At 43.5% G+C, this 115343-nt stretch carries 124 protein-coding genes and 1 riboswitch (1 of these 125 running past the window's edge); of the genes, 34 read left to right on the top strand and 90 right to left on the bottom strand.

What is annotated here, in order from left to right:
* The 6 genes from H509_RS27000 to H509_RS0123660 form a co-directional block, all read right to left on the bottom strand.
* Positions 1-366 carry the beginning of an N-acetylmuramoyl-L-alanine amidase gene (locus tag H509_RS27000; protein ID WP_051287554.1) on the bottom strand. 480 nt of this gene lie to the left of the window's left edge, so the window shows 366 of its 846 coding nt (coding positions 1-366); the start codon lies at positions 364-366; its stop codon lies beyond the left edge, outside the window.
* Between the two features lie 12 nt (positions 367-378).
* Entirely contained in the window at positions 379-825 is a 447-nt protein-coding gene (locus H509_RS27920; protein WP_211234377.1) for a hypothetical protein, read from the bottom strand.
* A gap of 61 nt (positions 826-886) precedes the next feature.
* Positions 887-1057 (bottom strand): hypothetical protein, encoded by a 171-nt coding sequence (locus H509_RS27915; RefSeq protein ID WP_157277935.1) that lies wholly within the window; start codon positions 1055-1057, stop codon positions 887-889.
* Between the two features lie 26 nt (positions 1058-1083).
* On the bottom strand, positions 1084-5325 hold the full coding sequence (locus H509_RS0123670; RefSeq protein ID WP_028547241.1) for a hypothetical protein: 4242 nt from the start codon (positions 5323-5325) through the stop codon (positions 1084-1086).
* A gap of 5 nt (positions 5326-5330) precedes the next feature.
* Positions 5331-5708 (bottom strand): glucosaminidase domain-containing protein, encoded by a 378-nt coding sequence (locus H509_RS26505; RefSeq protein WP_051287553.1) that lies wholly within the window; start codon positions 5706-5708, stop codon positions 5331-5333.
* 56 nt (positions 5709-5764) lie between these two features.
* A complete protein-coding gene (locus H509_RS0123660; protein WP_028547240.1) occupies positions 5765-7330 on the bottom strand; it encodes a hypothetical protein in 1566 nt (521 codons plus the stop codon).
* 218 nt (positions 7331-7548) lie between these two features.
* Here H509_RS0123660 and H509_RS28820 point away from each other — a divergent pair, with 218 nt between their 5' ends.
* Complete coding sequence (locus tag H509_RS28820; RefSeq protein WP_425414260.1) at positions 7549-7632, top strand: putative holin-like toxin; 84 nt, start codon at positions 7549-7551, stop codon at positions 7630-7632.
* 192 nt (positions 7633-7824) lie between these two features.
* Here the strand turns inward: H509_RS28820 and H509_RS0123650 are convergent, their stop codons facing one another.
* The 44 genes from H509_RS0123650 to H509_RS0123420 all read right to left on the bottom strand — a co-directional run bounded on the left by H509_RS0123650 (position 7825) and on the right by H509_RS0123420 (position 33139).
* The gene (locus H509_RS0123650) at positions 7825-8448 is read right to left on the bottom strand and encodes a coiled-coil domain-containing protein (protein WP_028547239.1); all 624 of its coding nucleotides are present in this window, start codon (positions 8446-8448) and stop codon (positions 7825-7827) included.
* Between the two features lie 44 nt (positions 8449-8492).
* Positions 8493-9245, bottom strand: coding sequence for a hypothetical protein (locus tag H509_RS0123645; protein WP_028547238.1), 753 nt, complete (start codon positions 9243-9245; stop codon positions 8493-8495).
* 1 nt (position 9246) lies between these two features.
* Positions 9247-10638: a hypothetical protein gene (locus H509_RS0123640; protein ID WP_028547237.1), complete on the bottom strand. Its 1392-nt coding sequence runs from the start codon at positions 10636-10638 to the stop codon at positions 9247-9249.
* Positions 10639-10642: 4 nt separating this feature from the next.
* The gene (locus H509_RS0123635; RefSeq protein ID WP_028547236.1) at positions 10643-12172 is read right to left on the bottom strand and encodes an SGNH/GDSL hydrolase family protein; all 1530 of its coding nucleotides are present in this window, start codon (positions 12170-12172) and stop codon (positions 10643-10645) included.
* Complete coding sequence (locus H509_RS0123630; RefSeq protein WP_028547235.1) at positions 12173-12754, bottom strand: phage adaptor protein; 582 nt, start codon at positions 12752-12754, stop codon at positions 12173-12175.
* A gap of 51 nt (positions 12755-12805) precedes the next feature.
* On the bottom strand, positions 12806-13102 hold the full coding sequence (locus H509_RS0123625) for a hypothetical protein (protein WP_028547234.1): 297 nt from the start codon (positions 13100-13102) through the stop codon (positions 12806-12808).
* A 52-nt stretch (positions 13103-13154) separates the two neighbouring features.
* Complete coding sequence (locus H509_RS0123620; protein ID WP_028547233.1) at positions 13155-14120, bottom strand: N4-gp56 family major capsid protein; 966 nt, start codon at positions 14118-14120, stop codon at positions 13155-13157.
* A gap of 19 nt (positions 14121-14139) precedes the next feature.
* Positions 14140-14919, bottom strand: coding sequence for a hypothetical protein (locus H509_RS0123615; RefSeq protein ID WP_028547232.1), 780 nt, complete (start codon positions 14917-14919; stop codon positions 14140-14142).
* A 77-nt stretch (positions 14920-14996) separates the two neighbouring features.
* The gene (locus H509_RS0123610; RefSeq protein WP_028547231.1) at positions 14997-16757 is read right to left on the bottom strand and encodes a hypothetical protein; all 1761 of its coding nucleotides are present in this window, start codon (positions 16755-16757) and stop codon (positions 14997-14999) included.
* Positions 16758-16949: a hypothetical protein gene (locus tag H509_RS0123605; RefSeq protein ID WP_028547230.1), complete on the bottom strand. Its 192-nt coding sequence runs from the start codon at positions 16947-16949 to the stop codon at positions 16758-16760.
* Complete coding sequence (locus H509_RS0123600; RefSeq protein WP_028547229.1) at positions 16942-17229, bottom strand: hypothetical protein; 288 nt, start codon at positions 17227-17229, stop codon at positions 16942-16944. The genes H509_RS0123605 and H509_RS0123600 overlap by 8 nt, the downstream gene beginning before the upstream one ends.
* On the bottom strand, positions 17223-18722 hold the full coding sequence (terL, locus tag H509_RS26500) for a phage terminase large subunit (protein ID WP_051287552.1): 1500 nt from the start codon (positions 18720-18722) through the stop codon (positions 17223-17225). The genes H509_RS0123600 and terL overlap by 7 nt, the downstream gene beginning before the upstream one ends.
* Complete coding sequence (locus tag H509_RS26495; protein WP_051287564.1) at positions 18676-19212, bottom strand: hypothetical protein; 537 nt, start codon at positions 19210-19212, stop codon at positions 18676-18678. Before H509_RS26495 ends, terL begins: the two co-directional genes overlap by 47 nt.
* 191 nt (positions 19213-19403) lie before the next feature.
* Positions 19404-19622 (bottom strand): hypothetical protein, encoded by a 219-nt coding sequence (locus tag H509_RS0123585; protein ID WP_028547228.1) that lies wholly within the window; start codon positions 19620-19622, stop codon positions 19404-19406.
* Between the two features lie 288 nt (positions 19623-19910).
* A complete protein-coding gene (locus H509_RS0123580) occupies positions 19911-20351 on the bottom strand; it encodes an RNA polymerase sigma factor sigma-70 region 4 domain-containing protein (protein WP_028547227.1) in 441 nt (146 codons plus the stop codon).
* A 34-nt stretch (positions 20352-20385) separates the two neighbouring features.
* Positions 20386-21453: a hypothetical protein gene (locus H509_RS0123575; protein WP_028547226.1), complete on the bottom strand. Its 1068-nt coding sequence runs from the start codon at positions 21451-21453 to the stop codon at positions 20386-20388.
* 284 nt (positions 21454-21737) lie between these two features.
* Positions 21738-22139 carry a RusA family crossover junction endodeoxyribonuclease gene (locus H509_RS0123570; RefSeq protein ID WP_028547225.1) on the bottom strand — a complete coding sequence of 134 codons (402 nt, stop codon included), beginning with the start codon at positions 22137-22139 and terminating at the stop codon, positions 21738-21740.
* A complete protein-coding gene (locus H509_RS0123565) occupies positions 22136-22321 on the bottom strand; it encodes a hypothetical protein (RefSeq protein ID WP_028547224.1) in 186 nt (61 codons plus the stop codon). The genes H509_RS0123570 and H509_RS0123565 overlap by 4 nt, the downstream gene beginning before the upstream one ends.
* 244 nt (positions 22322-22565) lie before the next feature.
* A complete protein-coding gene (locus H509_RS0123555; protein ID WP_157277933.1) occupies positions 22566-23048 on the bottom strand; it encodes a hypothetical protein in 483 nt (160 codons plus the stop codon).
* Complete coding sequence (locus H509_RS0123550; RefSeq protein ID WP_028547222.1) at positions 23032-23520, bottom strand: YopX family protein; 489 nt, start codon at positions 23518-23520, stop codon at positions 23032-23034. The genes H509_RS0123555 and H509_RS0123550 overlap by 17 nt, the downstream gene beginning before the upstream one ends.
* The gene (locus tag H509_RS0123545; RefSeq protein WP_028547221.1) at positions 23517-23741 is read right to left on the bottom strand and encodes a hypothetical protein; all 225 of its coding nucleotides are present in this window, start codon (positions 23739-23741) and stop codon (positions 23517-23519) included. Before H509_RS0123545 ends, H509_RS0123550 begins: the two co-directional genes overlap by 4 nt.
* Positions 23742-23744: 3 nt before the next feature.
* On the bottom strand, positions 23745-24104 hold the full coding sequence (locus H509_RS0123540) for a hypothetical protein (protein WP_028547220.1): 360 nt from the start codon (positions 24102-24104) through the stop codon (positions 23745-23747).
* A gap of 74 nt (positions 24105-24178) precedes the next feature.
* Positions 24179-24550, bottom strand: coding sequence for a BC1872 family protein (locus H509_RS0123535; RefSeq protein ID WP_028547219.1), 372 nt, complete (start codon positions 24548-24550; stop codon positions 24179-24181).
* On the bottom strand, positions 24547-24795 hold the full coding sequence (locus tag H509_RS0123530) for a hypothetical protein (protein WP_028547218.1): 249 nt from the start codon (positions 24793-24795) through the stop codon (positions 24547-24549). The genes H509_RS0123535 and H509_RS0123530 overlap by 4 nt, the downstream gene beginning before the upstream one ends.
* Entirely contained in the window at positions 24792-25055 is a 264-nt protein-coding gene (locus H509_RS0123525) for a hypothetical protein (protein ID WP_028547217.1), read from the bottom strand. Before H509_RS0123525 ends, H509_RS0123530 begins: the two co-directional genes overlap by 4 nt.
* A 15-nt stretch (positions 25056-25070) precedes the next feature.
* A complete protein-coding gene (locus tag H509_RS0123520) occupies positions 25071-25295 on the bottom strand; it encodes a hypothetical protein (protein WP_028547216.1) in 225 nt (74 codons plus the stop codon).
* Positions 25296-25619: 324 nt separating this feature from the next.
* Entirely contained in the window at positions 25620-25832 is a 213-nt protein-coding gene (locus tag H509_RS0123510; protein WP_028547215.1) for a hypothetical protein, read from the bottom strand.
* 20 nt (positions 25833-25852) lie between these two features.
* A complete protein-coding gene (locus H509_RS26490) occupies positions 25853-26176 on the bottom strand; it encodes a hypothetical protein (protein WP_036698747.1) in 324 nt (107 codons plus the stop codon).
* Positions 26151-26381, bottom strand: coding sequence for a hypothetical protein (locus H509_RS0123500; protein ID WP_028547214.1), 231 nt, complete (start codon positions 26379-26381; stop codon positions 26151-26153). Before H509_RS0123500 ends, H509_RS26490 begins: the two co-directional genes overlap by 26 nt.
* A 13-nt stretch (positions 26382-26394) precedes the next feature.
* Positions 26395-26646 (bottom strand): hypothetical protein, encoded by a 252-nt coding sequence (locus H509_RS0123495; RefSeq protein ID WP_028547213.1) that lies wholly within the window; start codon positions 26644-26646, stop codon positions 26395-26397.
* 83 nt (positions 26647-26729) lie between these two features.
* Positions 26730-27056 (bottom strand): hypothetical protein, encoded by a 327-nt coding sequence (locus H509_RS28275; RefSeq protein ID WP_028547212.1) that lies wholly within the window; start codon positions 27054-27056, stop codon positions 26730-26732.
* 30 nt (positions 27057-27086) lie between these two features.
* The gene (locus tag H509_RS0123485) at positions 27087-27539 is read right to left on the bottom strand and encodes a hypothetical protein (protein WP_028547211.1); all 453 of its coding nucleotides are present in this window, start codon (positions 27537-27539) and stop codon (positions 27087-27089) included.
* Positions 27540-27578: 39 nt separating this feature from the next.
* The gene (locus H509_RS26995) at positions 27579-28112 is read right to left on the bottom strand and encodes an AP2 domain-containing protein (RefSeq protein WP_051287551.1); all 534 of its coding nucleotides are present in this window, start codon (positions 28110-28112) and stop codon (positions 27579-27581) included.
* 78 nt (positions 28113-28190) lie between these two features.
* Positions 28191-29231: a DnaD domain-containing protein gene (locus tag H509_RS0123475; protein WP_028547210.1), complete on the bottom strand. Its 1041-nt coding sequence runs from the start codon at positions 29229-29231 to the stop codon at positions 28191-28193.
* A 22-nt stretch (positions 29232-29253) separates the two neighbouring features.
* Positions 29254-29562: a hypothetical protein gene (locus H509_RS0123470; protein ID WP_028547209.1), complete on the bottom strand. Its 309-nt coding sequence runs from the start codon at positions 29560-29562 to the stop codon at positions 29254-29256.
* Between the two features lie 9 nt (positions 29563-29571).
* Complete coding sequence (ssb, locus tag H509_RS0123465) at positions 29572-29985, bottom strand: single-stranded DNA-binding protein (protein WP_028547208.1); 414 nt, start codon at positions 29983-29985, stop codon at positions 29572-29574.
* Between the two features lie 2 nt (positions 29986-29987).
* Positions 29988-30905 (bottom strand): AAA family ATPase, encoded by a 918-nt coding sequence (locus H509_RS26480; RefSeq protein ID WP_028547207.1) that lies wholly within the window; start codon positions 30903-30905, stop codon positions 29988-29990.
* Positions 30877-31116: a hypothetical protein gene (locus tag H509_RS0123455; protein WP_028547206.1), complete on the bottom strand. Its 240-nt coding sequence runs from the start codon at positions 31114-31116 to the stop codon at positions 30877-30879. Before H509_RS0123455 ends, H509_RS26480 begins: the two co-directional genes overlap by 29 nt.
* Before the next feature lie 186 nt (positions 31117-31302).
* Positions 31303-31527, bottom strand: a complete 225-nt coding sequence (locus H509_RS0123445) for a hypothetical protein (RefSeq protein WP_028547205.1) — start codon at positions 31525-31527, stop codon at positions 31303-31305.
* 7 nt (positions 31528-31534) lie between these two features.
* Positions 31535-31690 (bottom strand): hypothetical protein, encoded by a 156-nt coding sequence (locus tag H509_RS0123440; protein ID WP_157277931.1) that lies wholly within the window; start codon positions 31688-31690, stop codon positions 31535-31537.
* Positions 31691-31708: 18 nt separating this feature from the next.
* Positions 31709-31870 carry a hypothetical protein gene (locus H509_RS27910; protein WP_157277929.1) on the bottom strand — a complete coding sequence of 54 codons (162 nt, stop codon included), beginning with the start codon at positions 31868-31870 and terminating at the stop codon, positions 31709-31711.
* A 23-nt stretch (positions 31871-31893) separates the two neighbouring features.
* A complete protein-coding gene (locus H509_RS27905; protein WP_157277927.1) occupies positions 31894-32061 on the bottom strand; it encodes a hypothetical protein in 168 nt (55 codons plus the stop codon).
* Between the two features lie 97 nt (positions 32062-32158).
* Positions 32159-32899 (bottom strand): phage antirepressor KilAC domain-containing protein, encoded by a 741-nt coding sequence (locus H509_RS0123425; RefSeq protein WP_028547203.1) that lies wholly within the window; start codon positions 32897-32899, stop codon positions 32159-32161.
* Positions 32900-32911: 12 nt separating this feature from the next.
* The gene (locus H509_RS0123420) at positions 32912-33139 is read right to left on the bottom strand and encodes a helix-turn-helix domain-containing protein (protein ID WP_028547202.1); all 228 of its coding nucleotides are present in this window, start codon (positions 33137-33139) and stop codon (positions 32912-32914) included.
* A 150-nt stretch (positions 33140-33289) separates the two neighbouring features.
* Between H509_RS0123420 and H509_RS0123415 the strand changes: the two genes are divergently transcribed.
* Entirely contained in the window at positions 33290-33601 is a 312-nt protein-coding gene (locus H509_RS0123415; RefSeq protein ID WP_028547201.1) for a helix-turn-helix domain-containing protein, read from the top strand.
* A 34-nt stretch (positions 33602-33635) separates the two neighbouring features.
* Here the strand turns inward: H509_RS0123415 and H509_RS27900 are convergent, their stop codons facing one another.
* Positions 33636-33782 carry a hypothetical protein gene (locus tag H509_RS27900; RefSeq protein ID WP_157277925.1) on the bottom strand — a complete coding sequence of 49 codons (147 nt, stop codon included), beginning with the start codon at positions 33780-33782 and terminating at the stop codon, positions 33636-33638.
* A 97-nt stretch (positions 33783-33879) separates the two neighbouring features.
* Between H509_RS27900 and H509_RS0123405 the strand changes: the two genes are divergently transcribed.
* The 3 genes from H509_RS0123405 (at position 33880) to H509_RS0123395 (ending at position 36911) form a co-directional block, all read left to right on the top strand.
* Complete coding sequence (locus H509_RS0123405) at positions 33880-34104, top strand: helix-turn-helix transcriptional regulator (RefSeq protein WP_028547200.1); 225 nt, start codon at positions 33880-33882, stop codon at positions 34102-34104.
* Between the two features lie 255 nt (positions 34105-34359).
* On the top strand, positions 34360-35250 hold the full coding sequence (locus H509_RS0123400) for a DUF2569 family protein (protein ID WP_028547199.1): 891 nt from the start codon (positions 34360-34362) through the stop codon (positions 35248-35250).
* 83 nt (positions 35251-35333) lie between these two features.
* Entirely contained in the window at positions 35334-36911 is a 1578-nt protein-coding gene (locus H509_RS0123395) for a recombinase family protein (RefSeq protein ID WP_028547198.1), read from the top strand.
* A 250-nt stretch (positions 36912-37161) separates the two neighbouring features.
* Here H509_RS0123395 and H509_RS0123390 read toward each other — a convergent pair whose 3' ends face one another.
* The 3 genes from H509_RS0123390 to H509_RS0123380 all read right to left on the bottom strand — a co-directional run bounded on the left by H509_RS0123390 (position 37162) and on the right by H509_RS0123380 (position 39988).
* Positions 37162-38130, bottom strand: a complete 969-nt coding sequence (locus H509_RS0123390) for a D-alanyl-D-alanine carboxypeptidase family protein (protein WP_028547197.1) — start codon at positions 38128-38130, stop codon at positions 37162-37164.
* Between the two features lie 80 nt (positions 38131-38210).
* On the bottom strand, positions 38211-39287 hold the full coding sequence (locus tag H509_RS0123385; protein ID WP_028547196.1) for a sensor histidine kinase: 1077 nt from the start codon (positions 39285-39287) through the stop codon (positions 38211-38213).
* Positions 39284-39988: a response regulator transcription factor gene (locus H509_RS0123380; protein WP_028547195.1), complete on the bottom strand. Its 705-nt coding sequence runs from the start codon at positions 39986-39988 to the stop codon at positions 39284-39286. Before H509_RS0123380 ends, H509_RS0123385 begins: the two co-directional genes overlap by 4 nt.
* A 313-nt stretch (positions 39989-40301) precedes the next feature.
* On the opposite strand from H509_RS0123380, the gene H509_RS0123375 reads away from it, so the two are divergent.
* From H509_RS0123375 to H509_RS0123345, 7 genes are all read left to right on the top strand, one after another.
* The gene (locus tag H509_RS0123375) at positions 40302-41363 is read left to right on the top strand and encodes a LacI family DNA-binding transcriptional regulator (RefSeq protein WP_036698745.1); all 1062 of its coding nucleotides are present in this window, start codon (positions 40302-40304) and stop codon (positions 41361-41363) included.
* A 344-nt stretch (positions 41364-41707) separates the two neighbouring features.
* Entirely contained in the window at positions 41708-42697 is a 990-nt protein-coding gene (locus H509_RS0123370) for a glycoside hydrolase family 130 protein (RefSeq protein ID WP_028547193.1), read from the top strand.
* 398 nt (positions 42698-43095) lie between these two features.
* Positions 43096-43242 carry a hypothetical protein gene (locus H509_RS28095; RefSeq protein ID WP_169451003.1) on the top strand — a complete coding sequence of 49 codons (147 nt, stop codon included), beginning with the start codon at positions 43096-43098 and terminating at the stop codon, positions 43240-43242.
* 23 nt (positions 43243-43265) lie between these two features.
* Positions 43266-43526 (top strand): hypothetical protein, encoded by a 261-nt coding sequence (locus tag H509_RS26990; protein ID WP_157277923.1) that lies wholly within the window; start codon positions 43266-43268, stop codon positions 43524-43526.
* Positions 43527-43715: 189 nt separating this feature from the next.
* Positions 43716-44570: an FtsX-like permease family protein gene (locus H509_RS0123355; protein ID WP_157277921.1), complete on the top strand. Its 855-nt coding sequence runs from the start codon at positions 43716-43718 to the stop codon at positions 44568-44570.
* Complete coding sequence (locus tag H509_RS0123350) at positions 44567-45847, top strand: ABC transporter permease family protein (protein ID WP_028547191.1); 1281 nt, start codon at positions 44567-44569, stop codon at positions 45845-45847. Before H509_RS0123355 ends, H509_RS0123350 begins: the two co-directional genes overlap by 4 nt.
* 7 nt (positions 45848-45854) lie before the next feature.
* Positions 45855-46520 (top strand): ABC transporter ATP-binding protein, encoded by a 666-nt coding sequence (locus H509_RS0123345; protein WP_245596240.1) that lies wholly within the window; start codon positions 45855-45857, stop codon positions 46518-46520.
* A 94-nt stretch (positions 46521-46614) separates the two neighbouring features.
* Here the strand turns inward: H509_RS0123345 and H509_RS0123340 are convergent, their stop codons facing one another.
* From H509_RS0123340 to H509_RS0123330, 3 genes are all read right to left on the bottom strand, one after another.
* Positions 46615-47229 carry an acetate uptake transporter gene (locus H509_RS0123340; RefSeq protein ID WP_028547189.1) on the bottom strand — a complete coding sequence of 205 codons (615 nt, stop codon included), beginning with the start codon at positions 47227-47229 and terminating at the stop codon, positions 46615-46617.
* 414 nt (positions 47230-47643) lie between these two features.
* Positions 47644-49281, bottom strand: coding sequence for a formate--tetrahydrofolate ligase (locus H509_RS0123335; protein WP_028547188.1), 1638 nt, complete (start codon positions 49279-49281; stop codon positions 47644-47646).
* A 127-nt stretch (positions 49282-49408) separates the two neighbouring features.
* On the bottom strand, positions 49409-49714 hold the full coding sequence (locus tag H509_RS0123330) for an MTH1187 family thiamine-binding protein (RefSeq protein ID WP_028547187.1): 306 nt from the start codon (positions 49712-49714) through the stop codon (positions 49409-49411).
* 235 nt (positions 49715-49949) lie between these two features.
* Between H509_RS0123330 and H509_RS0123325 the strand changes: the two genes are divergently transcribed.
* A complete protein-coding gene (locus H509_RS0123325) occupies positions 49950-50540 on the top strand; it encodes a TetR/AcrR family transcriptional regulator (protein ID WP_028547186.1) in 591 nt (196 codons plus the stop codon).
* A gap of 212 nt (positions 50541-50752) precedes the next feature.
* Here the strand turns inward: H509_RS0123325 and H509_RS0123320 are convergent, their stop codons facing one another.
* Entirely contained in the window at positions 50753-51328 is a 576-nt protein-coding gene (locus H509_RS0123320; RefSeq protein WP_028547185.1) for a double zinc ribbon domain-containing protein, read from the bottom strand.
* 584 nt (positions 51329-51912) lie between these two features.
* Between H509_RS0123320 and H509_RS0123315 the strand changes: the two genes are divergently transcribed.
* Positions 51913-52635 carry a GntR family transcriptional regulator gene (locus H509_RS0123315; RefSeq protein WP_028547184.1) on the top strand — a complete coding sequence of 241 codons (723 nt, stop codon included), beginning with the start codon at positions 51913-51915 and terminating at the stop codon, positions 52633-52635.
* Positions 52636-52725: 90 nt separating this feature from the next.
* Here the strand turns inward: H509_RS0123315 and H509_RS0123310 are convergent, their stop codons facing one another.
* The 5 genes from H509_RS0123310 to H509_RS0123290 form a co-directional block, all read right to left on the bottom strand.
* Complete coding sequence (locus H509_RS0123310) at positions 52726-53508, bottom strand: ABC transporter ATP-binding protein (RefSeq protein WP_028547183.1); 783 nt, start codon at positions 53506-53508, stop codon at positions 52726-52728.
* Positions 53509-53743: 235 nt separating this feature from the next.
* Positions 53744-54436: an ABC transporter permease gene (locus H509_RS0123305; RefSeq protein WP_028547182.1), complete on the bottom strand. Its 693-nt coding sequence runs from the start codon at positions 54434-54436 to the stop codon at positions 53744-53746.
* Positions 54429-55352: an ABC transporter ATP-binding protein gene (locus tag H509_RS0123300; protein ID WP_028547181.1), complete on the bottom strand. Its 924-nt coding sequence runs from the start codon at positions 55350-55352 to the stop codon at positions 54429-54431. Before H509_RS0123300 ends, H509_RS0123305 begins: the two co-directional genes overlap by 8 nt.
* Positions 55353-55512: 160 nt before the next feature.
* Complete coding sequence (locus tag H509_RS0123295; protein WP_028547180.1) at positions 55513-56448, bottom strand: sensor histidine kinase; 936 nt, start codon at positions 56446-56448, stop codon at positions 55513-55515.
* A 4-nt stretch (positions 56449-56452) separates the two neighbouring features.
* On the bottom strand, positions 56453-57166 hold the full coding sequence (locus H509_RS0123290) for a response regulator transcription factor (RefSeq protein ID WP_028547179.1): 714 nt from the start codon (positions 57164-57166) through the stop codon (positions 56453-56455).
* Positions 57167-57460: 294 nt separating this feature from the next.
* On the opposite strand from H509_RS0123290, the gene H509_RS26470 reads away from it, so the two are divergent.
* From H509_RS26470 to H509_RS0123260, 6 genes are all read left to right on the top strand, one after another.
* Complete coding sequence (locus H509_RS26470; RefSeq protein ID WP_245596239.1) at positions 57461-58318, top strand: C39 family peptidase; 858 nt, start codon at positions 57461-57463, stop codon at positions 58316-58318.
* A gap of 18 nt (positions 58319-58336) precedes the next feature.
* Complete coding sequence (locus H509_RS0123280) at positions 58337-58927, top strand: hypothetical protein (protein WP_036698742.1); 591 nt, start codon at positions 58337-58339, stop codon at positions 58925-58927.
* Between the two features lie 140 nt (positions 58928-59067).
* The gene (locus tag H509_RS0123275) at positions 59068-62196 is read left to right on the top strand and encodes a GNAT family N-acetyltransferase (RefSeq protein WP_036698741.1); all 3129 of its coding nucleotides are present in this window, start codon (positions 59068-59070) and stop codon (positions 62194-62196) included.
* Complete coding sequence (locus H509_RS0123270) at positions 62196-63053, top strand: amidohydrolase family protein (RefSeq protein WP_028547176.1); 858 nt, start codon at positions 62196-62198, stop codon at positions 63051-63053. The genes H509_RS0123275 and H509_RS0123270 overlap by 1 nt, the downstream gene beginning before the upstream one ends.
* 145 nt (positions 63054-63198) lie before the next feature.
* Complete coding sequence (locus H509_RS0123265) at positions 63199-64086, top strand: hypothetical protein (protein WP_028547175.1); 888 nt, start codon at positions 63199-63201, stop codon at positions 64084-64086.
* Positions 64087-64222: 136 nt separating this feature from the next.
* Entirely contained in the window at positions 64223-64597 is a 375-nt protein-coding gene (locus H509_RS0123260) for a DUF6376 family protein (RefSeq protein WP_245596238.1), read from the top strand.
* Between the two features lie 119 nt (positions 64598-64716).
* Here H509_RS0123260 and H509_RS26985 read toward each other — a convergent pair whose 3' ends face one another.
* Positions 64717-65475 (bottom strand): GNAT family N-acetyltransferase, encoded by a 759-nt coding sequence (locus tag H509_RS26985; protein WP_051287548.1) that lies wholly within the window; start codon positions 65473-65475, stop codon positions 64717-64719.
* 329 nt (positions 65476-65804) lie between these two features.
* On the opposite strand from H509_RS26985, the gene H509_RS0123250 reads away from it, so the two are divergent.
* The 3 genes from H509_RS0123250 (at position 65805) to H509_RS0123240 (ending at position 71558) form a co-directional block, all read left to right on the top strand.
* Entirely contained in the window at positions 65805-69062 is a 3258-nt protein-coding gene (locus tag H509_RS0123250) for a DEAD/DEAH box helicase (RefSeq protein WP_028547173.1), read from the top strand.
* Between the two features lie 277 nt (positions 69063-69339).
* Positions 69340-70392: a radical SAM protein gene (locus tag H509_RS27425; protein WP_084159364.1), complete on the top strand. Its 1053-nt coding sequence runs from the start codon at positions 69340-69342 to the stop codon at positions 70390-70392.
* Between the two features lie 116 nt (positions 70393-70508).
* Positions 70509-71558 (top strand): S8/S53 family peptidase, encoded by a 1050-nt coding sequence (locus tag H509_RS0123240; RefSeq protein ID WP_028547172.1) that lies wholly within the window; start codon positions 70509-70511, stop codon positions 71556-71558.
* 113 nt (positions 71559-71671) lie between these two features.
* Here the strand turns inward: H509_RS0123240 and H509_RS0123235 are convergent, their stop codons facing one another.
* The gene (locus H509_RS0123235) at positions 71672-72538 is read right to left on the bottom strand and encodes a metallophosphoesterase (RefSeq protein WP_084159363.1); all 867 of its coding nucleotides are present in this window, start codon (positions 72536-72538) and stop codon (positions 71672-71674) included.
* On the bottom strand, positions 72535-72708 hold the full coding sequence (locus H509_RS27895; protein ID WP_157277919.1) for a hypothetical protein: 174 nt from the start codon (positions 72706-72708) through the stop codon (positions 72535-72537). Before H509_RS27895 ends, H509_RS0123235 begins: the two co-directional genes overlap by 4 nt.
* 410 nt (positions 72709-73118) lie before the next feature.
* On the opposite strand from H509_RS27895, the gene H509_RS0123225 reads away from it, so the two are divergent.
* Complete coding sequence (locus H509_RS0123225; protein WP_028547170.1) at positions 73119-73934, top strand: hypothetical protein; 816 nt, start codon at positions 73119-73121, stop codon at positions 73932-73934.
* 200 nt (positions 73935-74134) lie between these two features.
* On the top strand, positions 74135-74887 hold the full coding sequence (locus H509_RS0123220) for an alpha/beta fold hydrolase (RefSeq protein WP_245596237.1): 753 nt from the start codon (positions 74135-74137) through the stop codon (positions 74885-74887).
* A gap of 179 nt (positions 74888-75066) precedes the next feature.
* On the opposite strand, the gene H509_RS0123215 is transcribed toward H509_RS0123220, so the two are convergent.
* Complete coding sequence (locus tag H509_RS0123215) at positions 75067-75837, bottom strand: DODA-type extradiol aromatic ring-opening family dioxygenase (protein ID WP_028547168.1); 771 nt, start codon at positions 75835-75837, stop codon at positions 75067-75069.
* A 91-nt stretch (positions 75838-75928) separates the two neighbouring features.
* Entirely contained in the window at positions 75929-76333 is a 405-nt protein-coding gene (locus H509_RS0123210) for a DoxX family protein (RefSeq protein WP_028547167.1), read from the bottom strand.
* Positions 76334-76574: 241 nt separating this feature from the next.
* On the opposite strand from H509_RS0123210, the gene H509_RS0123205 reads away from it, so the two are divergent.
* A complete protein-coding gene (locus H509_RS0123205) occupies positions 76575-77120 on the top strand; it encodes a cupin domain-containing protein (RefSeq protein WP_028547166.1) in 546 nt (181 codons plus the stop codon).
* 182 nt (positions 77121-77302) lie between these two features.
* On the opposite strand, the gene H509_RS0123200 is transcribed toward H509_RS0123205, so the two are convergent.
* Positions 77303-78547, bottom strand: coding sequence for a DUF445 domain-containing protein (locus H509_RS0123200; protein WP_028547165.1), 1245 nt, complete (start codon positions 78545-78547; stop codon positions 77303-77305).
* A 276-nt stretch (positions 78548-78823) separates the two neighbouring features.
* Between H509_RS0123200 and H509_RS0123195 the strand changes: the two genes are divergently transcribed.
* Together H509_RS0123195 and dhaS are read left to right on the top strand one after the other, a co-directional pair.
* Positions 78824-79087 (top strand): hypothetical protein, encoded by a 264-nt coding sequence (locus tag H509_RS0123195; protein ID WP_028547164.1) that lies wholly within the window; start codon positions 78824-78826, stop codon positions 79085-79087.
* Between the two features lie 163 nt (positions 79088-79250).
* Positions 79251-79826, top strand: coding sequence for a dihydroxyacetone kinase transcriptional activator DhaS (dhaS, locus tag H509_RS0123190; protein WP_028547163.1), 576 nt, complete (start codon positions 79251-79253; stop codon positions 79824-79826).
* Positions 79827-80115: 289 nt separating this feature from the next.
* Here dhaS and H509_RS0123185 read toward each other — a convergent pair whose 3' ends face one another.
* Positions 80116-80328, bottom strand: coding sequence for a cold-shock protein (locus tag H509_RS0123185; protein ID WP_028547162.1), 213 nt, complete (start codon positions 80326-80328; stop codon positions 80116-80118).
* Between the two features lie 279 nt (positions 80329-80607).
* Here H509_RS0123185 and H509_RS26980 point away from each other — a divergent pair, with 279 nt between their 5' ends.
* The gene (locus tag H509_RS26980; RefSeq protein ID WP_051287547.1) at positions 80608-81567 is read left to right on the top strand and encodes a carbohydrate deacetylase; all 960 of its coding nucleotides are present in this window, start codon (positions 80608-80610) and stop codon (positions 81565-81567) included.
* Positions 81568-81737: 170 nt separating this feature from the next.
* On the opposite strand, the gene H509_RS0123175 is transcribed toward H509_RS26980, so the two are convergent.
* From H509_RS0123175 to H509_RS0123155, 5 genes are all read right to left on the bottom strand, one after another.
* Positions 81738-85223: a copper amine oxidase N-terminal domain-containing protein gene (locus H509_RS0123175; protein WP_028547161.1), complete on the bottom strand. Its 3486-nt coding sequence runs from the start codon at positions 85221-85223 to the stop codon at positions 81738-81740.
* Positions 85224-85620: 397 nt separating this feature from the next.
* The gene (gene rpoD, locus H509_RS0123170; protein ID WP_425414259.1) at positions 85621-86619 is read right to left on the bottom strand and encodes an RNA polymerase sigma factor RpoD; all 999 of its coding nucleotides are present in this window, start codon (positions 86617-86619) and stop codon (positions 85621-85623) included.
* Positions 86620-86849: 230 nt separating this feature from the next.
* Positions 86850-87494, bottom strand: coding sequence for a ribonuclease H (rnhA, locus tag H509_RS0123165; RefSeq protein WP_028547159.1), 645 nt, complete (start codon positions 87492-87494; stop codon positions 86850-86852).
* 55 nt (positions 87495-87549) lie between these two features.
* On the bottom strand, positions 87550-87786 hold the full coding sequence (locus H509_RS0123160) for a DUF6953 family protein (protein WP_028547158.1): 237 nt from the start codon (positions 87784-87786) through the stop codon (positions 87550-87552).
* 167 nt (positions 87787-87953) lie between these two features.
* A complete protein-coding gene (locus tag H509_RS0123155; RefSeq protein ID WP_028547157.1) occupies positions 87954-88712 on the bottom strand; it encodes an MBL fold metallo-hydrolase in 759 nt (252 codons plus the stop codon).
* Positions 88713-88833: 121 nt separating this feature from the next.
* Here H509_RS0123155 and H509_RS0123150 point away from each other — a divergent pair, with 121 nt between their 5' ends.
* Positions 88834-89250, top strand: coding sequence for an Lrp/AsnC family transcriptional regulator (locus H509_RS0123150; protein ID WP_028547156.1), 417 nt, complete (start codon positions 88834-88836; stop codon positions 89248-89250).
* 12 nt (positions 89251-89262) lie between these two features.
* Here the strand turns inward: H509_RS0123150 and H509_RS0123145 are convergent, their stop codons facing one another.
* The 4 genes from H509_RS0123145 to H509_RS0123130 form a co-directional block, all read right to left on the bottom strand.
* Positions 89263-89682: a DUF3995 domain-containing protein gene (locus tag H509_RS0123145; RefSeq protein WP_028547155.1), complete on the bottom strand. Its 420-nt coding sequence runs from the start codon at positions 89680-89682 to the stop codon at positions 89263-89265.
* Positions 89679-90323, bottom strand: coding sequence for a TetR/AcrR family transcriptional regulator (locus H509_RS0123140; protein ID WP_245596236.1), 645 nt, complete (start codon positions 90321-90323; stop codon positions 89679-89681). Before H509_RS0123140 ends, H509_RS0123145 begins: the two co-directional genes overlap by 4 nt.
* A 155-nt stretch (positions 90324-90478) precedes the next feature.
* A complete protein-coding gene (locus tag H509_RS0123135; RefSeq protein ID WP_028547153.1) occupies positions 90479-91501 on the bottom strand; it encodes a M23 family metallopeptidase in 1023 nt (340 codons plus the stop codon).
* 101 nt (positions 91502-91602) lie between these two features.
* The gene (locus H509_RS0123130) at positions 91603-92082 is read right to left on the bottom strand and encodes a hypothetical protein (protein ID WP_028547152.1); all 480 of its coding nucleotides are present in this window, start codon (positions 92080-92082) and stop codon (positions 91603-91605) included.
* A gap of 1107 nt (positions 92083-93189) precedes the next feature.
* Here H509_RS0123130 and H509_RS26450 point away from each other — a divergent pair.
* Positions 93190-94254, top strand: coding sequence for a hypothetical protein (locus tag H509_RS26450; protein ID WP_245596235.1), 1065 nt, complete (start codon positions 93190-93192; stop codon positions 94252-94254).
* 177 nt (positions 94255-94431) lie between these two features.
* On the opposite strand, the gene H509_RS0123115 is transcribed toward H509_RS26450, so the two are convergent.
* From H509_RS0123115 to H509_RS0123095, 5 genes are all read right to left on the bottom strand, one after another.
* On the bottom strand, positions 94432-95289 hold the full coding sequence (locus H509_RS0123115; RefSeq protein WP_028547151.1) for an alpha/beta hydrolase: 858 nt from the start codon (positions 95287-95289) through the stop codon (positions 94432-94434).
* A gap of 353 nt (positions 95290-95642) precedes the next feature.
* The gene (locus H509_RS0123110) at positions 95643-96068 is read right to left on the bottom strand and encodes a MarR family winged helix-turn-helix transcriptional regulator (RefSeq protein ID WP_028547150.1); all 426 of its coding nucleotides are present in this window, start codon (positions 96066-96068) and stop codon (positions 95643-95645) included.
* Positions 96069-96183: 115 nt separating this feature from the next.
* Positions 96184-97425, bottom strand: coding sequence for a macrolide family glycosyltransferase (locus H509_RS26445; RefSeq protein WP_051287546.1), 1242 nt, complete (start codon positions 97423-97425; stop codon positions 96184-96186).
* Positions 97426-97457: 32 nt separating this feature from the next.
* Positions 97458-98822 carry an MFS transporter gene (locus tag H509_RS26440; protein ID WP_084159362.1) on the bottom strand — a complete coding sequence of 455 codons (1365 nt, stop codon included), beginning with the start codon at positions 98820-98822 and terminating at the stop codon, positions 97458-97460.
* Between the two features lie 383 nt (positions 98823-99205).
* Positions 99206-100417, bottom strand: a complete 1212-nt coding sequence (locus H509_RS0123095) for an MFS transporter (RefSeq protein WP_028547149.1) — start codon at positions 100415-100417, stop codon at positions 99206-99208.
* 353 nt (positions 100418-100770) lie between these two features.
* Between H509_RS0123095 and H509_RS0123090 the strand changes: the two genes are divergently transcribed.
* Positions 100771-101364, top strand: a complete 594-nt coding sequence (locus H509_RS0123090; RefSeq protein WP_028547148.1) for a TetR/AcrR family transcriptional regulator — start codon at positions 100771-100773, stop codon at positions 101362-101364.
* A 238-nt stretch (positions 101365-101602) separates the two neighbouring features.
* Positions 101603-102229 carry a uridine kinase gene (gene udk / locus H509_RS0123085; RefSeq protein ID WP_028547147.1) on the top strand — a complete coding sequence of 209 codons (627 nt, stop codon included), beginning with the start codon at positions 101603-101605 and terminating at the stop codon, positions 102227-102229.
* 72 nt (positions 102230-102301) lie between these two features.
* Here udk and H509_RS0123080 read toward each other — a convergent pair whose 3' ends face one another.
* The 5 genes from H509_RS0123080 to H509_RS26435 form a co-directional block, all read right to left on the bottom strand.
* On the bottom strand, positions 102302-103120 hold the full coding sequence (locus H509_RS0123080; RefSeq protein WP_028547146.1) for a protein-glutamine gamma-glutamyltransferase: 819 nt from the start codon (positions 103118-103120) through the stop codon (positions 102302-102304).
* A 283-nt stretch (positions 103121-103403) separates the two neighbouring features.
* Positions 103404-104123 carry a YebC/PmpR family DNA-binding transcriptional regulator gene (locus H509_RS0123075; protein WP_028547145.1) on the bottom strand — a complete coding sequence of 240 codons (720 nt, stop codon included), beginning with the start codon at positions 104121-104123 and terminating at the stop codon, positions 103404-103406.
* Between the two features lie 422 nt (positions 104124-104545).
* A complete protein-coding gene (locus tag H509_RS0123070) occupies positions 104546-105892 on the bottom strand; it encodes an FAD-dependent oxidoreductase (RefSeq protein WP_028547144.1) in 1347 nt (448 codons plus the stop codon).
* Positions 105893-106130: 238 nt separating this feature from the next.
* A complete protein-coding gene (locus tag H509_RS0123065; RefSeq protein ID WP_028547143.1) occupies positions 106131-106577 on the bottom strand; it encodes a hypothetical protein in 447 nt (148 codons plus the stop codon).
* Between the two features lie 213 nt (positions 106578-106790).
* On the bottom strand, positions 106791-107777 hold the full coding sequence (locus H509_RS26435; RefSeq protein WP_084159361.1) for a CAP domain-containing protein: 987 nt from the start codon (positions 107775-107777) through the stop codon (positions 106791-106793).
* A 125-nt stretch (positions 107778-107902) separates the two neighbouring features.
* A riboswitch (cyclic di-GMP riboswitch) is annotated at positions 107903-107992 on the bottom strand.
* 193 nt (positions 107993-108185) lie between these two features.
* On the opposite strand from H509_RS26435, the gene H509_RS26430 reads away from it, so the two are divergent.
* On the top strand, positions 108186-112874 hold the full coding sequence (locus tag H509_RS26430) for a SpaA isopeptide-forming pilin-related protein (protein ID WP_051287544.1): 4689 nt from the start codon (positions 108186-108188) through the stop codon (positions 112872-112874).
* Between the two features lie 129 nt (positions 112875-113003).
* On the opposite strand, the gene H509_RS0123050 is transcribed toward H509_RS26430, so the two are convergent.
* Positions 113004-115343, bottom strand: a 2340-nt coding sequence (locus H509_RS0123050) for an S-layer homology domain-containing protein (RefSeq protein WP_028547142.1), incomplete at its 5' end; no start/stop codon positions are given.

Raw genomic sequence — 115343 nt, 5'->3', positions numbered from 1 at the left:
GATATACTTGTGCAGCCAGCAGGATGCCCAGAACTGCGTCTCGGTTAGATCACCATTGCGACCGTCATAGCCTTCGTGTTCGATGCTGCATGCATAACGGTTAGGGTTGCCTAGCAGTTGCTTTATGATTGACGCTGAGGGATTTAATATGCGTCCCTGTGTCCAAGCGTTGTCAGTCAGTTCCACGTACTGATGTATGTCACCGGCTTGGCTCACGCCGAAGTGTGAGGATGCGCTATTATTGGGATTGCTGAATGTATTGTACATGCTTCCCATGCTGCCAAGTGATATGTGATTGACGATTATCTTAGGTATCTGTCCATTGCGGCTGTCCTTACTGGGGACAATCTTTTTTACTATATTCATGCCGGTATCCTCCTAATGATAGTACTGGCTTTGATCATCAACACTTTGCTTGGTACTAGCTTTCTTGGGGCTAACCATGATGCCGACCACTGCAGCAATAGCAGCCGCACCATTGGCGATAGCATTTATCTGCTCGTCTGTAATCACATCAATGTTAAACGACTGCAGTATCAACTTAACGGCTCCTAGTACGGCCACTACGATCGGTGCTATGTTGTAATTTCTCATTAACGACAACCTCCTTTGATTGAATGCCACCTGTGATAATATTGATGATTTCTTTGAGTTCGTCTGATCCATGTTGCTCAATGTTTCTGTATCTCCACATGGTTCTACCCCCATATGGCGCATAATGCGCTCTTGGTTGTTCATAATGCGGCGCTGGTTGCCCATGTACGCCGTAACTTCATGGTCATCACTAAACATCCAGGGGAAGACTCGACGCAACCTGCGCTTCATCTTCCGCTGTTTGAGTATCAAAAAAACGACCGCCCCTAGTGATGATAAGGACAAGCCGTTTTTAAATAACACGCTTATTGTTTCTACTATAAAGTCGTACACTCGCCCTCACCTGCTCGGGAGTGATTAATAGTTTGTTGCGTATCTCTGGGCCCATCAACAATTCAATCAGCAGCAACGTATCGTCGTCAAAGTCGCTGTAACTGTGCTCTGATTTGTCGTATTCAATCATGTTCACCCCTCCACGAAAAAGGGACCTCATCGGGTCCCCAGTTCCTTCGATATTTCTTTCTTGGCCTTCTTACCAGCGTCTGTTAATGCCTTACCAGTGCGCTTAACTTTAGACTTCGTGGATAGGTCTGGTTTGATCTTACTAATGCGTTTAGCAGTCTCTTCGCCTTGGCGCTTGGAATATCGGCTAAATTGATCGCCAGTAAGCGCCTGTCCATCTATTTTTTTGCTAGGCACTCGTGGTGCTAGTGATTCGTCTCCCGTCTCTGTTATTAGGTCCACGATAAATTTTGCCTCTGGTGAGAGAGTGTAACGACTTGGGAATCCCGGATTGAGCATGATGTTAAATAAGTTATTGTCTTGGTAATGCTGCTTTGGCTTGCCTAACGTGTCGTATTGCCCAGGTAACGTTTGAGCGAGTCCAGGCACCTTAGCTTTGGCCTTGTTGAGCGACTGCTCGAATTTATCAGGAGAGTATGTTTCCCGTCGTTGGTTGTCGCCTATCTGTTTGATCTGGTTCATAAAAGTCGGCACAAAGGAGGACGGGATATCAGACAGAATATCCAGCAACTTATCTGTAACCGTTTGACCTGGATAGCCCTCTACTGCTCGTACAACACCTTGTAGCAAAGACTGCTCAGTCAATGTGTTAATGGCTCCACCAACGCTCTGATATGTTGCGCTACCAAGTCCAGTAACTAATGGCTGTCCATCCTTAGTATCATTCATATTTTTGTTAACATTGGCTCCAAGCGATACAGCAATTGATAATGGCTGCATCCAGTCGTAGTTGTACAGCAAGTCGCCCTCTTGTATCTTTGTACTGCTTGGATTAAATCCACTATCCACAAAGCGTTTAAGTGCAGTCATGTTTACTTGATACTGGCCTTTACCTGCTGATTTTTCCAACTCGCGGATGTCTCGGTCTTTGCTTGCTGAACCTGTTATTACATCATTGTCCATCAAGTAGTAACCTAGGCCGCTCAGTCCAAACGTACCAATAATTGCTCGAGATAGTGCCATAGTTGCTTCTTGTGGGTTTGGTTCAACATTCCTTAGCCATGGCTCGGCTAGTATCTTAGCACTACGCAGGAATCCAGCAGGACTATACTCAAGCGCCCTCATTAATATGGCACCTGGCGTCTTTGGGTACTTGAGTATTAAGCTCCCTAAGCCGAAATCTTTTCCAAGGTTAAGACCACGCTTGAATTTATGCATGCCCTTCGATATTAGGTTATTATCCTGCATTGTCACATACTTACCGTATTCGTCAGCCATCTGCATAATATTATCGTCTGCTTTAGAGATAAACTCCTGCACATACTCTTTGGTAGGTTTTAAGCCTCGGTTGATCGCATCTAACGTTGCCATCTCGCCCATGGTGTCATTATAGGCGCGCATATACGCTGCTGTATCAAACGACTTTAACGCTGCGCCTAGCGCCTTTTCCATGTACGTCAACGGGTTATACTTGCTTGTAAATGCTGGCGATGCAAGGTCATACTGAGTCTGTAGCCCATTAACGTTTACACCCTTCCATCCTGCCTTGGCACCTCTCATAAAGTTTCGCCAGTATTCGCCCTGGTTGTTGGTCCTAAATGTGACATAACGGGGACCACCTGTAAGCTTGCTACGTGCAATGTCAATAGGTGTCGATAGGATCTTGGACAGGCGCTCAGTCCGATACATTAATTCGTTACCAAGGACGTTACGGACCTGCGTCTTAGGGTTTAACAGCTGCCCGATCGTTTGAGCTGTGTCGATCTTTTTGAGCAGCCCAGGTCGATCAAGCGTCTGCAATATGGCCTGTAGATCCTGTGATGCGGTCGTTTTAGCCTCGCCAGACAATTGCGATACCTTAAATGCTATCTGTCGCATCTGTTCAGCCTCATCGCCTGATAGCTGATGTTTATTGATTACCTTATCTGTTAGACGTTCAGCCTGACTAATTGTGCTTCTTGTAATCTTTTTATTGGACAAGTCAAACGCTTCACGGCTGCGATCATATAACGATCGTAACGATGGTGCAATATCCTGTCCTAAGTCTTTGATCATCTCAGCAGACCAGTCCGCAAAGTTGATTGTACCTTTAGCCATCTTAGTAGCACCGATGATTGCATAGTCTGCCCAGATATCAAGCGGATTGGAGCTAATACGGATGCCTTTCGCCCGTAGTCTCTCCTTTGCTGCCTGTTCCTGTGCATCAAGGTAGGTTATAAGTGCTTCTTTAACTCGCTTGTCGCTAGGCTCATTTGGTGGTCGTGGATTCTTCGGCTTGCGGCCAGCGTCCTTAACAAACTGCTGAGCTTCTTCTATAAATGTCTTAACTGTTAAACTATCCTCTGGACTCAGCTTTTCGCCAGCTTTAGCACGGTTCATAATATCTATGACATTGTTTGATAAATCCTTAACTCCTGTCATCTTTTGCGCTGCTGCAGCAAGGTTGGTTAGGTCATGAGCCATGTTTTCAGATACAGTAACCTTGTCTACACCTTTTGGTATTCTCTCGTTCACACGCTGAGCAGTGCGCTGTGCATGTATCAATATACCTTCAGGGCTAAGACGGTTGTACATAGACAATGCTTGTATTGCCTGTCCTGCCTTTGTAGCCTCTGCTGCTGCCTTTTCTGCCACGCTCACTGCCATCTTATAGTTACCTTGCTGATTATAGTGATCAATCAACCGCTGAGCTGTAGCAGCCTTCTCTGCATCAAATTTAGTGTCACCAAGTACGTATGATGTAGCATCTTCCACGTTGCTATTTAATCGCCCATTAGCCTGACGCAACGTATCCGCATTCGTGATAGGCTGGTAGGTAGTGTCACCTAAGTTGTCTTTAAAACCTTGCGGTGTCTTATCACTACTTGATACAGTTCCTAAAAAGCCACGCTGTCTAGGTTGCGGCGGCGCTGGAGGCTCTTGTATCGGCTGCACTGTTGGCTCAGTACTCCTGCCGCGGCGCAGAAACTCAGGTATATCACTAACTTGTAGTTTTGAGCTGGCTTGATTGCCAGCATTATTTACACGTTCTCTAGCTGTAGCATAAAGGTCACGTTTGCTGGCATTAGGATTCTGCTGCTTGAGTGCTTTATACTCATCAATAACTCTTTGTTCAATACGCATTGTAGTCTCGTCCATAACCGGTGCTGCTCTATTTGTTCCCACATTTGCTTCTGGTCTACCTTCTGGCAGCCCACGGCGCGGTCCAGGTAACGCTAATATCTCATCGATCTCAGCAGCCGGCACCTTATTGCGCTGCATCAACTTTTTAATGCCTGATCCCAACGCACCAAACGCAAGATCACCAGCAGCACCAAACGCAGCTCCAAGTGCTGCAGCTCCTGCAAGCTGATCAACGTCTGATTCGCCACGCATAGCCGACTGAGCAACATTCTGGCCTGCACCAGCAAGTCCGCCCCGTACGGCCGTCTCAGCTACCTTTTGCCCTACACGCTGACCTGCTACTTTGCCTACTTGGTTAGCTATGCCTTGTGTAACCTTCTGCCCCATGTTGGTACGCATCATTGCATCAGCCTGCTTGTATGGTCCAGACAATAAGCTTGTACCTGGCATATTACCGGTTGCAGGGTTAGCAGCAAAGCCAGCAATAGATCCTGCCACGTCAGCCACTGTATCAACGGCTTTGTTACCTGTTGTCGGCTTAATCGCTGCCGTAGGTCCCACCATCTCAGCAGCTGCATGTCCACCTCGTGTTATAAACTGGCCTACTGGGTTCTCGTATAGCGCCCAGTCCACAGCTTGCAATAATGGTTCAGCAAACGTAGTCCCCTGTTTCTCGCGTGCTAGTCGGTTAACATCAGCCTGTGTGACTACCGTATTCTTGGCGCGGTCCTGTACACGTTGCTGTGCTGCACGATCACCCTGTGTTGATTTAATGAGATCAGAATTGGCGAGTGGGTTAAGACTCTGCACAGGCTGCTGTTGACTCATCATTTGCGGCAACGGCTTTGGCTGCTTTACTGGCGCTGGCGGTCCTAATCTTTCTGGTTTGGGCCTTGTGTCAGGAATTAATCCTAGATCCATCTTACGATTACGTACATGCTTCACAAATGGATCGTTTGGATCTGACTCAGGTTGTTGAACTTGTGGCATAGATGTAGGAAGGGATGGCACTCTGCCACCCCCTGATCGTAATAGTTCATCACGTTTTGCACTTACTGTCTTACTAAACGTATCAGATGTATCATTCTGACCACTTAATAGTTGTTGCCGTCTCTTCTTCACATATTCACTAAATGCATCAGCCAATAGTTTCACTCCCTGCCTGATAATGCACTGTAGAATTTATTTACTCCTGTTGTCCAGTACTTGTTTAATCCGCGCGGATCATTTGCAGCTCCTTGCGGTGCATATTTTCTCGCTATTGCATCAATAGAATTAAGTCCCTGATCGAAGTAATTCTTTTTTAGATTTCGTGCCATTGCATCAATTCCATCTTCAATGCTGTCAAACGTCATTAAAGATTGCCAATTAGATTTCGGGTCCATCATACCGCCAAGATTATTTTTATTACGTGCAGCATTAGATGTACCATTGCCTGTCTCGTGCATGGATATTGCAGCAAGTAAGGCAGGATCGATTCCATATTTTTTACCATACTTAGCAAATAAGTCGCCTGTATTGCTTAACACACCACCAAGAGCCCTATTGAAAGTAGCCCCACTAGCGTTTCCACCAGTGAGGCTACTCAGTTTTTTGGGATTGGTAATCCTGCATATGTGTAAAGCTTCTTCATTTCATTCTCAGGCAAACCAGACATGATAATAAAATCGTCGATCGATTGATGATTTAGCAAGTTTCCATCTTCATCTCGCTGGATCATACCTTTTATCACATTGTAGTAGTTGTCAGCAGTAGCCATCTTTCCTTGTCCCTTGTTATTCATCTGATACTGATCCATCATTTGACCATAAGAATCGTTGTCAAGCTGACGTTGGAACTGCGCTTGATCAAGAGCTATATTTTCCATCGCTTGTCTTGCTTGGATTGTAGGCGTTCCTTCAGGTATGCCAGTCAACTGAGACAATTCACTTGTTACATATCCTAATGACTGTGATGAAGTCCAAGCATTGTCTATAGCCCTTTGTCCGACGTCACTCTGTTGTTGCTGACCTTGCAATGTTAATGGGTTATTACCACGCTCAATCTGACGCTGATATCCAGAGTAATCCTTTTGCGGCGTTAATATTTGTCCGGACAACTGGCTCCAGCCCATCGCAGCATCATTATTTGCTTGCTGTCTTTGCACATCTAATTGCTGCCCTTGCAATGTCCGTAGTCCCGGATTGTTTTGACTTGCTGTGTTGTAGTTTACTACTGCTGCATACTGGCTAGGATCAACGCCTAATGCAAGCAACTTAGCACGGTATCCATTAGCTTGATTGCTTAATAGTTCGCGTTCCTGTGCTGTTATGCCTTTGGTCTCAGCTTGCTGTTTCAGCCTTAGTATGTTGTTGATCGCATCACTGGCCTCTGGTGAGACCCAGTTTCCTGTTAATCCTGCTTCTGTCACACGGTTATCAAAGCCTCGTTGATCCTCATTAGTGTACATGCCAGCTAATGACCCCATGTTTGCAAACTGTTGTTGGTCCTGATTTTGCTGATCAAGGTAACGCTGATATGCCTGTTGCATGAGCTGAGGTACAACCTCTGTCTCCACCCTGCCCATCTCTCCACTAGCTATCTCGCCCATACGATCGCTTGTAATCGTGCTGTTGAGTATGCCGCGGCGATTCATCTCTGCCTGAGCCTGTGAGTTGCCTACATCAATGTTAGCTTTTGCACGCTGTAAGGCAGCTTGATACGCAGGATCGGTTTCAATGGCATAAGAAAACTCTTTGTTGGGTTGATTAACTCGGTTCTTCATCCCCTCAAAGAGTTGTTTGGCTTCATCACTATACGATTTTGGTTGTGCTGCAGTTGTCGGTTGGACCATTGTTGTGTTCTGGCTCGGTGACTGTACTTGTGGTGCTTTGTATCCTAGATTCTGCGTTAAATACTTCTGTTGTGCAGATGTGTCCATACCCTGAAACTGCCGATTCTTGATCACATCTAGCGCCCTCGCCGTCTCGCTTTGTACATAGTTAGGGTTACTCGCTATCTTCATCTGACTTTGTGCTAGCCGACGTTTCATCTCGGTGTCTGAGTTGTTGTAATCTGCGCCACCATTTCCATATGGGCTAGGTGCTGGCGGCTTTGGCTTCGGCGCCGTTGGAACAGTTGGGACAGTCTTTTTGTTCGTTGTTTGAATCATCTCACACCTCCATTTGGGCATAAAAAAAGAGCCATTAAAAAAGGCTCTGTGACTGGCATTCTATTAATTACATTGTATCAAAGATGCAAAAAAGGTGCAATTATTTGTTCGCATATCGGTAAATTATGGTATGATAATAGTGACAATTAAATCGGTTAAGGGCGGGTGGCACATCTTCGGAGAAAGGAGGTCTAATTCCTTTCTAGGAGGTGATCGCCATGACAGTGTATGAAGCATTAACTCTAATGCTTGCATTCGGAACGTTCGTTGTTCTATTGCTGTCCTTCAATAAAAAGAAGTAACCCGCCCCCAGACCAGGTTGCAGGTTACTTCTTGACCTAAAGACCATCCGCTCTTAATGCGGTGATTGTCAGTGAGGGATCGTGTTCGCGCACGGTCCCTTATTTATTCTTATCGTAGCATATTACAATTTATACCTCAAAGACTATATGCAACGTGCGACAAAACGTGTCATATAGTCAATAACTACTCCATCACTTCTGCAACTCCGCCAGCTCAGCTTCGAGCTTCTTCACCTCAGCCTGAAGCACTTCAATATCTTTCTTCATATCTTGCATTGTTACTTTGAACTTTTCAAGACTAGAGGTCGTAAATACATATGGTGTATTATCAGTGTCATGGTAATAATATGAGTCTCTGTCATCACTTTTCTTTAAATTCGCGACAATGAATTCATTTTTAGTCAATTGTTCAGTTTTATCTGTGATTCTGTTCTTTAATTCTTTTATTTCTGCATTTAAAGTGGTAATTCTATTTTTATTTGCTGCTTCTTTCTCAGCTTTTTCTTGATCTTCTTTTGCTTTCTGAGCTAATTCTTCAGTACGTTGTCGATTAAATTCTTTCAATTCATCATTTGGCTCTAATTTGATTATTTTATTTTCAACTTTGACCTCCATCTGTAAGCCATTAGCTAAATCTCTAACAGGTAAGTAGCTTTTACCTTCGATGACTGCAGCCTCACCGATCTTCTTGCCTTGCAAGTTAACATCCATTGTTCCGCCCACCTCAAGTCCTACAAGTTTAGATGACGTTCCAAATGCTTGGGCAGAAAACATAAATAGAGCACCGACTATAAGTCCCATAACGAATTTTTTCATAGTTGCACCTCTCTACGTTTTTACCCACATTATACCATTTGTTTTTAGTTCTGGGTATGACTATGTGCAGGAATGCCCATCCATGTTACTGTCCCACCGCCTGCTACCATAAGTTGAGTTCCTGGTGCTATTCCTCCATTAAAGGATATTGACTGATCTGTCTGAATACCTTTAGCAGCAAAAGTTTGTGTAGCAGTTAAACCAGTCTCTTTATTCCTTAATCTATTCCAGTTTGGTACATCAACAAACGACTTTCCTTCAAGATATACATGTTCACCAGTTAAAATTATTTCCCTACCAAGCCCTGAAACTATTTGAATTGCAGCAGAACCAAATAATCTATATGAGTCTCCAAAAATAGCATGATAATATGATTCTGTTGAGCTAAACAACCCAACATAAGGTGAACTAGTTTCAGTCCTATATGTCCCAATCTCCACCGACTGAGTAGGAGACTGGTACGCACCAAACAGATCTTTCTCCGGATCCATGACTACTTTAGGATATGCACTATCCTTGGATTGTATGGTGGCCCCTGTCATTTTCACCTTGCCATCGGAGTTAACTGTAAACGTGTCATGTGTGCCATCGTTGACAGTTATGCCGTCGTTTTCAATAGTGACTGATGCGCCTCCATTGAGTTCAATGTACAGATGGTTGATGTTCTTCCAGTCGATGTTCTGCAGCAGCCAACTGAGCTCCTTTGACATCTTAGCCACGGCATTATGTAGCTGCTCTACACCATCCTTACTATTTGGATCAATACTATTTACATTAGGCATGTTGACAGCTGCCACATTAGTTCCCCCTTTTGGACACTTCTCGTATGATGCGATGGATTTTCACCTTTCCGGATCCGATGAGTTTGAGTCTAAACCACGTTTCAGGCGTGCGGACGATGACCGGTATACGCATGGACTGTATCTGCCCCGTACCGTTAGCCTCTGTCTTAACGTTTACCCATGTTCCGCCTTCTGTGCCGCCTGCATAGGCCACTGATAGCGTGGAGCCTACTTCTACGTCTGCGACGACCCAAAGCTTGTGTATGGCCTTTCTAACTGTCTCATCACCATCACTAAACGGCTTCGTCTCGATACTCCAGTTGATCACAGCACCATTGTCTGTTGTCCCACCCATACGCATGATCTTTCCATCAAGCGTGCCAAAGTATAGTGTCTGGCCGTCAAGAAAATATGATGTAGCAACATAACTCTCAACCCACCATGCACCAGTCTCAACGTCATGCTTCAGGGTCACATTAGGCATCGTGTTAGTACCTGTGACTAATGTCAGGTAAATAAAGCGCCCATCAAAGCCAGCGCAGCAATGATGGGCGTATGTTAAGTTAATGTTTCGCATGTAATGCTTGGCGTTGTCGCTCATTTTAACAGGTGTTGTGCCGCCTAAGTAACGGTATAAGCCATCAACTCCGAGAAAGTATAAGCCATATTTGGTTGGTAATATAGTGCGATCAGATACACAACCACCTTCTACAGGATCGTTCATTTCGAAATTAGTGCTATCTTGTCCAAACAACTCGTATATCTTGTCACGTTTGAACAGGATTACATGACCAGCAAACGTAGTAAGTCCTGTCGGAAGCAATCCGTCTGCTGACTCAATTGTGATTTTACCTGATCCAGTGTACTTATTGGTGGATGTCCAGTCACTAGCAAGCCTTAGAGCTGAGAATGACAGCAGGTTATCATTACGGTTCGCAAGAAAGAACCGGTTAGCATGCGTCGTCATAAACGCACTGTTAGCTGGTGCACTGCCTAGTGTGGTTAATGTGCTGCCGTCATATTCTCGCAACTGCAGCGCTCCGTCGATGAAATATAACTTCGATCCGTCAAAAAATTGTGCTGAGTCCCACAGTCGGTCATTGTTAATGTCACTATACTCATACACTGCCACCCAAGACGATCCAGAGAGCTTGTACAGGCCTTTACCATTACCACAGTACAATTCACCCTTAAACTTAAACAGGCGGTTAATATATCCTGTGTGTTGGCTGTGAAGCGTGTATCCCTCGCGAACCTGTACAGTTGGGTAAAGAGAAGAATCCATATTGACCACAGACGTTGTTTGGCTGTCCTTGATCTCTATGGATTCTACGGATTGATTGAGGCCGTCGGCCAGTGTTACTGTGACCGGCTTAGTTTTTTCTGGAGACGATGTCCAGTATTGCATGTGATCACCCACCCAACAATGTAGTATATAAGTTGTCCGCCATCAGTCTGTAGCCATCATCGTTAGGATGAACACCATCACTCAAAAATGAAGAATTGTTGTTAAATAACTGATAGTTATCAATCACAATGACTTTTTCACTGATACCAACATTTCTTATCATTTTGACAAGTTTCTGAAAATAGTCATATGAATCACTGGCGTACGTTTGAGGATATAACTCATGTACGTTATACACAAAGTTTGGTGGAATACATAAAATCGGTATAGCATTACTATTTTTAATGAATTTAATCATGCTGCAAATATTTGATTGAGCAACCTCGAATGTAGTTCTTTTATTGTTGTCGTATCTTGCATTGTTTGTACCACATGAAATCAGAATAGCTTGATACTTATATGGATCTTGGTTCAGATAATTTCCGAGTTCTATCATTACTTCCGTTGTATTTAGACCACCAATTGCAATATTTGTTATATTCAAATCTGGGATAACATTTCTTATCTTAGTACCGAATATTGATATCCACGTTTTATCATTTGAGCTTGCACCAATACCTAATGCAATGCTATCTCCTGCAACCAACATATCCTTGATATCTAATTTAAAATCGTCATACTTCCACTCTTTCATACAAAAGTTAGACAACTGAGAACTGCTATTACCAGGCATACTTGACGGTGGAAGTTGTATCCCAAATAGGCCTACATTGGAATCGTTAGACCCTACATACTCCAATACTTTTTTGCCATTAACAAATACTTGTACATAAGAGCCATAGAACTCTACTTCTAGGTTGATATTAGTATTGTCTTTTAACATAGCACTAGGGTCTATGAGCGTAGTCTGTGCCAAGACATTTAGAGAGCCATTCGTTGTTTTTGATATGATCACTTTGTTTGCATTCGAAGAATAATTACCTGCATAAAAGTGAGCACTGTAGTAATCTTTAAAGGAGTTTCCTCTGAATAAGATACCAACATAGGTGAGATTTTCATTTGATATAACAGGATTCTCCCAAATCAGCGATAGCTTACCATCCTGCATTTTGTAGTTGTTCCACAGACTATTTGTAACGTTCTCAGGGTTAATTTTAAGTTTGTTATCTTGCACGACCCAATCTTTGTTCTTTACCCCAGTATCGTCTGTTGGGTACCAGTTCCTCAGGTCGTTGAACGTATCAACAGACGTCATGATTTTATATGGCAGATATATTAAGTTCATATTTTTGCTTACACCAATTTGATAAATTTCCTCTGCAAATCCTCCTACAAACTTGGAGTTATCGCCAAAGAAATAAATACCCTCATAATCTGACAATTGAGTTACATAGTAATCGCCATGTGGGAAAAAAATTGTACTTCTGTTTTGTGACTTAGCCAATGATACTAGCGCTTGAAGTTGGCTTGTGACATTTGATCCATCTGGAAATACACCATATGCAGTTGCAATATAAAATGCATCCCCAAACATTCGTTTGTTTAGTTCACCGTTCCGGTATTGTGCAGCAACTAATTGACTAGTATGGCTCATCTACCACACCCCCATTACATCTTCGATTACTGGGTAATCAGGTGTCTCATCATTTACTTTATTAAACTCATCAATGATACCGTTGTATCTGGCTGCAAAGTTGTTGACCATTGCGATATCATTAAAGCTTTCGCAAATCTGCACAAGGGCACCATAAATCAGTAACGTGTGAAAGTCTGCATCCAAATCCGGTTCTAATGCTAAGTCAGATGTCGTAAGTTTTCGCGGCTCTCGATTATAGAACACTACCAGACCGCCTGTGCTGTCCTCTGATGGTGTTGGATAAATACCTAAATCATCACCATCGGTAAAGTAATAGAACGGCACGTTGGCACCTTTTTTTACGTCCTGATAGATGTACTCTTGATCATTGACCAGCACATCAATTACGTTTGATCTAGCACATGGTAGTGGATAAGCAAATACGTCCTTTAGTATGTCGTACCCCATCATAGTATTGATGCGGAACGTCGTCCTGAACAACTCTTGTTGTACTATGTTAATCTTGCGAATCACGCTGTTATTGGGTAGGTCATGTGAGTATTTTTCTTTTATCTCGTCAAGTATCTCTTGTAACGTCATAGTTTCACCCCTTAATAGACAAAAAAGCCCCATTACGGGGCCTTTGTCACATTACTTGATTTCCTTATCGGTACTGTTCATGCGTTTCTCGACTTTCCGAGTTCGTTCATATGAATCTCGGTATATTTCTGCAATTACTTTTGGAACCATTGTTTCTTTCCCGCGTTCAATAGGCCAGAACACACCATTAATTCCTACAACAACTACCTTATCGTCCTCATTAACAGGATCTTCGGGTATGTGAATTGGTACTTGTTCCATTTCTTTAAGCTGCTGTAGAGTAGACTTTTCAGCTTCCTTCGCCTTTTGCTCTTCGTTTTGTTCATCAAATTCTATTTGTTTAGCCATTAATAATCCCTCCTAAAAAGTAAAGGAGCCCGAAAGGACCCCTCATTGTTATCTATACAGATGCGCCTGACTCATATCGTAAAATGGCGAGTTCTTGCAAGCGGACTGCTGTAAATGCACATTTCCAAGCGATAGTGTTGAATTGGTTCATTGGATCTGCACTACCTGCACTACCTGCCGTATGGACGATGATATCTGGCTTACCACTTCCATTAATATCAGCCAGTCCATAAGCTCCACGTCCCAAGAAAATAGTACCGTATACATCAGCACCAGTAGCACCAGCACCATCAAATTCTACACCATTGTCTACTTCGACAAACCAGATGCCATACATCTTTCCAAGCACGCCGTCCATCCAGTGTTTTGTGTTGTTTTCGTTATTAGCCTTTTTCCACTCATCTGTTTGCATTAGGTCAGAAGCTACATCTACATGGATCAGAGCCACATAACCTGTACCAGCTCCGTTAGGCAAGCGAATAGGCTTAACTCTTGCTCTGCGCAGCGCTCTACGCGCTTTGATTACATCTGCCATAGTGATCTTGTCGGTAGCAGCTATAGTAGCACGAGACAGTTTGCCGTTTGCATACATAACATTTGTTCCTGCAGATAATACATCACGAACAATCAGGTCCATGGACTGACCAGCGTTTTCTCCCATAAGACCAGCTGTTTCTTGCATCAATGGATCATAACCGGCCAGATCAATAGGATCAGAAATCTTCGTCCAACTACCATACCATTTAACGGTTGCGTTGATCGCTGTGATGTTCAGGTCCACTCCATCTGGTGTTGTTCCCTCTGGCAATTCAGTTTTAACTTCTGCCAAGCTATTCAGTCGACGGAAGTTTGTAGTTGCACCTTTACGTTTTGGAATATTCTTTTTTTCACCGAATTCTGTCCAGTGCAACTCTGGAATAAGACGATCAAGCATTTCATCCTGGAAAAATACATGTTGTTCCGCTGTAAGTGCGTTGACACCTGAACCTGAGTTATAACCTTGAACGTTAGTTGGCATGAATAATCATTCTCCTTTTTTACATCCGTCGTCTATTTTGCTCTCTAAAGGTTTTTTTCTCTGCTGCTGACATAGCAGAGTAACCAGATGCTTGTTCTGGCGCATCAGCCCCGAGAGCACCTGTAGAACTGGCGGCGTTTAGTTGTAAATTGCGTATTGTTTCGTTTTGCGCTTCTAACTTTGCAGCGTTCAAGCGGTCCTCATACGATGATATTTTGTATGCGTCCTCTAACGAGTAACCGCGACTTGATGCTAGTTCGAATGCTGCTTGCTTGTACTTATCAAAATCAGGATATACGCCAGATAAACGCTGTATATCAGCATCAATACTGCGTATCATCTCTTGCTCTTTAATCTCTTTTAGCTGCCGTTCATACTCGCTTAGCTTCTGGTTTAGTGGCTGTAGGTGATTGCGGATAACTTCCTCATCCACGCCCAACTTTTCAGCCTCTTGTTGTATGCGACGTTCCGTTTCAGCTTGTTCCAGCGCTGCCATGTAGTCATCTGGGTTGTCATAGCCATAGTATCGTGCTGTACGATCCACCATTTGTTGGTATCGTTCGGCTTCCTTTGCTCGTTCCGATACCTTGTCATAGTTAAGGCCTTTTTGTACCCATGTAGACACTTCTTCGTCAGCGATAAAACGGTCTTCTTTGTTGTATTTAACAGTTATACCTTTGGGCTGCTCCTGTGGTGGGGATTCTTGCCCGTTATCGGTTGGCTCTGTAAACTCTTGTTGTGCCTCAACTACTGTATTTTGTTGCTCATAACCGCTTTGGTTGGCGGATTCTTCGTACATGTTAAAACCTCCTTGCGCTATGGTTGGCGCAAATTTTATATATAGAAAAGGCCCATTGGAATCTCACCAAGGGCCTGTTACATGCCAATCTCTGGCATCATATTAGGTTGTTGTACAGCTTCAGGTGGCACACCTTGTGGTGGCGGTGGTGCTATCATAGCTTGTACGAACTGTAATTGCTGTTCTGGCGTCATTGCTGCAAACTGTTCCTGCTCTTGTGGTGGCATTTGTGCAATCATCTGCTCAATCATGGTCACGATACCTTTTTTCTGCTCCAACTCCTTCATGAGTCGGTCGCGATATGGAACAACCGTCTTAGGAGCATAGCGTAAGTATTGCTCGTAATTGATATCTCCCCTAGCTCTCGCCTCATTAAGGCTAGAAAGAACTAAAGACTCACTATATGTTGATGATGGTCCAACATCAATCTTAAGATCAAACTCAACGCCACGGTATGAAGATCCATTGAACTCTGTAGCATACTCATCCCCATTATTGTCCTTTAAAATAACTTTTCGTGGCAAATTGTATTTAACCTTCCAGAAGTCCTCCCATATGCGTCCAATATCCTCAATTAGACTGTAAAAACGCCGCTTAATGGACTCAATTGGTATAGCAGCAGCCTTTTGGAGAAGCATAATTGCAGTGGCGTTTAGATCGGCAGATGGTGCTTTACCAGTGGCAGCTTCATCAGCGCCAGACATCTGCCGTGTATAAGAAACTATTGCTTCAACCAATCTCATAGCCTGACCTGATGTTGATCCTGGATTCATGAAGTCAACTCCAACGCTACCTGGTGGTGATCTATCCTCAATCATCTCACCAATTGCATTGGTAATTTTGCTTGGGTCAATAGCCCCAGCCTTGTAACGCAACTTAGGAAATCCTGTATTCTGTGCAGACATCAATTCCATTGCAAACATTAAATTGATAGCTTTCTGATTCGGGATCAAACCTTCTGTATCTCCGATTCCATGTATAGATTTCTTACGTCTTTTCCACTGCATAATAGCTAATGGATACCTTGTGAGACGTGTATTGATTGGCTTTTTTATGGTCATACCACTTGCTACCTTACAAAAATAAATATTACTTTCACCAGTTTCTTTATCCTTGCCTTTCCAGTATTTCGTGAACACTGTAACTTTTCCATTATCATTTAATTCAATCTTCGCCATATCATAGCCCTCATCTTGTGTATCTTTGTCAGGCTTGATCTGGGCCACCATTTCTGTAGACAAACCATTTGATCGAGCGTAATCCTTAACAGCCTTAATATCTTCTCTGCTACTTACGAGTATATATGGCTGTTTTTGAACGTTTCTCTGTTGTGGATTTCCAAAAAATACATTTATGGGATCAAGTATTTCACCTTCCATTTCACCAACCCATAAATATTTATTACCTCCTTTGAGATCATTGTCCCAAAAGTAGTGCCATATTCCCGTACCTGTGTTTGCTGCTATCTGTAAACCTTCTTCATTCATTTCATCCTGTTTGAGACGTTCCCAAGTTGATGCAGAGTAACGGGAGAATAACTCTCCATCATCATCTTCATCCTGTTGCGGATCCCTCTCTTGAGTTGAGTAAATCATGTTAATTTGCTCACTCATAACATTAGCTACCTTGTGATCTTCAATCATTTCTATGATGTTAAAGACAGGTCGAGGTAAATGTTTATTACGAGCAGTTGGTTCTGGCCACTGATCACTAGCTTTAAATCTCTCATACTCAGGCCATTTTGTTAGGAACCCTACCCTTCGGAAGTAACTCGTTCCCTCTTTGTGCTGCCTTTCTATTTCACCAGCTAGCTTATCGACTACAACATTGTCTTGCATCTACTCACCTGCCTTCTTAGCTGCACCGAAAAGATAATCATGCAAATCATTCTCAAACTCTTGTTTCTGCGCACCAGTGAGTGGCTGGGCGTCACCGATAAAGATACGCATCTTCTCATTGATGAGCTTGATCGTATCTGCTTCAAGGTTCGGTAGTTTGAGTAGTTCTCCCAGTCTAAGTGCTTCATCCATCGGTTGTTTCAACCTCCTTCAATCCAACTAAAAAGCTAAAATCCAGAGGGTCAATATTCGCTGAGAAGTGGCATATATCAAATTCAATGATTAAATCGGCAATGTTTCTTCCTCTTTCCTCTAAAGATAGCTTAGCCTTTTCATAAACTTCTTCTTTCCTTCTTTCAACATAATCTGATGACTCATCAGGCATATAGCGTCCCCAACTCAGATAAGTTTCATTTAATTTTTCTATCATTTTATCGCTAAATTCAGTATCTTTAGGCCATCTATCTACCATGACACATACTCACCTCCGCTAGGTTCGTCCGTCCGGAATGGGAACGGTGTGACTTGCTTGTTAGACTCTGGTATATCACCACTAAAGTAAATAAATCTGTTCAGTGCTTGAGACATAGCATCCACTTGGTCATCGTGTTTACCGTTAGGGAAGCTCGCGGCCTCCTCAACAAAGTCATGTATCCATTCTGCTCGCCTTGGTAGAAACACATTGCCACTCTCTATAAACGCCGATACAGCGTTAACACGGGCAACCTTACCACCCTCAGGGTTAATAGGTATGATGCCGCCTATCTCGCTGTGTAGCGTTGATATGATGGCAGAACCATTCGCCTTATCCTCAATCAACTTCCAAGCTGCATCGGGATGCTTTATGTGCATGTTTCGTATTGACTGTACAGTCGCCTTGAAGTTCATCCTTGCCCGTACCTGATCGATAAGGTACATGTTAGCCCTGTTCTTGCCCCATACCTGTATAACAACAAAGTCGCTGTCATCGTTGTCCTTAAACGCAGCATCAATGCTTATCAACTTAGATGCAATCGGCGGTAACACATCGTAATACTGCCACCAATCGCGTTTGAGCATGTTACCTTCTTGAGATGTAGGACGCCCCTGATACAACGCATTAAAACTGCTTGGATATGTCTTACGTACTGCAATAAAATCGTAACCATATTGTTCAGGCCATAACGGTTCACCCGGCGCACGTCCTAACTGGTCGTACTCCTCAGCCTCTAGTGGGAGGTTGACTATCTGCCATGGTAGTGGATTCGCGTACTCAGGATTTCGTAAACGCCCGCATAAGTCGTCTTCATGCCAGCGAGTCATGATGATGATAACAATAGCACCTGGATGGATACGAGTAGATAGCGAGTCCTGCCATTCTGCCCAATGCTTGTTCCTGATCGTCTCGCTGTTTGCTTCCTCGCGGTTCTTGATCGGGTCATCGACGATGATACAATCACCCCATGAAGAACCCGTAACGCCAGACATAATACCGCGAGATATCATACCTCCACGAGTCTTTTTACCATCCTTTGATATCGCCCACTCACTCTTAGAGCGTGTATCACCTGCTACATCAATTCCAAACAACTCAGGACCGTGCCTTTCAACTTTGTCCTTGTTCTTGCCACCAAACTTCTCAGCATAACCCTCGTTATAGCTTATCTCGATTACACCGTGGTCTGGAAAATGTCCTAGGAAGAAGCTCGGTAACGTCTCAGTGATGTGCATCGACTTACCATGCTGTGGTGGCATCGATATCTGGATGTACTGTATCTCCATCTGTATCTCGCCAGCAAACATTTTCTTTCGTTTCACCATTGCATCATTCAGCATGCGACATACATATTCACCATGCCTTGTGTATCCATACATGCCAGCGTGAACGTATTTTACATACTCATAATAGTCATTAGCTGCTTGGTATCTTTCCTCGTCCTCAAGTAGCTGCAGGAGCTCCAATTCCTCGGCGGCGGTTAAGCTCATCTATTCTCGCCCTCCTTTCATCTGGAGTCATGTCAGATAGATCCTGCGTTGTGTTGTTTAAGCCACCTGATAGACCAACTTCCTGTTTGTCTCTCCACGCTTGTGGTCGTCTGTTCTTCAGCCAGAATATTTGCGCTGTTGTGTCTGGTTGAACTTCTTTGGTTACTCGCTTTGTTTCAACCAATATATCTATTGGCCCTTTTTCTTCATCAATGACTGTCTTTAATTCTTTGGTAACTTCGTCGTATTGATAGCCAAGTGCTCGTTTTAATAATGCATTCTCTACCTCTACGTCAACGACTTCTTTCCCTCTTTTTAAGGCTGCCGAAAGTGCCGAGTGCTTCTTTATGTAGTCTCTCAATGTGGAATAAGCTATACCAAGGTTTTTTGCTATCTCCTCGTCTATTACCCCATCCCTTGCCCAAGCTTCTATAAGCAGGAGTTTGGGCTCGACATGTGAATAGTATTTTCCTTTCTCTTCTCCTGCCATAATGTTCACCTCCAGATAAAATAAAAAGAGCAGCATCATATGCTACTCCTCAGGATCATATTCTATTAACCAAACTCCATATTCATACTTAGCCTTTAATCTTCCATCTTCACACATGCGCTGAACCGTGCGAATATTCATACCTGTTCGTATTGCATATCCTTTTACAGTGGTCACACAGTCCAGCGGAGTTACTTTTTTTCGATGTAGATTGTGTTACCCATTCCATCTTCCCAACCGTTCACATCGTCGCCTGCGTCTAGATCAGAGATGATTTGTTCCATGGACTCCATATCTGGAGGTACGATTGTAGCAACTACTTCACCATCTTGGATAACTTCGAACTGGTGTAAATCGTGATCCATTGCTGCTTCTACTACTTCGTAACCTTCGCGTGTCCATGTCTTCATATCATTCTGCCCCTTTCACCTCATCCAGTTTATCTGGCTTATCGGTGTCGTATGTACGACTTGTTAATACCAATATATAATACTGTCGTACATACGTCAATAGGGTTTTAAAAAATAGTTTCACATTCTACAAAATAAAAACAACAGCCCATCTCGACTTGGACTGTTGTCTGTATAGAAGCAATGTGACCGCCGACTGCGCATTTAGCTATCTGACGGTCATCATGTACTCCTGATAATTTAATTCTAGCATAGACTACCGTGCACATACCGTGCATTTTCCGATTATTAAGAAACTTTTTTTACTTTGTCGAGGTTGATAATCTCAGGTTCATGAACAAACTCTAATGCTATTGCCAGCTTCTTCAATGCCTTGCGGTGCCACCTGCGTATTGTAGATTCATCTACGTCTCTAATCATAGCTAGCTTATGTTGTAGTTGAGGATTTCTGTCCAAATAGTGTCCTTGAATAACGAATCTCTCATCATCTGTAAGCACTTCATTTACTGCTCCATCTATCATTGTCACTATATATTCATATTGTCTATAATCAAGACTACTTTCGAATAGACTGCCTGAACTTAACCCAACTGGTGGACGTGAACCGTAAGACAATCCTCTTGGCATTCCTACACGTTCATCACTTACAAATGGAGCTATTCCATTTTTAATTGCGTAACAGTAGCTCCTGTAGTTCTTAAGAATTCGCTTTACACGTTCGTTATCCATATATTATCCCTCCTCTGTGTGGAGTAAGGACGGCCTAAGCCGCCCCCTTAATACCTGCTAATTGCTCCAGTTTGCTGACACGGCGTCTCATTTCTTCCTCAAACGTTTCTGTCTCTCCATCCATCGCCACACTAGATCCTGTTTGATCCAGTCCGTTGACTGCCCCCTCGGAGGGTATCACGGGAATAGGAAGACTGCTTTCAACCAGTTTAGCGGCTTCTTCAGCTTGTCTTTTAGCTTCGGCTTCTGCCCGAAATCGTTCTGCCTCTTCGGCTGTGACCTCCCGATACTTCCCTTCTCCCATAAACGAGAATTCTATATATTCACCTGTTTCTACTAGTTCTGCACCATATCTTGATCGTAAATTATCTAATGGTCGTTTATTAATAATTGCTGGCCTGTTATCCTTCCAACGTTTCATGTATTCTGACAAGTTTGTGTTGAGGTTAGTGTCTATGACCTTAACTGCTTCTTTAGCATCGACTGCCTTTTCGTTACGAAGGTCATCAATTTGACTCTTCAAACGTTCGATCTCTGCCGCAGCTGCATCCCGTTTGTTACCTGTTTCCTCTAGTTCTAGTCTCACAATAGATATTTCCCTGCGTAGCTCCGCATTTACGCTAAATACCTCATCATGACTTTTCTTCAACTGTTCATTCTCTTGTTGTTTTATCCATAGTTTTCTATCATATTCAGCTAGTTCTTTTAATCTCTGTTTTTCTCGTTCGGTCATCATCATTTTTATAAATATACTTACTGCTTGATATGCTGCCTCTGCACTTTTGTTATCCTCGTTTAAAAACATGTGCCGTAATGGGATACCATCGATCTCCATCTCATCCATGGCACCAGCAATCTCGCTAGAAGCAACCTCTAAACGTTGTGCTTGCTCAATGCTCTGTATCTGCTCGTTAAGTGCAGCTATTTTGCCATCGTCCTTCAGGGCTCCACGTTGATACTCTGCGTTTAACTCATGCCGTAGGTGTTCTATGCTGGACTTCTTCTCTGACTCAATTTGTGTTCTCAAAATCTCCACTGCAGCTTCATCTCCGTTCATTACTGCCATTTGTAGCTGACTATTAAGTTCATTGAGTTTGTTCACGTTTACGCCTCCTAGTTTTCGTATCCGAATACAATGATTTATGGTTCTATTATACCACAAATTGTTCAATAAAACCTTATTTTTCGTCGTTTTACTCATTAATTCTCTATAATTCTTTCATTATCAACAATTTATCACCAGAGCTTCTACACGCCTTGTGGTGACGTTTTTGCACTCGCACGAATGTTTCATCATCTAGTATTCGTAAAACGCCACACACCTGCTCAGAATCGCTCACAAGCACATAATCACGTCCTGCCTGTATCCAACTCCCATATAGCCAACTATGCTGCATTTTCGTTGCTCAACTCTTCTACCTCGATTTCGATGCCTGGTATGAGTGCGTATCTCTTTTGTGACTCCACCATCACTACCTGATTATCGTCCTTCCAGAGGATGCCGTTGGCTGCGTCGAACACTCCCTTGATGAGATTGTCTATGTCTGGCTTTTTGGCACAATGTTGACCTACTAATGCGTGTCGGCGCTTGTGTGTCCAACTCTCTGGTATCAACATGTGGAATGTAACCTTTACCGCTATTGGACCTAATTTAGCTGCTGATACGGTCTGACGCATCTTATATGCTATCTCTTGCTTGTAGTTGAGGTATCGTAGTGCGTTAGGGTCCATGTACTTACCTTTCTGAGTCATCCGTACGGCTCCCATTGGCTTAATGTTGATCCTCATGCTACGTCTCCTCTCTTCCTGCGATGTTTGTTAGGATTAGGGTTGCGAGGTCCGTGATTGGCCCAATCTTCATCTGTCATCTGGCCTACAGTTAATGATTCTTCTGCCCGTCGCATTTCTGCGCGATCCAATTTAATAATATTGGGATCAAACGGACGTGCTGTGTGACGATATAGTTTCATGATTTTACTCTCCCTTCGAGTTGATTTATTCATTCTTGGTGTCTATCTATCTCATCTTGGTAACGTGCTTTTCTAGCATTGCTCTTGGCCATCTTGCGACAGTTTGCTAGGATCGGCATCATACGCCGGTATATACCCAATCTAGTAAGCGTATCATCGTCCACGGCTTAGCCTCCTTAGCTGCTTTGGTATGTAGTGCCGGCATGTCCAGTACAGTGCCCATGCGTTATCCATGTATATCACCTCATAGCTTGTCTGACTTGCTTTCAGGGCTTCTCTCTAACAACCACCTGTATATCATCTTAATACCTTGATCTACTCCATCGCCTGTATTTCTCCATGTCATTACCTCAGTAGCTTCTTTAAGCATCAACATTAATGAATCGTACTTTTCTTTAATATCATTTGCTCTCTGCTTCTCTCTGGCTGTCTCTTCGCAGGCTGTTAGGTATTTACCTTTCCAGTACCGCGCATCGATTTCAAGGCTTATTACGCGTTCTCTGAGCTGTTTAACATCCTGTAGCCAGTATGCCAAGACATCTGTATCGTCTCGTATCTCTCCATGCATGGTTTTTATCGGAAGAGGAATGTTGCATAATGTTTTACCATGTCTCATTATTTCTACGTGTTCCCAATCTTCTTGCCAATCACGTTCAGGTTGCTTCTCCGACTCCCTCCGATTATCCCTTTCTTTGAAATCATCCCAAAACTCATTTAATGTTGGCATTTGTATCTTCTCCTTTCAGGAGGTGTGGGTGCTCGTATATGTTGCCTATGACAGTGATATTCATAAGATCGTCTAACCATTCATTTCCGTTGGCGCAACGAACAATAAATCCCGATCTTTCGTTATCCCATTCCACTACTCCACGACAGTGTTCATAATCCTCGATGTCACCATGTTCGCTTCTAATCGGCTCTATCCATTCCAGAATGTCGCCCTCATACCCTCGATCATTATCACCTGTGTATTGTCCTACTGTTTCGGGATCTACTTGTATAAGTTCGTTGTCCGTCCATACAGTACAATCATCAGCAAATGACCGTATTTCAAGCTCATCTTTAATTTCCATGATCCAACAGTTTGAAAATACAGGAGGTTCCCCACATCCGACTTCATTATTCATTCTTATTAAATTGCCATATACCCACTCACCGTTATCAATCTGTTTGCCTCTAAACTTGATTGGTCTACTCATCCCTGAACCTCCAGACTAAGCACACTTCCAATTTTAACGAGTTTGTCATTGTCAGCAGCTGATAACCAAAACGTCCCTTTGCCATCCGTCATTTCAAAATGACCTTTACTGTTTTTTCTGACAAAAATGCCGATCCGTCTTGGATTTTCGTGGCTGGCGTAGTCGTTCTCAATAAGGTCTCCAAACTTAAAATTGTATCTTGGTTTGATAGCTCTACTCATCCCCTAAGCTCCCTTCAACACTCGATATGCAACCCCAAGCGCTTCACCCATTGCATAACGTTCTGGAATTCTTCGTATATACTTGTCATATAAATCACGTTCAGCAAAGTGTAATGAGTTCATTAGTTCGTCCCTGCCGCACAGATGTCTTCCCATAAGCTTGTCACAATAGTCTTTATACGCTTCTTTGTGATGAAACCCTAACAGTTCCCAAATCTTCATGATATGTCTTCTGTGCTGGCTGGCTGTGTACGTCTTTATAATCATTACAGCCAGTGCTTTATTTTGACTCGCTCTCACATAAAGGTCTTTGTTAAACTCCCGTCGTACTGTCTTGTACTTGCGTTTGATTTGTTTACTCATCCTCTAAGCCCTCCAACTCTTCCATTCTGTCGCACCCCAAATCAGAATAAACGCAATTGAAATCCACAATTCATTCATTCCTCTGTACCTCCTGACTCCATCATGGCTAATATAGCTGCTTTGGTGATGGCTTCTGGGGCTGTAATAAAAATCTCGTGTCGATATGGCCTGAATGGTACTTCACCAAACCTTGCGTAATATCTTTCATAATGAAACTCAAGAACGAATGAGTTATCTATTCTTCCCCTGCTAAGTTTATCTACTAATTCAAATGCTGCTGAAATATCTTCTGAATACCGTTTTGGATATGTCGACAGGTCCCCGTACTTAATCCATCCGTTTCGATGAGTATTGACCTTCGCCCCCATCACGATAACTCCAGCTATCTCATCCAGTTCACTCCCTGCTGGCATACTCAATATCTGCTCTCTTGTATACTGTGTCATGACTCTTCCTCCTCATCTTCAAAATCATCATCTGCGAATTTCAGAGCATCCATAATATCCAATACTTCCCCGCCTTCTAACGCTTCAATAAGATTATCAGGCAACATCTCGTATTCGAATGATTGATCTAATCCCCTACTTCCGTATTCAGTTCTTACATACCTTTTTGTATACTCCTTCCCTTGCCAGACAAGTGTCTCTACATATCCGTCGCTAGTAATTTCGGTTTTAAATGTGTTTGTCATGACTCTGTTACCTCCCCTAGAATCTCGTAATCTACAATTTCTGCATCTTCATAGCGAGGGCTTTCAAAACCTTCATTAAAACTTTCTATCTTGCACCCTAAGTTTTTTAGACTAGACACAATATCAGCTGCCGTGTAAGCAATTGCCTCTGCCTTGTCAAGATATTCGTCAATTGTTCCTGGAATGCCGTCTGGAATCTCAACAATTGCAGCTTTCCGATATTTCAATTCCTCTTCGATTACAATTTTCACTTTAGCCATTTTATATTTCCTCCCCTAGAGAATCTCAACGCTATACTCTTTAGATCCGTTTTTTGTGATCTGATGTATGGTTACCTTCGCTATCTTGTTGTGTACTCCAATCCGCTCACATATAAGTTCTTGTGCTATTTCTACGGTTGGTAACAAGCACTCACCATCCAAGTCCATCGTATAATCATCAATTTCAAAATTGTAAAAGAATGAACTGTCACTCCCGTATACTACTGCGTACACAATCATTAGCTTGTTACCTCCCCTTTATCCCCTTGTATGCGTTGTATGGCCGCCTCAGCGTTACAACATATTTCTATTAACTCAGCATCACATGGTCTATATGTGGTAAGTCCCTCGTTCCACCACTCGTCTAGTTTGGTAAGTACGTTTAGTGCGTCTTGGAGCTGTGTATTTAGATGTCCTATTTCCGTTTGACATGGCATAACGCCGATTGTGCAACTATACGTATCCATTCATGGTTAATATCTATTTCCTTGTCTGTCATTTCTGTTATCTGATCTAGGGCATTGATAGTTTCTGATTTGCTTAACGTACTTTTATTCATTATGTTCACTCTCCTTTGATACCAAGCATGATTACTCTCTGTCCTGCTTCTTTCCCAGACACTACAAAGCCAACAACTTCATGAGATTTTCCATTGCCTACATGAACAGTTTCTGAGCCTTTTGAAACAATTGATTTTGCTAATTTTCCAATCCATTCATGAGGCATCTGTAACGTTTCATTCCCACCATCTTTTATTAATGCCATTATGTTAATCAATCCGTTATCCCCCTTAGAACTCAATCTACTTGCCTGTAGGCTATTGCATCCCATCCACGAGCTTTAAGCTCATCCACCATAACAATAACGGCCTTGTATCTCTTATCAGCCATGCCGCCGCATGTTGGTGTTATCATGTATCCTTGTCCGATCCATTGGCGCTTGCAGCGACAATACAATCCAGCCTCTTGTATAGCCTTTAGCACCTTAATTTCCTGCTGTCGAGGAATCCGTAAAAACACAGAATCTAAGTTTGCAGACCCTCCATCACTTACCGCCGCTGCTGCATCCTTAGCAGCTTTATTTGACTCTATCAAATCATTTATAAGTTTTTGCCAATCCATATCTATCCCCCTTATGAAGGTTGCTAGCTGACTTTTTGACAACTTCGAGTTTCTGTACATACGTAAATCCGTCGTAGGCCTCTCTCACTTCTTCGGGAATAGTTCCGCTGTCATCGAAACTTCCTTCTAGTTCAACGAGGTTATCCATAAAATTCAAATTACAATTAGTTAACCATTCGACTACAATACGCTGATTCTTGTTCATAAAAATGTCTCCCTTATATTTCATCACCGCGTAAAGCTTTCCACTTGTGTTCCCCAAAATAGGAAGCATTGTACTCGTACTCTTTTCTGCACTGTAAGCAAATTAAGTAGCCATGGTTTGCATTAAACTCAACACCTTTGTGAACAGGTCTTTTTGCGAGCATTCCGTTCTTGAGTATCTTGTACGTCATTACTTGTCCTTCTTCTCTTGTAAAAAATAGCTCTGCACCACAATCGCATATTGGCTTGATATATTTAGAAGGCACTTGTTATCCCCCTTAGAGGGCCATAAGGCCCTAAACTGTTATTTTTAACTCTCCACGTTGATATCGTTTGTACTCTTCATCATTCATAGTGTATTTCCGCAGAGATGGCATACATCATATTGCGGCTCCATCACTGCTTCGCCCGGAATGTAATCCCATACTTCGCGGATGAATTCTATCTTTTTATGTTGGCAAGTTTGTCGGAATTGTTCATAGCGTCGTTCGCTATCTTGTTGCCTGTAGTGGCACTTAGGACACTTGGTTTTGTTCACACCTATGATGATTTCGTCTCTACCATCATAAAAGTGCATTACATTTCTTTTGTGGTAGTAAGTCTCACCCTTTTCAAATGAGCAACCACAACAATCACAACTTCTTTTTAATTTCCGACTGGCTATTTTCCGTTTCACCTCTTATCTCTCCCTTTAGGCCATAAGGCCTTAAAATACTTCCAGCTTTAGTTTCTTACGCCGCTCATTGGTTAGCTTTGCCTTAGCTTCCTTGTGATTGATTGGATGTACAGGACGCGATATAAACGATAGTTTCATGTCTGTTCCAACAAATTCTATTTCCGTGTATTCCATGACCTTGTAAGTTCGGTCTTTGTAAACGTGCAGAGTTCCTAATTGTATTGCTTTTAACTTTTCACTTTCGAATTTATCTTGGGCAACAAATTCAACACCATCATTATGATCGTAGACATGAGGCCTTGAGGTATAACCTGTTTGGCTCAAGTCCTGTACCGTATACCATATTGTCATCAGACCGCCATACAACTCATAGCGTTCGATACCCAGTACAAGATACATCTTGCCGTCATGCTCGAATGTGTCCCCTATTTTGTCGGGCTGGCGGAATGGTCTAAAGCGATATTTAACTGTTGTAATTACCACATGCTACTCCTCCCCAACATGTGTTATCTCTCCTCGTTGTCAAATAATGATTTCGTCTTCTACTGAGTGAGTAAAATACTTTAATCTCGCTTCCCTGGCTACTTTGGCTGCTTCAATCTCCGTTCCATAGGTTCCGAGATAGATCATTTTCCCATTCACTTTAATTCTGGCTATCCATTTTCCAGTTTCTTTGTTCTTGGAAACTCCTCTATATTTAGAAGAACCGTTTTTCCGTCTCCTTGTGTTTTGCTTATTTTGCGCGTCCGTTACTACTCGCAAATTTCTGCTTCTCCGATTATCTAACGAGTCTCTATTAATATGATCAACTACCATTCCTTTGGGAGCGTCGCATAGGAATCGATGTAATTGAATCAAGACGTTTTTTCCGTTCTCTTTCAAGGTGGTTTGTACATAATAATTGTTGATGTCAGGATCATAACGAGCTCCCCAGCTTGTTGTAACAGAATTGGCCTTCTCGAAATCAGACAAGTCAATAATCGTTTCTAATTGTTTCCCTCTATGATTAAGGTAGATCACTGCTGTATCACTTACGATTTTGTATTCATTTCTCATGTAATTACCTCCTATTCTCCCTTGGCTGTAGCCCTCAAATTGTTTCTGCTTATCTACCTCTCCCTTAGGGGTAGATATCTAGCCTGGTCTTCTAAGCTGCCGTTCTTCGTCAAATTGTTTAGCCTTCGCACGGTAGTGCTCTATTTGTTCTTGTGACATGCCGTGGTCTTTTATATCCTCTTTTACTATTGGAATAATAGGTTTTGATGGTTTGTTATACTGTTGATTGCGATTATTACGTTTGTTTAGTTGTTGCTGGAATTGAATCTGATCCTTGACGAACTGAGCCTTTGTCTTAATTCCTCTATAGCTGCAGTTCTTCAAAATTCTAAACACTTCACCTATATTTTCGTTTCTAATTTTTACGGTTTTCACTGTTTCTTCAAAAAGTCCATACTCCGCACCTTGATTAAGATATCCATTAATATCTTCACACTGGAATGAATTAGGTTGATGAAAGTTCCTTTCTAAAAGGTCATAAATTTTTGTGTAATCCTCGCTATTAGAGAGAGGGGTATTTAATAATTCTTCAAATTCTTTACGTTCTTTAAGTTCTTTTAATTCTTTACATTCTTCTTTGTGGTCGCTTGCTGGTCGCTTGCTGGTCGCTTGCTGGTCATTCTGATGGACATTTTGCTGGTCGCCTATTGCTGTATCTCCTAGTGGTAGCAATGGTTTTTGCTGGTCACTTTGATGGTCGTCTTGCTGGTCAGTTTTCAGCGCACTTTTGGCCGTATCTTGACCGACTTCATTCGAACCTTTGACAAACTCTGAACCGTCATCTTTTGGTGGCTTCGCATATTTTTCATAGTTACATATATAGTAGATACTAAATTTATTTGAGCTGCGAACGAGTTTCAGCATCTCCTCGTTTAATAATTTATCAACGAGTGTCCTTAATCTGCGCTCACTAATTCCTAAGCGTGTACTCCACTTCTTTCGACCATAAATGAATTCACCATAACCCAACTCAACCAATTGCCCATCAAATAACTCAACCTTTGAATCGCTAGAAAACTTTGCTCTAAACAACATTTCAATCCAAACCTTTAAGTATTCTGCATCCTGGTAAATCCAATGTTTATGTAGTGCACGATGCAGTTTAATCCATCCTTCCATAAGGCACTTCCTCTCGTTGAGGTCAAATTGCCTCCTCTCGTAGTTGACGCTTATAGCGTATCCCTTCTGGTGTTTCGTCTAACCATTTATGACACTCCGTACAAAGGTGCAGGAGATCATCTACAGTTGTCCTGTGTTTAAGTTGCTTCCGTCCAGTAATGTGCGCCCTCTGGACTGCTCTAGCGGCGCTACAACGCTCACAGACGCTGCCTGAACGTGCTTTAAGTTGCTTGTCCACCTTATCGCTGATGTTGCCCATTTGCCTCTGTGTAGGTTTGATACGCTTGCGCTGTAGCTGCTGTGACTTTGGATATGCTCGTACTGGTTGCATAAGCGCCTCCTAGAATGGTAAGTCGTCGTCTGATATATCAAGTTGCCCCTCACCTTGAAACGGATCAGCTGTACGTTGCGCTCCTGTTGGTTGCTGTGACTCGCGGTTGGATTCCAGAAACCGCACGTTGTCTGCTATTACCTCTGTGACAAACACCTTGCGTCCATCGCCACCTTCATAGTTCCGCACCTGTATGCGGCCTTCCACGGCGCACAATCGCCCTTTACGCAGGTAGTTTGCTACTGTCTCTGCAAGCTGCCGCCATGTGACGACAGGGATGAAGTCGGTTTCACGTTTGCCGTCCTGACCGGAAAATGGCCTATCAACTGCAATTGTAAATTGCGTTACCGCAATACCTGCAGGTGTGTAGCGTAATTCAGGGTCCTTTGTAGGTCTCCCGATCAGAATAACTCGATTTAGCATAGTTATGCTCCCTTCTGCTCTGTTTCTTGTTTAGCCTTCATTGCATCTATTAATGTCTGCAGGAATGCCTCAGCCTGCTTCTCTGTAATCGCTCCAAGCTCAGATCCATAAAGTTTCTTTGTTTGTGCATCAATATGCTCAGGGTTTTGTCCAAGCTCAATCCACTTCGTGCTGATTTTAACCAGCATGTCCTTGCTGATTAGCTTTTCTCCTGACTCCAGCCACTCCAGAAGCTGTTTACCTGTATCAACTGTAGGAATGAAGTATTGTCCATCAAACAGTCCTGTGCGGTCCTTGGAGACAGTAGCCATGTGGTCTGCGGTCAAGTCGAACACAAGAGTAAATTCATACTCTAGTCCGTCACGTTGGACTGGAGCCATACCTACCTTGCGCGGTACTTGTTTGCCTCTGTCATTTTGTTCAAGGATGTACTCTGTCTTGCTTCTCATTGTGGCGTAGATATGACACTTAGACTTTAAGATAGCTTCAACAAACTTGTTTTGCTTCGGTGTCATCTCACCCCATGCCGTATAACTGTTTCCACCCTTGGCCTTTGCAACTTGGTCTTTTTGCTCCAGGATTCCGCCTTCACCAGCCCATGCGTGGGAAAGCGAATCAACTATGATAGCCTCAACGCCATAATCCTCAAACGCCTTCAACGCCTCAATGTACTTCTCAGTCGTGTAAGGTGGCTCGATATCAATCTTCGGAAACTCCGGAATATGTACGCCTGCCTTAACCGTCTCAGCGTACAGGTCAGCACTCTTGTTCTCAGTGTCAATTAGCCCAACCTTATCCCAGTCTCCAGTCATCCCATACGCCATTAACAGTGCCGACAACGTCTTTCCTGATCCACTTGGACCAGATATCCCGACTCTCGCCTTCGTGACCTTACGCTGCGCCTTCCGTATTTGTACCACGCTGCTTCGCCTCCAGTTCAAAAGTGATAACCATACGCTCATACGTGTAGTTCAGTGGGTCTACTGGGCCGTACATACCTTTCATAAACCCGTCTAAGTCCTCTTCGTGTGAAAAGTTTGCTGCAGCTTTTAAGCTGTCTGTCGGCTCACACCGCAGCGTAAGAAAATATCCGTCAATATGCTTCGGAACATATCTGATAATACTTTCCATATCCGTCCCTCCATGTTATAATTGGCCTATCTCAATTATTAAGCCCTTGACTTGGTCGCGCCTGAAACGCGGCCATTTCTCTTTTCAAGAGCCTTCTTCGATTGATTGCGCACTGTTTAAACATTGGCGGATTTTTTCTATTCAATCGTGCCAATTCCACATACAGCCTTGATCCTTCCGGTATCGTCATGCCGTCATGCGCCCCTCCAATTGTTTAGCAAGTAACTCACGACGTAACTCAATATTCTCTCGCTCCAATTCTGCAATAAAATTCTGAACATCTTGCATTGTTTCCAAGATTGGATTCAAGTCATGTTGGATGAAGTTCGCCACATCCACTAACATCGAAGGCGCCGATTGCTGTGATACATTCGCTTGAAGCTGCAGAAGCTTGTCTATAGCTGATTTCATAGTAGTTCTACCCCCTCGTCCTGAGCGCATGTCCAGCAACGTAATTGCCCGTTAATCCGAAACTTTGCGAAGCATCCGCAATCGCATATACGCTTTGTTGTTGTAGTCGGCATGTGATAAATACGTCCTCTGTCTGCCATAACCATTGGATTTTCAATTTCAAGTCTGTAAGCTCCCATCGTTATTCCTCCCTGTCGATCCGTTTTTGTACTGCTATCATCTGCTCAAGCACAATCTGTAGTAACCGATCCACAAATTCCTTTGCTAGCACATACTGCATTTTGTCGCTAGCTGAATCGTATATCTTTAAAAACTTGATAATTGCGTTGATCGCCATCTTCAACGGCTTGTCCTCCATAGGAAGGGCTATACAGCCTCCTCCAACTCTGATTTTTTATCGATAATGGCCCATCCTGCTTCATGCATATCCTCAAGTACCTTGTTTGCTTCCTCTGCTGTCTGTGCGAAGTAATCACTGCAAATATGTACCACAGACTTACCTACCTTCATGGTCTTGACGATAGAACCTTCCACTTATGACCACCTCCAATTTGTATGCTAGCTCTGGCGAAGTGTTAATTATTTATCCACACTGTATCAACAGGTGGTTTATAATGAAGAGTCGAATATGTTAAGCTGCGCCTTCTAAGTATTTTTTTAGGAAGTATTTCTGCCCTTTTACTGTGACTAAAGGTGTACTATTTACATGACTGTTACCTGAATTGTGAAAAACCATTGTTTTCTTCACTTCGAACAATCCTTGTTTCATTGATCTTTGTGTTGGCTGATTCCAATCTGATCCTTGTTTAATCAAATATCCATCTTCACGTAATCTTTTCAGTAGGGTGTTTCCGCCAATTTGGTATCCATTCTGGCTGATTATCTTCGCCAACTCCCGTACAAGGATTGAATCTTTACTTGTCTCAAGTGCTTTTGCAAAGTTTACTAATGGCTTGTCCAATTCAATCTGAAGTTCAAGTCGCTTGCGCGCTTCCTGTTCTTCTTTAATTTTCTGACCTGCTGCTATGAGTAAATCAGGATTGTTTAGTAAGTCGTCTGTTGCATACATTCCATGTTTGCGGATGTTTGGTAGTACTTCGTGAGTTACCCAGCGTTTGAATTGCTTTGCTTCTGGCTTTCGACTACTCAGGATAAGGGAGTACAGACCAGGTTCATTAACAATATTTGTTTCTCCCTGACGACCTAAGTTGAACTTAGCCCGTTCATCTTCATCGAGCGCCTTCATTGACATGCTAGGATTTGAAAGCTCTAAAACATCACAAACATCTTTGGCAATCCACCAAGGTTGTCCATCTTGAATAACAACGCGAACAGCATGACTAGAAAAGTTGAATACTTGAAGTTGATTCATCATTAAACCTCCTTAAGCACTTTTATTCTTAGAATCTAAGAAATTGTTCTTATAAAAAAATGTAGGGTCTACGCCAAGTCCTTCTCTACAAATTCTTTCATATTCATCCGTTGTCATAGGTTGTTTGTTAGTCATAAACCTAGAAAACTTTTTCATGTTAAATCCCGATTTCTCAGCTACACGAGTGAATTTCAAACCACTCGTGGTTATGTAGACTCGGATATTTTCATTCATCTTCATCTTGTCACCACCTCTTAATATCTAAGACTTATGTACTTAATATAATTCTTAGTTTCTAATCTGTCAAGATATTTTTTCTAAGTTTTTAAGAGTTCATTCTGAGTAAGTGAGAATTTTGTTATACTACTTCTTTGAAGGAGGACATAAAAAATGAATAATCTAGGAGAACGTCTGAAACAGGCTAGGATAAATAAAAATATGACGCAGGTTCAAGTTAAACAACATACTGGCATTCACAATAAAACTTTAAGCGGTTATGAAAACGGGGTATCTGAACCAGATTTTGAAACATTAAAGACGTTATCTAAATTATATGAAGTATCTTTAAATAATTTATTAGGTGCAGAAGCATTTTCTAATTTATCCGATATTGATAAGAAAGGATTAGAGAAATTCCGTAATCTGGATCAAAAGGACAAAGAATTTTTAATTGATTTTATGGAGAGGATGCAAAAAAAATAATCCCCGGGCCCGTGGGGATTATCATTCTGAGGTGCTATTTCTGGCTGTCAAACTTCTCGCATAATACTTCTAGTATATCTTCGTATTGTGCCGCATTCTGCAGCTCAACAATTAACTGTGATATTTCATGTTTACTTGCAAACTGCAGAAATGCTAAAAAAGTAGGTTCAAGGTCAGCCATGACATCCTCCTATGGAACGCCGCTCTAGTAGTTGTACAACCATTTTATACGAACATGCGTTCGATTTCAATGGATTTTTGTATGAGGAGAATAAGTCATGACCTATCGCCCAGGTCGATGCCTCCTCCGTCAGCTACTAAATTCACGTAAAAGAAGCCAACAATGGCTATCTGATGTCACTGGTATAGACAAGCACAGGATATCTCACTATGCCAGTAATAGAGGCTTAATGAGTTTATCTGCAGCCAAAACTATTGCAGCTGCATTACTCTGCAATATTGACGATCTATATGAGTGGATTGACGGAGAGGACGAAGAGTAGATTCCTACTCTCGACCTAGGAAAAAGTTGTGACAACTCACAACTCTTAGACGTTTAAACAGCGCTGTTTTGCCTCCCCGTATCCAAATATAACATCATCTGTTAGTTGATTCGACACGACTATCCCCAAATATTATAAATCTCATTTGATTCTCATTTTATGTTCGGGAACAAACGGAAATATATCCCTATAATGTGTAGGTTTTTGATATAATAAGGCGGTTAAAGGCTAATTATGGGAGGTCATCAAACAATAATGAAATACTCAGATGAAGAAATAGAGAAAATGTCTGAACACGAGCTCCGTGAAGTACTACGAAATAATAATTCAAATTCTGATGGAAATTTAATAAGAAGTAAAAAGTCATCTCATGAACCAGTAGGGCTAGGTGGATGGTTATTACTATTTTATTTCAGTTTGATGCTAGCTGCTTATAGTTATTTCAATTCAATCAACAACTTCATTGATTTTATGGGTACGATTGATTACAAAAACTTAAATGATCCCAACTATAATGGTTATCATTACTTATGGGAGCTTTATCACAATGTTAATTTATATGGATCAGGAATATTACTTGCAATAATTGTTGTAATCTGTTTCCTATCTTTTAAACAGTCCAATAAATTACCTAATATCGCTAGATCTTTCTTTATGCTCTCAGCGATTATGGCAGGGGCTATATATTGGATTTCCTACATAATAAACAAAGATTTAAATGGTATATTATCAAATGCAGTTGATGATTTATTTATTAGATTAATAGCATCCGTAGTTGTATCTCTTCTTTGGATATCATATTTTGTAAAATCTCAACGTGTCCAAAATACATTCGTAATGTCTAAGAGAAGGCAAGGATCAACATTAGTTAGCAATATAACATATCTATTTTTGGTTATAATGAACTACTTATGGGGCATAGCATCTGGAATATATGCACTTTATGCAGTTTACATTACATTCGCTGGCGGAACATTATGGCCAACTCAGAATGAATATGAAGGTGGGTTTTGGAACGGTGTAGGCAGCATGGTTGTTATTGGTTTTATATGGGGTATTCTTGAATTTATGGTTCAAACATTATTATCAGTAATAGCTTTGATTATTATCGACTTATTCGGATCTGAAGAAAAAAATAATAAATAGAAATATATTCAGTACCTTAAGCCCTAACTGGGCTTTTTTATTTGTCCTTAATCTCATACAATTACCTCAAGGAGGTTATGTCTATGGAACAATACTGTATCTACTTACGTAAATCACGGGCTGACCTAGAAGCTGAAGCCAGAGGTGAAGGTGAAACATTAGCCAGACACAAACGAATCCTACTGTCTACAGCTAAGCGTTTGAACATTAATATTACGGAAATATATCCAGAGATAGTTACAGGCGAAAACATTATGGATCGTCCTGTGGTCCAACAAGTATTACATGAAGTAGAAAGTGGACAGTGGACAGGAGTACTTGTTGTTGACATTGATCGTCTGGGTCGCGGTGACAGCATAGATCAAGGCATAGTATTCAAAGCTTTTAAGGAGTCTCACACTAAAATCATCACACCTAACAAGGTGTATGACTTAGATGACGAGTTTGATGAAGAGTACACTGAGTTCTCTATGTTCATGGCTCGGAAAGAGTATAAGTTCATCAACAAGCGCCTACAACGTGGTAGAGTATCTTCTGTAGAAGAAGGTAATTATATAGGAAGCTTAGCACCGTATGGATACAATAAAATATTTTTACCGGATGATAGCCCATCTTTAGAGATTAATCAGGATGAGGCGCCAATTGTGAAAATGATATTTGATCTATATGTTAATGAATCTATAGGTACATCATTAATTGCTCGTAAATTAAATGAAATGGGAATAAAAACAAAAAAAAATAAACTTTGGTCAACTCCAACTGTCAGAGATATTATACGTAATGATATTTATGTAAGTAGTGTTCATTGGGGTAAAAGAAGAATGAAAAAAGGTGTGGTAAGAACAAAAAATGGGAAATATAGAAGACCTGTTTCTCCGCTTGGAACTTATACAAAAAATAAAGCAAAACACCCAGCAATAATAGATATAGCGATATGGATACGTGCACAAGAAATTATGGATAGTAGATATAAGCCACCAGGTGTTATGCTCGGGAAAGGTTTAAAAAACCCACTTTCTGGCCTTGTAATATGTAAGAAATGTGGTAAAAAAATTCAACTTATGACATACCATCAATCAAGTGCAGCTGCACAAATGGTTTGTCAAACACAAAATTGTGATAACAAGAGTTCAAAATTTATACACATTGAAAATGCTATCCTTAAATCCCTTGAGATATGGCTCGATAAATATAAAGCTGATTGGGACAAGAGTAAATCAAATCGTAAAGATAGGATGATAGATAATGTCATTAATGTAAAAGAAAATAATCTAAACCAACATCAAAAACAACTATCCGACCTAGAGGGGCAGAAAAGTTATCTTCACGATTTGCTGGAGCAAAAGGTGTACACGATTGAAATGTTTCTTCAACGATCTCAGGAGCTTGCAGAGCGTATAGAGGAAGCCCAATCTTTGAGGGATAAAGCCGAACAAGAACTTGGGCAAGAAAAAAAGAGGAAGCAAGCTCAAAAGAGCACCATCCCCCAAGTAGAAAGCGTTATTAAACTGTATCACGAATCACCTGATGCAGAGACAAAAAACAATCTATTAAAATCCGTTATAGAAAAGGTTGTCTATGTAAAAGAGAAGCATCAAAGAGAAGATGACTTTGAACTTATGCTATATCCAAGGATAAATGAAAGCACGTCTGACTTATAGTTTGAATGTGCTAACTCATTTGTACTCATTTTAATAAGAGCCTTTAGCCCTGCCAAGGCGTTTCTATAAAATTCCTACTATAGCACTAGGCTTAAAAACAACTTCTACTAAAGTAGCTCATAAGTAGCGGTTATATGGACACTCCTTTTGTCATTTGATTGTATATAATGACGTTCTTTGGCACCACCTTTACAATATAGAAGCCCCGACCGTTCCTACTATATAAGGAGAACAGCCGGGGCTTCTATATTTATGAATTTACATGTGCAAATCCGTAATTTAATAACGTATGAGAGTCACTCCAAATTTGATCTTCAGTGGAATGCAGCGCAACTGCGATTACTTTATGACCATTCCGATTGGCTGATGAGACAAGACAATAACCAGCTTGATCGGTGAAGCCCGTCTTGATGCCGTTTGCACCCTCATAAAAATGACCACTATCCATCTGCAGCAGTTGGTTGCGGTTATATACCCTCTTTTCTACCTGATTGTCCTCAGACGTCAAGTTCAAGCTAGCCTCTGGCTCCATCACAATGTTACGAAAAATTTCGTTTTCCATTGCTGCGCGGGCCAGTATAGCTAAATCCTTAGCTGTGGAATAATGCTCCTGGTCAGGCATGCCATGTGGATTGGCAAAATGAGTATTCTCCATTCCTAGCTCGGAGGCTTTCTTATTCATTTGGCTGACAAATACATCATAGGCTTGCTGTCGAGTTGATCCGGCCGGAGCATGCTTCATGCCAATCTGCACAGCAATCGTTCTTGCGGCATCATTACCAGACGGCAGCATCATCGCTGATATTAACTCCCGCCACGTTAACAACTGCCCTGGGGCAAGCCCAGCCTTGCTCTCATCTGGAGCGGTCCAGTTTACTTCCCTGCCCACAATTACCCTCTCAGCGGGATCAGCCTGCTCCACTGCCAATAAAGCTGTCATAATCTTCGTTGTGCTGGCAGGCGGCAGCAGCTTGTTCTCATTCTTATAGAACAGCACATCGCCGTTCTCCGCATCTATAACAAATGCAGCACTGGCTTCTAAGGAGCTTAACGCCAGCTCTTTATTGTTCGTAGTCACAAATACTCGCTCTTGAATTCGGGAATACACTCCCTGTAAAGGAGCACCAAATTCCTTCACTACAAACAACAATCCACCCACTATAAATAGAACTCCAATCAGCCGCTTCCACTTGAACGTTGGCTTAGTTTTGTTCTTCATCTCATCCACCCTGTTCTTTTATTGATTAGGCTTAGTTTAAACAACAGAAGTGAATGAATGTTTGCGAATTTATGATGAAATTATGATGTTAACGGCAGTCTGATTACGAATCGAGTCTGAAATGTGTTACTTTCCGCCCAAATACTTCCATTATGTAATTCCACAATTGCGCGTGAAATAGCGAGACCTAACCCTGATCCCTCCTGCTCTTCGCCCCTTGACTTGTCCACCCGATAGAATCGATCAAACACGTACGGCAAATCCTGCTGTGGAATGGGCGTCCCATAATTAACGATCTCAATTTGAGCTTCGTCAGCGATGATCGATACGTTTAGGTCAACCGCATCACCACCCGTACCATACTTCATGGCGTTGGACAGTAAATTCTCAAATACACGTACAAGCTTTAAAGAGTCAGCCATCATAAATAAAGATTGATCGGCATTGTTCATCCGCAGTTGCAGCCCTGCTTGCTCCATAGGATAGCGATAGTGGACGTACAATTGGCCCACTAGCTCCGACAAATTTACTCGTCCCAAATGCAGCGGCATGCCTCCGCTCATTCGTGTGTATTCAAATAAATCCTCGATCATAAGATGTAATCGTTTGGACTTTTCGTAAGCGATGCTAATATAGTGCCGAAGCTCCAATTCGTCCCGATACTTGTCTTGTTCAACCAGTCCAAGATAACCGATAATTGAGGTTAAGGGTGTCCTGAGATCATGAGATACATTCGTGACGAGCTCCGTCTTGGTCTGCTCTGCCCGTCGCTCCTCTTCTATTGATTTACTGAGCTGTTCCGCCATGACGTTAATATGATGTTCGAGTTGACCGATCTCATCCTTAGCAGATACTTTAATTCTTTGCGTCAGATCACCCTCCGCAATATGCTGAACCGTTTTTGTCACCCGAAGAATACGGCGTATTAGTAGACTTGTAAACAAAACAAAGTACACCGCAAACCATATCAATGTGTACATAACGGATAAGACCATCACTCCAACTACGTCATCCAAATAGCGAATGAAGGCGGTAAAGGTAGAAAAGTAAAAACTTTTGTATACCGTCGAAATGGCTAAATAACTCAATCCCGTGGTTGCACCTGCTAATAGGATACACAACGGCAAGGACAACAATAGCTTCCAATTCAGCTTCATGCTTCCGCCTCCACCTTGTAGCCAACACCCCACACGGTATGAATAAACATATAACCTTGCTTGTGCAGTTTGTCTCTCAGCTTGCTAATATGTGCGGCGATCGTATTATGCGCGCCTTGAAATGGCTCCTTCCATACGAGTTCATACAAATCTTCTGCCCGAAACACTCTCCCTGGATATCGAACCATCGTATATAGTATTTCAAATTCTATGGAAGTTAAGTGGACGGCTTGATGGTCTACTTTTACCGTATGCAACTCCCTGTTTACTTCTAACTTTCCAAGACTAATAACTTTGTTGGGGCTTCCGGCATCTCCTTCAGCAAGCCGTGGATTAAGCTGATAGGTACGCCGCAGCAGCGATTTCACACGCGCCATAAGCTCCAGCGGATTAAAGGGCTTTGCCATATAATCGTCCGCCCCTGTCATCAAACCCATAATTTTGTCCATATCCTCCGTTTTGGCGCTAAGCATAAGAATCGGAGTCGCATGACGCTCACGTATCACTCTTGTTACACCTAATCCATCTAATTTAGGCATCATCACGTCCAAAATAACAAGATCAATTGGCTTCTCCTCTATCCGTTGCAGCGCTTCAAGCCCATCATGGGCAAGTACACATTCATAACCTTCGTTTATTATATAAATACGAATTAAATTCGCGATTTCTCGATCATCATCTACAACAAGAATGGCTGTCATTCGTGTACACTCCTCATCTTAACCGTATACTTCACAACGTATATAACACACTAATCTTTAATTCCACGCTCTTACTGCTTATTGTAAGTAACAACCGTTATCATTTTATGGGGAAAGTATGAAGAAAACATGATGATTGTATATATTTGCTTAGTGTAGCACAGTTTATTATTCTCATTCGGCTTGAACCTGTACTTCTTTTATAGCAGCCATCCAACTTTACATTTGTCAAAATTGTAAAGCTACTTTATACTTGACATATAACCTAGCGAACCAAGTCCGGACTACTTTTATACATTGGAGCGAATCCCGTATGACAAAGAAAATTACGCAGCAGCACATTGCAGACGCGCTTCAGCTATCACGCAACACCGTTTCGAAAGCGCTTAACAATGAGCCTGGATTAAAAGAAGATACGCGTCTGCGCATTATCCAGCATGCCATTGACATGGGCTACACCAAATTCCCGCCTGGCATGTTAGAATCCATTACCCAATTAAAGCATAGTCGTCCAGAGCACGCCGCCCATATGGGAAATCGACTTATTGCGTTGTTAACACATTCCGATTATGTAGGCAACCATTATTGGTCACCCTTTTTGCGTGGACTAAACACCTCACTTAAAGAAGCAGGCTACACCGTGGCGATGTCAATCGTTGACATGGAGGAAGAAAATGAGCTCCGGCTGCCGCCTTTATTTTCACAGCAAACCCCTGCTGGCATTATTACGATCGGATCTTTTTTGCGAGCATATTACGAGCGGATTGAACATACTGGCATACCCGCACTATTTATCGATACGTACGCAGATTTTACGATGAATCTGCTTAAAACCGATACACTGCTCGTAAATAACCTAGATAGTGTATACAGATTAACCAAAAGCTTGCTTGAGCAAGGCTGTACCGACATTGGCTTCGTCGGGGACATCGGTTCCTGCCTAAGTTACTGGGAACGTTGGAGCGGATTCCAGATGGCTCTCCGTGAATTCGGTGTTGAGCTTGACCCTGCGCTTCAAATCGTGAATACGTTGCCACGACATTACTATTATGAAGCAGAACTGCGTGAAGCACTTGGTGCAATGAAGCAGTATCCGCGGGCCTTTGTTTGTGCGAACGACGCCATTGCGGTCGAGCTTATGAATTTAATGCGTGAAGAAGGCAAGCGTGTGCCTGAAGATATCATTTTGACGGGTTTTGACAACATTGGCGAGCTTGCTTACGTACATCCGAGTATTCCTACAGTCGACGTACCAAAAGAAGAGCTCGGCTTACGTGCAGGCGAGCAATTGATCTGGAGAATCGCCCATCCGGAACGTCCAAAGGAACTAATCCGCCTAAATGTGCAGCTTAAAGATGCTAAACATGCAAAATGATGCCCAAATGTAATATTAAATCAATAATTATTTATAAAATGCACACTTATGTATTGACATAGTGTGCATTTTATTTTACATTTATATTGTAAAGAAAACGCTAACATGCCAGTGGGCCATGTACACTTTACATGATGAATAACTCGGCACATAAATGGACTTGAGTTTACTCATACTTTTATATAATAAGGTGCTCTCTCTAGTTCTCTCTACTCAAGCTGCCATTGGTTCTCTCTCTCAGGTCGGTTGTCATTTGTAAAGTATGCATATTACATGGTGAGCTAGCTTGCCTATGTGCTGCACCTATGGATTTTATACTTTTAGAAGCAAAGCGAGGTTAGATCATGAGTAAAGTTAATATTATCGGTCCTAACATCCCGAACATGCCTTGGGAAGAACGTCCTGAGGGACATCGCGACGTATTGTGGCGTTACAGCCAGAATCCGGTTATTCCGCGTGATTTACTGCCCAATTCCAACAGCATCTTCAACAGTGCAGTTGTGCCTTTCGAAGACGGATTCGCTGGTGTATTCCGTTGTGATGACCGCAACCGCTACATGCGTCTGCACGTCGGCTTCAGTAAAGACGGCCTAAACTGGGATATTAACCACGAGCCGCTCAAATTTGAATGCGACGATCCTGAGATCGGCAACTTCATTGAAGGTTACGATCCACGCGTATGCTGGATTGAAGATCGCTTTATCGTGACTTGGTGTAACCTTTACCACGGACCGACAATCGGCGTAGCATACACTTACGACTTTAAAACATTCCATCAATTGGAGAATGCATTCCTGCCTTACAACCGTAATGGCGTGATGTTCCCACGTAAGATTAACGGCAACTACGCAATGGTTAGCCGCCCATCCGATACGGGGCATACTCCGTTTGGCGACATCTTCTACAGCGAGAGCCCTGACTTGGAGTTCTGGGGTCGTCATCGCCATGTAATGGCGCCGCTTGGTGGCTGGCAGAGCAAGAAAGTCGGCGCAGGTCCGATTCCAATCGAGACTAGCGAAGGCTGGTTGATGATTTATCACGGCGTATTGAATTCCTGTAATGGATTCGTATATGCATTCGGTGCTGCTTTGCTTGATCTGGATCAGCCTTGGAAAGTTAAATACCGCAGTGAACCTTACCTGCTCCAACCTTCCACTTTGTATGAGTGCGTAGGAGACGTACCTAACGTTGCATTCCCATGTGCATCGTTGGTAGACGCAGAAACAGGACGAATCGCGATTTATTATGGCGCTGCTGATACCGTAACAGCAATCGCATTCGGTTATGTTGACGAAATTATCGAGTTTGTGAAAAACAACTCGCGCGTTGAATAAGCAGCAACAATACGCTGTTTATTCCATGTAATAGATCGTATCGTGACACATTTCAACACAATGTTACAGTAACATTCGCGATTTGTGACGATACGGGTTATAATAATGTTATCAGTAACAAAGTTGCATGGTTCGTACCCATGATACATGCTTTCTTTGTAACCCCACACCCTCTGTTCCGTTGCCCGCGGAGCAGGGGGATTTTATTTTTTATCTCATCTCCGTGTAAACTATCGATCCGCACAGCATTTCGCTGTACAAAGTTGTCTATTAAAATAAACGTAATCCATCTACGAAACATTCTAAATTATCCCAAAAACCCGATTTACATGATCTTACATATGTGCTATATTCACAGTGATTTATTAACCAACATTTGTAATAATGAGCGATTGAGCATGAAAAAGCTTGTTACCACCGTTTTATTTGCTGCAATTGTGTATCTGTTTCGTCCGCTACAGCATCTGAAGATGAAATCACGTTTTCTAAAACAGGAAGTGCCTCTGGGGGTTGGAGTGAAGAACGTGGATACTATACAAATGTGAACAATACTGACTCCTTTTCTATATTGGCCTCATCTGAGCCTGAAGATCACAAAGCAACAAGAATAAATAAAGAAATAGGTAGTATTCATCAGTCTAAATTAATTGGTGAAACTTGGTGGAGTGGAATGCTACATTATACACGAGCCAGATGTGAGTATGTGTGGCCACTCAGTGGAAATATTGGTGATACTGAGCGTGTTTGGGGTAACAATTATACTAAAGCAGAAACCGAATATGTAAATGCAGATTATGCACAGGCACGCACTTACTGGGGAAATGAATAATTTACGAAGGAGATAGTAAGAGATTATCCTGGGATACAAAACGTACATAAAACATCCTCACACTTCCAGGATAATCTCCCTCTTATAGCTACAATGATCCATTCACTAGTAAGGAAAAATGTCACGTCTTATATCGTATTTTCACTCTTTGGCTTAATCTTTCTGTCGATCTACTATTCCCAAGCTCGTTTGGATTATATCAACATGGTCAACAACGGGTATGTGCATCAAAATGCTATCACGTTTAAGCTTAACAAGCTAAATAAACCGTTTCTTCAAATACAAGATCCATACATTCTATTTCAGTCTAGTTCTGTAACTGCTCCCACTAGAGTAGTACGGATAAATGGAGATATAACCCTTCCGCCAATTAAATTAAACAATCCAGATCGCCTCCATTTTAACAAAAAAAATATTGCAATATCAGGAAAAGATGCAAACCATCGCATTATTCCAACGGAGTATCAATTGGCTGGAACCTTTGTCGAAACTAACTCTTACTTGTTAAATTCGGCAATATGGCTTCTGCCTAATTCATTTCAGGTTGATTTGAAACAGGGAAGCTATTTTATATTCAATACGCCCTCTGCTCATAAAATGAAACTACTAAACCGTATCATTAATACCAATGAAATCGAAATCATTTATCCAGAGAACTACGGCACATACAACTTTCACTCCAACCGCTTGCTGATGAACAGCCTGTATCTATCCCTAAGCCTAGGCTTAATTATGTTTGTCTTGATCGGTGTAATCTCTATGAATAGGGAAAAACACGTTATCCATATCCTGTATATAACTGGATATACAATACGTCATATATATAGTATAGTGCTCCGTTATAAGGTATTACCTTGTATCGGTAGTTCTGTGCTCCTGTTTGTGCTGGCCCTACTTGCACAGCCTTATCTCTATTCGACCTGGGACCATAATTGGATTGCATATGCACTCCTTACCATAACAGGGATGCTCATTTTTTTAGCAGCTCAATGCTTCATAACAGTCCTTACTTACACGATACGGAAAGGCGGCCAAAAATATTGAGAATTATTCACATACTTTTTAAGCAAGGAAAACTTCTCAATTTTCTTAATCTTTTCATCGCTATCATCTTGTTTCTATTTTTAATGGCACTATCTATTAATATGCAGCAGGCAAAACTTGAAGTGGGTACGATGAGCCATTTTAAAAATAAGCAGCTATATAAAATTTCGGATGGATTAATAAATGAAGAAGATGTCAACTTCTTTGCTAAACCAAGCAATTATGATCGATTACATGACTTTTCTGAGTTGATGCACGCATCAACTCAATTTCAATATTATATTGCCAATTGGCAGCCAATTGGTATATCCGATTTTAAAGGCAGCGCTATTTTCGGAGCTTACTATGAATTAGGACATAGCGAACAGACCAGTAACAGAGATGGAAAAGAGTATTCCTCTATCAAGTCGGTCCAAGTTACACAAAATGTGTTTGACTTAAACGTTGTTCAGCTTCAACAAGGTCGAACATTTGATGCAGATGAGTACATTTTAACAGGTGACAACATTCCTATTATTTTAGGTGCAGAGTATGCGGGTGTCTACCAGCTTGGTGATCAGATTGACATCGACTATTACTTTCAAACATTCAAAGGAACGGTCGTTGGGATTGTGCAGCCTTTACAGAAAATTGTAACCAATAGCAGACCTGAGCTCTTGTTGGATCGGTATGTCCTCCTGCCGTTAATGTCACTTTCAGATCCACCATCATACTTAAATAAAAATGCTGTGAAATATCCTGTCTTTTTTAAAGCTTTATTACTTACCCGTGCAAATGGCATGATTATTTCTGAATTAGACCCGTTGTCTATTCGTAAAATAGTAGGCAGCATCGCGCAAAAAACAGGCTTTGACCAATTTTCAATTATTGGTGCAGACAGTCTGCGCATAAATACGCTAGTACAAATGACGGAAGCTAACCAATTCACGCTTCTGCTTGTGTCTTCCCTCATGTTTGTTATTACCATGAGCATTCTTTTGCTCACCTTATTCATTAAAACGAAAAAAAATGTATCTACTTACAAAGTGTTGTTGATAAGTGGAGCAACATTAAATCATGTGTGCCTAATGATTAGCATACAGTCATTTATCACTTATCTCATCGGAAGTATCATTCCCTGTCTTATTACGATGATCCTAACAGGTTTCTCAATTCCTATATTTTTAACCTATTTATTGCTTGTTCTTCTTTTGTCGTTATTTATGACCATAATGACTTATCTATTTGTAAAAAAGATATTCTCAAAGCTGGATATCGTACGCGAGTTGAAAGGATGATTTAATCTTGTTGCTAGCCCTGAAAAATATTTCAAAGCAATACAACAAACATGTCGTCTTCAGTCAGATTGATTTTAGTTGTGATACCGGAAAGGTGATTGCTATTAAAGGTAAAAGCGGGGTCGGAAAAAGCACAATGCTGAATATATTAGCAGGCTTAGAACGTCCTACTTCTGGACAATATATTTATCAAAATAAACAAATGGAGCATAGAAGCTATAACTTCCTGACTAAATTTCGCAGTTCTACGATCGGATACATCTCACAATTTAGTCCTATGATTCCTGAATTAACGGTTTTGGAAAATATATCAGTTCCCTTATGGTTTGAAAAAGAGGAAGATCAAAAACAACAGTACATGAAACAAATTGAAGCTTTAAGTTACCTATTTGAGATTGAGCATCTGCTTCATCAAAATGTGAAATCTTTGTCCGGCGGCCAATTACAACGTGCAGGAATTATTCGCGCACTAGTCAAAAATCCACCTCTGATCATAGCCGATGAACCTACTGGGTCATTGGATGATGAAACAGCTTCACTTATATTAAATCACTTTACTTCCCTTAAGGTAAACGGGACAACAACTATTATTGCAACCCACAACGACTCCGTTTCCAATCATTGTGACGAAACCTATCTATTATTAAAAGAGGGATTGGTATACGCACAATAATGTATCGATCATTAAGCAAACATAAAGGCCGCAACGTCCATGCTCGGACATTAGCGGCCTTTGTGCCTTGCCATTATAATTTTATACATAAAAGTTACTTTTTAAAAATACCAAATGGCTTCCCTACCGGCAAAAATTCACGCCCAAAGTGCGTATTGAGTACCGCAGCCGCAGAACCGTAGAAGCTCAAAATTGCAATACACAATTCAGCCACAGCCGCAACCGTATGCATCGTATGTGCCGCAATGCCAAATGCATCAAATGTGAGACCTAGAAACAGGAAATCAATAAACACAAAAATAGAGAACAATACTTTATGTGTCTCCATTGCACCTATCGTCATAAACAGCGTGAAAATAAGATATCCTAAAAACGCCATGCCCAATTGATGCTTATCCGCACCTGCCGCCAGTGATTCACCAAAGACACCATGCTGGATCAGCCAGGAGGAAGCTACTGCAAACCAGAAGAAGGCATATCCGCCAAACGCTGTCGTCCCAAATGTGTTCCCTTTCTTGGCATCGTGAATGCAAGCAAACAATTGTGCAAACGCGCCGAGAAAAATAGCCCAAGGAATAATAAACGAAGTACCCTCTGTCCAGCCCAGCTTCTGCGACGAAGCGACTAATGTGACCATCGCAAGACCGAACAAACCAATGGCACTTGGATCGGCCGTAGCAATTTTAACTTGCTGTTGTTCCGTTTTCATGTGTGACTATGCTCTCCTTTAAAGATAACGTCTGAAATTTTTATTATTTTCTGAAAAATAGCACAACAGGCCTTATTCTAACACAGTGCTGCACAGGTTTGATATGCTTAATTCAATTGTAATTTGTGGAAAAGGGATCTCATTTATACGCCTATGAGAACAGTAGTCGTGCAGTAGCATTTTTGGATTCATTAGCTGAATCGCATTGTTTTGCTTTTGAGCCTGTAAACAAGCCTTTTGTAAACTGTAAATATGTACAGCTGCACGATTCAAGCCATGCAATTGCGCCTACGATTTCAAACAAAAAAAGACTGCGAGCAGTTCACATGCTGCTCTACAGCCTTTCCTTATATGTAATATCCAATTGAATACGACAGGATGATACAATCATCTACCCATGTTTCGACGCATTTTCTACATTAAACCGACAACTGTCCCATCTTCTTCCAATCGCATCCGCAGCGCCGCAGGTTGCTTAGGCAAGCCTGGCATCGTCATAATAGCACCTGTTTCGACTACGACAAAGCCTGCTCCACGAGACAGGCGCACATCATGAACTTCCATCGTAAATCCTTCTGGAGCACCGAGCAGCTTCGGCTGATCAGAGAAAGAATACGGCGTCTTAGCCATACATACCGGCACGCCGCTTCCTACCTCAGCCTCAATACGCTGCAATGCGCGCGCAGCACGTGGTGTAAAGCGAACGTCCCCGCCACGATAAATCTCCTGCACAACCGTCTTGATCTTATCGATCAACGGGGCATCATCCGCATACAGATAACGGAATTGCTCTGCCGCTTCCGAGAGATCCGCGACTGCCGCTACCTGCTTTGCCAGCGATTCCGTCCCTGCTCCGCCTTGAGCCCACGCTTCTGATAAGGCAGCGTCACATCCAATTGCGCGGCAGTACTCGAGTACATCCTCGAGTTCACCTTCCGTATCGGAAGCGAAGCGATTAATAGCTACTACAGCCGGCACGCCAAACTTCCGCACATTTTCGATATGCCGACGGAGATTATCAAATCCTGCGCGCAGCGCAGCACGATTCTCTTCTGTCACTTTGTCTTTAGCGACCCCACCGTTATATTTTAACGCTTTAACGGTAGCTACGATAACGACAACGGAGGGGAACAATCCCGTTTGTCTGCATTTGATGTTCATAAATTTCTCAGCGCCCAGATCCGCACCGAAACCAGCCTCGGTCACGACATAATCAGCCAGTTTCAGGCCATAACGTGTCGCTCTCACACTAGAGCAGCCATGTGCGATATTAGCAAACGGTCCCCCATGAACCAGCACAGGATTACCTTCAATCGTCTGCACCAGGTTAGGTTTGATGGCATGACGAAGAAGCACACACATCGCATCCGTCGCCTGCAAATCATCGACCGTGATCATACGGTCTGCTGTACTATACGCTACAATCATACGACCAAGACGCAGCTTCAAATCCGCTCTATTTTCAGCAAGCCCCAATACAGCCATAACCTCTGAAGCTGTCGTAATCATATATCCGTCTTCACGCACAGATCCGTTACCATCTCCAAGACCAATAACCGTCCGACGAAGCGCACGATCATTCATGTCAACCGCTCGTTTCCATAAAATACGATTCGTGTCGATTTGCAGCTCATTGCCTTGGAATATGTGGTTGTCCAACATAGCAGCTACGAGATTATGAGCTGAAGTAACCGCGTGAATATCACCGGTAAAATGCAAATTAATGTCCTCAGCCGGCACGATCTGAGCAGCACCGCTGCCTGTTGCACCACCCTTCATGCCCATACATGGGCCAAGCGAGGGCTCACGAAGGGCTGCTATCGCCTTCCGTCCGATTCGATTCAGACCTTGGGTCAGTCCGATCGTCGTTAATGTCTTGCCCTCGCCCGCAGGCGTTGGGTTCATCGCAGTAACTAGAATTAACTTGCCATTATCCCGACTTGCCACCGTATCCCACAATTCTTCACTTAGCTTGGCAGTATACTTACCATAAGGCTCCAAATGATCGGGTTGAATACCCAATTGAGCTGCAACGTTAACAATCGCTTCCATGAATAGACTCACCTGCTGTTCATTTATTTGCTTTTCACTATATATCCGATCTTATTTTAACGTATATCAAGCCATATATGTACCAAAACTTATCATTAAATAGTTAATATACAGTGAACGTTCGTCTTTACCCTTGAAGCTTCTCTCGAACAGAACGGAGCTTCTGCGCGGAGGAAGAAGGCTGATCCCGTCTGTCATCTATTTTAACACTCGTCGATACACGCCCTGCTCCAGCCTCAAACAACGATTCATGAAGCGTACGTATAACTGCAAATAAACGGTCTGTCGGCCCTTCAATAATCGTACTCATGGAAGTTAGCTCATACGTAATCCCTTCTTCTTGGGCTAAAACATGCTGCATTCCTGCAACATAACTACTAAGACTTGTTGTTGCTGTTCCAATGGGGATAATTGTAACTTCTGCAATTGCCATAACAATCCCACCTCCTGCCCCTAGCATACCATTAACGATAAGGAGTTAGCCATTCGCAAGCGCTCAGATTTCAAGTTGCCTTCTTATATAAACACTTCATAATATAGGGTTATGTTCCTACCGTTTCATCCTTAAATCTCTACAGTAAAATTGTACAATTTTTTGGTGAAAATACATTCACATCAACATATAAATAAATATTGACAGAACCTGACATGTTGCGTAAATTACCAATATGAGCATACGTAAACGATCAAATCGAGATGTTGTACTTGACGTCGCATCCCACTTGTTTCTGACCAAAGGATACCAGTTAACGAGTATGGATGATATTGTAGCTGCAAGTAAAGTATCGAAGACTAATATTTATTATCACTTCAAAAGCAAGGAGGAAATCCTGCTTCACATTATTGAAAAGGTAATCGAGCATTATTCTGGCCGCGTTCAATCGATTCTTTCCCAGTATCACGTCGATGTGTGTGCGCGTATTGAATTTGTGCTTCGTATGTTAACTTACGATGCTTATCAACAGGACTGCCAAGCTGGATGTCCGTTCCTGACCTTATTTGCGCAGACATCGGGTGAAACACCTGCTGTTCAGGAACGTATGCGTCTGTTTTTCCAATCGCTGCAAGCCGCTTGCGAAAACCTGCTGCTAGAAGGTCTACGTACAGGTCAATTACATGCGCAGCTTCCTGTGCCCGAGACGGCAAGCCTTATCCTCTCCTTATGTGAAGGCGGCATGTTTTTATCACGCGTCCATCGTGAAAATGGCTATTTACAGAAAGTGTTCATATCCTTAGAATGGCTTCTTCGCCCCCACTAACATAAACTAACGTTATCATACGTTATAACTGTGCACGTTTGCCTACTTTTCACACATCCATCGCACCAACACAAGTGACAAATACGAAACCGTATACATACCAAATAGACCTCACGCTCACTTTAACAGTGGATGTGAGGTCTATTGGCCGGACTGTCCTTCGTTCCATTTATTAATCGGAACTTGTATTCCAATTACGTTATCTGCTTCGATTATCCCTGAGGCTTGCCACACGAAATACAAAAACGATCATTCACGGTAAGTGATTGTCCGCATTGGGTGCATGACATACTTGGTGCTTTCTCTGTACCAGCCTGAGTCTGAACCTCTTCATACGGTTTCAAATACTGTTGGCCCGAGGCACGGGCAGGATCAACGGGCTCGATGTCAATGGGCTCACTTGAGACAGGTGTTGGAAACGATTTGCCACAACGGCTGCAAAACTTGGACTGTAATGGAGCGGCAGTTCCACATGCACACACCTTCTCCCCTTTAACCCGATGCATTTCCTCTTCCAACTGCTCGACTTCTATTTCTAATCTGGCAACTTCGGCACATATACGCGCCATCTGCGCCTCTGCTTCACTCTCAGATACACGTGGTCCTTTTCCTACCCCCGAGGCACGGTAAACCAACTCTCCTAATTCCCCGTAACGTTGTTGAATATCTTTACGTTTCGTGGAGATTGTCGAGTACAGTCGTGTAACTTCAACTGTTTGTTGTGCCTTATCCTTCACTTGAGAAAGGCCAGAGGAAAGACCCGATTTCATTTTGTCAAAAAAGCTCATCCTATTCCCTCGCTTACATGCAATTTTGTCCTTCACTCATTATATACGACTTCCAATCCCAATCGAAACTAACTTAACAATTAAATGATACTATTCCTTTTATTTTATAACCCTTATTTATTTGTAAATAACTACATAACTAAATAACTTCAGGTTATACTCCACTTACTTAACTAATACCTCATACCTATTCTTGCACATGAATGATTATGACGCACACATACAAAAAGTCATCCATTTTATAGACCTGCTTGTAGACCAACGTATAGACCTGCTGCGTTGTTTAAAATACAAATTATTAAGGCACTCCATCTGTCCCAAAAGCAAATCACCTCACATTAGAGGGCTACTACGCTCCAATAGCGTCAAGTCTAATCTTCGAAATTAACCGTTGACATTAGGTGTAACATTTCATATAATTCCTAGTAAACAGGTTAGTTTAATCAATTTTATTAAACGAAAACCTGTTCCTGTTGACCAGACCACTGGAGACACGAATTCAACAACTGAATCGTGTCTTTTTTTGTTCTTCTGGTCGTGACCATATGACCAGATCCCAAATCAAACGAAGGAGGTACATACAAATGGAATTATTACAAAGCCCAATACCTTTGTATTATCAACTGAAGCACAGTATTAAACAGCGTATTGTGAATGAAGAGTGGGGTTCTGGTACCGCCATTCCAAGCGAACGCGAATTAGGAAAAATGTTTCATCTTAGCCGAACTACAATTCGGCAGGCCATTGGAGAGCTTGTCGTAGAGGGCGTACTGGAAAAGAAGCACGGTAAAGGAACTTTTGTCGCCGAACGCAGCATTACACGCACAACAACTACCTTGGTTGGTCTAGTGGAGCAATTGCAGTTGCAGCAGTTGGAGCCCCGTATTCAACTGCATGAATATGGCATTATTCCTGCACCGCCGAAAGTGTCTAAAGCTATGCGTATGTTTGAAGGCGCCGATATGATTAAAGTGCAGCGGCAAATCAAAGTTCAAGAACAATGTGCCATCGTAGACGACAACTATTTTAATATGAATCTGGCATCCTACTTGACCGAGGAAAATGTGGTGAACCCTACTGTCTACGATTTATTGGAGAAGAACGGGATCCAGGTCAAGCGCGGCTCTCAAAGCTTTACGGCCGTAGCCCTCGATTCCACTTATGCCTCTTACTTTGACCTGCCTTCGGGGTCCCCTGCCCTTGTTGTACACACCGTGCTCTTTAACAATCGTGACATGCCGCTTCAATATTCCATTTCCTATTGCAACCCTGAAGTGTATTCCCATGACATTTTGCTTACTCGATAACGACTGCGAGACACTTAAAAAATTGCAGCGCAAGGAGCACTGTCCCCCTCGGAAGCCCAGTGCTTCTTGCCTGACTTGTCTATAGTTCGTTTATTTTACAGCCCTTACGTACACCCTTTGTTCATGGCGTTCCACTTGTACCGGGGCCTCAAAAAAGTGGCTTAACATTTGTGAAGTCATCACTTCATCAGTAGCACCGCTGCCAACGACTTCACCTCGACGTAATAACAGTGTGCGAGTGAACACAGGCAATATTTCTTCTGTATGATGTGTGACGTATATGAGTGTAGGAGCGTGATCCTGCAACGTCAGGGTATGAATGCTGTCTAGCAGTCGTTCCCTCGAAAATAAGTCCAGCCCATTACACGGTTCATCCAGGATCAAAATGCTCGGGTTCGCCATAAGCGCACGGGCGATTAAAAGCTTCTGCTTCTCCCCTTGTGAGCAGGTGCGATATTCTCGGTCCCATAAGTGAGCACAGCCAAGTGTCCGCATAAGATCGATCGCTTGTCCTTCATCTTCCTCTAGCAACTGCTCATATAAGCCGATCGTAGCGTATTTCCCACTAATAACAACATGCTGCGCCATATCGGTCATGTACAATTTCTCCTGCAACGATGAGCTGACCCAGCCAATCAACTTTCGCAGATCACGAAGGTCAACAGCACCGTACGGCTGGCCAAGCACAGATACTGTACCTGATGTCGGCCAAATATATCCGTTCACAATGTTTAGCAACGTTGTTTTTCCTGAACCATTTAGACCAAGCAAAGCCCAATGCTCCTGTTTTTTAACTTGCCAATTCACATCTTTCAGCAGTTCCCTTTCCTCTCGTCTCCAACTGACACCTTGGATATTAATGACATCACTCATCGCAATAATCTCCTCTCCCGTTGCTTCCACTTCTAACACGTTACCTCACTGCTCCTGTTAACAACTGGAACTATTTCCCCTATTATTCGTCCTAGAATACCGGATTTGATCACGCTTGTCGACTGTTTTGTTAGCATCTCATCTAAAAATATTTTCATAACGCATTAAATAAGCCTCTTCCCGAGTTCATTACGGAAAGAGGCTCTATAGATACGTTTAAAGCAGCTATTAATAATTAAATTACATCTTTACGTTCAATACTACGAATACCCAAATATGCAACATACATCCCGATCAAAGCTAATCCTATCGGAATTACAATGATATCATTAAGCGTGATGCCGCCGTTGTTGCTGCCCACGATACTAACCAGAAGAACAGCAGTCACAATAGTGGTTGATGTCGAATATTTACGCATCCCGAAAAACAGCGGAATTAAACAGATACCAGACGACATTACCGCGTTCATCAGCATTTTCCCACCGGTAGCCCACAAGAGCTGCGACGTCAAGCTTCCCTTAATCATTTGGGTAAAATGATTAAACAATATAAATCCACCTGCTACAATAATATCCGCGCATACTATCGACACAAACGTAAAGATCATCACGATGATCAGCTTGGCAGTCATTAGCTTCTTGCGGCTGATCGGATACATAAACAGTACTGTAATCGACTTTGTTCTGAATTCACTAATAACAAATTGAGCAATTAATACAGCGGCAAACACTATAAAGGTTGCTCTGACCAATGTCTCTGCTAATCCCAACATCGTTTCAAAGTTATCAAACGGAATTTCATCCTCTAGCTTTTGTCCATAACTAACCATACACATAAAGGCCAATATGATTAAGGTTGAAATGAGTGCTCCCCGTACATAACCTCCCATTCGGAACTTTCTCATTTCAAGTCTCATTAGCTTAAGCATGAACTCCACCCCCGTTAAGCAGCGATAAGAAGTAATCTTCAAGTGAGCTGTTTTTCTTCGTGATCGCTTCGACAGATACGTCATTTATAATTAGCGCCTTAGCTACTTCATTTTGCGGCATGCTCGTATCATAGACTCGAATGAACTGGTTATCGACGACTTTGAAATTAAACAACTGCAACTTGTGCTCAAGCACAAAACTAGCCTGCGTAATATCTTTCGTTGTAATTTCCAAATATTCTGTATTTTTCTCCCGAATCTGCTCCATAGATACTTCTTCAAGTAAACGCCCGTGGTTAATCACACCTATCGTATCCGCCATTTGCTCCATCTCGCCCAAAATGTGACTGGAGATAAACAACGTCATCCCGTACTCTTTACTTAACATTTTAAATAAGTCACGAATTTCCTTGATGCCAAGCGGGTCCAATCCATTGATCGGCTCATCCAGAATCAGCAGCTCCGGCTTGGTGGATAGCGCTCTTGCGATACCTAGACGTTGCTTCATACCAAGTGAAAAGTCTTTAACGGCTTTGCCCTCAATGCTCCCCAAATTAACTAGCTCCAACGCTTCATTGACAGCCTGCTTGTTATGATAACCCATGTACTCACAATGAATTTCTAAATTCTCACGAGCTGTTAGCTTGTCGTAAAATATAGGGTATTCAATGATGGTACCCATGCGACTGAGCAAGTGATAAGACGTATCCGTCAGCTTCTCACCAAAAAGCTCAATCTCGCCCGAGGTTGGCTTAATCAAATTGGTGATCATTCGCATAAGCGTAGTCTTTCCCGCTCCATTTGGACCTAAAAAACCGTATATTTCGCCTTTTTTGATGCGCATGTTTAAGTTAGATACGACTTCCTTGCCTTGATAAGCCTTCGTTAACTGGGTCGTTCTTAATAAATAAGACATATGCATACTCCCTTCGCTCTCATTCGATAACTTGAGTATAAAGAGCGAAATTCTCTTTTTTCTTACCCGATCCTTACAAATTTCTTAAGCACTCTGGCTTATTGCTTGTAACCGCACAGCATGCAAATGTTTGTACTTTAACGTGCTCCTATGTGCCGTCTTAATAATTAATTTTCCGCAGGCAAACCTTAAATGTTGTCCGCTCATTCGGCTTGCTTCTCAATTCAATCGTCCCACCTATCGCCTCAACAAGCCGTTTCGTAATCGTCAGCCCGAGTCCGCTGCCTTGAAATGCTTTGTTGCGGGAATCCTCCAACGTATACATGCGCTCAAACACTTGATCCACGTGTAACTCATGAATCCCTTTCCCTTTATCCCATACAGAAAAGAAGGCCTCTTGCCCCATTCCGCTTACGGTAATCCCGATCTCTTTGCCGTCACCGCCATGCTGGATCGCATTAGAAATCAAATTATTCAGTATCCGGTTAAGCGCATCTTCATTTCCCCATACGTACAAAGGCGTGTCAGGTATATCAATCGACACCTTAAACCCCCGTGTTGACAAAATATCATAGTACTGTAACATGCTCATTCTACAAATTTCATTCAAATGTAACTTCGTAATCGGAATATCTTTGTCGCCTGATTCCAGCTTGGCCAAGTCAAAAAACTGATTAATGAGATCCAGCACCTCTAGTGTTTTGCGGTGCACATTGTGAAGCAGCCTATCCCGCTCGCCTTGCTCCATGCCGGAGTCCAATTTGATTGTCTCCAAATAACCAAGCACAACGGTAAGCGGTGTCTTTAGATCATGTGATATATTAGAAAGCATCTTCTTTGTCGAAATTTCAATCCGCGCATGTGCCGCCAGAGACTTCAAATGATAGTCCAACAGAATATTGATCTCATTTAGCACACCGATTAGCGGCTCGTCATCTGTAAACACCATTACTTTCTCACTGGAGGACTCTGACACAATAACATGAAGCTTGTGTTGAATATGTTCGAGCGCGCGGCTCCGTTGTCGAATAAACTGATATTGCCAAATGATGATGATCATCAATATGACAATAACCGCAATCCATAGGTACGTCACTTCATCACCCTTCCCATTTATACCCGATTCCCCATAACGTCTTGATATACCGGGGTTCAGAAGGATTATCTTCAATTTTCTCGCGCAATCGCCGAATATGAACGTTAATGACATTCTCATCGCCGTAATAGTCATCCTGCCATACAAATCCGTAAATTTGCGCCTTTGTAAACACACGATTCGGATTTGTAATAAATAACTTCAATATATCAAACTCTTTGGATGTTAACCTCAGCTCTCGTTCTTCCTTAAACGCTGCAAAATTGCCCACGTCTACTCGCAAATGGCCAAACTGATACACCTGCGGGTTACCAAACTCAGATGATGGCTCTGCCGCTTCTCGATTGGCATATACGGTCGACCTCCGAATGGCAGCCTTGATTCGTGCCGCAATCTCTATCATCGAGAACGGCTTGGCGATATAATCGTCAGCTCCGAATCCAAGACCGAGTGCCTTGTCCACGTCACTGTCCTTTGCGGACATAATAAGGATAGGCACAGCACTTCGCTCGCGAATCTGCTTAATAACTTCAATGCCATCCAACTTGGGCATCATAATATCGACTACAACCAGCTCATAGTGGGTACTGACAAACTGCACCATGCCCGCTTGACCATCATATGCGCTGTCTATTACATAACCCTCTTTTACGAGATACTGCTTCAGCATATCAACGATCTCGTGATCGTCCTCCATAATTAAAATGCGATGAGACATTATTGTTCTCTCCTCTTCCACATAAACCAATCTATCTCACTATTATACCTCGCGATAGAGGCTGCTGGATGCTCATTTTGCACCTCTTCCCAAATAAACAATGAGCGGCATGTCATGACGTCACATGCACAAAATATGAAATCTAGTCACACATTAAAAGTATTTACATACCTTGTTAAGGAAGGGATAGTGAGCGTTTCTATCACCTTTCTTTTGTTATGATCCTTTTCCTATTCATTGGACTGGACAAGCTTGCTATCTCTTTATTAAAGCTAGCTGCGAAGGAGGATAGCTATGAAAAATAAACGATCGAAAGTCATGGTATCAATAGTAGGCAGTTTACTGCTACTGATGTCCTCTGTATTAGGCAGTGGTGTCTCACCCGCTGCTGGTCAGCCTGAAACCTCGGAAGTGTACTCTCTTCCATCATCAGTACAGACGCAAGCAGCCTTTTCGGGTGTAACTGCGCCTATTGGGGTGAATGTTCGATCAGCCCCCAGCCTGCAAGCCGCAATTGCGTATACGATTGCTGGCAACACTACCGTTCACTTTGATGGCTGGGAGCGAGGCGCTCTCGTAAAAGACTATTGGACAGGAAACGATGATGATCGCTGGTTTTATTTCTTCAAAGATCAGATCAAGTATTATGTCGCATCAGGATTCATTAATGGCAACCCAAGCGAACCAAGTCGTAGCGCAGCCGTACCCGATACTCGACAATTGATGAGCAATTGGTGCTGGGCTGGCGTATCTGTTGCCGTATTGGAGCACTATGGTATTCATATTACTCAACAGCAGTTTGCTCATTATGTAAAGGGAGGCTCTTATAACTATCCGGCGACCTCTTACGAGATTAAGCAAGGACTACAATATTTCACCGTAAAAAGTAACCTTTCTAATTCCTTGCCTACATTGCAGTGGGTTCAAGGTCAATTGGACAAGGGGCAACCGATGATTACGTTTATTAGCTGGACGAATGGATCGAACATTGGTCATTTTCTCGTATTGGATGGATACAGTTCCGGTGTGAATGGCACAAATTATGTAAGTTATATGGACCCTTGGTATGGCGATCACTATTCACATACTTTTGATGCTTTTAAAAGCAACAATCGCTTTACATGGGAAGGCACGATTAGCACAAGTAAATAATGAAAGTGGGGGAAATTGATGAGATCCTATATTCCTTTGCTGTTAGGGCTGTTTATCTTATTTGGAGCCATCGTATATATAACCGTCCAAGATGCTACGTCAGAGCGCCCTGAGCAAACCGCATTGATGGACTATGTTTGGAATAGGCCATCTGACGAGGAAAACTCGTCCTCAGCAGCTAACAAATTAACTTTATCACGGTTTTCCTTGGCCGTTGATGACACGTTGACGTCAGATCGCATCTTATCCTATAAAGGCGACAGAATAAGTGAATTGCTGCGCCCAACTGGGGAACGGCTTTGGTTTGCTATGCATGAACAAGTACCGGAAGCAATCATCGTTGCAAATATGAAGGAGCCCGTGAGAATGGGTGGAAAGCATCGCAGCCTCGATCTGTTTAACCTCTACAACAAAGCAAGAGCAACCGTAGAAACAGATGAGCAGATTCGTTATTTCGAATTTGAAGGCCAAAGTATACTTGCAGCCTGTCTGCCTGATCGAGAAGATGTCTATTTAACAGCAAGCGCGGCAATGTTACTGGAGCTTCCGGCAAACCAAAAGTTGTCCTCAGAGAAAGTCGTTCAACAGATGAAGCAATGGATCAACTAACGTTAGTGTTAGTGTTGATGTATTTGCATGGCTATTAACCGGGGCAACCCGGTCTTTTTATTTTGAAAATTAAGCAACTAAATACGGGGAAGAACGTATTGCACCATATGTAATATACTGGCATTCGCGAGGTGAGGAATTTGTCTTTACACATTGATATCGTTAATTACCATCCTGATTATGGAGACAGTATTGCCGAAATGTGGAACCGCAGTCAGAGTGAATGGGGCGGCGGAACGTCCGTGATGACAGGTACTCAGGTCCGCCAAAATGAAGCCGCTTCCGATTCGCTCGTCGTTTTTCTCGCCCTTTCCGACGATGAGGTGGTCGGATATTGTAGCGTAAGTGAATACAGGGAAGATACCGGCGCCTTGTACATCCAACTTCTGAATGTTCGACCTGACTATCATGGCAGAAAGGTCGGCAAGATGTTGGTGCTGCGGGCCGTCGAGGAGACGATTCGCCGCGGCTGGCCGCGTATTGACTTATATACGTGGGATGCCAACATGAAAGCAGTCCCACTATATAAGCGCTGCGGCTTCTTTTGGGAGGACCGCGAAGATACAACACATTTTATGAACTTTATACCGCTAGTCGTTAACTGCGAAGCTATTGCTCCTTATATGGAAGGAATCGATTGGTACGCAGATTCAACACGTGCAATTGAAGTAGTAAGGGACGGGCTAGTGGATAACGGTTTTCACACCTATACATACGCCTGGCAAAATAAAGGGCAAGCGCTGCGTGTTGACATCGAAAGAAGAGGCAGAGGCATTTGTCTCATTGAAACGGAAGATTACCTCTTATCCGCAGTAGCAGAGCAAGCCGAGCCTGTCTTCGGGAAGGAATATACCGTTCAATATCGCATCATCAACAAATCCGGCAAGCCTCTTCACCTCCATTTCACAGGTGAATCCGATCGCAACGTGCGCTTCGACTGGGAGCAGTCCGTCGAAGTAACCCACGAACAGCTTTTAACGGCACGATTCCTCGTTGACGTTATCGATAAAGAACAAAGCGAATGGCGAACTTGTCCAACCGTTCGTGCCAAAGTTCTCATTAACGGTTTGGCAGCCGTTATTCAAGTTGGCATTGTTCCTAAGTTTCCTGCTGCCTTAGCGCTAAAGGTTCCAAATGAAATATATGCACTAGGCGGTCAATATGACATGTATGTGGATATAGAGAATCATTTTCCTGTACCTGCCTCGTTTACATTCGAGTTGGCACCGACATCTTGGCTTGAGATGAAGCAGCTATCATATACTGTGGAACTAAAGCAAAAAGAGCGCGCTTCGCTGCCTTTTTCATTTCGACTACTTGATTACGGCTTCTTGAGTCAGCAGCTCAAAGTTGTTGCTGTCACAGCAAGCGGGGACGAAGTTACGTTCAGCAGGAGAATCGGCGGTGGCTTTAATGGTCCCGGCGGCATGTGTTATGGCGAGACAGACACCGCATATCTGGCTATGAACGGCAAGTATTGGCTGGAGTACGAAAAAGAAAACAATCAATTGCATGTTCACTGTCTAGGCCGTAATTCGACTCAAATTGCATTATTTCATCCGAAGGTAGGCAAACCTTATTCCGGAGAGTTCTCGAAGAAACAGCCGGAACAAATGAAATGGAAGCAAGAACGTGGTGCCGTTGGTTTCCAACATACGTATCGTTCTGGTGAATTTGCGCAACTTCTGCTTCATACACATGCCATGCTCTACGCTGACGGAACGATTAAGCTGTGGCAGGAACTGGAGAACGATTCTCTTACCGCGACGTCTGAACAGATGTGGGTCACGCAGCGGATCCGCAAAGATTTGTATCGCAGTGTGCTTCCTTATAACGGACGAATCGTCGAGATGACAGATTCCCACGGTGATGACTATGACTACTGGGACGGCGATAAAATAACCGAGCCTTGGATATTTGCTCGCGGAGACGGGCCTTCATGCGGCATTTGTTGGTCGAATACGCACCACATGAACCTGCAAGGCTGGGCCATCGAGTTTGAGACCAATATGGGCGTCTTGCAGCCGGGGAGTACGCGTAGAAGCGAAGACCTTATCTTGACAGTAGGCGGTTTTGACGACTGGCAGGACTTCCGCAGCTATGCCCTGAAACGCACCAAGACAGATCAACCGACGCAAGTAGAACGACACATTACGTTGACAGCAAATGGCGGCAACCCCTTTGTGCAGCCTGATGCTCACAACGTGTCGGCCTTACTTCGTGATGCCAAGCAGAATGCTTGGGAAGGAACTGTATCAGCTGGATATGCTAGTAACGAGCAAGATGCAGTTGTCGTAACGACCGTATCATTAAACGACGAGGCAGTTGAAGTACCATTGGAATTGGCTAGACCAGACTTAACGGTAGACACATTATGTGTCAAAGCATCTTTGGGCTCCTATACTGAATTACATCAGCGTACGCTGTTCACCATCGCTGCACATGACGTCACGATTACGTCAACTCAGAATGACGGCAGCACTATTTATGAAGCAAGTAATGGCCCTGTACGCATTCAAGTGGACGCCGATTACTACCCGGGGCTTTGTTCCTTAGCCGTTCATGGTCAGGAATGGCTTGCCTCCGGTTATCCCGTTTATGGGGCCAAGTCGTGGTGGAACCCTTGGATTGGTGGCATGACCGAAGCTTTGGATGAGTTGGGCCCGCTATCAGTCTTAAAAGAGGAGCGTTCCGTAACCTCTGCACGTTTAACAGACTCAGCCGGTAACGTATGGTCTGGACTAAGAGTTCGTCTGTCCGTGCATAAACACGTCAAGTATCGGGGATTAACATGGGACAGCTATTATTTGATGCTGCCAGGCGTGCCGATGCTTGCTTATGTAACCGATATTCATCAGCACACAGGAACATACTTGGCGTGCCCTCAGACTGCAACCGAGATTTTTCTGAATCTGCCGCAAGGATGGCTTCAAACGTCGAACGCCGATGGCCAACCACTCCACTATTCGCTTGGAGAAGGAGAACTAACGGTTGGCGAGTACCGTCATTATGCGCTAGGCAGTAAAGCAAGTAGAGATGTACTACAGTTGATTATGGATGAGTCCCTTATTCAGCCTCATCTCTATACGAATAAGGACGTTAGCGGTCTATCGTTGTACAGAGACTTGGCGCTGCCTCATGGCAGTATAACACGCTCAGCACCAACCTTTATGGTCTTTACGGGTGATGTCTTACCGCATGAATCACTGCATGAGCTGCGAGGCATCACCTTCCCGCATGCACAAGCGGCAGAAGGGGAGGAAGCGTAGTGAAGATTATTGATGCACATATGCACTTATCTCATATCGATTCTTTCAAAAGCACAGCAATGGAACGCTCATTTGTGGACTATTCAGTCCAAGGATTGCTACAAGAGTATGAACATGCAGGTGTCGTACTTGGAATAGGTATGGGATTAACTGAAACAGACAAGGAAGGCTTCCCTGATCGGGAAGCCTCAACCCCAATGGGACTTGATATGCTAGAGGAGTATCCGCGACAGATCGTCTATTGTCCGGGCATTAATCCGTACAAGCTGAATAAGGCGGGACTAGACGCGCTTGAACTAGCCATACAACGTCCAGAAGCGGTCGGCATCAAGATTTATCTCGGTTATTATCCGTTTTATGCTTATGATGACGTTTATCAACCTGTATATGAGTTGGCTAAGGCTTATCGAGTCCCTGTTGTCTATCACACGGGCGATACTTACTCTGAACGCGGACTTTTAAAATACGCACATCCGCTCACAATTGATGAAGTGGCCGTACAGCACCGAGATGTCAACTTTATGATGGCTCACTTCGGGGACCCTTGGGTACTGGACGGAGCTGAGGTCGTATACAAAAATCGCAACGTGTTCGCAGATTTATCCGGCTTAATGGTAGGTGATGCAGCAGAATGCGAGCGCCTCGGCCAATCACCGCTCTTCTTTACACATTTGCGACATGCACTCACCTATTGCGACCATTATGAGAAGCTATTGTTTGGTACAGATTGGCCGCTCGCACCAATAGAGCCGTACCTGCAATTTGTAAGAGAGCTGATCCCAGCTGCCTATCACGAGGATGTATTTTATAAGACGGCACAGCGTGTATTCCCAAAAATTGTACCACTCATAGAATAATAAGCATTCTATTCCTAAGGCTCCCGTCCCAAATGATTGACGAGAGCCTTCTTCATGTAAAGCTCACCCTACAACCTAACATAAATGCATACACTTCAGAGCGTATGGATGATAATCAACAATAAAATGTATAGGAGCGATGTATGTGCAGCGTCCGCAAATGCACCCGTTTTGGAACCGTGCTTTACTCAGCGGCGGCATTATTTTTGTTACAATGTCTTTAATCGTATTGATTTTCAGTAGGTCTTACTATTTTGTATATCAAATTCTCGTTTGGGCAGTTATAAGTATGTTGTGTGGCATTATTTTTGCATGGTATACAGATCCTCTCCGCAACAAGAGCAATCCCCCTTCCAGTCCGCACTTCATCCGTGACAAAAAACTGCTCCAACGGGCTCTGATCGGCTTGCTGCTCCTAAGCTTACTAACCATTCGTTATCCTCATCATTACTCATGGTTTGAAGTGGGCTTACGATGGCTTGGCATCCCAACTGTCTTTTCATTTGGAAACGGTACACTAGTTCTCACAGGTCTGCCCTTATTAATTGGTCTCGTTATTTTGATAAGAATGCTTGTACGATCCTTAAACCGTCAACGCTTCCTGATTGGCTTTGCAGCTTTCTTGACCGTCACTACACTGCCGAACCAAGCTGTTGAAGCATATCAACGTTATCTAGGCACAGGTATTTATGCTATTCATGCCAATATGTCCACTTTAGCTAGCTGTCGCTTGGAGCAGATTCAGAGTCGATGGGTGGGAGATTGTACGGTTACTGTTCGCAATTACAGCCAACAGGCGGTTACGGCTCATATTTTGCTTAAAAGAGACGATACGAGCTTTCCCTATGAATTTTCAGATATAGACCTGGGTTCTGTCACTTTTGCACCACATCTTAGTGAGCATAGCACCGTGAGAGTATCTAATCTTGTACTGCCAACAGCACCCTATTACCCGGAGGATGTGTCTGGGCCCGTACAAATTTCTTATTCACGTATGACCCTCTCTGATGGCATTCATTTGCGTGAACTGTAGCCTTTTATGAAACCGAATACCTCATCGTAAAGTACTACTTAGAAATAAAATATATGGGAGGAAAACGATGAAAATAAAATTGCTTTGTACCTTGCTATGCTGCATCCTCTTATCCGGATGCTCAATGTTCGACAGCGTGAACAGCTCATTAAATTATGTGACAGAGGCTACTTCTTACGTCAATCAAGTATCCAGCTTTGCTGAGCGTGTTCCGCAGCTTGTCGAGCAGGCCGCTACTGACATTGACGCCAAAGCCTCATTAACACAAGCTCTTGAGGAGATGAAGAATCAAATTACTTCATTTAACGGCTTGGAGGCACCTGCCTTCGCTCAAGATATCCATCAGCAATTAACAGACTACAACACAGCGTTTACACAGGAAATTAACGGCCTATTGGAGCAAGTCAACTCTGGTATTGCCGACATAACTGCAATTCAAGACTCGCCATTGTTCCAGACTGTTCGCAACATTACGGACACCTTGGGACAAATTCAGGCGTTAGCCCCTTAACATACAACAACGAAGTATGAGCGGCCGCTGCAAATATTTATTTCTTCCTCTGCCGGCGGTCGCCCTCATTTCAGTCAGTGCGTTTACGCTTTCATTAAGTCCTTGTTTCTTATACTTGCTCACTCTACCTTTTCCACGAACTTTATTGCGTGTACTAAACCGCTCGCTTTAAATCCGATGCCCTGATACACCTTGTTTGAATGGGGATTCGCTGTATCCGCGTACAGAATGGGCGTCAAATTCTCCTTATTCAGGAGCACATCACACAATGATGCCACAAGTGCGCTAGCGTACCCCCTTTTTCGATGCTCAGGGGGTGTATATACGCTGTTGATAACACCGTGACGCGGGGAACGGAACGTAATATTTGCAATAGATACGAATTCACCGTCCGTTACCCAACCAAACAAATGACCAGAGCTAATAAGCCTTGCAGCCAAAGGCATCTGGTCAAGTGTATCGGTTGTCTCCCCCATTTGAGCCTCGTTTCCTTGAGCGGGCATGGAAGTTCCACCGATTACTTGGCCTTCACAAATCATGACGTTGACGGTAGTTTCAATGTGATATATTTTTTCTAGCGGATGATTTTTCACTGTAAATGGATATACCGTTATTTCTTTTCCAAAGTACTTATCAGGCTCAACAGATTGAACCCCCCAACTTTGCTGATACAGTATGTTTTCGGTGCTTCCAGTAAGTTTATTTTTTTCTAGGACATACTTTTGAACTTCACCTTGCCGAGATATTACTTGATAACCATGCTGTTCTACATATTGCTCAGCTGTTTTTTCGTCATCACTGCTCTCATTTTCACATCCAGAAAACACCATAAATAACAGCCCTAGAAGAACAACTAATATTGGCATGCGTACCATCATATCCAACGCCTCCTTGTTAATATTGACGCTTCAAATCAATACATGGTTGCACTAAGAAAATGGCCACACCTTGAATAAATGACTTGCACCCGTAAATATTAGACAAATTACCCGCAAGCACCATCGAGCCCTCATTTAAAACCTACCACCAAGAAATAATACGTGGAAAGAAGTTGTGATTTCGTCATCATTTGCCCATAATGGATACATATAATAGTACGTGTGCATACAATTGATTTGAACGTGATCAAATAAGGCTTACACCCAGGTTCAATCATTCGAATATTAGGCGAGGACGCTGAATTGGTCAAAGTGAGGACATTGTCATTATGAGTTATACGCTTTCAATATCAGATATTAAATCGCTGTGCGGCACATCCTTCTACCGTCGCGGCGAAGCTTATTTTAAGGAACACCGTGTTCGCAAAGTGTCATATAATGCGGAGGACGGTGTATATGAGGCGGTCGTCAGGGGAAGTGAACCTTATCAGGTACAGGTTGTGTTCCAGTCATCTGGCAAGACCCATGCCGTATGCTCTTGCCCTGCTTACTCTACTTATTCTTCTTATTGCAAACACATCGCCGCTGTCCTGCTTGATATCCGTTCTGTTGAGCGAGGTGAGCAAGCCAGCATAGGGGATCGCGAGGTTCAAATTGCCATGAATCAAAATACTCAAGTGACCACTCAACTGATTTCGTTGTTTGACCGCATCGTTGTCGCGGAGGAAGAAGAGCCCTTGCAGGACGATCGGATGACCGTTCGTGTAGAGTTCACCTGCAAAACGGTAATACCACAATCCAATAAACCGTTGCTCGCTATCGAGCTTAAACTCGGCCTGACCCGCTTATACGTTATTCCTAATTTGAAAGAATTTTTGGCTAACGTTCTCGAAGAAACTGAGTATGCTTTTTCCAAATCATTCACATGGGACCCTGCGCTATATAAGTTTAGTGCGGAGGACTTTGCCGTTATACAATTGCTCATGGAACTGAGCCTAAGCGAGTTAGCTTATCGTGAGGCGATTCAAAGCAATTGGAGCGGTTATTCAGTCAGTTCTTACTTTAATCAAGGAAGAATGCTGTTTATCCCACCAAACGCCCTAGATCGGTTGCTGCCATTATTAGAGCAGGCACAAGCCAAGTTTGAGCATCTTTCCATCGTGTATGACGAGCTAAAAGTAATAAATGAGCCGCTACCGATCTCTTTTTCATTAACAGAAGCAGAACATGACTACTATCAACTGGACATAAACGGTTTGGAGCAAGTATACCCCCTCGACAGTTATCAAATGGCTGTTGCGAACGGTTGCTTGTATCGCCTGCGAACTGCCCAGTTAACCTACATGGAGGAAATGAAGCAATTGCTTCAGTCCCATCGTCATCAGATGCTTATTGCTCCTTCGCAGATTGAGCCCTTCATGGACCGCGTTGTACCTGAGCTTCAAAGGATCGGTCTTATGAAGGTCGCTCCGACAATTGAAGCTAAGCTCGTTCAAATTCCGCTACAGGCTCAGCTGTATTTGGACCGCGAAGGCAGCAGACTGCTGGCAAAGCTGACTTATGTTTACGATGACGTAGTTATTGAGCCGATGGGGGCGGATTTAGAACACAAAGCTTCATCAGAGCGGATTTTGCTGCGAGATACACGGCGTGAAGGCCGGATTATGCGATTGTTTGAGCAGTCCGCTTTTAAATATAACGGTAATGCGCTGTACATGGATCATGAGGAAGACATCGTTTACTTCTGGTTTGTCCTGCTTCCTCAGCTCCAACGGCTAGTCCAAGTCTATACGAAGCCTGAGCTGCAAGCAGAGATGCGTACCCTGCATACAGAGCCCAAGCTGAACATGGACATCAATTCCCGTATGAATTGGTTGGATGTTCAATTCGAATTAGATGGCGTGGACGAAAAAGAGCTAAGCCTCATGCTTCACCATTTGGTTGAGAAAAAGAAATACTATCGCATGACCAATGGCGCCTACGTTATGCTTGATCAGCCTGATTTCCAGCAGATTCGAAATATGTTAGAAGAGTTAGGCATCCGCAAGTCGGATATTCGAGGCAATCGATTTGAATTGTCTGTGACGCGCGGCTTCTCCCTGCTGGAAGAGCCTGTTATTCCGGCTTCGGTCAAGCTAGGTCGAGCATTTAACGAATTGCTAGAGCATATCCGTAATCCGGGACAACTCGAATTTCCGGTACCGGAGTCGCTAGATACTATCCTGCGTGATTACCAAAAAGTAGGCTTCCAATGGATGAAAACCATTGCCCATTATCGCTTCGGTGGTATTCTCGCGGACGATATGGGGCTTGGCAAGACGCTGCAAGGCATTGCCTTCCTGCTGGCGGAGCCGCAAGCGGAAGATGCCAAGCTGCCTTCGTTGATTGTGGCACCAGCGTCACTACTGTACAACTGGAAGAACGAGCTAACGAAATTTGCACCGCAGCTAACCGCTGTAGTCGTCTCTGGTGACAAGCAGGTGCGGTCTGAGATGTTGGAGCAGCCAGCGGATACAGATGTCTACATTACATCGTATCCGCTCTTGCGCCGCGATATTGATCAATATGCGGAACAGCGCTTCCGCACCTTGATTCTCGACGAAGCGCAGGCGATCAAAAATCATTCATCGCAGACTGCGCAAGTGGTAAAGCAATTGCAGGCCGCCCAGCGGTTTGCATTAACAGGAACTCCAGTCGAGAATCGACTAGAAGAGCTGTGGTCAATCTTTGATGCGGTATTTCCTGATCTATTTACGAGCAAAAAGTCATTTATGGAATTGTCCCGGGAACAAATTGCTCGGAAAGTGCGGCCGTTCATCCTCCGCAGAATGAAATCCGACGTGTTACAGGAACTGCCGGAGAAGATCGAAACATTACAGCAGACCGAACTGCTGCCAGAACAGAAGAAGCTCTACATGGCCTATCTTATGCAGTTGCAGCAAGATACGAAGCAGCAGCTGCAAACAGAGGGATTCCAGAAGAGCCGCATCAAAATATTAGCTGGCCTGACCCGACTACGGCAATTGTGCTGTCACCCTTCTTTGTTTATCGAGAATTACGGAGACGGCTCTGGCAAGTTAGAGCTGCTAATGGAAGTTATTCAGGAATGTGTCGCAAGCGGCAAGCGGATGCTTATTTTCTCCCAGTTCACGGAGATGCTGAAAATTATTAAAGAAGAGCTAGACGTGCAACTCGGATTAAGCTGCTTCTATCTGGACGGCAGCACGCCTTCACGCGAGCGTGTAGAGCTGTGCCAGCGATTTAACGAAGGAGAGCAGGCCGTATTTTTGATTTCACTGAAAGCGGGAGGTACTGGACTTAATTTAACTGGAGCCGATACCGTCATTCTATATGATCTTTGGTGGAATCCTGCAGTAGAGCAGCAAGCTGCCGACCGCGCGCACCGAATGGGCCAGCAAAATGTCGTGCAAGTCATTCGCTTAGTCACACAAGGCACTATTGAGGAAAAGATGGTTGAATTGCAGCAGCGAAAGAAAAATCTAATTGACGAGGTCATTCAACCTGGGGAAACCTCCGTATCCTCCTTGACTGAGGATGAAATTATGGAGCTGCTTATGATGGACTAATAGACTTTGTCTATATGTGCTGCTAAGCACAAGAACCTTTAACCCGCTACGCGGTGTTGAAGGTTCTTTAATTTCTATTTGTAGCGTCGTTTCGCTTCTCTATATCTTCTATTGTGATGGATTCAATGGGTTCTATATACGGATTCCAAAAGTAGATTTACAATTTATACACAAAAAACATGCCTTCAAGAAAAAAATGTAACAAATATCACATTACTTCAAATTTAAAAGGTATATAATGCCATTGTAACTCACTATAAAATATGGAGGTGTCGACATGGCCTATGACGAGCCCTATATGGTTATATCAAACCGCAGCATCCCAAGTCAGGAAGAAACAGATATTGGCTGCAAACTGCTGGCCCGCGAAGGAATGAAGCTATCACCTCCATCCCTGTATGTGTTGGAGACAGGTACAACCTATAGAAAAGACCAGCAACTACCCATCCCCAATGTACATCATGAAGCAAATTGTAAGCGCTGTACACGTGTCCCTGACGTCTTGCAGCATTCACCCTGTAGCATATGCTTACGCACTCTGCCTGAACTACCTAACCGATTACAGCACGTCTACTTCGCACTCACAAACAAGTGTAATTTGCATTGTATCCATTGCTGCTGCAATGCTAAATTTACTCCATCCCCCCACCCGATATCCCATAAGCTATCCACCAAAGATGTACTTCAATTGCTGGTCAAGATCATAGCTTTAGCACCAGATACCGTCACCTTTACGGGTGGAGAACCTATGCTAAGACCCGATTTTTTTACTATTCTGCATGACATGGACAGTCGTTTTGCAGGAGAAATCCACCTCTCTACAAATGCGACCCTTATTACAAAAGAAAATGTGAGCCGTCTATGCTCCTCAGTGGACAGCGTACACATCAGTTTAGATGGAGTAAATAATGAATCTTGCCAACAGATCCGAGGACCTGGCGTATTTGAGAAAGTAATGGAAAGCGTTACACTTCTCCAAAGCAGCGGCAACTGCCACATCTCCCTCTCCTTGGTACTTATGGAACATAATCGTCATCTGGAAGAAGCATTTTATGAGCTGAACCACCGTCTAGGAACACGTCCTATCGTCAAATATTTTATTCCAACAGGCAGAGGTAAAGCCTTTCTCAGATCATACCTTTCGTACCCTGTACAATCTTGCATGCGAACATCAATTACACAATCAGAACGCTTTGACGACTTCACTGAGCCCTATAAGTGCAACTGTGACCACAACGCGATCATTATAAACTACGACGGGACCACTTCCTCTTGCTGTCTACCGACCTATCCTGATTGCGTTCCCGTTTCAAGACGCGCTCTCCATTAACTGAGGTTCCTTCATCTTCCAACTGGTATAGAACTTTAAGGAGTAGTTGCAACTGACTTCACGCTTGATAACATTTCCATATCTAAGTAAATTTATATAAGGAATCAGGTGATAGCTTGAACGTCAGATGGAAGCGCGATGATTCGTTAATCGCCTTAATTGACAACGAGGCCAGTCTCATCAACGCCAAATTGTCCACATGCACCACGTGCGGTGTCTGTGCTGACAAAATGAAACCCAAACATCCGTTAAGCAGTGGAGATCCCGAAGACCGTGAATTCGGAGTGCACTCCGCGCAAATTATTCGCCAAGTCGTTCCCAACCTGAATATGCATGTGGCTAAGCTAGCTCACACGCCAACGGAAAGCAGCTCAATGTCGCTGCTGAAAGCTTTAGAAGAAATGACGCACACGGATACCCGCATTATATACACAAACGGCATGACGACCGATCAAGGCTATGAACGGGATTTAAAGGAAATATGCGAAACACTTGTAAGACAAGGAAAAATAGTCATCTATCCTTTCGATGCCTGTACAGTCTGCTTCTCTCCCGCTATTTCCAGCTCAGTGATTGGCGTCTGCGGCAGCCCTATGAGCAGAACTTTTGAATATTGGTACAATCCGAGTTCCCCCATAAAAGTTGTAGCTGATGCAACTCCGGCATTTGTACCAGACGCAGAAGGACATTACGTGGTGTTCGGTGGACACCGCAAGGCTGCTGCTTTATTTTGCGGCATTGTCGCTAAGCTCGTTAAAGCCGATCCACATTTGTCTAATCACACACTGATGAAGCTGCTTCGGGACTTAGCGACCCGTACAGAATGGGTCGATAGCCATCATGCCACGTGCATGCAGTATGGGGAAATGGTCGCTCCTCCATGCGATTGTAGTTATAACGAATATTTACTTCGCGAAATGGTGCAATTACTTTCCGACCAGCTGCAATTGTCTCGAGAACTGCTGCCGAATCTGTACGCTCATTCCTTACTGCATCCTCAAATTGGGCTTCAACCTGACATGTGTGTTCGTATTTTAAACGCTATCGAACAGAAGTTCAGCATTAAACTTAATTTCGCCGCTATCTCACTCCATCAGTTTTACTCCATTTACACCCTGCATGATTTGGTTACTAGAGCTAGACAACCCTATTTGCATAAGCCCTGATGTTTCGCTAGCTGCAATCCGCAGTCTAAGGACGCCGTTGCTTTATCGCTGCGACGTCCTTTTGAATTGCAATATAGGAGCATGTTGCAGTTTAAAAGGGATTCGTATACACGTTACGATTGGGTAAGCGTGAACACAGACAACTCAGGTACACACCATAAACGAAATTTTGCTCTTGTTGTGCCAATACCTCTATTGACATAGAGCGCAGACTCACGGAGCTGCCCTTGTATACGATACATACCTTGCACATACTTTTCTCCGAGCGGCGTCGTAATAAATGAACCAACCAACGGAAGCCGCACTTGACCACCATGACTGTGTCCAGACAACTGCATATTAATCGGGTAAGCCGTAAAGCTGTCTGCCACATCAGGCTCGTGTACAATGACCAAGTTAAACTGACCCGCTTTAAGCTTAGACAGCGTACCCGTGATATCAGGCGCACCGAGCATAAAATCATCGAGGCCTGCGATCGCAATCGATTGCCCATTAGGAAGAGCCAACTGTCTAACCTCATTTACTAAAACGGTAAATCCCGCACTCTCCATGCCTTCTTTATATACCCTGTTGGCTCCACCACCCCGATCATGATTACCATATACAGCATATTTACCAAGCGTAGATTGAATTCCAGCCAATACCTCGAACACGCGATTTGCGCCTGCTCCATATAAGCTGTAATGATCAAACAAATCACCGTTAAACACAACAATATCAGGCCGTTGTTGATTTATAGCGTGTACGAGATTCTGCAACTGCTCTATTGAATAATCTGCCCCCACGTGAACATCGCTAAATTGCACAATCTTCATCCCTTCAAAGCTGGGCGGCAGCTGCTCAGCCTTCACAACGTGCTCAGTTACCATCAGTAGATGCGGCTCCACCATCGAGCTGTATACATAAGCACTTCCACCAAACACCAGTAAAGCTAAAATGACAGTTGTTCCCCATCTCACCGCTTGTTTTAACTGCTTCATCCTTTATCTAGTCCCTGCGTATTTATGGCGGTTAATTGGTGTGTAAACAAAGGAACATGTCCCAACTGCTCGGTAGGATTACTACGTTTTTGAGAGTAGCCTGCCACAAGTAAACTTGCGACAAGGGTCAGTAACACAATCAGCAGCAGCTTTGGCATTTTGGCATTCATGAAAATCTCATCCTGTCTGTCTAGTTAACGGCCAGCTGCACCGCCTCATCTTTGATCATAAAAGACACATGTTACGCCAATATGACAAGTGGTAGATCTGGCTTGCTAAGTGTCTTATAGACAATGGAAATGGATGTGATCCTGTATCCCGTAATTATCGTTAAAAAAAGAACTCGAACGTACTGCGAACAGGACTTGACTGACAATTCAGCATCAAGTATATTGGTGGTATACAGCATCCAAATATTTCAACCCTTACGATGGAAGCACCCGTAAGACAGGTCAATAAGGCCTTTCTTACTGGTGCTTTTTTGCGTTGCTGCAAACGGGTTTCCATTGTTCAAGACTTGGATGAAATTAATCTATGTATCTTAGAAAGGAGAACTTTGAATACTATGAGGATTATAAGAATGATGAAAAGATTGATGTTCATGTTGATGCTTTTGTTTATTAGTACGGGTTTCCCTTCATCCGCAGCAGCTATTTCCGTTGTATGGTCTGACACCACACAAGCTGCATTTAATAAGACCGTCTCGCAAGCACCTTCTGCCTATGCTTCACGACTGCAAGCCGCTCACCAATCACTTGTTGCCCAACAGGGACAAGAACGTCAGTTGGACACGAACATTGCAGCCCAACAAGCTCGCAACAGCCAGAACGAAGCAGTTGTGCGAAAGCAGATCAAGAACATGGACACAACTCTATTGCGCCAGCTAGAGAAGCGTGTTCAGGATGCACGGAATCGTCACAAGCCCCTGCAAGCCTATTTCACTTCACTCCAGCAGCAGATCACGGTAGCCCGCAAGCTAAAGCAGACGGAGCTCGCATCTGCATTGCGGGTGAAGTCGGATATCGTTAAAGTGACGGTTCAACTTGCCAAAGAGGATATTCGCAAGTGTGAACAAGCGTACATGAAAGCCAAGCAAAGTGCAGCTCAAGCGATGAAGCGAGTACGCACTACATTAACCGATGCCGTAGCTCTACGCGTCAAGATTACATCCGCACGAAAGACTGTCGTCTCCCTTAATAAGCTCGCTCCCTCGGTTCTCAAGCCGTTCAGGCAAGCCGTCAAAGCAACCGATGCCAAAGCATGCATAGAAGCCTTAACACCGCTCGTCTCACTTTCGCGGCAGCTTGTGGAACAAAAGCAGCGTATTATGGCACTGCAACATGACATTGCAACCGTCATTTCAAAAGCCCATGAACAGTTAAAGCCAAGTGTCTAAGCTGCATCGCAACGAGGCTGACGCAACCTTTTCTGAATCCACTCTAATTATAATTAGACTCACCATAATGCTTATCAGGTCGTATTTCTGTATGATTTCATTGCTAGTTATGCATGGAGAAGCAGCTTTCGGGTATGATAGCCACAATACGTGGACTATAGGGGGGATATCTGCTGCCTAATCAACCTATTAATGAGACGGTGCTTCATGTCCAGACGTTTGGCGAAGGCATACCGATTATTTTTATTCACCCTCCGCTGTTAACTAATGCTAATTTTCGATATCAGCAGATCGATCTGTCTGACGATTATTGGATTATTACGTTTGACATCCGTGGACATGGCAAGAGCGCGCATTCGGATGCGTCGATTACGTATACGTTAATCGTAGAGGATATTCATCAGCTTATGGACAAACTGGACATTAAACGAGCATTTGTGTGCGGGTATTCAACTGGAGGATCTGTTGCATTAGAAGCCTTGCTTACACATCCGAATCGTTTCTATGGTGGTATTCTGATCAGTGCGATGTCAGAGGCTACTGATGTGAAGCTGCGTAGTCGAATACGGCTCGCTATTGGCCTTTCACGTTGGCAGCCATTGCTGCATTTATTACGTTGGGCCATCTCATGGGGCAACGCGGACAGTAAGCTCACATTCAAACAGTTGCTCCGGCAAGCGAAGCAGGGTCACAGAGACAACATTCATCAATATTATCAATGCAGCTTGAACTACAACTGTACAGAGCAGCTCCGTCATATTACGGCCCCTATATTACTGCTGTATGGTGAAAAGGATACCGATTTCAGTTCATATCGCCATAAGCTACAGCAAGGCTTGCCGAATTGCAAGCTCGTTATCTTTCAAGAGGAGCAACACCAATTGCCCACCAAAGCTGCTGGTGAAGTAAATAAGACCATACGGAAGTGGGTGGAGCAAGTTATTCGGTCGTAGTTACACAGAAGGACCTAGAAATCCACTACAAGTAGGGATCAAGGTCCTTCTTCTTAAGAATGATTAATGATTAAACTCTAGTCAGGGATCGAACATTTAACTATTATCTTTTTGAGCAACGCATCACCCATTGTAGCTTCGATACAGCAACCGTATTGGTGCTCCAATCCATAAACGTCTCAATCAAACTTCCAACAAGACAAGCTCAAATTACCATATTGATAATTACGGAACAATTTTGTAGCTTGCCGCTTCTCATCTCCTGCACCCATAGCTAATAGGAGTGGAATAAAGTGTTCTGGAGTAGGCACCGCAACTTCAGCATGTGGTGCTAATTTCTCATATTGAAATAAGGCTGCAGTATCCCAACTGGTCAGCTTCTCTTCAAGCCATTGATCAAATGCAAGCGCCCATTCATCGTGTGTTGTAGCATCCCAGTTTATACGTCTTAAATTATGCACTGTGCCGCCACTGCCGACAACTAATATGTCCTGTTCTCGCAGCACTGCCAGTGCCTTGCCGATCTGGTACTGTTCTGCATTGGTAAGATATCTGTTAACCGATAGCGCAATAACAGGGATATCTGCCTTTGGATACAGCAGATGCAGCACTACCCAGGCGCCATGATCAAGTCCCCGTGCAGTATCCATACTTGCAGGTATTCCCGCAGCTTCGAACAGCTCCTTAATTTCCGCTGCTAACGATGGAAGTCCAGGGGCTGGATACTTGAACTCATACAGTTCTCGCTGGAACCCCCCAAAGTCATAAATCGTTTCATAAGTCGCAGCGCCTGACACCAACTGCTCTGTGCTTTCCCAGTGAGCTGTAAATAAGACGACAGCCCGTGGCTTAGGCATACTTGAACCAAGCTCGTTCAAGAAGGTTGTATAATCGTGCTTCTCCAAAGCTAACGATGGAGCGCCATGTGCGATAAACAAAGATGGAATCATAATTGAAGCCTCCTATCGAAACTGTCTTTATACAACAAGAGGCCCTACGGGGCCCACTTGATGTTATTACATAGTTGTATAAGCTAGTATCTTATTGTTCTTTCTTGCGGAATAACAATTGATCAAGACCGAATCCACGAACAGTTGCTCCTGCAAAGTAAAGTGAAATAACCAACAGTGCCAAATCTAATTCATAACCAGCTCCCTGTCCATCTCCCAACAAACCGCCTGGCAGCTTAACCGTAATTGTTGCACCGATCAACATAAAAGCAAATAATACAGACACATAACGTGTAAACAGACCAACAATTAACAAAATACCGCCTACCAACTCTAACGCTGCGACAAAGTATCCGAGGAACCCTGGAATACCGATGCTTGCGAACCAGCCAGATACATTTTCCAATCCCATTTGGAACTTAGTAATACCATGAACCATCATAATAATCCCCAACACCACACGCATTAAAGTAACCATAATCTCATTTATTTTCATTTTCACTACTCCTTATTAGTTGTTATATTGTAATACTTTATTCATATTAAAATACTCTTGGACATTAATAAGCTACAACATTACTTTCAACCCTCCTCCTATTCAAAAGTATTCTAATACAAATAACTTTTTGTTATTTATGAACCATAAGTTATCATGAAGATGCATATTCCGTCAAGCTTATTTTTTTGTTATTATGAAACTAATATTCTTGGAACTATACTTCTATGGAGGCCATATCATGAACATTGGGGCTACAATTCGGGCGATTCGCAAGCAAAGAAAGATGACGATACCTCAACTCTGCGAGTGCACGGGATTATCTAAAGGATTTATTAGCAATGTTGAAAATAACCGCACCTCCCCTTCGATTGCCACATTGGAAAGTATCGCTAATAGCTTAAAGGTTCCGCTTCCTTACCTCCTGCTCCATCAAACACAGCGGATGCAAGTAGTACGCAAAGCAGATCGTGTGCAGACAACGATGCCGGGCATAGATAATCTAAAGGTAGAACTGCTTTGTGATAGACGAGACATGCGGATGATGATTTGCGAAATGCCTCCTGGTGGCACTACAGGGGCCAATACACATATCGGGGAAGAATGCCACGTCGTGATCAGCGGCAAAATTTTAATCGAGCAAGCAGAGGACCGCGAGATACTTGAGCAGGGAGACTCCTTCAGTTGGAATGCAAGCGTGCCACATACCGTAACTAATATCGGTGATGTTCCAGCTGTTGTACTTATCTCGGTATATAAAGAGATCCATCTGGATGATGTGAAATAACGTTCTCAAAGTAGTCATCGCGCGCTCACATGAGACACTACAACTTGACTTTAGCAATGACCGTTAAGTTTATTTGATTTAGGTAAAAGTGAAGCCGCAAGGGCCGCTCTGCTAGCGCCTTTGCGGCTAGCAGAGCGGCTTGCGGCTTGAGGCTTCAAACGATACTGTGTCTTTGACAAAGGTCATAACAATAAATGAATAAGCGCAAGCACGATACCGATGATAAACCCACACAAGGCCCCATTTACTCGAATCCATTGCAAGTCTTTACCGATTTTTTCTTCTAGCATCGCAACCAATGCTGCATCATCCATTTGATCTATATTTTCTTTAATGAGTTGACCGAGCCGATAATGATTAGCTCCGACCGCACTGACGATAGCTGATGTGACTTTAGCCTCTAATGCAGCTACCCACTCTGGATCGCGTTCGAGATTACGAACGACTTTACGGAAGGTTTCCAATACGAGACGTCCCGCCGCTTCCCGTTCCTGCTCCAATCGATCCACAAGTCTATCACGAATTTCTTGCAGTCGTGCTAACAGAGCTTCATCAAACTGATCCTGCTGCAACTGGGTAATCAGCCAAGCCTTCGCCTGTTCCATATAAGCCTCATTACTCGCTAACTGAAACATCTGGACTCTGATTTCCCGTACAATCGCCTCCCGATACTTATGATCAGGTTGCTGCAAATCTTGCAGGCTTGATGCGATCATATTTTGCAGCATTCCTCCAAGCTTGTCGTCATCCATAAAACCAGCAACTGCCTGAAAAGCAAACCCCATAAAGCCGCCCATTTTTATCTCGGACAGCTTTTCGCCAGCCAGCTTGCTTAACATGAGCTTAGTTTCATGACGTTTGACCCATGTCGTTGCCTCAACCAATACATAATCGAGTGCTTTCTCGTCGTACCCTGCCTCCATTATTTTAGAAGCTAACTTCTCAGCGGAATGACCCAGGTCTGCCTTTTTAACGTATGCGATCAAACCTGATTTAAGACTCGGAACAAGCTTCTCCAACGGTATGCGGTGAATAAGCTGGATCAGCCACTCCAGCACTTTTTGGCGAACTCTTTTCCTGCCCAACGCTTTAGTTAACGCCGAAGCGCCTCGTTGGATTAAATTCATGCCTCGCAACTTCTTCTCAATGCTCTCCTTGTTTAACAGCTCGGTCTCCATCGCTGCAACAAGTGACTGCACGATGCGTGCTTTGTTCTTCAGCAACAAAGACGTATGGGGGATGGGGATACCCATCGGGTGCCGAAATAACGCCGTCACGGCAAACCAGTCGGCAATACCGCCAACAAGCCCTGCCTCAAATCCACCTTGCAGGAGCACCACTGCTACATGCTGTGGCAGCAACAGCGTTATAACGAAGCCGGCAGCCATCACAACCAGCGAAATAACAGCTAAATATTTGGAGTTCATAGTTCCTCCCTTTTGCTTATGTACATATAACCACATATGCCTTTATTTATTTCACTATGAAGTTTAACTCTATCCGCATACAAAAGCAAAGGAGACATCAAAGAACTGACATACAATGAAACGAACTCTATCCTAAATAGTAATTAAATCCAGTCCAAAAACGTGAATAGTGCCGAAAATAGACTCCACATTCATGAAATCATCTACACCAAATTACGTTCTCCCTCATAACATATAGAAACCACCAAAAGGTGGACAAGACTGGGGGGATGAACAATGGGCAACAAACAGAAAGGAAAAGTGGAAAATCAGGTCTATTCCAATCGAGTTCTCCGATCAGAATTTGATCATAAGTGGAGAACGACTATATCGGATAGTGGATATGTAATTTACACCGCAATTGATGACGATGCCAGCATCACGGTTATTCTTCAGGATGGTTTGCAAAAGCTGCTCCTATTTAACAAAGGTGGGAAAGTACTCGTTGGCGGCGGGGGAACTAGTCATTATAGCAAGCCTCATATCGCTATTGATCTGTAATTACAAATTGTACATGCCAACTAATTTGGAGGCTGTTCACCACTAACTGCTCATGGTGAGCAGCCCAGATCCAACCTTGCTCTAATTTGAGAAGCTGAGGGCATCTCGGTTATACTATTAGTACAAGCTCTGGCTGTACATCTTCCACAAAGCAGGTGATTCCATGTCAAATTCAAGCTCATTGCGCACCAAGAAAGCGCTTGCTGCTTCATTAAAAGATATGATGAGCCATGCCCCTCTCAGCAAAATTACCGTACAGCATCTCGTGGACAACTGCGGCTTAAATCGGCAAACATTTTATTATCATTTTCAAGACGTATATGAACTGCTGGCCTGGATTTACAAAACGGAAGCGTTGGAAAGCATCGCCCAGTACCGTAGTTATACGACGTGGACCAGCGGACTTCAGAAAATATTTGACTACATTACTCACAACAAAGCCTTCTGCACCAGTACACTCGACTCCTTAGCCCGTCCCCATCTTGATGCTTATCTGTACAGCGTAACTTCGGAATTAATGATGGACGTCATTAATGAAGTATCCTCCAGTATGTCGGTCCGTGACGACGACAAACATTTTATATCCAACTTTTACACGCTCGCCTTTACTGGCTTAATCATTCAATGGTTGGAGCAAGACATGAAGGAAGACCCAGCAGTCATCATTGCCAAATTAAGCGAGCTTGTGGAAGGCAATTTCGTTACAGCACTCCATCGATATGAAAATAGACGTCATTAGAGGTTATTGCTTGGCCCCTACTTCCTATTGCAGCCTACATAAGCCATGATCGTGTAATACAATACATCCGCCCGCAGTTCACTCCTAAACGCCAACCCCTTTCAACAATTGATATCTGAATCTCTAGCCTGCGACGTGCGTCAATTCATCCAACTGAATAAATGTCAGAACCTTATGAACAGCCTTGTGGCCCATTTCCACTCATATATAGCTGAACAAATAAAAACAGGGAGCATCCGTAAGTCTTCTCAGACTGTCAGGCACTCCCTGTTCCTTCACACGTTAAACATTATTTCTTGGTCTGACGGGGACTTGTGTTAACAAGCACGGCTAGCTTCTTCTCGCCCTTAACCATTGGTGACTGACACTGTGGACAGCTTGGTTCAGTTGAAAAAGAAAAGTTATCCCTCATCCAGCCATTACAGCTCTCGCTTGTGCAAGACCAAATAGGTGTTATTTCTTCAGGAATATCGTCCTGTGGCTTCTTCCGTGAATTGTACATGAACCGTCCCTCTTTCTCTCATAGAATTGTAAACGGTAAAAAATAAATACCCCAAACGCTCGTTCGGGGCACTGTGACTATGCGTTGGCCTTCTGCTAATCTCAATATAACCATTATAGCACTATTTTATCTAAATCTGAATGAAAAATTTTCTTGTTTTGATTTTGTTTTGGAATTAGAGGAATTGCACGACAAATGCTGCTCGATCTTAGACAGATGTACCTACCCTGATTTGGTTTGCTGCATACAATATCCAAGATATGCAGAGGAGAGATTACATTGGATAAATATGTTATTCTGAATGCGGATGACTTCGGAATGTCCGAACGAATCAATGAAGGCATCATACATTGTCATCGCTTCGGAACCGTATCCAGCACCTCTATTATGGTAAATATGCCTGCTTTTCAGCATGCTGTTCGACTGGCCCGCCAATGTCCAACGTTAGGTGTTGGTTTACATTTTAACGTCATATCAGGAAAGCCTTTGTCACCGCCACACCTTATCCCATCCCTAATTGGTGATGATGGCCTGTTTACCGGTCATATTGCTTCGTGGAACGAGCCTGAATTAGAGACGGAATTACACTATCAGCTCGACAAGCTGGTCTCAAGCGGCATTACACCTTCGCATATTGACACCCACCATCATACCCATCTGGAATCCACTGCGGTCTACAACGTTCTAACCGCCTGCTCACAACGGCTCGCAATTCCTATACGTTTAAATCCATCAGCCCTTCATCTTGTCCCGCGCCCTAAGGGGACTGATTATCTGATTATGAATACGTATGATGACCCAGATGGCCTGAAGCGCCTGCTTGGTCATATTAAAACACTACCAGAGGGCACAACAGAGATTATGTGCCACCCCGGGTATGCCTGCCATCCCGCTGCCTCAGCGGTTCAACGTCTTGATACACGGCAAGCAGAGCTAAGCGTATTCACGGATCCGCAAGTGCTTGCTGCACTCAACCAACATCCTGTCCACCTCATCCATTTCAACCAACTTCCGCAAATCCACCAATCATCTCCCCCTGTACCCTTTAAACAGAAGCCCTTTACAAACAAAAGACAAAAGCCTGTGCCAAAGAAGCTCCATTTCAAAAAAAAGAAAAAAAAACGTACACGCAAATATGGACGAACAGTCCGCCCACTTCAATCACCCCAAAAGAAGCGGAGACTAATTTCGTTCCTTTATCCGTTCTATAAATATATATACCTTAAAAAACGGAAATAGAACTTGAGGAACAACAAAACTTTAGTTCACACATCCGCTTAGCGTTACCGTGCCATTCGACTATGCCCACAACCAAAAAACCGGTATCTCACCCCAGATGAGATACCGGTTTTCCTTCATTAGTGCCCCGCACGGATATGGGGTCTACCTTTCACAGGACATAGGTTGTATTAGAGTACAATTTCGTTTGATGGGGCGGACAAAGCATTAACGTTAGAACCTCGGCCATCACCAACCGATAATACATATATTTTGTATGCAATCCCGTTCCGGATTGCATTACCTGCTGCATCCAAATCCGACGTTGAGAACGCTACAACCGGATCACCTGTAGTACCTACAATTTTAAAACCGAGACTGGCTCTGTTGGCCGCATCCAAATTAAAGCTCTGTGCCATGTAAGTAGGCACAACTATAACCTTGTAATAAGAAACATTGTTGTTGCCGGACGTTCTGTCAAAGTAAGCCTTAAAGCTGGCGCCGTTCCAGTCGTTGACGGCTAACACATTTGCTACCGATGCAGGCCCATTCGAATTCAACAGCACTATTTCCGCAGAAGCCGCAGAAAGCGCGTTGACCGGATTCGTTTGATTGGCCGACACGGTAAGTACAAATGCTTTGTATGCCACACCTGCTGTAATCACGTTACCGGTTATATCTCGCGTATTATCCGATAGCTGCTGTCTGGCAAACGCATAATTTCCTTGTTTGGCTACGCGTGTGTATCCCCAATCGTAAATATGATTTGCCGTATTCACCGTAAAATTGTTGGCTTGCTCCGAGCGAACGATAAAGATTCGATACTCCGCCACGTTATCTTCACTGGCAGGGGTTAAAAAATTAATTTCCATATCTCTAGCTGTTCCGTTGACACCAATAGGTCTTGCCATTACATTGGTAACCGCAGTCACGCTGGAATGATTCGACAATATTATATCCGGTGAGGCTAATGACAGTGCATGGCCCGAATAATTATCAAATCCGGCCGAGTATACAAATATGCGATATGAAACGCCACTCTTAATTGGCTCTCCGTCTGTATCTCTAGCACTGGCAGGCAAATTCATATTCAAATTGCTGCCGGTTTTGCCTACCGGAACATAATTAGAACTGTTGACTTTGGCTGCTTCCGCCACATTAAACCAGCTTGCTTTTGATGATTTCACCACCATAATACGATAATGGCTAATCAAGGATTCATCCATTGCACGGTTAAACAGCACCGTCATATCGCGGCCATCATTATAATCGGCTACATCAATGGCCGATACGTTGGTCGCAGCAGAGCCATATCCTGCCGGGCCTCCGTTTAGTGTAATCATATCGGAACCGGAAGATAACGCATTAGCATAACTGCTATTGCCTACAGCAAGCACAAATACGCGGTAGCTCACCCCATTTTTAAGGGTTGTTCCGTCTACATCTCGTGTGCTGGCATTCAGATTAACGCTCAAGTTGCTGCCGGTTTTAGTAACGACAGTATAGTTGGAGTTTCTTACATCATTAGCCTCACTTAAATTAAATCGGCTTGCATTTCCCGACTTCACCACCAGGATACGGTAATGATTCACATTTGTCTCATCAGAAGCCCGATTAAACAACACCATCATATCACGGCCATCATTGTAATCCGAAATATCTAATGCGGTAACATTTGTTGGTGCATATAAAATTGAATTCCCTATTAATGTAATCGTTTCAGAAGCTGTAGATAACGCCGTATTATAGCTGTTATTCCCTACAGCAAGCACAAATACGCGATAGTTTACACCATTCTGGATAAGAGAGCCATCCACGTCCCGCGCATTTGCAGACAAATTCAAACTTAGACCGCTTCCGGTCTTGTTTACAGCCGTATAATTGGCACTCTTTACATTGTTGGCCTCGCCCAGGTTAAATCGGTCAGCGTAACTAGATTTAACAACCATCACACGATAATGACTAATGCTGGATTCATCAGCAGAACGGTTAAAGCTTACCTGCATGTCGCGACCATCATTATAATCACTAACGTCACGAGCCGATACGTAGCTTGGCGCATTCGTACTCGAATTGTTCGTTAAGGTCAGTATCTGTGAAGGTGCAGACAAAGTGTTATAGGAACTATTATCTTTAGACAAACTCATGACAAACAACTGGTAGCTTTCATTATTTTGCATAGACGAACCATATATATCACGTGCTGATGAAGGCAACGTTGCCGTAATGCTGGAATATCCCGTCTTCGACACGTCATAATATCTGCCATATGATACTTTATTCGCTTCTGTCAGGTTAAAACTGGCCGCATCTCTATACTTCACTGCAAATACTCGGTATCCACTAATTTTGGATTCATCAGTAGAGCGGTTAAAGCTAATTTGCACGTCACGACCGTCACCATAATTATTAATATCTTCAACCTTAGTAATGACAGGTGCACCAATCGACGTGCCCAACGTAATCGATGCTCCCGTACTTAGCTTATTGGCCCAAGTGCTAGTGTTATTGCTTATGGACAGCACATAGACCGTATACGATACGCCATTACGGATCAAATCACCAGAGGTGTCTCTGGAGGAGCTATTTAATGTTGTTGTTTGCGTCCCGTTATTCTTATATACAGTCGCATAATGTTGACTGCTTACGGCATTCGCCGTATTCAGATCGAATCGAGACACCTCCGATGACTTCACTACCATAATACGATAGCTGTTAATGTTGTCATCATACTGTGGTCTTGTGAACGTAACCGATAAGTCTCTTCCATCTCCATACTCATTCACATCTTTAACCTGCAGGCTGCTAACCGGCAGCACAGAAGAATTAGAACCGATTGTGATGGATGGGATCTGGTAGGACAGACCATACTCATTATTTCTCCCAACCGTAAGGACATAGATCACGTAAGCCTGGTTATCTTTGATTACATCCCCATCAACATCTCGCTTGCCAGTTGTAAAGGATACACGCTGATCCTTGCCATCTTTATAAATGGTCATATAATTACTCGACGACACCGCTCTGGCTTTAGACAAATCAAAGCTATTGGCCCGATCCGACTTAACAGCCATCACACGATATTGGCTAACACTCGATTCGTTTGAAGCTTTCTTAAAATGGACTGTAATATCACTAGCGTCACCGCGATTGCCAATCAACTCGGCAGTCACGTTTGTGACAGGTGTAAACTCATTATAATTTCCATTGTCTGTAGGATCTTCGCCACCGTTGTTCCCTCCGTTGGAGGACGAAGTTGTAATGTATACGCTGGACGTTTTCTCATTCCAGTCAATCTTCTCTCCCATAGCTTCACTGGCGAAGCGAACAGGAATCAACGTTCTCCCTTTAACGACTTGTGCCGGGACATCCAACGTAACATTACGATTGTTTAACTTCGCTGTTTTGGAGCCGATCTTGAGAACCATTTCATTTCCGTTTCTGGAAGCTGTGACGGTTTTGGTTGACTGGTTCCAGGAAATCGAAGCATTTAACGCCTCGAATACTGTCTTTAACGGCAAAAGCGTTCGATTTTTTACCATTATCGGCGCAACATCAGTTGACAGTTTAGAGCCATTCAAATAAATCTTTATCGCGGGCGCGGCCTGCACTGCTGGCAAATTCACCGCCGAGAATAACATCCCGAATGCAGCAAGCATCGTAACGATTTTCTTCACTATTTTACCTCCTCAAAGTACCCTTCTAAGGGCAACATCAAAATATCTGTATATATACAGACTACTGCTAGGAGGAAATAGTTTTATCTTTTTACAAATTTTTTTGAACTTTTCGTGAAAAAATTGGATATTCAATAAAATTAAACCTATGTTTCCGATCATTATAATTTACAGATCATAACTTTTAAAATATAATTTCTCGTTAATTACTTTAAAATCCGTCTCTATATGCAAAAAAGCTGCCTACTCAGTCAAAATGACCTCGCGGCAGCTTTTCTTATAATTTGCATCTATATGGTAATCGCGCTCATTCGAAAATATCTCGCCACTCGACGACACATTCCTCTTAACCGTTGTTATGCTCGAACCAACTGTGCGCTTCCATCGATTTGATTCCTTATTCCATATAGTCCTTCAGACGTTTGCTGCGGCTTGGGTGTCTTAGCTTACGCAGTGCCTTCGCCTCAATCTGACGAATACGCTCGCGCGTGACCCCAAATACTTTGCCGACCTCTTCAAGCGTACGTGTACGACCATCTTCTAGCCCAAAGCGAAGACGCAGTACATTCTCTTCCCGCTCTGTAAGTGTATCCAGCACGTCGCCTAACTGCTCTTTCAAGAACTCATATGCCGCGGAATCAACAGGCGCAAGCGCATCCTGATCCTCAATAAAGTCACCAAGCTTGGAGTCATTTTCCTCCCCGATCGGGGTTTCAAGCGAGATTGGGTCCTGGGAAATCTTCATAATTTCCCGAACTTTTTCTACGCTCAGCTCCATCTCCTTGGCGATTTCCTCTACCTCTGGCTCACGTCCCAACTCCTGAACCATCTGTCTTGAGACACGCGCCAACTTATTGATAGTCTCAATCATATGAACAGGAATACGGATCGTTCTAGCCTGGTCTGCAATAGCACGCGTAATAGCTTGTCTGATCCACCAAGTAGCATAGGTACTAAACTTAAAGCCCTTTGTGTAGTCAAATTTATCTACTGCCTTAATTAGACCCATGTTGCCTTCTTGTATAAGATCCAGAAGCTGCATGCCACGTCCTGCATAACGTCGAGCAATACTAACAACTAAGCGCAAGTTCGCTTCCGCCAATATACGCTTTGCTTCCTCATCCCCATCAGCAATTCGTTTGGCCAGATTTACTTCCTCTTCCGCACTCAACAGGCCAACTCGCCCGATCTCCTTTAGATACATACGTACGGAGTCATCAATCTTCATGCCTGGCGGCAGCAGGTCCATTTCTACATCAGATTGCGTATGCACCTCTTCCTTTGCACTGGCCAGACTTCTCTCTAATTCATTACGCTCATCGTTAGCCAATCCTTCGCCCCCCTGAACATCCACATCTGCATCTGCATTTACATGTATTCTTAAGTTGCTCCTTATTCACGACTAGGCTTTGATTATTGACATAATCAATCATTCATGTTATATTAAAAGTTAATTAAAATAAATAAAATTTGAGTACACATTATAATAACATAAACCTTATATCAATTCAACACTTGGATGCCATAAATGATTTCCATTTTCACTTACTAGCATAGCCAGACGATATAGATTGTAACCCCCAACAACTCTTGTTGGGGGTTTATTGCATACTTGCACAATCCAGGTTATTTCCGCCCGTAGTCGGCCTTGATTTCGCCCCAAGCTTGCGTCTCCCATTTAAGCAGCTTATTGTTATAAGTATTTGTTTGTAGCCAATGCACCGCTCGGTCTACTAGTTCCCACACTTCCCTCGTCGATTCGTTCCGTTCGAGCGTAGTAGCAACCTTCTTCTCCCTGACCCACTTTAGTGCTGTTCGGGAGTCGCTATATACAGTCTGAGTGCTTCCCTTCTGCTTCAAATAAGCTAGAGAATGCACAATAGCCAGAAATTCACCCAAATTGTTGGTGCCATTCGGGATCGGACCGCGTGCAAACAATACTTCCCCTGTTTGCGTATGGACTCCTCTGTATTCTATCGGTCCCGGGTTGCCCTTTGTCCCCACATCAACCGAAATACTGTCATAATCAATTTCCGCTTGAACTACAGCAGCTTCCGCCTTTGCTTGTACTTGCTTCGATCCCCCAGTCGCTTTCTTGCCCCAATGCTTGGTCCAGCCCTCACGGTATGCCTTGTCCGCTTCGGCTTTCGACGGGTAAGACTTATACTTTGCATCTTTGAAATTGTCTACCTGCGATTTGCATGCTGGCCAACTAGTATAGACCCCTGGTTGATTGCCTGCCCAGACGACATAGTACTTTTGAGTTGCCATCCGTGTGCCACCTCCTTGCTTATTCAGACGAAGCTAGCCGCTTCTAAGGTATCTGTCACGTCCATGCCCAGAAGAAACCGTCTCTATCCCATGCCACGCGTCCGCGATGCAACTTGCGGAACGCCTTCTTCACTTCCTTTTCAAGCGAAGCGTTGCCATTTTCATTTACAAATACAAATGATTCACCAAAATGGGTTCTCACGTAATCTATGACATCAGCTTGATGAGCAATACCTTTGAATTCAATTTCGGCGACCATCCACTCTGCTACCTGCTGTGCTGTCATCTCCATCAGGCTCCACTCCTTGTCATTCACTGCAAGCATGTATCCATCCATTATAATGGAGCAGCGACATAATTCATATTCTTGAATTGAGGATCATTATTGAAATACAAATAGCTGCCGAGAAATTCTCGACAGCTGCATGACCACCAGCCTTAAAGCAAGCGGATTACATATTAAAAGGATAAGCTTTCTCCATCTTCAGGGACGTAGATCGATGAAGTTAGCCCCTTCTCCTGAAGAAAGTTTCTCAGTTCCGTTCTAGTAAGCAGACAATGATTGACGGCTTCCATATGTGAGACGATCACGAGAGCATCAGGCGCCTCCTGATGCGTGCGATAAATATCGTCCTTTCCCATTAATATCGGATCACCTTGCAAAAACTGTGCAGCCCCACCGTTTACCACGATCACTTTTGGCTGATACTGCTCAATCGCCGCCTCTACATCCGTACACCAAATCGTATCTCCCGCTATATACAACGTACGCTCGCGAGGATGCGTCAGCACTATGCCTGATACTTTTCCCATCCGTTGTCCAATCTCACCAGTACCATGCTGACCACTCGTACGTTGAATCCGAACGTCCCCCACATAAGTGCTGTCACCTATTACATCCACTTGCTCAAAGCCATCTGCTCTCATTGAAGCTGCATCCTGCTCCGATTGTGCAAGCAAACGCATTTGTTTGGGCAAGAGTCGTTTAGCCACATCGTCATAATGATCTAAGTGTAAATGCGTAACAATCGTCACGTCAGCCCTTACCACTTCCTCCGCGGCCACAGGCAGTTCAACAAGAGGATTGTGTTTATCTGCATTTGGCGTGTTAGGGAATGACGGATAGGCCCCTTTTGCCGCCAAAAAAGGATCTATAAGAAATTCAACACCTCCAAATTGAACCCGAAGCGTCGCATTACGAATTTGTGTAATGTTCATAATCTAATTTCCTCCTTTATCTGTCCCTTCCTATAGGATAAAATGTAAGCAGTCTATTCGGACATAGATAGGATCAAGAATATGATTTGCAACACTTGATTAATGAAAGAGGTTGTAAAGGATGCTGGATCATACAGACAAACAAATCTTGGCAGAGCTAAAGCAAAACGGCCGAATTTCCATGAAAGAGCTAGGACTCAAAATTCATATGACAGGACAGGCGACCGCAAACCGCGTCTCAAAGCTGGAGGAAGAAGGCATTATTAAACAATACACCGTACTGCTGGATGACCCAAAAGTAGGCTATCCGGTTCATACGTTTATTAATATTTATACCAAAGACTTTGACCATCGCCCCTACTTGTCCTTTATTGCTTCGCAGTCTTCCCATGTGATAGCCAATTACAAAATTAGCGGCGAAGGCTGCTACATGCTCGAGTGCAAATTCGCCTCCAACGAACACCTAGACGATTTCTTAGTTGCTTTAAACCGCTTCGTTAACTATAAGCTGTCTATGGTGATCAACAAAAGTGGATAGTATCGCACCTTATTACATCATCAAAACGGTAAACACCGCGGCGGCCAGCAGGAGGCATAATGGAGAGAAAAGCGCCGAATCCCATCCGGCAAATGGGGTCCCTTTTTCCTTTTTAAAGAAGCCCACCCACCGAAATTCCCCGATGGATCGCAGCAGGAACACACTAAAGATTACCCACCCACCACACTGATACGCCCAATCGGGCAGCAGCGGCTGCGTTAAGCCACCCATACCGATCATGATTACAGCAGCACAGGCAAGAAGCCATGCTACCCCTAACGTCCCGATCTTTCTCGGCTTAAATAATGGTTTATTTCCTCGTGTCGGGATGACAGCCGTGCTCCCCCAACGCCCACCCAACATCCAATATACGTGTAGAGCGCTTAATCCCAGCAGCACACAACTTACAAGCAATGACAACACCGCACTCATTCGTTTGCTCCTCCTGTCTGAATCACGTATTTCCACATTAGGGCAGTAGGTTGATCCACATCCGCAGCAGACCCTAGATACTTATTGCGCTCGTACCATCCCAAATAAAAATGGTAGATGACCAGCGCCAACGAGGATGCTTGTTCCAGTGAATAGCCACGCTCTAACAGCAAAGACGTCATAAAGTGAATTCGCTGCTGTTCAACCTGTTCCAACAACTCACCGTATTGACTGTTCTCTTGTCCCAATCTCCGCAAATAGTACACAAAATCCTGCCCTGAATGGAAGGAAAACATCGAGGTCAGCACCACTTTAATACGATTATCCACACTTGGCTCCATCAAACTAGACTGCATAATCTCGTAGGTGGCTCGACGTACCCACTCGTCAACGATACACCTGAGAAACTGCGCGCGATCACCAAAGTACCAGTAAAAGCTGCTTTTGCTGCATCCGAGCTCTCTTGCCATTTTCTCAATCAACAGCGCTTCGGCTCCTCCTACCGCAAAATAACAGATTCCTTTCTCTATCCATTCCTCTTTTGTCACAATAACTTTCGGCATATGTAACCTAACCCTTTTCTGTACGTTACCGTACATATCATTTATTTCCAGTATATCTATACTGGATGTTGTTTTCAAGACGGGGCACAGATCTGACTAAGACATATGCCTAAGAGCTACGTCTAACGAATTGGAAAAATAGCGAACAAGCATGACGATAACATGTCATGCTCATGAAAAAACCTCCTGCACCACACAAATTGTGGCACAGGAGGTTCGGCTGCTAAAACCAATTAAGGTGCTTTTATCGTTGTTCCTTGCACGTAGTCATCTGCGTCTTTCCATTGTACGCGGATTGATTTGGAGGTAAACAGATCAGCTCCATCCGACACTTGGAAATGAAGATGTGCCTCGGTGGAGTTGCCTGAATTGCCGCATTTGCCAAGCTCATCTCCAGCCTTCACGATATCCCCCACCTGAACAAGCGCTGAACCCTGTTGTAAATGGGCGTAATAGCTGAATTCTCCGTTGCCATGATCAATGATGACATGGTTGCCAGCAGGCTGCGCGCTGTTCGTTTTACCTACAGGTACATTGTCCGCAATATCATTTACAACAGCTACAACTTCCCCCCCCGCAGCAGCTATAATCGGCTGACCGAACGCATAATAACTTTCATTTTTTGAAACGTCACCCTTATAGCTGTTTCCGTTCTTCTCTATGATGATGTCGTAGGCGTAGCGCTGCGTTTCATGCTCGTAATGATAGTTAACCAACGCATTCGTTCCACCCCAAAAGGCAAACCAGTTGCCGTGGAAGGGGAGTTGGAACTTCGTTTTTGTCCGCAACGCATCCGTTTGCGGGTATTGTTGCAGCGGCTTAAACAAAATACTTTGAATGATGTGCTTGCTGTCAAAGATAGCCTCTACGCCTTTGTCGCCTTTGCGGCTCACCCACGCATATCTTTTAAGATCATTCACAGGCAGCTTAGAAACCAGCTTGTAAGAACCCGCTCCTTTATGGAATGGAATCCCTACTTTCTTAAACTCACTTAACGAAATTTGTTTACGCAAGGCTGTGCTAAGCTGTGTATAGATACGCTCGTATTTTTCTTGCAGCAGCAGCTTTGGCAGTTGGTCTGGCGTAAATAAAGCTGGTTTGCTAGGAGCGGCTTTGATTTGTTGGGCGGACGCTTTTGCGGATGAATTGGAAACCGTGGGGTCGGGCGTTCCGGCAAACACTGTCATGGAGCCGGCGGATAGGGCACAAATTAAACTTAAAAGCACGATCTTCCGTTTCATAAATCGATTATTCATACATCATCACTCCTTTTTTGTGTATATAAGAAGTGTAGCTGACGTAGTTTATCGGGTACGAAACGGAAGATTAACAGAACCTTAATTCGATCTGAAACAACTTAACTGTTCACTCGTGTAAAGCCTTCTTCCTGCAAATAATCAATCGCTTCCTCGTACGTTTCGAAAACCGTGTCTAAATTTAAGCCTGCGTAGACGTACCACATCTGGTCTTCATCTTCAAAACTTAGGGTGAGCATATGCTTGTCCGCATCCATCCACTGCTCTGCTGCTTGTTGAATGGGTTCCGCTGGTGTTGATGGCTTACCAGCCAACGAGTGGATCGATTGTGTGATCAGCGTCCTCAATTCATCAGCGCTAAAATCACGAATATTTACCATGCCTTTGTCATCTGTAGCATAACCCTTGATATGGCCCGCATATACAAATCCGTTACCATTTGGATGCAAATGATAAACAACCGTCTTTTTATCATAAACACTCTGCTCATAATGATAATTCATACGCCCTAGTGATACTGGCTTACGCTGCAATTCAGGAAATGAATCCGCTATCGCCGATTTTTGTTCAAAGCTGAGCATGTACGTTCCTCCATCTAACTAAATTAAGTGACTTGATTAATATCGTGTATTATACCATAGCCTCATTGCTCCTCCCTATTCTCCATAAAACAAGTTCAAGGCCAGCCACGCATAACAGTCTGTGTAAAGGAGACGACCCACATATGCTGCAACAATCTAAAGTAAAAACATTTAAATACCGTGTAGGTAAAAATAAGTATATACCAATCCGCAACAGCAAAAACCGTTCACGGGAATGCATTGGCTAGTAATGCCATTAACTTGAAAATTTTTAAAGCAATCCAAAACAGGAAAAAGAAACGGTAATCGCCAAGCAGAGGCTTTGATAAGGAGGGGACCAAAGCAGGCTCTAACCGTGTAATGTCAAATAGTAGGCTAGAGCTAGCACAGGTCAAGGTGGAAATGCTTTTTCTATTAACGCCTCAGATGTAGGGGGAGTAAGATATGTAATAAGCACTACTCGTACAGCTTCTGACCGCAACTCAGTGAGCAGTAATCCTGACTCTTATAGGTATAGAGCTATACCACCCGACACATCTTTCTGTTGGCTCATCTTCACTCATCTTCGCCAACTTCTTCTAATGCGCTTTTGAATTCATACTAATAAAGTCAGGGTCCTTCCCCATCACAACGAAGGTATTCCATGCATTCATACACTTTTGCTGCATCCATATACAGGTCGGAACAACGGATAGTCTTTTTTACCTGTTTTTTAAAAATAGTTGAAAATCTTTAACATTCGACATACTTCGACATATTTTTCACTGGCATGTTGGCAAAATTGTGGTAATATAAATGAAAACTAAAAAATTGCTAAAGATTATGAACGTACAACTGCGTAATTATCGAATGTCCACCACCTTCCCTACATACAAGATCTTGCTTCTTTCTGCGGACTACTTACCGAAAGTCAAAGGAACATCTCATTTACTCTCCAGTCCCATGTGTATCCTCATCATGATTGCCTACCTGATATTTTTGCACATCCACCAAGTTGAGAGCATTCCTACATCTCCCAAGATTACGCAAACGCAGCCATTTCTTGCATCCCATACTGAGGAATTGAGGGCATATCGACGTCTCGCGCATGCAAAGGAGGTAAGGATAATGTATCAAGGATTGCCAATGTGGCAAAAGCTTTACATGCACGTCAAATGGTTTACGACCGACCAAGAGTGGACGCCTCAAGCAATCAACAAAGTCATAACCCCTACTTTTTTGTTCTGGCTTTGCTTTACTGTGGCAGTGCTTCTCCTGACTGCAATCTTTAACGAGTCAATTGATCGTATCGGTATCGTTCGCAAGGTGCATTCTTCACTCAATAGTTTAAAGCGCTTTCAACAACTTGTCCTTCGGGTCGGTCTAGGACTTGGACTTATCTTGCAGTTGTCTACCGGAACCTATCTCGCTCCAACGCTAGTATCCGATGATTGGTGGGTATATGCGGTACTCGTGGTGGCCATCCTTGGGCTGCTGCATCGGAAGACCCTCTTCGTTAGTGGGGCGGCTCTAACGACGTTATATATTAAAGCGCTTACGACTTATGGTCTATTTCATGCATTGGACTACATGTTCTATCTCGGCATTATGTATTATTTGTTTGTAGCTGACACGAGATGGTTTCGAACGGCTATTCCTGTGCTCTACATTTGTACAGGACTCTCCCTCGCCTGGCTAGCTATGGAGAAGATGACACTAGCCAAGCTTGCCTGTTCTTTGATGCACGAGTATGGACTGCCAACGCTCGGTTTTACCGTGGAGGACTTTGTGTTGATTAGTGCTTTTATCGAGATGGGGCTTGCTTGGGCGTTTATCGTCGGACTTATGAATCGATTTACAGCCCTGCTGCTAACAGGGGTGTTTCTGGCCACCACCACCGTGTTTGGCTTCACGGAGATCGTAGGACACACAGTCGTTCATACGCTGCTTCTTATATTCTTAATCGTCGGGCGAGAGGACACGAAAATTCTTTTTGAGTTTAAGCAAGCCTCTAAGCTTCGCTACACCTTTGTTGCTGTAAACTTCTGCGTAATGTTGTTCAGCATGATGCTCGTATACGTCTGGATGGGGCAGCCCGCCAATGGATTTGTCGTGCAAAATCACTCCAAAATGACAAACCACTCTATTCCACATACAGCTAATACAAACCCAGCAAGCACGCCTCATCATTAACAACTTGTTATTTCGTACAGCAAATGATAAGCGCTACCATTTAAAGCTTAGCAGGGGTTAACTGTTCAAGCGCACCAATGGAGCAGATGCTGCAAGCTTTAACCATCTGCGTACACATACAGCCGAGCAACGGTTAGAGGACGTCCTGAGAAGGCGTCCTTCTAACCTTAGCGAACATTATTGGGGTCTGAGAGCAAACCTTATAGCGCGATTTATAAATACGGGCAGCACCGAAATATGCCCTTCCCCCTCAAATTGTTTAAACTCTAACTGAAAGTGTGGATACGACAAACCGGCTAGACGCTCTGCAAAAGCATTTACTTTTTCAATATGACCTGTAAAATGCCCTTTCTCATTCTCACCTGCTCCAATCAATAACCTAATGTGATGTTTGCTTTGTGCCAGTTCAGTCGTAAATTGCTGCTCGTGCGCGAGGAACTCTGCCTCGTTCCAGTGGACAGATGGACTGCCTGATAAATAATTTTCGAACAAGCCTGGCTTTGCAAACATCGCATATAGGACAAACAAACCACCTAGGGAATGCCCGAATATCGATTGTCTTGTGACATCGACTTGGTACCGCTCTTGAATATTTGGCATCAACTCTTCCGCAATAAAGCGTAGAAAGGCTGCTGCTCCTCCTTCCTTATACGGCTTCGTCCCATCGGCTCTAAGGTTGTAAGGACTCGTCCCGGCAATTGTATAGTCACAGTAACGCTCTGGGGAAAAGGGTTCTGCCGTGTCATAACCAATACCAACTATAATGGCAGGGATCACACCGCTCTTATCCGGATTTCGACCTTGCAACCTTGCTGTTTCCACCATCGTACAAAATACAGAGTTGCCGTCAAGCATATAAATAACAGGATAACCAGTAGCAGGAGGCTCCTCCGCGGGCACGGCTACTTGAATATGATACTTACGATTCTCTGCTCGTGAGTGAGCAAACCATTGCTCAGAGCGTGAAATCTGCACGGGCACTCGCTTCATATGTTCAACACCCTGTGCGTCTTCGGCACTTGTTTCCCAAGGCATATTTGCACGCCTCCACCTATTGAAAATAATTCTCACTATTTAATGATTATATGTGAATAAGCAGCACAGTCGCAATGGACGTTATGCAGTAAGACGCATGGACAAATTTCCGTGCCCATTTGCCTACAGTTCCTGCTCTCCTTTTATCCTTCATGGAGCTTCTTTTTCGGACCGACGTTCCATTGTGCCGACCATTATGATCACAACAAAAATCCCCTTGGGACACACCCGCAAGTCCATCCCAAATCGATGGCTTTACACGGTCTGCCTCAAGGGGCGCACATCTACGTCATGAGAGAAATTACCTGATGAGCAGCGCAGCCTCCATCGTTCTCATTTCATTCGTGTTCCGCTTATAAATCTTTGACGTTGTTATACATGACGGAGAGAATTCGTCTAAACGTCTCTACTTCTTCTTCCGTCAAACCTTCTATCGTCTTCTGATACGCTTCTATAGAAGGCGCAAGAATCTCTTCTTTGACGTCTCTTCCTTTATCGGTTAAATACACACGTAAGGATCTGCGATCCGTCTCATGTGTGACCCGATAAATAAAACTCTTCTTCTCCAGTTTAAATAGCATTCGTGCAATGTTCGTTTGGTCCTTAGTCAATCGTTCTGCAAGTTCCTTCTGGGTTATCCCTTCATGTTCCCATAACACAACGAGTATTTCCCATTGATCAACGGTAATATCAAAGGGATTTACTACTTTCTGATAATAATTGTTTAGTTTTAAATCTGCCCTATGGACAATAACACCGATATACTTTTCTAATTCCAATGTGAGCCCCCGAATTCATAAGCCTAAAGTAGTTGCTACGACCATTATAGGAATGAACCGGTATCGTGTCAATGAAGGGTTACGGCCCAAATGGCTTATGGCAGTGGTATGGGAGCTATTTTTGAGTGGAAGAGACTGTTTGATGGTATGTGCCGCCCATACGATTGATGACTTCGATTGCAGCCTGCTTGTATCCGCCAGCTTGACGTAACGTTTCGCCTATTACATGAGCCTGCTGCTTGTAAGACGGATTGTGCAGCACCTCTAGCAATGCAGCTTGTAAGATCGCAGGTGTAAGCTCCCGCTTGTCCACAATTACACCTGCTCCAAGTTCCTGTACTCGTCTAGCCACCATTGGCTGATCAGAGGTTAAAGGAACGGTCACTAAAGGTACATTAAAATACAAAGCCTCACTTGTGCTGTTCATGCCCGCATGGGTAATAAATGCATCTACCTGCTGTAGCACTTCTAATTGCGGGATGTAGGGTCTTACTATAAAGTTGTCTGGAATAAGATCAGCGATAGAGGTTAGATCGGTTTCTTTGCCCGAAGATAAAATAAATTGAATCGGCAAATCCCGAAAAGCCGAGAAACATACTTTGTAGAAATTAAGGTCTCTATTTAAAATAGTGCCCATTGAAATGTAAACGGTATGCGGATACTGTTCGCGGAAGGTTTCAAATGAAAATGTTGGAGCATCTGCACGAGGGACGATGGAGGGACCTGTGAATACAAAGCTGTCATCCAGCTTTTCTACTTGCGGTTGGAAATACTTGCTCGTATACACAATTTTCATTTTCCCAAAATGCTTAACGATTTCATCCACTGGCGGAGCGGCTACCTGAAATTCAGCAGCTAACTGCTGAGACAGCTCGACGATCACCTTATAAAGCTGCCTCATTTCCTCTGTATCTTCATATGATTCTTTGCTTAATCCTAACGGTTCAGCAAACGCAAAGGAAGCAATTGAGCATGCTGCGGGTATGCCCAATCTTTCCGAAACCACCTGTCCTCCCCACCCCATTAAAGAGTCGTATATCATATAGTCATACTCGCCATGCTCAACAGCCGCTAACACATGGGGAACCATTCGCTGGACAAGCCCTCTAAGTACCATATATATAAATTGGTTCGGATGCTTAAACTCAATGGGCTTCAAGTCAGGGTCATCCGAAAAAGCCTGCCTGTCAAAATGGAAAGTCACAAATTGTGCCCCCGTCTGTTCAACACGAGCACGGAATTCCTCGGTACAAGCGTAGATAACTTCCTCTCCGCTATCCACCAATTGTTTAACCAAGCCTAAGGAGGGATTCACATGTCCCTCCGCAGGCATCATGACAACTAACACACGTGCCATCTTCTCCACCTCCGATAAATGTTATCTTTTTGTTACATAGAATTGGATGTACCGGAACTCAGGGTCTCTTCATAGGCGTGCGTGCCCGCGGAACCTCGTATTGTAATGCGGAACGAAGCCAGCAAGCTCAGCAGCACAAAACAGAGTTGGAGCGATAAAGCAATTAGGACACCCGTCAAAATTCCCCATTGGAACGTCTCACTTAAAGCAATAAGTGCGCCGCTTAAACCGATGCTTAGTCCAATGCTAAAGGAATCAACAAATTGCAATGTTGCAGATACTTCTCCTTCCTTGCCTGCCTGCGCGTACTGCAAAGCAATGGCCCCCGTAGTCGGGTTAGCCAACCCGACGCCAAATCCAATAATGATCTGCGACGTCAAGGCAAGAACAATCCCTCCGCCTGGTAATCCGATCGCCATCATCACCAACAGGACCCCCACAATCATAATGCCGATGCCATAAGTCACCCTGCTTCTTCGACCACGACCCAAGTCCCTTTCGTCAAGTTTGGATTGTACCCATGCAGCTGTCGACCAACTTAAAGCTCCCGCAGCAACAATGAGACCCGCCACTTCCTCTGATAGCCCCTTCACTTGCGTAAGAGCCAAAACAACGTAGCTTTCCGTCGCAAAGTAACAAGCTACATACAAAGCTCTAGTAACCATCGTTGCTGGCAAACCCTGCTTCATCTTAAACGTGCCTTCCGGTAATAGCAGCTGCAAAGGTCGAATCATCATACATACACCCGCTACGGCAAGCATCATGCCCCACCATTTCAAAATTTCACCGAGGCCAGTTAACAGCAAGCCTGTGCCGATGGCAAGTAAGATCGCATATATTTCCTTCTTCCTCCCTCGCGGGGCTGTGGGACCATTACTGTATAAATGACGAAATGAGGGGAGCGTCAAGCTTAAAGCGAGAGCAATTAATGGCAGCACAATCCAGAACACCCATCTCCATGATACATAAGCAGCTATAAGACCTGCTACATAGGGTCCGATTAATGCGGGGATAACAAATGCCATTGAAAAGGCAGCTAATATCTTGGTGCGAAGGGCATCAGGATATCGTAATGTAACACTGTAGTACACACATGTACTGAGAGCACCTGCCCCAAATCCTTGCAAGGCTCTGCCTGCAATCATCATGTACATATGAAAGGCTGTCGCGGCGACCACAATCCCGATCGTAAAAATCGCGAATGATACTAAAATAGAGCGAAATACACCGTGCTTATCGAGCTGTTGGCCGATAACCATCGTGCCAATGATCTGTGACAGCAGAAATGCGCTAAATATCCAGCCATACAAATGAATACCTTGCAAGCTTTGCGCCAACGCAGGTGCAATGGTCGTTATCGCCAATCCTTCAAAAGCTACCGTCGTCAAAATCAACATGATGCCAATCGTTAGTGACCTGTAAGGCGGGCTGAAAATGCTTATTGTTGAGTTTGTCTCTAACCACCTCCTAAAATATTATTATTTGTTATAACAATACTAGTCATAACAACTATCGAGCATAATAAAAGCAACTCCCCAAACTTATTGTCAATAAATTGGTTTCGTTGCTCGTTAACTCTTATTAACACTCATTAGTTGCTATGACTATTATATCCATGACCATTAGAAGTGTCAACACCATCAAACCCCTGAAATTGGATATTTTCCTCTCTTTCAGAATGACGCCTTTCCCTCTAGCTTGTCTCAAAAACACCTTTCATTATAGAGTAAATGGATGATGAAGTAAGTAGCACACCTCATTTTTAAATGGGAGCAACACGTTATTTATTGGAACTTTGATCGTACGCATAGGCATAGGCACACCGAAGGGAACTATATCCTATTCCTGCAATGGCTAGCGCAATCACCCCTGCCGCTATTGCCACACCAAACCCCATTCGTTCGCCATAACTATCTACAACCCATCCTCCCACGGCTGATCCTAACGCAACTCCAACACCGAGACCTGTAATTGCCCATGTCATACCTTCCGTTAGCTGCGACTCGGGGACGATTTTCTCCACGAGTCCCATCGTCACAATCATAGTAGGAGCGACAGACATACCTGCAAAAAACAAAACGCATGCAAGCTTAGCTATACTGTCTACAAAGATGAGCGGAATCATCGTTATCATCGCTACCGCAATCGCTATCCCAAATTGTCGGTACAGCGGTGTCCCTAATTTAAGCGTACCGAACACCAAACCAGCCAAACAAGAACCGATCGCGTAGAAGGACAGCACATAACTTGCCGCTACTGTGTTCCCCTGACTTTCTGCAAAAGCTACACTGACAACATCTACTGTTCCAAAAATAGTCCCTATAGCAACAAGTGTGAATGCCAGCACCCGTAATGAACCAATCCTAATTACAGTACCTGTACGCTTCATGCTGAGGGGACGAACAGCAGGCTCTGTGCTCCTTTGCAGTGTAAATAAGACTATTCCTATCAATAATAAAATACTAGATAATAGTGGCCCAGCTTCAGGAAAGAACGAAACACTTAGTCCAACCGAAATAACAGGACCTATAATAAAACAAAGTTCATCTACAACGGACTCAAACGAGAAAGCAGGGTGCAGCATAGGAGAACCACGATACAGTTCCGTCCAACGTGCGCGAACCATAGCCGACATACTAGGCATACACCCAGCCAGCATTGCAAATAGAAACAGTGTCCAGACAGGTGCTTCGTACCTGGTACATAAGAGCAAGGAAATAATAGATAACACGCTGATTCCTCCGGCTGGGAGTAGCACCCGTGATTGGCCTAAACGGTCTACCATACGTGAAATATGAGGAGCGATTAAAGCTGAAGACAGCGCAAACGTAGCCGCCACAGCACCAGCAAGCCCATATTCACCGCGCATCTGCGAAAGCATCGTAACAATTCCAATGCCCATCATCGAGATTGGCATTCTAGCAATAAAGCCTGTCGCAGAAAATCCCTTTGCACCAGGAACACTAAATATTTCTCGGTATAATTTGAACATAGGACACCTCCATTCAAAAATTGAACCGGCACACAACCGTGCCTGCTTTCGGTACATCATACCTTCCGCTCATTTGTGATCTACACGGGACCAGCGACAAAATCTACGCGTAATGTTTGAGACTAAACGCATTGACATACATGACGTATGTGAAATACTATATATACATACACATCGTATGTCAATGACGATTTTTGATCCCCATTTGCGTTCAGACTTCTCTGTGAGGTATTATAATGCGACTAATCAGCACACTTGGTAACCTTTTTTTGTTACCTGATTGTGCATAACCAACCAACAGAGGCAGAAAAGATGACACGGTACCAAAAATACATATGGAGGCAGGAATCTGAATGGCTCGAAAAGCAAGAACAGAAATGATCGAAGAAACGCGCACCAAGTTGTTAAGTGCGGCCAGACAAGCCTTTGGCACGATCGGTTATGCAGACACCTCTATGGATGACCTAACTGCTTCTGTAGGGCTGACACGAGGCGCGCTCTATCATCACTTTGGCGACAAAAAGGGTCTGCTGGAAGCTGTAGTTAAAGAAATGGACGTTGAAATGGATGCCCGACTAGAACAAATTTCTCATGCAGCAGTTGGGCACTGGGAGGGCTTTGTCGGTCGCTGCCGCGCTTACCTTGCGATGGCGCTTGAACCAGAAGTTCAACGGATCGTGTTTCGAGATGCACCATCGGTGCTAGGTAACGCATACTCACAGTCATCCCAATCAAACTGCCTAGCTTCTATGGCCCGTATGCTTCAACAGTTGATGGACAAGCAGATTATTGTAAGGACGGACAGCGAGTCATTAGCAAGGCTGCTGAATGGAGGACTGGTCGATACCGCTTTTTGGATTGCAAGCTGCAAGGATGCAGAGATAAGCCTGTCCACAAGCTTACACAGCCTTTCCCTTATATTAAATGGGCTGCTTCTGAATAAGTAAGGGATTTGTTCTATATATAGATTTTAGCCTGGTAATGCTCATATGGCGTATAACTTTTACTTCTTTAGGGGATAGCTTAGTAATCTGGTCTGTACGGTAGCCGTACTTCACATCCCTTCATTTATTACCAATCACTTGTACCTGGACAAATGACAGCTTGATCAAGATGAAAAATTGTGAAAGCTGTGCTAAAATACATAATTGCATCTGTCATCTTAGGGAGGTTTATTTCATTACCATGCTAATTATCGGTATCGCCGGCGGCACCGGATCGGGGAAATCAACGGTCGCCAAAGCCGTCATTGACCGTCTGGGGACAGACAAAGTAACGTTTATCTCTCAAGATAACTACTATAAGGAATATCCGAATCTCAGCTTTGCCGAGCGTGAGTCGCTTAATTACGACCACCCACTCGTGTTTGATAACACGTTGCTGATGGAGCACCTTCAAATGCTTAAAGAAGGCCAGACTGCTTTAGCACCTGTATATGACTTTACTGTACATGCACGCTCTAGCGAAGTTATCGAGCTGAAGCCGTACAACATTGTTATTCTGGAAGGGCTCCATGTTTTGTCAGATGAGCAATTGCGTCAGTACCTCGACATCAAGGTGTTTGTAGATACAGATCCTGACGTACGTATACTTCGTCGTGTGCTGCGAGATATTGAGGAACGGGGTCGGACGATCCAATCGATTCATAATCAATATTTAAATTCGGTCAAGCCTATGCATGAAGCCTTTATTGAGCCGTCCAAGAAATATGCGGATATCATCATCCCAGAAGGCGGCCAGAACGAAGTTGGTATTCAAATGTTAACCACGATGACGGAGAAATATTTAACGTGTGAGTGGAAATCGACATAGAACAGCATAAGAAGGCTATCGCAATAGAGGCGATAGCCTTCTTATGTTTACGAGGATATTTTAGACGCACCTTCATTTTGAAACGTAAACTTGAGCGCCGATAGTAGCAACTACTGTTCCCCCATCGCGATTACCCCACATAGGATAATGACCATTGATCGCTAAAGATCGCAAATACTCAAAGTCTGGATGAATGACATCCTCTGTGAGAAAGGCCGATGTGGTGCTGCCTGGTACTCGGGCCTTGTTTAAGGTGTCAATGATTTCCTGTGCCGATCTAATCCCGATGCCGTGCCCATAATACTGGTCATCAGCCAGTAAGATGACGTTTTCTCCTTGCCACTCCAGCATTTTCGGATCATGATCCGGATTTTTGAAATAGAGGATGTCCCCCGGATATACTTCTCTATTGTTATGTTTGGCCACAAGCTTCAAATCGTTATCGTAATTCCAGTCCCATATGAATAAATCCTGAAAGTAGGCATTAAAGGCCTCCCTCCCGATAACATCAAGCGTTGCCTTATACAAAATAATGACGATCGCGGCAGAGCATTCAAAAGCATAAAGCTTACCTTGCTGAAAAATGTCCTGAATTGCATCTGACGGTAAGACATCCGGTCTAAGTTGAAACCCGCCATTTCTTGCTCGCAACCAAAACTGCTCATTGCATCGCGAATGTTCGAATATCGCAAAGTCTACGCCGCTCAAGTTTAAAGCCTTTGCTGCCTCTACTATGCGCGAACGCATTTTTAATTCAAAGTTCAAATCTTCAAGCGTATTATAATAGTAGGTCACAGGGCTTCGCTCTTTCTTAATAAGTATTCCTTGTTCGAATTCAGATAGCTTTAGGGTATGGATTGGTTTTGAATTAACCTCCAAGATCTGAATCATCACTTATCCCAACCTTCTGATCAATAGGCTACTGTATACATGTATGTGTCTTGTTCCAAGTTGGTGCCTCTGGAGATGTAAAGAAACAACGTGCAGCTAGCTAGTCCGACAAAACAAAAAAGCAGTCGCTAACATTAGCGACCGCCTTTTCAGAATACATTAAGCGAACATTTTCACAACCTAATCGATCAAAAAAGTTAAGCTGAAGCGGAGGGATATAGTGTTAGCCGACAAGAGATCACCTGAGTCAGCTTGACTTGATCTCCACCCTCTCCATTAATTCTTACTCGTCACCCTCGACATTATGGTACACTTGCTGAACATCATCCAGATCTTCTAGCGCATCAATCATTTTATCAAATTGGGCTTGGACATCTTCTGGAAGTGTCACGTAGTTCTGTGGCAACATCGTTAGTTCTGCAATCGTAAATTTCGTAACACCTGCTTGCTTAAAGGCACCTTGGACAGCATGGAACTGGTCTGGTTCGGCATATATAATTACCGTCTCCTCTTCCTCGAGGATGTCGCGTACGTCTAATTCCGCTTCCATCAAGATTTCAAGCGCTTCATCTGCCGTCTTGCCTTCTAGCCCAATAACAGCCGTCTGATCAAACATATAATTAACAGAGCCCGTAACACCAAGGCTTCCGCCGTTTTTGTTAAATGCAGCTCGCACCTCCGAAGCGGTACGGTTCACATTATTCGTTAGTGCATCTACAATGACCATCGAACCGTTAGGTCCGAAGCCCTCATAACGGAGTTCGTCATAATTCTCATCGGAACCGCCCTTTGCCTTCTCAATCGCACGGTCAATGATCGCTTTTGGTACGTTGTATGTCTTGGCGCGCTCAACAACAAACTTGAGAGCCTGATTAGACTCCGGATTCGGTTCGCCCTGTTTCGCCACCACGTAAATTTCTCTTCCGAACCTAGCATATATACGACTTGTATTTGTGTCCTTCGATGCTTTCTTCTCTTTAATATTATTCCATTTACGTCCCATACTGATCTCGCTCTCTTTCCACATTGAATGTGTACAATCGTAATTATTATATCTCGTATGAGGAACCTGAGCAAATAAGATGGAAATTTGTGTAGAGGAAACTGTCCAATGACAAGTGTGAACAACATCAACAATCCAAAGACAGTATTAAATCCCCAACACTAGTAGGTGCATGTATGGATGCCTCCAACATATACCAGCTGTATATAATATACAATCCTTTTATTTACAGCAACACAGCAAACATTTACTATACCCACTCATTTCCTATAGCATAGTATGTGATGTCGTGTGTAATAGATTTGGCAGGGGCTGATGAATGATACCCCTGCACCTAGTCAAAGAAACGCCAATAGTTGTTACGATAAACACCCAAATTCATTCTAATTGTCCTGCTTGTAAAAGGTCCGCCAGTAGCTAGTCTACTGAATACTTTGCGGAAATTTGAACACTTGCAACGGATCATACTTGCGATTTACCCGCCTCAAGCGTGCTACATGACCGCCATAATAAGCCCTTTCGTAATTTGTTAACCCGCTGTAGGGAAAATTAATGTAAGAGCCTTTTGTTACTAATTTTACGTATGCAAACTTAGCACGGAGCCATTCTCGATTCGTGGCAGCATATCTCTTATCCGTCCAAACCGTCTGAATGCCGAGAATGTATCGCGCCTGCCGATAGTAATATGCAGATGCAGATCTGCTGCGCTGCTTTACCTTGCCACCCAGCGCATACAAGGTAAGAGCCGTAAATACGGAGCCACGCGCTGGCTTATCGATCAAGCTGACAAGCTTCTTTATTTCTTGCTTGCTGAAGGCACGGTGAACAAATCTTCCCGTTGACTGAAACTTCTCATAAGGCGGGTACGACTGCCCCACTTTGGTGACAGCGTCCATAAATGACAAGGATTCAATACTTATGTTCATCCTTGCAATACGTGTAAAGGGATAAAGCAAACGCTTCGCTTCATCAACGGACCCATAGTAAAATCCACGGCCATAAATGGCATGGCCTTCCTCACGAGAATAGTACAAGCTTGTATTTAAACACATCCGCTCATTCAAACCATTCAGCCATTTCTGCCATATCTTTATAAAAGCAGCCAGTTGGGCCGATGATGCTTTAGGACAATACAATTCAAATAGGGTCACACGTGCAACCTGTAGAGGAAGCTTAAAAGTCATAGAAACCACTACACCAAAATTACCACCACCCCCACCTTGACATGCCCAAAATAAATCACGATTGCGATACGGACTTGCGGTTATAACACGTCCTCTGTAATCAACTAGCTCCACTTCCCGTAATGAGTCGCATCCCAAACCCAAGTATCTGCTTGAGAATCCCCACCCGCCTCCTAATGTATATCCGACCACGCCAACGGTAGGACATGTTCCTCCTGGGAAAGGGTATCCTGCTGCACCCACCACTTTATACAACTGCTCGTTGGTCACACCAGCCTGAATTTTCACAGTACCGCTTGCTTGATCTAATTTCACCTTAGCCATTCGACTAACGTCAATAACAACTGCGCCGTCACCGACTGAATACCCTTCGTAATGATGACCGCCAGCACGGATACGAATGCAGTAACGATGCTTGCGAGCCCATAAAATAGCTCGCCCCACGTCATTTTTGTGACGACAATATATAATCATTCGAGGGAACTTCTGGATGGCGCGGTTCCATTCTTGCCTAGCCTGATTATACTTTGGACTATGGGGTTTAATAATCTCCCCTTGCATACCCGCTGAATACTTGCCATTCATGTGCAACCCTCTCTATTCGTAGTTATTAAACGTACAGCACCGCTATTTCCATTACGGTATGCAGGACGCTAAACGGGTGTTCACTGTGAGCTTAAAGCGACACCCAAACTAAAAAAGCGGTTAAACTGGGGTTGGCCCCCGCTTAACCGCTAATGATATATGCTGCCTTGTCTTATCGACTCGGTGTATAGAAATTTTATACGCTGTACAGCTTGACCTACCTAGCCATAATGAAGATCTAAAATTGCCCAATTACACCCAAATGATAAGGTGATGTAGTATTAACGGAGCCTGCAATAAGAATATAATAGGACTTTCCACCCTGTACATTAAAGGAGAACTCGTTCGTACTATTATGGCCATTATAAATAAACTTGGAGGCAATTGCAGTGGCTGAACCTGTAGCATCTAATTGTGCAGCATCATAGATATGAACGTAGTAGCCTTGACTGTCCGGCGGGAAAAAGAATATACGCTGCTGTCCTGTCAGGTAAGGAGTGAACTTGTACCAATCTACATCACCTTGACTCAAATATCCACTTGTACCCGATCCAGGACTAACGGTTGTAGCTTGGAAATAAAAATCATTTGTTGGATTCTCATATTGATCTCCTGCAAATACAGCTGAGGCAAACGTAAGACTGAGTATCGTAGTTAAGATAAGAGCTTTAAATGTTTTCTTCATCTTCTTCTCCTCCTAAACTATAGTGAATTTATTCTTTCTTTTCTAATATAATACATTTTAGTAGAAATGTATATTCCATACCATTTATTTTAGGTTATCTTTAAGTTAAGTTCGTACCGGTGTATAAAAATAACGGCTAAGCCGGATTTAATTCCTGCTTAGCCGCTTTTATGCTTGTTTGGATGCTAAAGTTAATATATGATATTCGTTCGCCTATTGACTCGGTGTATAGAAATTTTGCGTATAATACACTTGATAGGAGCCGCCGAAGGACACCCCTACACCTAATCTAGTAAAGTCACCTAAAATATTGTTGCGGTGACCCTCAGAATTCATCCAGTTCTCATGTGCAAAAATAGCACTTGTTTGACCTGCTGCAATATTTTCCCCCGCTTGCTTGTACGCAACGCCGTCCTCTTTCATCCGATCAAATGGATTTTCGCCATCTGGGTTGCGGTGATTAAAGAAGTTTCTCTTCCCCATATCCATACTATGCTTTCGGGCAGTAGTCGCAATCTCGTCGTTCCATTGCAGCGGCTTCTTGCCATGACGAACACGCATCGTATTGGTCAGATCAAACACCTCTTGCTCAAAGCTTTTACGCAGACTCTCACTTGGCGTTCCGTAATACCCTTGGAAGGCCAATTCCGTCTCCTGTTGGATCAATTGTATGGATGAAGCTTTAGACTGCTGCTTCGTATCGTAGAACACTGTCGCGTACACGTTTCCAATTTTATGGAGGCTATACTTGCCACCATTATCTTTATATTGATAGATGGTATTCCCTTTTTTAATTTGATTCAAAGCAGGGCCAAACGCAGCAGTAATCTCATTCTTCGTAGATCCATAACCTACTCCGCCCTCAGCCTTCCATTCTTTTGCATTGGTATACAACGCAACTACCTTATTATTGCGTACTCCAACCTGCAAATAACGCTCATAATCTTTGTTATAAATATACCAATCAAAACCATATTCGCTGCTATCTTTCCGATTCGGTTCTCCCAAAAGTTTGATAAGCTGATCCTCGTGTAGTCCAATAGATGCACCTTGGAACTTGATGGCAGCAGCTTGCTCATTGGACAACTTCCGTACTGTAACATTGGACTTGGTCGGTGCTGCGGAGGCAGGTAGCGTCTGGATCACACTGCCTGTTACAAGTGCAAGACCTGCGACTAATACGAACAACTGTTTTCGCATCAACGATCATCCCCATTCTTAACGTTTTACGCTTGGACGATGAACAATAGGGGCGCTTTTTTGAATTTTTGAACAAAAAAAGCGCCACCCTAATGGTAGCGCGAAAATATACAACTTCTCGCAATTAGGGCAACCCGGCTATCATCGCACCTTACTGTGCATTAGACCCGTGGCTTTGCGTCCCCTGCTTTCGCTAGAGTTTGCCATTATCCATATTTAGCGTTTTGTTACTGTTATGATACCACGAGAATAAAAGGCTTGTACATCTCTAGTACTATCTTATTTTTGTACAAATATAAATTCATACATATGTATCTATATTCTTTTACTCTATTTCATTTGACAAATGACTTCTGCATAGGGGACAATAGACCAGTTGTAAAAAGAAAAGGAGTGGTAGATTGTAGTATGAATTATTCCAAAAAAATACTATATGGCCTCTTAGTTATCACCCTATTGATGAACCTTGTACTTCCCCCTTCTATGGTACTTGCCAGTGAAGGATTATTAAATGCATTGTCCATCGCAGGGAGCAATTCATCACCAAGTGTGACCAACTCGACCTATGGCCAGGGGAATAACAGTGTCACCAATACGACTTACGGGCCGATTACGCAGAACATCATTACCTCAGTCACGATGAAAGATGAAGCAGGACGTAACATTACAGAGGTTAGACCTACACAGGGCTCACGTGTGCAGATTGATTTTACGTGGGAACTGCCAGCGGGTCATACATATGGTGCTGGTTCAACCTTTACATTCCAGTTGCCCGACAAATTTAATGTAGACCGTACGTTAACTGGAAATCTAACTGGTGACTATGGCACATACGTCGTAACTCCCGAAGGTCAAGTGACGCTAACCTTTAATGAAGAGATTCAAGACGGGCAAGAATTAAAGGGTGACTTCTTCGTATGGAGACAATTTAACAAAGACAAGTTCTCGGGTAGCAGCGAGCAGCCCATTACATTTGTTATTCAGGGTGACTCCACCATTATTCCTGTTCACTTTAATACGAACATTAGCAGTGTTATGGACAAAAGAGGAACAGCTAATAAAGGTATGAACCCAAGTGAAATCAGTTGGGAAGTCGATTTCAATAAAGGTCAGCAGAAAATTGACCAGGCCGTATTTTCGGACAAACTTCCTAATGGTCTGACTATTGATCTGAACTCCGTTAAACTGTTTAAGTTAGATGTCCAATTAAATGGAAGCCTTGTTGAAAAAGAGCTCGTTGCAGGTAATACACCACAACTCACCCCTGACGGATTCGAGCTTACATTAGGTGACATCCACAATGCTTACAGAGTAAAGTATACGACAAAGGTAACGTCAACTTCTGACCAGACTTACAGAAATACAGCCTCAGTAAGCGGAAGCAATCTTGCTGCTCCGATGGATAAATCAGCTCAAGTAACCGTCAGATTCAGTAAGCCGCTTGATAAAAAGGCAGTCCACTATGACCCTTACACGCAATCGATCCAATGGGCCGTACAATACAACTATAATGAACAGGCCATTGAACAGTCTAAAGCTTGGATTGAGGACAGTTTTGACAAGAGTCAACAAGAGCTGGTAAGACCGTTTGAAGTGTTTGAAATGGTGATTGACGCCAATGGCAACGCGACACAAGCAACAGGAACACCGCTAACTGAAGGCACGGATTATACAATTGATGATTCAGTTGGATACGGATTTAAATTAGTGTTTCTAAAAGATATCCACAACGCTTATGAGATCAAATATGCAACAAAGGCGATCAATCGGGTGCATGCAGATGCCACCTCTGTTGAGAACCATGTTAAAATCGTGGATAACCCGACTGGCGTGAATATTTCGCAAACGATTTCTCAAGTTATTTTCAACAAGTACCCAGGTGCTGTTGATTATGCTAACAAGACAATTGACTGGAAAATTTACCTCAACCTTGATCGTAAACAAATGCAGGATGTTATCATCAAAGATAATTTTGCAAACCAAAAATTAACTTTCATTGAAGATAGCTTGGATATTCAAGGTTTACAAAAAGGTGTCGATTACACGGTTGCACCTGACGCAACCTATCAAGAAGGATTTAAAATCAAATTTAACAACCCGATCACGCAACAATATGTTTTCACATACAAGACTAAATTCGATCCAACTGCTAATAAATCGAAATATGTGAATACTGCTGTATTGGATTGGAAAGAGAATAACATCGCTCAACCGTCCATCTCTAAAACAGCAACCGTCGTACCGGACAGCTATACGCAGGACAACGGGAATAAAACAGGTGTTTATGACGCCATCACCAAACAAATTACGTGGACGATTGATTTCAACTACAATCTCCATGGCATTACAAATGCTGTCATCCGAGACTTTTATACTGGTGAACAAACGTTTGTAGCCAACTCGCTCTCCGTTCACCAACTAAACCTGTTGGGTGCTGATAATAAAGTTAGTGTAGGAAGTCTTGTGCCAGAGGCAGAATATTCGTTTGACAATACCGTCAAAAAAGACGGGAAAGATGGCTTCGAGTTAAGCTTTAACAAGCCAATTAATTCTGCTTATCGAATTACGTACAAAACGAGTCTGGATGGGCATCCAGTTACAGCTTCCTATTCCAATGAAGCTACGCTGCGAGACGGCGCAGGCTCTACGACAACATTGTTTGAGAAGAGTGCCACAGTCACACCAAAGCATGGCGGTGAATTTGTAAATAAGCTGGGTAGACAAGGCACTGGGGCAGACGCAGAATTTGCATTCTGGCAAGTAAACGTGAATCGCAGCCAATCGTACATTCAAGCGGGCTCGATCTTAACAGATACGTTATCGCCAAATCAGCTTCTGATACCACATGCAGTGAAGTTATACCATACTACAGTAGACAAGAACGGCAATTTAAGTAAAGCCGGTCTCGTAAATGCAGATCAATATGACGTAAATATTGTAGGCAACACGTTAACCATAACGTTTATCAATGAACTCCGAGCTGCTTATATTTTGGAGTATAAATCTTTTATTAATGCCGATAACGGCGAGAACATTAGCAATAAGGTGTCTTTTAAAGGTCAATCTGCCGGTAGCGTTGACACAAATACAGGCAATCAGTTTCAGGTGCAATTCTCAGGAGCTGGCGGTGGAGCCACTACCCCAGGCAAAGGGAATTTGACCATCACGAAAGTAGATGCTAAAACAAAGCTGCCATTAGCCGGCGCTAAATTTGGTCTTTATGACAAGTCTGGAAACACTTTGTTGCAGGAGCTTGTGACTGACACCAACGGCGCAGCTACTTTTGAAAACTACAGATTAAAAGATTATAAGCTGAAGGAATTAGCCGCTCCTGCTGGTTACTTGATTGCAAGTGAATATGAGAACGGCAAGCTGATCACTCTTCGTAAAGACATGGCGCCGATCTTGATCGGCAATGTAAAGGACGAATGGGATGTTGAACTGACGAAGGTAGATATGGATACTCCTACGAAGGTGCTTCCTAATGCTGTGTTTAAATTGCAAGTACAAGAAGGGCTAGCGTTTAAGGATGTAGATGGTTATACCAACTTAAAAACTACGCAAGACGGTAAACTTCGCCTGTCTGCATTAAAGCCAGGAAGTTATCAGCTTGTTGAAGTCACAGCACCACATGGGTACAAGTTGGATTCAACCCCAATTGGTTTTACCATTTTAACAAATCAGTCTACGCTGAAGACTTTGATCGCTAAAAACAAGTTGATCAAAGGAGCCGTTGAGTTGACAAAAGTAGATGACAGCAAAGCGGCTACGCCTCTTGCTGGAGCAAAATTTGAGCTTCAAGATGCAACAGGCAAAGTAGTGCAAGTGGGGACAACTGACCAATACGGTAAGCTGTTAGTAAACAATTTGCCGACAGGAACTTATAAATTTATGGAGACGGCTGCACCAAAAGGTTACAAGCTGAGTGCACAGCCGTTAACATTTGATATTGTAGACGAAAAGAAGCTGGAGCTTACATTTACTAATGAACTGCTTCCAGGCCATGTTAAACTAGTTAAAATTGAAGCGAATCGTCCTGATGTCAAGCTGGCCGGGGCTCAGTTCCGACTATTGGACGAAAATGAGCAGCCCGTCGTTGATGGCTCTGGCAATGAGCTTCCGCTGCTAACTACGGATAAAGACGGACAAGCACTTATCCCTGCGCTTAAGCCGGGTAAATATTTCGTGCAAGAGATTAAAGCTCCTTCTGGTTATTTGATAGACCAGAAGTTGACTGGTTTTGATGTGATCAGCGAGAAGGAAGTTGTTGTGACGGTAGCGAACACTCGTGAGCCGCTTTCTGGCTCCGTTAAACTGATCAAAATCGAAACAAACCGTCCTGATGTCAAGCTCGCTGGAGCTCAGTTCCGACTATTGGACGAAATTGAGCAGCCCGTCGTTGATGGCTCTGGCAATGAGCTTCCACTGTTAACTACGGATAAAGAGGGGCAAGCACTTATCCCTGCACTTAAGCCGGGTAAATATTTTGTGCAAGAGGTTAAAGCTCCTTCTGGTTATTTAATAGATCAGAAGTTGACTGGTTTTGATGTGATCAGCGAGAAGGAAGTTGTTGTGACGGTAGCCAACACTCGCCAACCGGTCACACCGCAACCACCAGTTGACCCTACGACGCCTCCTGATAATGGAGGTAACACTCCAGATCAGCCAAGCGGTGATAAGGATAAGCCGTCTGACAAGCCTGACGGTAACACGAACAAACCAACCGACAAGCCTGACGGCGACACGGACAAGCCAAACGTTAAGCCTGGCGGCGACACGGACAAGCCGAACGTCAAGCCTGACGGCGACACGGACAAACCGAACGATAATAGCAATAATAACTCCGGTGATAAGCCGGGGGGCGATTCGAATAACAATACTGGGGAAACAACTAACACCGGTACTACGGATGAAGTCAAGGATACGAGCGTAAACGATAAAATAAGCAATCGTAAACCAGACCGTGACAACAACTCCGGTAACGTTCTGCCGAAGACGGGTGAAGACAGCACATTGCCTATGCAGCTAACAGGTGCAGGCTTAATTTTGCTAGGATCAGCCCTCCTCGTGATACGCAGAAAATGGTTTAGAGCCTAACTCATATATAGATAAACAAACACCTGCTGATTACTTCAGCAGGTGTTTGTTTATGCTCTATAATCCTCAAATCATTGCACTATTCATCTCGCTATGCTTACCCAAAAATATGACCCTCTATTTCGTTGATTAGTTTTCCCCATCTATTAACTCCGCTTTTTGCAGCATTCGATAAAGAAGTACGGTCATCTCGGCACGCGTTAATGATTGCTGAGGATGCAACTCGTTCCTATATCCTTTAATCAGTCCCTCACCAATCGCTATCCTCACTGCCTCTTGTGCCCAACTACTAACTTGATCGTGATCCAAATAGACACCCAGATCGTCATAACTATCAGGGTTTATGACTACAGCTTCGTTAGCCACGCGTAGCGCGCGAACGATCGTAACGATGGCCTCTTGTCGCGTTACTTCTTGATTTGGACGGAACGTGCCGTCCTTAAATCCATCCATCATACGATGCATTTTAACCGATGCCACTACCCCACCGTACCATTGAGAAGAGCTTACGTCCTGATAGCCCGCTTCGTTCTCACTCTCCGTCAATCCCAATGCCCTTACCAATAAAGCAGCCAGTTCAGCACGAGTAATCCGAGCTTCAGGAGCAAAACGGCTCCCGCCTAAGCCCTCCACAATCATTCTACTATTCATCTCGTCTATTACAGGTGCTGCCCAATGCCCTTTAGTATCTTGTAAGTCAGCCCGCTTGGAGATTAGTATATAAGCTCCATTGGTGTGATCACGGATTACAGCAGCCTGCTGACCATGGATTGGAGTAAACTTAGTCGGGATCGGACGTATACCCAGCTTCTGATTCCATGCCACCACCGTTGATGCTTTTCCAGCAAAGCCAGCCGGCAAATAAATAGCTCTCTCTTCATCATGTGTAGCAGTTAAGCCCACTCTTTTTTCACTATTCCCTTGCACTATAGAAGCATAAAAGTTCACAGGATCGGCCACCAACTGAAATCCACCTTTATGCGCTGCTTCCCCAATCTCCGCTGCTATTTCCCTGCTGCTATTTGCTATCGTGATTTGAGCTTCCCTATCACTTGTCCAAATGGACTGCTGACCTGTGATAGCTGCAATAGATACTCGGTAATGCCCTTGTTGAGTCTTTAATGTAAGCGTCGCATCTTTCTCTGCCAACAGCTTTACTACTTCACTTGGCAATCTTAACGTTGCTTGGTCCGCCTTTTCTTTAATCGTAACTAATAAGTGAGTTGGTGCTGTCTCTGCCTTCAAATGTAGTGACTTTTTTAAAATATTTTCACTTAATATCACGTCGATGGACTTCAAACCGTTTTTATCCACTTGAAGCTTTGCAATGCCGGACTCCTCATTATCATTAATCCATACCTTCACCGACTCGTCGGGCCATGATGCTGTCCAAGAACTGTTGCCAGACGCTGGTTCTGTCGGACCTGAATCCGGATTTTTATTTAAACGACTGACATGCAATAAATAGGTTTTGATCGTGCCGTCCTGAGCTTTAACTTTAACTTCATATTTATTTATACCTACGATAAGAGGATATGCAATCGTCATTTGATTACTAGTTACCTGTAGCCCATTTACGTAAACAGTAGAATACACATCTGACGGCGCCAATATCATTTTTAAGGCACTTATAGAATGGTTAACCTCTACCTGATAACTCGTTGTTGTTGGTTTAAAATTAAACTTGATAGTTCCGTCCTCACCTATGAGCTGCCAGTCTTCTAAATTGGCATTGCTGCTCATCGGCACAATGTTCTTAATTTCAACCAGACGAACGTTTGCATTACCTGCCGTATCCTGAACATAAACAGAATAAATACCATTCTCTTTCACCGTAAATCGATCCGTTATGTCCATGCCTTGGGTCTTAAAGTACGCCAGTGGTTGACTACCTGCCGCCCATTTTATCGAGGAAACTTGATTATATTTACCATATACCGCTGCCGTTACAGTAACGTTCACATCTCCGTAGGTTGGACCACTAGGGCTGATTTGCAGATCAATGCTCGGTGGCTGGTCGTATGTAAATGATATACTGACGGTCTGGTCAAGCGTTAAGCCACTTGCTTCTTCTTTTGCGGTATAAGTTACAATCTCTGTTGCCGTATTACTAACTGAAAAGGTAGCCAAACCTTTTTCATTTGTTAATCCGTACACGTCATGAATGACAGACTGCCCACCGTTTGCTTGCAGCAGCACCCGTTTTCCAGGTAGAAAATGATTATAGTCATCTTTAAGCTGTACATAAATAAAAGACTTGCTGCCACCATCTGCCCGTACGACTAGTTCGCTTGCCGTAACGGTTGAGCGAGCTGCGCTCAATCCGCCAGCAACAAATTGCACGCTTCCCTTCTGGGCGATCTCTACTCCGCCCACACGGGCACTTATCGTCGCGGTGCCTAACGTGTTCGGCGATGTTAACGTCGCTGTGTACGTGCCATCCTGCTTGTCCGTCACTGGCCCTACCGT

The organism is Paenibacillus taiwanensis DSM 18679 (assembly GCF_000425125.1).
GTDB classification, from domain to species: Bacteria; Bacillota; Bacilli; order Paenibacillales; family Paenibacillaceae; genus Paenibacillus_B; species Paenibacillus_B taiwanensis.
This window is presented reverse-complemented; position numbering and strand designations above follow the sequence as displayed.

Coding starts and splice junctions, on each gene's coding strand:
- H509_RS0123555 (WP_157277933.1), bottom strand. CDS start 23,048: ATGCCAACATTAAATGAGTTTTGGGATGATTTCAAAGAAAGGGATAAT.
- udk (WP_028547147.1), top strand. CDS start 101,603: ATGCTAATTATCGGTATCGCCGGCGGCACCGGATCGGGGAAATCAACG.
- H509_RS0123300 (WP_028547181.1), bottom strand. CDS start 55,352: ATGTCTTATTTATTAAGAACGACCCAGTTAACGAAGGCTTATCAAGGC.
- H509_RS0123375 (WP_036698745.1), top strand. CDS start 40,302: ATGACAAAGAAAATTACGCAGCAGCACATTGCAGACGCGCTTCAGCTA.
- ssb (WP_028547208.1), bottom strand. CDS start 29,985: ATGCTAAATCGAGTTATTCTGATCGGGAGACCTACAAAGGACCCTGAA.
- H509_RS28095 (WP_169451003.1), top strand. CDS start 43,096: ATGAAAAAGCTTGTTACCACCGTTTTATTTGCTGCAATTGTGTATCTG.
- H509_RS0123600 (WP_028547229.1), bottom strand. CDS start 17,229: ATGGTAGATAGATGGCCTAAAGATACTGAATTTAGCGATAAAATGATA.
- H509_RS0123290 (WP_028547179.1), bottom strand. CDS start 57,166: ATGTCTCATCGCATTTTAATTATGGAGGACGATCACGAGATCGTTGAT.
- rnhA (WP_028547159.1), bottom strand. CDS start 87,494: ATGGCAACTCAAAAGTACTATGTCGTCTGGGCAGGCAATCAACCAGGG.
- dhaS (WP_028547163.1), top strand. CDS start 79,251: ATGTCAAATTCAAGCTCATTGCGCACCAAGAAAGCGCTTGCTGCTTCA.
- H509_RS0123565 (WP_028547224.1), bottom strand. CDS start 22,321: ATGAAACTATATCGTCACACAGCACGTCCGTTTGATCCCAATATTATT.
- H509_RS0123215 (WP_028547168.1), bottom strand. CDS start 75,837: ATGATTCCATCTTTGTTTATCGCACATGGCGCTCCATCGTTAGCTTTG.
- H509_RS27915 (WP_157277935.1), bottom strand. CDS start 1,057: ATGATTGAATACGACAAATCAGAGCACAGTTACAGCGACTTTGACGAC.
- H509_RS0123075 (WP_028547145.1), bottom strand. CDS start 104,123: ATGGGACGTAAATGGAATAATATTAAAGAGAAGAAAGCATCGAAGGAC.
- H509_RS0123330 (WP_028547187.1), bottom strand. CDS start 49,714: ATGGCAATTGCAGAAGTTACAATTATCCCCATTGGAACAGCAACAACA.
- H509_RS0123390 (WP_028547197.1), bottom strand. CDS start 38,130: ATGAAGAACAAAACTAAGCCAACGTTCAAGTGGAAGCGGCTGATTGGA.
- H509_RS26985 (WP_051287548.1), bottom strand. CDS start 65,475: ATGATGGTACGCATGCCAATATTAGTTGTTCTTCTAGGGCTGTTATTT.
- H509_RS0123150 (WP_028547156.1), top strand. CDS start 88,834: ATGCTGGATCATACAGACAAACAAATCTTGGCAGAGCTAAAGCAAAAC.
- H509_RS26470 (WP_245596239.1), top strand. CDS start 57,461: ATGAAAAATAAACGATCGAAAGTCATGGTATCAATAGTAGGCAGTTTA.
- H509_RS28820 (WP_425414260.1), top strand. CDS start 7,549: ATGACAGTGTATGAAGCATTAACTCTAATGCTTGCATTCGGAACGTTC.
- H509_RS0123065 (WP_028547143.1), bottom strand. CDS start 106,577: ATGAAGAAAACATTTAAAGCTCTTATCTTAACTACGATACTCAGTCTT.
- H509_RS0123070 (WP_028547144.1), bottom strand. CDS start 105,892: ATGAATGGCAAGTATTCAGCGGGTATGCAAGGGGAGATTATTAAACCC.
- H509_RS0123405 (WP_028547200.1), top strand. CDS start 33,880: ATGACCTATCGCCCAGGTCGATGCCTCCTCCGTCAGCTACTAAATTCA.
- H509_RS0123200 (WP_028547165.1), bottom strand. CDS start 78,547: ATGAACTCCAAATATTTAGCTGTTATTTCGCTGGTTGTGATGGCTGCC.
- H509_RS0123475 (WP_028547210.1), bottom strand. CDS start 29,231: ATGGAAGGATGGATTAAACTGCATCGTGCACTACATAAACATTGGATT.
- H509_RS0123280 (WP_036698742.1), top strand. CDS start 58,337: ATGAGATCCTATATTCCTTTGCTGTTAGGGCTGTTTATCTTATTTGGA.
- H509_RS0123425 (WP_028547203.1), bottom strand. CDS start 32,899: ATGAATCAACTTCAAGTATTCAACTTTTCTAGTCATGCTGTTCGCGTT.
- H509_RS0123090 (WP_028547148.1), top strand. CDS start 100,771: ATGGCTCGAAAAGCAAGAACAGAAATGATCGAAGAAACGCGCACCAAG.
- H509_RS27920 (WP_211234377.1), bottom strand. CDS start 825: ATGAAGCGCAGGTTGCGTCGAGTCTTCCCCTGGATGTTTAGTGATGAC.
- H509_RS26430 (WP_051287544.1), top strand. CDS start 108,186: ATGAATTATTCCAAAAAAATACTATATGGCCTCTTAGTTATCACCCTA.
- H509_RS0123620 (WP_028547233.1), bottom strand. CDS start 14,120: ATGCCAACTAACGTTCAAGGTTATAACTCAGGTTCAGGTGTCAACGCA.
- H509_RS0123380 (WP_028547195.1), bottom strand. CDS start 39,988: ATGACAGCCATTCTTGTTGTAGATGATGATCGAGAAATCGCGAATTTA.
- H509_RS0123235 (WP_084159363.1), bottom strand. CDS start 72,538: ATGAAGCAGTTAAAACAAGCGGTGAGATGGGGAACAACTGTCATTTTA.
- H509_RS0123535 (WP_028547219.1), bottom strand. CDS start 24,550: ATGACACAGTATACAAGAGAGCAGATATTGAGTATGCCAGCAGGGAGT.
- H509_RS0123640 (WP_028547237.1), bottom strand. CDS start 10,638: ATGCAATACTGGACATCGTCTCCAGAAAAAACTAAGCCGGTCACAGTA.
- H509_RS26445 (WP_051287546.1), bottom strand. CDS start 97,425: ATGGCACGTGTGTTAGTTGTCATGATGCCTGCGGAGGGACATGTGAAT.
- H509_RS0123080 (WP_028547146.1), bottom strand. CDS start 103,120: ATGATTCAGATCTTGGAGGTTAATTCAAAACCAATCCATACCCTAAAG.
- H509_RS0123225 (WP_028547170.1), top strand. CDS start 73,119: ATGATGAAAAGATTGATGTTCATGTTGATGCTTTTGTTTATTAGTACG.
- H509_RS0123135 (WP_028547153.1), bottom strand. CDS start 91,501: ATGAATAATCGATTTATGAAACGGAAGATCGTGCTTTTAAGTTTAATT.
- H509_RS0123400 (WP_028547199.1), top strand. CDS start 34,360: ATGAAATACTCAGATGAAGAAATAGAGAAAATGTCTGAACACGAGCTC.
- H509_RS0123605 (WP_028547230.1), bottom strand. CDS start 16,949: ATGGATGAAGCACTTAGACTGGGAGAACTACTCAAACTACCGAACCTT.
- H509_RS0123395 (WP_028547198.1), top strand. CDS start 35,334: ATGGAACAATACTGTATCTACTTACGTAAATCACGGGCTGACCTAGAA.
- H509_RS26440 (WP_084159362.1), bottom strand. CDS start 98,822: ATGTTGATTTTGACGACGGTAGCTTTTGAAGGATTGGCGATAACGACC.
- terL (WP_051287552.1), bottom strand. CDS start 18,722: ATGAGCTTAACCGCCGCCGAGGAATTGGAGCTCCTGCAGCTACTTGAG.
- H509_RS0123580 (WP_028547227.1), bottom strand. CDS start 20,351: ATGGATAACGAACGTGTAAAGCGAATTCTTAAGAACTACAGGAGCTAC.
- H509_RS0123525 (WP_028547217.1), bottom strand. CDS start 25,055: ATGGCTAAAGTGAAAATTGTAATCGAAGAGGAATTGAAATATCGGAAA.
- H509_RS0123585 (WP_028547228.1), bottom strand. CDS start 19,622: ATGAAGACATGGACACGCGAAGGTTACGAAGTAGTAGAAGCAGCAATG.
- H509_RS0123310 (WP_028547183.1), bottom strand. CDS start 53,508: ATGAGTGATGTCATTAATATCCAAGGTGTCAGTTGGAGACGAGAGGAA.
- H509_RS0123205 (WP_028547166.1), top strand. CDS start 76,575: ATGAACATTGGGGCTACAATTCGGGCGATTCGCAAGCAAAGAAAGATG.
- H509_RS27900 (WP_157277925.1), bottom strand. CDS start 33,782: ATGGCTGACCTTGAACCTACTTTTTTAGCATTTCTGCAGTTTGCAAGT.
- H509_RS0123250 (WP_028547173.1), top strand. CDS start 65,805: ATGAGTTATACGCTTTCAATATCAGATATTAAATCGCTGTGCGGCACA.
- H509_RS0123145 (WP_028547155.1), bottom strand. CDS start 89,682: ATGAGTGCGGTGTTGTCATTGCTTGTAAGTTGTGTGCTGCTGGGATTA.
- H509_RS0123610 (WP_028547231.1), bottom strand. CDS start 16,757: ATGCAAGACAATGTTGTAGTCGATAAGCTAGCTGGTGAAATAGAAAGG.
- H509_RS0123340 (WP_028547189.1), bottom strand. CDS start 47,229: ATGAAAACGGAACAACAGCAAGTTAAAATTGCTACGGCCGATCCAAGT.
- H509_RS0123315 (WP_028547184.1), top strand. CDS start 51,913: ATGGAATTATTACAAAGCCCAATACCTTTGTATTATCAACTGAAGCAC.
- H509_RS0123185 (WP_028547162.1), bottom strand. CDS start 80,328: ATGTACAATTCACGGAAGAAGCCACAGGACGATATTCCTGAAGAAATA.
- H509_RS27425 (WP_084159364.1), top strand. CDS start 69,340: ATGGCCTATGACGAGCCCTATATGGTTATATCAAACCGCAGCATCCCA.
- H509_RS0123130 (WP_028547152.1), bottom strand. CDS start 92,082: ATGCTCAGCTTTGAACAAAAATCGGCGATAGCGGATTCATTTCCTGAA.
- H509_RS0123470 (WP_028547209.1), bottom strand. CDS start 29,562: ATGCAACCAGTACGAGCATATCCAAAGTCACAGCAGCTACAGCGCAAG.
- H509_RS0123630 (WP_028547235.1), bottom strand. CDS start 12,754: ATGACGTTACAAGAGATACTTGACGAGATAAAAGAAAAATACTCACAT.
- H509_RS26435 (WP_084159361.1), bottom strand. CDS start 107,777: ATGCGAAAACAGTTGTTCGTATTAGTCGCAGGTCTTGCACTTGTAACA.
- H509_RS0123540 (WP_028547220.1), bottom strand. CDS start 24,104: ATGAGTAAACAAATCAAACGCAAGTACAAGACAGTACGACGGGAGTTT.
- H509_RS26995 (WP_051287551.1), bottom strand. CDS start 28,112: ATGAGAAATGAATACAAAATCGTAAGTGATACAGCAGTGATCTACCTT.
- H509_RS0123500 (WP_028547214.1), bottom strand. CDS start 26,381: ATGAACAAGAATCAGCGTATTGTAGTCGAATGGTTAACTAATTGTAAT.
- H509_RS0123445 (WP_028547205.1), bottom strand. CDS start 31,527: ATGAAATCAGCTATAGACAAGCTTCTGCAGCTTCAAGCGAATGTATCA.
- H509_RS27895 (WP_157277919.1), bottom strand. CDS start 72,708: ATGAATGCCAAAATGCCAAAGCTGCTGCTGATTGTGTTACTGACCCTT.
- H509_RS0123115 (WP_028547151.1), bottom strand. CDS start 95,289: ATGCCTTGGGAAACAAGTGCCGAAGACGCACAGGGTGTTGAACATATG.
- H509_RS26495 (WP_051287564.1), bottom strand. CDS start 19,212: ATGGCAGGAGAAGAGAAAGGAAAATACTATTCACATGTCGAGCCCAAA.
- H509_RS0123545 (WP_028547221.1), bottom strand. CDS start 23,741: ATGAGTAGAGCTATCAAACCAAGATACAATTTTAAGTTTGGAGACCTT.
- H509_RS0123305 (WP_028547182.1), bottom strand. CDS start 54,436: ATGCTTAAGCTAATGAGACTTGAAATGAGAAAGTTCCGAATGGGAGGT.
- H509_RS0123210 (WP_028547167.1), bottom strand. CDS start 76,333: ATGAAAATAAATGAGATTATGGTTACTTTAATGCGTGTGGTGTTGGGG.
- H509_RS26450 (WP_245596235.1), top strand. CDS start 93,190: ATGTATCAAGGATTGCCAATGTGGCAAAAGCTTTACATGCACGTCAAA.
- H509_RS0123155 (WP_028547157.1), bottom strand. CDS start 88,712: ATGAACATTACACAAATTCGTAATGCGACGCTTCGGGTTCAATTTGGA.
- H509_RS0123660 (WP_028547240.1), bottom strand. CDS start 7,330: ATGATTCAAACAACGAACAAAAAGACTGTCCCAACTGTTCCAACGGCG.
- H509_RS0123325 (WP_028547186.1), top strand. CDS start 49,950: ATGAGCATACGTAAACGATCAAATCGAGATGTTGTACTTGACGTCGCA.
- H509_RS0123550 (WP_028547222.1), bottom strand. CDS start 23,520: ATGAGTAGACCAATCAAGTTTAGAGGCAAACAGATTGATAACGGTGAG.
- H509_RS0123160 (WP_028547158.1), bottom strand. CDS start 87,786: ATGGAGATGACAGCACAGCAGGTAGCAGAGTGGATGGTCGCCGAAATT.
- H509_RS0123650 (WP_028547239.1), bottom strand. CDS start 8,448: ATGAAAAAATTCGTTATGGGACTTATAGTCGGTGCTCTATTTATGTTT.
- H509_RS0123195 (WP_028547164.1), top strand. CDS start 78,824: ATGGGCAACAAACAGAAAGGAAAAGTGGAAAATCAGGTCTATTCCAAT.
- H509_RS0123335 (WP_028547188.1), bottom strand. CDS start 49,281: ATGGAAGCGATTGTTAACGTTGCAGCTCAATTGGGTATTCAACCCGAT.
- H509_RS0123570 (WP_028547225.1), bottom strand. CDS start 22,139: ATGAGGATCAACATTAAGCCAATGGGAGCCGTACGGATGACTCAGAAA.
- H509_RS26490 (WP_036698747.1), bottom strand. CDS start 26,176: ATGGATTGGCAAAAACTTATAAATGATTTGATAGAGTCAAATAAAGCT.
- H509_RS0123320 (WP_028547185.1), bottom strand. CDS start 51,328: ATGAGCTTTTTTGACAAAATGAAATCGGGTCTTTCCTCTGGCCTTTCT.
- H509_RS0123520 (WP_028547216.1), bottom strand. CDS start 25,295: ATGATTGTGTACGCAGTAGTATACGGGAGTGACAGTTCATTCTTTTAC.
- H509_RS0123095 (WP_028547149.1), bottom strand. CDS start 100,417: ATGTTCAAATTATACCGAGAAATATTTAGTGTTCCTGGTGCAAAGGGA.
- H509_RS0123420 (WP_028547202.1), bottom strand. CDS start 33,139: ATGAAGATGAATGAAAATATCCGAGTCTACATAACCACGAGTGGTTTG.
- H509_RS0123615 (WP_028547232.1), bottom strand. CDS start 14,919: ATGTACGAAGAATCCGCCAACCAAAGCGGTTATGAGCAACAAAATACA.
- H509_RS0123455 (WP_028547206.1), bottom strand. CDS start 31,116: ATGGAAAGTATTATCAGATATGTTCCGAAGCATATTGACGGATATTTT.
- H509_RS0123625 (WP_028547234.1), bottom strand. CDS start 13,102: ATGGCTAAACAAATAGAATTTGATGAACAAAACGAAGAGCAAAAGGCG.
- H509_RS0123635 (WP_028547236.1), bottom strand. CDS start 12,172: ATGAGCCATACTAGTCAATTAGTTGCTGCACAATACCGGAACGGTGAA.
- H509_RS0123370 (WP_028547193.1), top strand. CDS start 41,708: ATGAGTAAAGTTAATATTATCGGTCCTAACATCCCGAACATGCCTTGG.
- H509_RS0123415 (WP_028547201.1), top strand. CDS start 33,290: ATGAATAATCTAGGAGAACGTCTGAAACAGGCTAGGATAAATAAAAAT.
- H509_RS0123385 (WP_028547196.1), bottom strand. CDS start 39,287: ATGAAGCTGAATTGGAAGCTATTGTTGTCCTTGCCGTTGTGTATCCTA.
- H509_RS0123530 (WP_028547218.1), bottom strand. CDS start 24,795: ATGACAAACACATTTAAAACCGAAATTACTAGCGACGGATATGTAGAG.